The following is a 115,343-nucleotide window of genomic DNA, read 5'->3' on the forward strand; positions in this document are numbered from 1 at the left end:
GACTGACGTCCGTTTTATAAATCCCGGCTGCTTGTTGGCTGTAAAAAGCCCATGTCAACAAAATGACTAACGTCGTATTGACAATGGTACCCAAGAAAGCGGCGATCGCCATCGAGCCACGTTGACCCGCTTTAGTATTCTGTAAGTGTTGATACAATAATCCCGCCACTAACCCCACCATTAAACGCGGTAAAATAGCGATTACTGGGTTCTGGAAAATTAACAGGGTTAATGCATCGACAGGCGCTGTATAGGCATGAATCAAGGATAAAGTGCCCCAGATTGCGCCTAGCGTTGCCCCACCGCGAGTGCCTAAGATAATTGCCCCAATGATGACGGTTAAATGCATTGTTGTGACCCCTGGCAATCCAGGTAAAATATAAATATAACCAACCATTGGCACAAAACTCTGGATCATTAACAGTGCCGTTAGAATCGCTAAAATGCTAATCTTATACGCTGATGAATTACGTGTCATCTCTACTTACCTCTCCCATTAACTTATTGCCCATTATAGCGATTTACGAAATTGAATTCAATTCTCAAAGCTAATTTAGCCCACAAAAAAACGATACCGTTAACGGTATCGTTTAACTTGTTATCATATGCGGGTGAGAAGACTCGAACTTCCACCGGGAAAATTCCCGACAAGATCCTTAATCTTGCGCGTCTGCCATTCCGCCACACCCGCGATACTTGCTTTATGACTTTAAGCCACGTACATTAGTATAAGAGAAACCTGAATTGAAGTCAACAAAAAATCGCTCTGGAGGCCAAAAATGTTTATCGAAACCGCTAATTTAACCGATATTGGTGCTTTAACGACGCTTTATCAAGCTTTAACAACTGAAATGCACACCCTTCAACCGACTAATTACCAAGAAAAGAGTAGCCCTGATTTTTTCACCTGGAAAATGATGGTTGAAGACAACCGCCAAATCGTCTATATCACTCGCAATCAGGATCAGATAACGAGCTTTTGCCACGTTACCACGGCCCAAACCAGTCCTTCCAATCTCTTTATCAGTCATCAATTTGCCTACGTCACTGCATTATACGTCCATCCGGACTATCGTCGACAAGGACTTGCGACGGCATTATTAGCACAGGCCCGTACTTGGCAGAAAGAAAAACAACTCGCCTTTTTGGAGTTAACCGTCTTGGGCAATAACCAATCCGCCCTACAACTTTATCAAAAACTAGGCTTTGTGACGCAAAATCAAACACTCCGACAAGTTTAAAAAAACAGGCTCTGAGACAAAATACTTTTGTCCCAGGGCCTGTTTTAATCTCAGTACACTTATATTCTTATCGCACACTTTTTTTAATTTTCTTTTATTAATTTTAAATGGCCATGGCAGCGACGACACACGTAACGTGCCGTGTTAATATGCCGTTGTCGTTGATACAACTGACCACATTTGGTGCATTGATAAGCTAATCGTTTTGGTGCTGCTTTTTTAGTCGTGATTGATGGTGCAAAGCGCGCCCCACCAACCTGTTGTAAGAGCCGCTTAAAGTCTTGATCACGATGCCGATAGCCACGGTGCAATAAATGCAGGTGGTAATGACACAGCTCATGTTTAATGATGCCTTCTAAAACAACCGGCCCTTGGGCAACCATCAACGGGTTAATGTCGATGTGGTGGTCTTGCAGATGATACCGACCCCCTGTGGTTTTTAGGCGCCGATTAAAGTTTGCTTGGTGGCTAAACGGCCGATTAAACGTGGTTACTGAAATATTTTGGATGAGTTGCGTTAATTCTTGATCCGTCATCATTAATCAGTTGCTTTAGGCGCCTTCATCGTCAATTGAACCCGTTCACGTTCTTGATCGACGCTTAAAACCCAAACCTGAACGACGTCGCCAACTGCAACTTCATCAGACGGATGTTTAACAAAGTGATTGGCTAATTGCGAAATATGAACTAAGCCATCATGTTTAACGCCAATATCTACAAATGCCCCGAAATCAATGACATTCCGCACGGTGCCTTCTAGGGCCATATTCGGTTTCAAATCGGCAAGCGTTAGGACATCATGTCGTAGCAACGGCGCTGTCATTTGATCCCGCAAATCACGACCCGGTTTTTGTAAACCGCTTAAGATATCTTCAAGGGTTTCAGAGCCGACTGCTAATTCGGTCGCCAAATCAGTCACTGTTAATTGCTTAATTGCTGCTGACAATTCTGGTGTGCCTAGCGCCTTTAAGGTTAGACCTAATGATTTTAAAATCGCCTTGGCTACTGGATAACTTTCAGGATGAATATCAGTATTATCTAGCGGGTTATCGCCCCCAATGATCCGCAAGAATCCAACGGCTTGTTCAAATGCCTTCGGACCTAAGCGCGGCACTTTCTTCAATTCGCTCCGTTTTTGATATAAGCCGTTTTCGTTACGATATTGGACAATATTTTGAGCCGTCGTCGCTGATAACCCAGAAATATGTTGTAAGAGTTGTGGACTAGCAGTGTTCAAGTTAACACCCACGCTATTGACAACATCTTCAATGACTGTATCTAATTGCGTCGTCAATTCCTTTTGAGCAACATCGTGTTGGTATTGCCCGACACCGACTGCTTGCGGATCAATCTTAATCAATTCTGCTAGTGGATCTTGCAAGCGCCGTGCGATACTAATCGCACTTCGCTCTTCAACGTGTAGATCTGGAAATTCAGCTCGCGCTGTATCACTTGCTGAATAAACGGAAGCCCCTGCTTCGTTGACAATCACATAAAAGATTTCCCGGGAAATGGTTTTTAAAACTGACGCTACAAATTCTTCAGACTCCCGACTAGCAGTCCCGTTACCGATTGCAATCATTTCGACGTTATATTTTTCAAGGAATTGCTTGAATTCATCGGCAGCTGCTGCTCGTTTAGGCGCTGCGGCGGGTTTATGTGGGTAGATCACTAATTTATCTAGAAATTTTCCAGTCCCATCAACAACAGCTAATTTACAGCCTGTCCGGTACGCTGGATCAAAGCCTAAAACAACTTTCCCTTTTAAAGGCGGTTGTAATAAAAGATGCTTTAAATTATCACCAAAGACAGCAATCGCTTGTTGATCAGCCTTTTCTTTTAACTGTTTCCGTAATTCACGTTCAATGGCCGGACCAATGAACCGTTTATAGGCGTCTTCAATGGCCGTCTTAATAATTTGGGCGGCAGCTGAATCTTGACCATGAATGACAGCTTGGGCAATATGACCAACAATCATATTTTCGGCAACTTCTAACTTCACCTTCAAGATACCCTCGTGTTCACCACGATTAATGGCCAAATATTGATGTTCCGCAATCTTATTAATCGGTGCTGCAAAATCATAATAGATTTGATAAACTTGCTTATCATCGCTATCGGCGTCTTTCACCTGACTCACAATTTGCCCGTTTTGACGGGTATATTGCCGTGTCCAGTCCCGGAAAGTCGCTGTTTCACTAATGTTTTCAGCGATAATTTCGTGCACACCTGCTAAAACAGCATCTGTATCCGTAATCTTTTGGTCTGGATTAAGATAATCGGCCGCTTTTTCCAGGAGGACTTGTTCTGAAAAGTTCGGTAATTGCGCAAGCATGTTGGCAAACGGTTCTAATCCAGCTTCTTTGGCAATCGTCGCCTTTGTCCGGCGCTTTTGCTTATAAGGTAGGTATAGATCCTCAAGTACTTGTAGTTGGCTAGCGGCTTCGATTTGCTTTTGTAGCGCTGGCGTTAGCTTAGCTTGTTCGGCGATATTTTTGATAATATCGGTCTTGCGTTTTTCAAGCGTTGTTAGGTATTGGAAGGTGTGTTCGATTTCGCGAATTTGAACTTCGTCTAAACTACCCGTTCGTTCCTTACGATAGCGCGCCACAAACGGTACAGTGTTCCCTTCGTCTAATAAGGTTAACACGGCATTAATTTGTTGTGGGCGATATTGCGTTAGTTGTTTGGTGACAAGTTGTTGAATATCAGTCATGTGCGTCCCTACCTTTATCTTCAATAAAAAAACAGCACCCGTCTTGGGAACTGTCATGAGTTGATCTAAGCAATTTTTGAGATGTTTTGAATATACTTAGAAATCCGATCTGTTGCTTTATCTTGGTTCATTTCTGAAGCAGCAAAAGCTTGCATATCAACTGTTTGATCATCATGCATGCTTGTAATTAAATCTTCGCAACCTTGAACGAAATCAGCATAAGCACCGATTAAACGTTGGTTGTTCCCCATCAAACGAGCTGGGGCAACGGCCGTCTTAAATTGTGCTAAGAATTCGTGGTATTGATCCACACCGTCTCTGAAGATTTGGGCTGTCTTTTGGTAATCTTGTTCACTCATTTCAGCTAACTTACCATCAGCAACGGCCGCTTTTAAAGGGACGAAATATTTACTCATGCCTTCTTGCACTTTTTCAGTATTGTCGATTAAATCGTTAACAGCTTGGCCATATTTAGCCAACTTTTGTTGTGTTTTATTCATGTTAATCCTCCTAGTTTCCTATGCTTCAGTATACTAATTCTGGTATCGGCTTGCAAGAGTGCGTTTGAAACGCATTTGACTTCGAGCATTAGCATCGTGTTGCAAATAACCGCTGTAATCGGTTATTTGCAACATATCGCTAAGCACAGAAGGCAGTTTCAAAAAGCACGTTTCAATCGGGTAACAATTAAATAAGGCACCAAGGGCAAAAATAACTTTTGTCCTTGATGCCTTATTCATTCTATTTCTTTTTAAGCATCAACCTACTGCGGTCTTTTCTTAAATTATTTAGCAGCTCTTCTTTGGAAGAACTTCACGATTTCAACGATGACCACTAGCATGAATGAAGCTGCTAGTACAATCCCCCATTGATATAAATCAAGATGTGAGACGTGGAATAAGCCATTGAGGCCTGGAATCATAATCGTTGCGGCTAATAAGATAAATGAGGCTAAAACAGCCCAGTTGAAGGCTTTATTCTTAAAGAAGCCAACTGTAAAGATTGATTGATGGACTGATTTAACGTTGAAGGCGTGGAAGAGTTGAATCATCCCTAACGTTGCATACGCCATTGTTAAGGCATCCGCATGGGCTAAGCCACTTGCTTGATGCACTGGGAACGTAATCGCTAACGCATAAACGGCTAAGGTAATCCCACCTTCTAATAGGCCTTGATAGATAATCGCTTGGAACACGCCACCTGAGAAGAAGTTTGATTTACGGCCACGCGGTTTTTGATTCATAATCCCCGGTTCAGTTGGTTCAACGCCCAAGGCAATCGCGGGGAACGTATCCGTTACTAAATTAATCCACAAGATATGCACTGGTTGTAGAATTTGCCAACCTAAAACCGTCATCATGAATAAGGTTAACACTTCACCCAAGTTGGCTGATAAAAGATATTGGATTGATTTTTGAATATTAGCGAAGACTTTCCGGCCTTCTTTAACCGCAATCACGATTGTTGAGAAGTTATCATCGGCTAAGACCATATCACTGGCCCCTTTAGAAACTTCGGTCCCGGTGATCCCCATCCCAATACCGATATCGGCTGATTTGAGGGCTGGCGCATCATTGACACCATCACCAGTCATCGCCACGACCTTACCGTGTTTTTGCCAAGCTTTCACAATTCGCACCTTATGTTCAGGCGCAACCCGCGCATAAACGGCGTATTGAGTAACTTTTTTAGCGAATTCTTGATCGTCCATTTGGTCTAACTCAGCACCAGTAATAACGGCGGCATCCGCGTCTTCTTCTGGCGTAATAATGCCTAAACGAAGTGCGATTGCTTCGGCTGTATCGCGGTGATCCCCTGTAATCATCAGCGTTCGGATACCGGCTGAATGCGCATCTGTCACGGCTTGTTTTGCTTCTGGTCGTTCAGGATCAATCATTCCAACTAAGCCAGCAAAAATTAAATCCGTTTCAATGGTTGGATCAACCGTTGCTGGTACACTAGGTAAAACTTTATAAGCCAACGCTAAGACCCGCAAGGCTTGTTTTGCCAAACTATGATTCGTGTCTAACAATAATTGGCGCTCTGCATCGTCCATCGGTTGAACAACGCCTTGTGCGTCGATATAATGCGTAACACGTTTGAGCAATTCATCTGGTGCACCTTTTGTGGTCATTAAGAATTGCCCATCAGCTTGTTGATGAACCGTTGTCATCAACTTCCGCTCCGAATCAAAAGGCACTTCGGCGACCCGTGGTTCGGCTGCTAAAGCTGCCTTAATATCAAAGTCCTTATCACGACCATACGCGATTAGGGCTGTTTCGGTCGGATCACCAATCATTTCACCGTCAGCCTTAATTTTAGTATCATTGGCTAAATTCATGATTTTTAATGTTAAATTATCCGCTGATAATGTTGCGCCAGCATCTTGTAATTGATTATTAGTGAATATTTTTTCGACGGTCATTTGGTTCATCGTCAACGTCCCAGTTTTATCAGACGCAATAATATCCGTACTCCCTAGTGTTTCTACTGCAGGTAACTTACGAACAATAGCCTTTCTTTTAACCATCTTCTGCGTTCCTAAAGCAAGGATAATCGTCACAATTGCAGGTAGGCCTTCCGGAATCGCTGCGACCGCTAACGAAATAGCGGTTAATAACATGTTAATTGGCGATTGTGCGTGACGTAAGTATCCCACCACAAAAACAATTGCGGCAATAATTAAAATCATAATCGTCAAACTCTTACCTAATTGACTCAAGTTCATCTGTAATGGGGTCGTTGTTTCGTCGGCTTGGTTGAGCATCCCAGCAATTTTACCAACTTCGGTCTGCATCCCAGTCCCCGTCACAACCCCAACACCTCGACCATAAGTAACGTTACTATTCATAAACGCCATATTGGTCCGATCACCAATCCCACTTTCTGGATCAGTCAGGGTATCAACGGTCTTATCAACTGGGACGGATTCCCCAGTTAAAGCGGACTCTTCGATTTTCAAAGCAGCTGATTCAAGTAAGCGAAGATCTGCTGGCACAATATCGCCGGCTTCTAGCAACACGATATCGCCAACCACGAGTTCTTCACTCTTAATCGTCACGATTTCGCCATCTCGTCGAACGTGTGCATCAGGTGTCGCCATTTCTTTTAAGGCGTCAATTGCTTGTTCCGCCTTCGCTTCTTGGAAAACCCCAAAAATCGCATTTAGAATCACCACGGCTAAAATAATGAACGCATCTGGCCATTCGTGTGCTAAAAAGCCCGCGATCATCGCTGCGACTAATAACACAATAATCATAAAATCTTTAAACTGCTCTAAAAAACGAATCGCTAAACTTTTGCGTTTCTTTTCAGTTAATTGATTTCGACCATTTTCTGCCAAACGTTTTTCAACCTGTTCTTGGGTTAACCCTTGTGGCGTTGTGGCGAGCGCTTTAAGTGTTGCATCTGTTGATTGTGTAAAAAATGTGGTTTGTTTATCGACCATTACCTTGCCTCCTATAAATTTGATTTTGGGGGTAAAAAAAGAGACCTACAGGAATTCTAAAAATCCCTATAAGTCTCACTAATTAAGATAACACCAGAATATTGCCTTGTTGGTGGCGTTATCGCAGACAAGCTGCCAGTTACTCCCTTATCGTTAACCTCATTATAAGGTATAGACAATCTAAAAGGCAAGTAAATAGTTATTTTAATAACTAAGTCGTCTTACGAGCCTAGGCTCAAAAGCTAACCACTGACAACGCAGGCTAAACGTGTTCTGTAACCCATATCCTTCCGGTGAACCCAGAGGATATAACTAGGGTTACGGTACACTCTGTTTTTAAACGTGCTTTTGTCAGTAGCATTCTGTGCTTTGCTAAACTTATCAAACCGGTGATTTCATCACCAATTCGCTAAGTTCTGCAAATGCTCAAAAGCTAACCACTGACAACGCACTCTGTTTTATTGCCAGAATGTGTCGTAGATTGTTATTGGTAAATGACGCTTGTGGGCTGTTTTCTTGTACCAGTTTTCAATCTTCGTTGCGGCTTCTTCACTGACTTGACGACCTTCTAAATAGTCGTCGATTTGATCATATGTGACGCCCAATGCTAACTCATCTGGTAATGCCGGACGGTCTTCTTCAAGATCCGCCGTTGGTACTTTTTCATAAAGATGTTTAGGCGCACCGAGTTCAGCTAACATGGCCTTACCTTGACGCTTATTGAGTCTGAAGATTGGCACCAAATCAGCACCGCCATCACCAAACTTCGTATAAAAACCAGTAATTGATTCGGCGGAGTGATCCGTTCCCAAAACAGCGCCACTATTTTCACCAGCGATGCCATATTGCGCAATCATCCGCACGCGGGCTTTAATATTGCCCTTATTGAAGTCACTGACAGTTACCCCGGTTTCCGCAAGGGATTGGACCATCGCGTCCACTGAGCCCTTAATATTGACCCGTTTGACTTGATCAGCTGCCATAAATTCGATTGCGGCCATCGCATCCGATTCGTCGGCTTGTTCCCCATAAGGTAACCGCACTGCGATAAATTGGTAACTTTCATCGCCAGTTTCAGCCCGCATCTCTTGCATGGCTTTTTCAGCCAATGCGCCCACTAAAGTTGAATCTTGGCCGCCCGAAATACCTAAGACATAGGTTTTTAAGAATGTATTTTTCTTTAGATAAGCCTTCATAAAATCAACCGAGCGGCGGATTTCTTTAGCAGGATCAATCGTTGGTTGGGTTTTTAAGGCTGCAATAATTTCTGCTTGTAAAGCGTTCATTTGCCAGATACTCCTTTAAAAATAATCGATTCTAATGCATTAAATTAACGTCTTCTCTGACTTTGCGAATTGAATTCATCTTATTATCCCAAGTCCGTTGTGATAAATCGACTGGGTAATCTTGTGGATTCAAGTCCCGTTTGTATTCATCCCACAGTGAATCAAGATTTTCAGCACAGAACTTCTTAATCGCTGCTAGTTCGGGTAACGTATAGACCCGTTTACCATTTTCAAAAATGGTTCGTAAGATTGGCCGGGCATTGAAGTCAGTCACCGTCTTATTGATATACGTGTAATTAGGATGGAACATGTAAATCGTATCTTGTTCAAGTGGATCTTCATCCCATAATGTGATGTAGTCCCCTTCTGATTTACCGTCAACTTGTTTGGTAATTCGCCAAACTTGCTTACGGCCTGGTGTTGAAACTTTTTCGGCATTACTTGATAATTTAATCGTATCGACCATCTTACCATCTGAATTCTCAATTGAAACCAGCTTATAAACTGCGCCCAAAGCTGGTTGATCGTAAGCGGTAATTAACTTCGTCCCAACGCCCCAAACATCGATTTTAGCTTCTTGCATCTTCAAGTTTTGGATTGTCTTTTCATCTAAATCGTTAGAAGCGTAGATTTTAGCATCCGTGAAGCCCGCTTCATCCAATTGTTGGCGCACACGCTTAGATATATAGGCCATATCGCCACTATCAATCCGCACGCCTTGGAAATTAATCCGGCTACCGAATTCGCGCGCCACCCGAATCGCACTTGGCACACCACTTTTCAAAGTATCATAAGTATCCACAAGGAAGACACAGTCCCGATGTGTTTCAGCATAGGCCCGGAACGCTTCGTAATCGTTACGATAGGCTTGGACTAAAGAATGCGCATGCGTCCCACTTGCTGGAATTCCGAAAATTTTAGAAGCTCGCACATTACTGGTTGCATCAAAGCCACCGATATAAGCAGCGCGTGTGCCCCATAAAGCAGCGTCCATTTCTTGGGCCCGGCGTGTCCCGAATTCTAAGACAGGATCCTTGCCGACCACTGATTTGATCCGTGCTGCTTTAGTCGCAATCAATGTTTGATAATTGACAATATTTAATAGCGCTGTTTCAATCAATTGACATTGGGCGAGCGGCCCTTCCACTTGCATAATCGGTTCGTTGCCAAAGACCAATTCGCCTTCAACTGCTGAGCGAATCGTTAAATCAAAATCTAATTCTGCTAGATACGTCAAAAAATCTTCAGGATAACCGACTTCATCCCGTAAATAAGCTAAATCGCTCTCGGTAAAGCGGAGATTCTCAAGATAATTAACGATATGTTCTAAGCCAGCAAAAATAGCATACCCATTTTCAAAAGGTAATTTTCTGAAATAGCATTCGAAAACCGCTGTCCGATTATGGAGTCCCTTTTTAAAATAAGTTAACATCATATTGAGCTGATACAAGTCTGTATGTAACAACAAACTATCATCAGGATATAATTTTTGCATGTCGCACTCCTAATTAGAGATATATTTGGTATACTTAGTTGAAGCTATTATACAATAAAACAGCGAGTTCTGCATAATTTCGAGAAGGAGTTTTACAAATGCAATTTCCGACAGTCTCAGTTTTAAATATTCCTTTTATTAACACTACTAACCAAGCATTTATTGCGCAACTTTCAAAAGACTTAGCCGCTAACGAAAACCGATTTATCGTTACTGCTAATCCAGAGATTGCCCTCTATGCTACTAAACATACCGATTACTTCCAAACGATTAGCCAAGCCGATTACATTACACCAGACGGTATTGGTATTCTTAAAGGCGCCACAATGTTAGGTACACCACTTACCGAACGAATTACCGGTTTTGATACGATGACAGCCTTATTCGAAATTGCCAATCAAAATAGCTATAGCGTTTATTTACTTGGGGCTAAGGAAGAAGTTTTACAAGCCGCTTGCCAAAACGTTGCAAACCAATATCCTAACGTCACTATCGTCGGCCAACATAACGGTTATTTTGACGACCAAGAAGAACAAAAGATTGTTGCCGATATCGAACGAACACAACCTAATATCATCTTAGCAGCACTCGGCTTCCCCAAACAAGAAACCTTTATCGCAGCTAATCGTCACAAAGTTAACGCCATTTGGATGGGCGTTGGTGGTAGCTTCGATGTTTTATCGGGAACTGTGAGCCGGGCCCCAAAAATCTGGCAAAAAATGCACTTAGAATGGTTCTATCGCTTTGCATCACATCCAAGTCGCTTGAACCGCTTTCCAGCGCTTATTGAATACATGCGCTTGGTTAAAAAAGAAAAGAGAAACTAAAAAAGCATTGCAGACAAAATTAATTTTGTCTGCAATGCCTTTTTTATTTTGATAATCGTTTCAATGTGCGACTATACTGTATTTTTTCTAAATAGTACTGTCTCACATTGCCATCACTCAACAAGATACCCAGAAACTGGAGTCCCTTCCCAATTGATTTCGTCTTTTTAACAGTGCTCAATAAATTAATATTAGCGTTAAAACGGTCTTTTTGGTGTTGATCGTAAAATCCTTTTTCAGTTAGGTAAGCTTCCAGTTTCGCTTTGATGTCGTCATCGCTAGCTGTCAATCTAAACTCGGTAGTTTGACGTAAAAAGCCAGAAATTAGAAAGGTTTTTAACATGTCACTTTGCGTCATACTATTTTGTCTAATCCGATAACGCATCAACGGTTCATTAGTCACACCTATTTGCTGACCCGCTGCGGTCATTCGTAGCCATAAATCATAATCTTCACAGGCGATTAGTTGTTCCTGATAGCCACCAACTGTTTCAAAAGCTGCTTTTTTCCCCAGAACACTCGGATGAACAATGAAATTATCATATTGTAATAACTCATGAACGGCAACTGCTGATTCAACCATTTGTGGATGATGCCCAATCTCATCATTAGCTTCATCAATTAGAATCGATGATGATGCAATGACATCCAATTGTCGTTGTTGCAATAAATCAAATTCAGTCGTCAGTCGTTCCGGCACAGCAATATCATCAGCATCCATTCGTGCGATATAATCGCCTCGACTTGCTTTCAAGCCCCGATTTAAACTAGATGCTAGCCCTAAGTTATGTTCGTTGCTGATTAAAACAATCCGTGACTCTTCTTTGGCATATTCATTTAAAACAGCTGTCAATGCCTGATTATCAGGATTATCCAAAACGATGATAAACTCAAAATTTTGATAAGACTGCTTCAGAATTGATTCAATTGACTGGCGTAATTCCGTTTCTTTTTCATTATAAACGGCCATCACAATACTAATTAATGGTGTTTCCATAGTAATCTCCTTGTTGATGCCTACAATTGTGCATACAAATCATGCATCAAAATCGCTAACTGGCGTGTTGAAAATGATTCACTAACATGCTTATTAAACGCTAAGCCCATGCTAACTAACTGGTTATTTTGATAAGCAGCGTAAGCTTCATTTAACGCTTTAACATATCCTTGTAAGCCTAAGCTATCCACAACCCAACCATATTCAGGGCTATCCACAATTACCTTGCTATCGCCGACATCGGTCGTAATGGCAGGAACACCATAATTACCAGATTCTAACAAGACGGTTGGGAACCCTTCGTGAATTGACGATAAAACTGATAAATCAGCATGTCGATAAAAGTGGGCCACATCCGATTGAAAACCGTCAAAATGAACCTTATCAGTTATTTGATAATCTGTTGCTAGCTTTTTAAACTCGGTTTCTAGTTCGCCATCACCAATCAGGTGTAGTTGATATTCGAAATCAACATTTGCTAACGCTTCTAACAATAGCTGTTGGTGTTTTTGCGCTGTTAGTCTGGCGACACAAATCATTGTAAATTGCGGTTGCTTAACTGGCGTCGGTACTTCTGAACTAAATTCAATGGCATTAAAAATGGTTGTCATCTTATTCGTATCGATACCTTGTTGCACCAAGCTGTTTCTAAACCGTTCGGCGATTAGATAGATATGATCCGCTTTTTTAAGTACCCAGAGACTTAACGGCAATAAAATCTTGCCTTTAAACCCTTTATTCAGATAATCAATCTTAGGTAACGTGTGCAATGTCAACGTCCACTTCGCCGTAATTCGTTTCCGAATTAACGCCAAGAAGAGATTAGACCGTGGTCCATGCGTATGCACGACATCAATATTTTCAGAATTGATATGCGCTGCTAGTTGTTTCAAAAAATGCGGGGTTAACGTCTTTGGCTGTTCAAACACTTCAACCGGTAATTGATTAGCGCGCGCTAGTTCTGCAACCGGGCCATCTTCAAAAACTAATAAAGAAGGCTCGTCTTTACCAAGTGCGATCATTGCCTTCATTAAACCGATAATATGTGAGCGACCACCGCCCGTTTCATTCCCTGCGTTTACAAAAAGAACCTTCACGTAATCACCTTTTCATTCTAATTTAGTTTTCTAAATCTTGCTTAATTTGTGTCGTTGAAATACCTGTTGTCCGCGGAAGATAGATGACTTCACAATAATCCTTTAAGAAATCAAACTTCCCTTTCCAATCATCGCCCATTACAAAAATATCAATATCGTATTTTTGAACATCTTTAATTTTTTGTTCCCAATCTTTTTCAGGAATTACCTTATCAACATATCGAATGGCTTCGAGAATATATTTGCGATGTTCATATGAATGGTAAGCTTCTTTATGCTTTTCAGCATTAAATTCGTCCGTTGATAAGCCGACAATTAATTCATCGCCTAATTGGCTGGCACGTTCTAAGAGATGAACATGACCCCAGTGTAATAGATCAAAGGTACCGTAAGTTAAAACTTTTGTCATTTTAAATCATCCTTTCTTAAGGCGCATCAAATCTTGCCGGACACGTGTGTTTAATCCAATTAATAATATCATGAATAAAAGGCCAACGATAATCGTTTGAACGACGAGATCAAAGAATAAACTACCGAGGTTGATTGGAATATGCAAGCCAATTAATAACGTTAAGCCAAATATTAGCCAGTACTTCCAATGTTCATGCCACAGGAATTTAAAATCTAAGTGCCCTCGTACTAACCAAATCCGCATCCCACAAACCAATAATTCGGTCAGGACAATAATGGTTGTCCCACCATTAGCCCCAAAGCGACCGGCGAATACGAAATTCCCAATTAGGGAGAAGACCGCGCCAACTAAGTATGGAATCGCGACAATTCGGTACATTCCTTTTGATAGCGCAAATTGATTGGCATAAATACCACCATAAGGAATGATCACCACAAGTAAACTAACCCAAAAGAAATTATCCGTCATTGCTTGATAGCGACTACCGAAAAACCAAACGATAAATTTGTTAGCATTGACCATCAACGCACTCGTGAATAGCAAGCCGAGTATCAAAGTATAGTCCAACGAGACTTTCAATAAATTCTGAATTTGATTTTCATCTGCTTCTTCGCTGTCCATCTTAGCCATAATTGGCATTAAAACAATTGTCACTGATCCCAACAACTGTACAACTGCCCGCGCCATGGTTTGCGTCTGAGCATAATACGTTAATTGGACTGAACCCGCTAATAATCCAATAATGGTTTGGTCAAAGCTCGTATAAAATTGCGCAGCAACTGAAGGAATGGTGACGGTAATTGATTCTTTCAAATATTGCTTAGAAAAATGAATTCGTCCAAATTTAAATTGGGGAATTTCTGTTTTAATCCCTAACCAGAAGACAAAATTAGCTAAATAAGTAATACTATTGATTAATAAATAAATCCAAAGATCTTGTTCACTGTGTACAAAAATAAAAATCGTAGCCACTAATGTTAATTTGATAATTGTATTTCGCATGACCACTGTTTTAACTTGACCACGACCAATGTAAAACCAAGAAATATCCAAAACATAGCCGATTAAAAACGGAATTTCAATTAGAAAATAGAATTTATAACTCATGAATAAGCAGACAACCACAATATAACTAATAATCACGATTAAACCACTAAAAAGTTGCAGACCCCATAGTTTTTTGAAATTTTCTTCAAGATTTTCTTTTGTCGATTGGGCAATTACTCGGACACCCACCTGGTTCATTCCCATCAGAATGATAAAGCTCAAGAAAACTGGAATCGAGTTAACGTAGGAATTAATGCCTAACGCTTCTTTGCCTAATACCCGCGCCACGTATGGTGTTGTAACAAAAGGTAGTACAATGATCAGCAACTGATAAACAGCATTATAAATGATATTTGTTGAGGCTTTTTTCATACTAAACTTTCCAAACTTCCTGAATTATTTTTTGCGTCGCCGAACCATCGGTGTTCGCATTGTGTAACTGATTAAATGCTTTTGTCGTTTGTGTCGTTAACCCTTGACTAAGCAATGTATACAGGTCTTGATTATCTGTTACTAATGGCCCTGGGATAAAGGCTTGGTAGTCAAAATAAAAGCCCCGTAAAATAGCCTGATATTTATCCAAATCATACGCGTAAAAAACAATCGGTTTTTCCAATAACGCATAATCAAAGAAAACAGATGAATAATCAGTCATTAAAACATCGGCTGCTAGATACAACTCTTCGATACTTGCGTAGTGATTGACATTATGCACATGTGGATAAGCCGCAATGTCTGGCATTTGTTCCGCCACGTTTGGATGCAAGCGAATTAACAAGTCATATTGATTACCCAATTGTGCTTCAAATTGCTCTAAATCTAACGCTAATTTAAACGTAGGTTCATCATCTCGAAAAGTAGGTGCATATAAAATAGTTTTGCGTGTTGCATCTAATTGTAGTTTCGCTTTCAAACTAGCTACCAATTCATGATCATCTTTATGCTTCGCTAAATAATCATTCCGTGGTAACCCATAGCTCATAATCTTAGTTTGCTTTAAATTAAATGCTCGTTCATACAACCAATTATCTTCAGGTGCATTAGACACAAAGTAGTCCCAGTTAAGGGGTTCTCTTGCCGTCAAGCGTTTGAAGTCATTATCATCTGGTAAATCATTGCCAATGTGCTTAAGCGGCGTACCATGCCAAGTTTGCACAAAAACCCCATTTTTATGGGGTTTTAGACGGAATGGAAAGTTAATATCCATAATCCAATATTTAGCACGCGCAAGCGCCTTTAAATAGGCCTTCTCGTGTCTGGCAACAAATTGGATATTAATACCCGGATATTGGGCCTTAACTGCTTGTCGCGCTTGTTCGTCATTTAAAACAATAATATAGTTACCGTTAGGGAATTTCTCAATCAAACCTTCAAAGAGGGCTTTGGGATTACCTGAGAATGATTTTCCAAAAAAAGAATTGATAAAAAATGTGTCGTCTGACATTGGTGTGACTAATTTAATCAAACCAAACCAAATACGATGATATAAAACTGCTTTAACTGTTGCGATAGCCGTCATGCTTTTTAAGTCCTCTCGTTGTCACTAATGCGTATCCTAATGCAAAGGCTAGAATAATCGTATCCGCTAAGAAATCCATTACATTACCACTGAATGCGGATAGCACAATGATTAATCCTGAGCCAAATAATAAACTCACTTCAAAGAAAGTTGCCTTTTTACCTAGCACACGAATTACTTCGTATAAACAATATAGCAGTACAAAGACGTAAGGCATGATTAATAGTAAGACGCCGATGAAGCCCATTGAATACCATTGTGAGATAAAGTCTTGCTCTAAATTGGCAATGTGGTTCATCCGAGTATAAGAAATCCCGAACCAATTATTTAATGGATCGTTATTAACGGATTTAGCACGATTTAGCATTGCTTCTTCGACCTTGCGGTAATTTAAGCGATCACCAACTGGCCATTTCATTACTTGATACCAGAATTGTGGATCATCACGATATGAGTAGCCACCCATCACAAATCTCGCATTTAATGAATAATCACGATAATGATTTTTGATATATCTCATCAAAGGCGTTTCTTTACGATGGTCAATTTGATTGCCAGATTGTTCTTGCTCTTTTTCTTTTTCAGCTTCTAATTCTTTTTTCTTTTCTTTTTGTTCTTTCTTAGTACCATCTTGTGTCTTTTGAACCGCTGTATCGGTCGTTGTCCGATTAAACATTGGTGACATCGGTAAAATAGCACCACCAACCAACGTTAGGGCTGCAAATGTTGCAAATAAACTAACCTTGAACTTAAATTCTTTAAATAGCAAGCTGTAAATCAAATATAAGATGATATAACCGGCTAATACAACGAAGAACCCTAATGATGCGGTCTTCGTCCCGAGCATTAACATTGCAAACATTTGAACTGTTGCTAGTGCGATACTCTTTAAATCTAGTTTTTCAACCAAATAATAAAGAACCATCGGTGTCAATAATACTTCGACTGCCGAAACTGCGTTAGCGTAATAGAAAAAGCCTTTTGACGCTAAGCCGTAATAAGACCATTGTTGGCCGCCACCAAACCATGAAAAAATATTTCCTTGAATCCAGCCACCACCATACGATGATAAGCTAATTTTGAATAAGTTCGTAATCACAATACTGCCAGAAATAATCCAGGCTAAGAACTTAATCACTTTATTAAACGTAGCTCTAGTTACCTGAACCTGTGTTGTCACAAATAAGACAACTAATGGGATTACCATTCTAATCCAGTAGAAGATTTCCCCCACCGTTGAGTAACCCAAGTCGATTGGGCTGGTTGATTTAAAATGTCGTGTAAATATCAAATGTAAGACTAAATAAACAACTAGAATAGCCGTATAAAGCCCCGCAAATCGATTCGCCTTATTATGACGGCTACTCCAAATATAAAGCCCCGTAATAATCGCTACGAGAAAAATTCTAATCAAGGTTGCTGGTGAAAATGGTACCCAATTTGTAACTGGTGGTACGTATAAAAAATAGATATCCAAAAATGGTTGCAGCAGCACTAATAAAATTAGTGATTTTTTTGTATATTCTTTAAAGTTCACGGACTTATTCCTCCAAGATTAATGATTCAATATATATTGATAGAACGTATCAGCTTTTTCTTGATTCTCTTTTGAAAACTTGTTCGTTAATTTATGCATGCTTGATAAGGTTACTATTTCTTGATAGCGTTGCTCATCAAACGGTTCGAATAACACCTTTCCCATAAGGTGCGGTTCAACGTTACTCAACCGTGGTAACTTTGCGTATTCCGCAGTTAAGTGATCACAAGCAATTGTTAAAAAGACATGAAACATAAAATAATTATCTAACGTATCATGTGTCTGCCAATAATTATATAATAAATCTCGCGTTAATACTAAGATAGGGTGGTTAGTGTCACTATGAATGAACCAACTCGAAGCAGCAATTGCCCGATTTTGTTGTTGTGTATTGCTGTAGAAAAAGAGTGGTGCATCAAAAACATAACCCGGGAAATTAGTCCCCGTAAAATAAACTGTACTATCAATCCAAGTGCCACCATGTTTCGTTAACAGCGCCACCCGTACTAGATCGGATAGGTGCGCATAAGGAATTAGCCCTGCATCAATTTTAGCCTGCAGGAATGTTGGAAAGGTAATAAAGTCGCTTAAATTTGCTAACGTTATGATTTGCACCCGTTGTTTTGGATATAGTCTTTTAATCGTTTCGATATTATGTCTAACCAATGGTGGTGCATCTTCAATGCCTTGGAACCAACAAATCCAAATGATGTTATTTTTTTCGCTGCTTGTCGGTTGTACTTGATATTGATCAAGAAATGCTCCGGCTTCTTTTTTTAACTTAACATACGTTAAGGCATCTGCAACCGGCGTTTGCTTATTCTTTAAGTAGAAGTTAATAAAGCTTGGAGAAAGTAGGGTCGTCACATAATTCAATCTCTTTTTTAAATTCATTTTATCCCGCCTATTTATTTTGACTATCAACTTTTAAAACTTGAGAAAACATTTCTGCGTTACTATTCGTATTCTTTTCAATTAAGCGCCACTTAGCATATGGGACTAACTTGCCCCCTACTGTTTGAATTTTATAATACCCGCGATAGCTATTATCAGTAGCTTGTGGATGAACCGCCCAGTAATATTGATTATACGGTACCTCTAGATATAAACGATAATCTTTAGGCGTGTTATGTTTTTCCTGATAGATCATAAAATCATTTTTGATACGACTTGCATGACCAATTCGTGTTGCTAAGCCCGCATAGAAAATAACAATCATTACCATCATGATTCTGATAATAGGTAAACTAAACTTAACAGCATTCAATTCGTTGCATAGGGTAACTACTAGCAAACACAAACAGAAATAACTTGCAAATGCCCCTCGAGGGCCAAACGGTGTAACTACAAAGAATGGCACAATTAAAACAATAGCAGCTGCAATTAATGCAATATATTCAATATGGTGGGTTTCAAGGGATAACTTGGCCATTTCAATTACAATGACGAATAAGAATAAGATTGATAATAGACATGATACCAAGTAGCGATGACTAAAATTCTTAAAAAAAGTATTAAACAAAATATAATGATATTCTGTAAAAGCAATCAAGACACTCAACTCTAGATAAGAAACTACCGCCCCCCACTTATTACCCGAACGCTTTTGGAGATTTTTAATAATTAAGTAACCCAGAATGACAGTCAGTAACACTGTAATAATTGGATTATCAATCAAGAGATAAAAATCCATTTGTTGTGCAATAATATGATAAACCTTAGTCAATGAAAAACTTGTTTCCCGGTAACTGTCATGATGTAATAATATATTTAAATAAGCTTTATTGGAAAACATTAAAATGCCACCAATATAGGTGCCAATGAAATTAGCAATCACTAGGTAGTTTTTCCGTTTTTGAAATAACATGTATCCCATCAAGATGGTACTAATCGCTAAATTCAATAATGTGACGTGTTCGACAAAGAAACAACTAATGATTGAAAGAATCACTATCAAAATACTGTAACGTAAATATTTTGCTGCTTGCCAATCAGCATAGTGATACTTCACTAAATTAACGATGATTAACGGATAAATCAGTGAAGCCATGTAGTTAAAGAAACCAGCATTCCATCCTAAAATCTGCGCAAATAACTCTGTACTCATTGTCAACATTAAAATAAGAATTAATAACGTGTTTCTTTCTAATTGCCTGACGTTACTGATTAAACGTGCACCCAAATAGACAACCAGCGTTGTAATACCCGCATAACTTAAAACTTTAAAAATCGCACTGTGGCTAGCCATAATAATTAAACTATTGCCCGCATAGCGCCCATCGTAATTTAAGAATCGACCTGATCCAAAATAGTCTCTTAGGGTCGTTACACCCCAGTTTAAGTCATCTCCCGTTAATGGGAAATTAATGGATAGGTAACCAAAAAAAATAAAAACTAGTATAAAAAAACCGTATTTTTTTATCATTCTATTTTTTTGAACTGTCATTTTAAAGCATCCTTCCAAGTAATAAAACCGGTAGTACAATTGCATCTAACCTCTATTTTATTACTATATCCTCTTTTAGAGTCATTTTATAACGTTTTTTGCTTTAAACTAGACTTCTCATAGACTGTTGTCCAACCAACGGCAGCCAACATAATAAACGCTGGTATAATGAAAAATCGATATCTAGACTGAATCTCTATTAATAAATGAACCATAAAATAACCAATAATCATCAACTTTAATAAATAGCCATCCGTCCATGTTTCACGCCATTTAAATAGTCCTAATAAAGCACTTGCTACAATAAAAATATAGAACAAAAACTGAACCGTATTCAACCAATTTTTAATCTTTAAGGATAACTTAACATTGTCTGCCATCCCCCACATCAAGGCATCATCTCGAGCAGTCCACATTTTCTTACTTTTATTAAACATCAGATTAACTAACTTAGGTTTATCCTGAATTCTTTCTTTAATAATCTCCTTACCCATTTTATCTCGTTTTGCACCAAGTGGATAACGATTCATTAAAGTCAAATCCGTCGCAGAATAACTCCCAACAGTTTCTTCATTTAAGCCTAATACAAATTTCCAAGTTGGATTTCTATTTTCCAATGGGTATTCGGATAAGTGCGTTACTTGTAAAGCGCTATTTACTAAAAACAACATCAAAAAATAAGCTAAAATGCTAGTGGTAACTCTTCCGAGTGATTTTAAAATATTTTTCCGATCCGGTGCCAACAACCATTTTGTAATTTCAAAACAGACAAGTGCAATAATCAGTAATATCCCTAACGGTCGCATAGTATTCCCAAGTGCTAATAAAACACCCGCAATTACTTTAATCCATAATTGATCATGTTTTAAGTAAAGATAGATTGCTAAATAAATCAAAAAAGTCGCTAGAAATTGATTCGTTAAAACACCTGTCATATAAATATACGCTGGATAAAATAGCAATAACGTATACACAATACGACCCGTTATTTCTTTAAAGTGTAGGTTAATAATCTTATACCCAACAAATGCAATTCCGTAATTTAGAAGGATGTTAATTATCTGTAGAATAAGCACATTCTGACCAAATATTTTGATGATCAATGCTTGAAAATAAACAAAGCCTAACTGATACGGCCAACTTTGGAAGTAACTTTCTTTTAGAAATGAAAGATCCCCCTGTGTCGCCAATATCGCGGCATTGTGCATCATTTGAAAGTCCGAGCTTGGTGCAGTCGGGACCTTAATCAACCAACCGATTCTGACTAGTATCGCCATTCCCGTTACAACTATAAAGAATATTTTTTTACTGGTTATCTTAGTCAATCCAATTAGTGCCAAAATGATTAATATGTAAAAAACAATCGCAACAATCATTAATTTAGAATTAGATAGGTAATTACCAGTAACTAAATTACTGATTGAGTAGTACGTAATAAAAGCAAAGATGCTTACCAAAAACACTGTATAAACACCTTTTACAAAGCCGTTCATAAATTTCTGCACTAAAGATACCTCCTAAACATAATATTTTTAATTTTATCACATATTTATCCAATAATATTAAATATCCTGTTATTCTTAGTATTCGCTTAGAGTAACTTTTAAAGAACCACCTTCAATATCAATAACAAAAAAACTTTCAAAAAACATAATCACAAACGTGAATTATATCTCCTGAAAGTTCTAGTTAAAATTATTGCACACCATATTTAACGTCATGTGCGAATTGTGCACGGCTAATGCCCATTTGGGCTAAGTAGCCGTAAGGATCCACATGATCAACTTCACGATAAGCATATGAAATCCATTCATGTGTCTTAACACCATTACCACTTGCATCCAATTGCTTAGGAATACCCGCTTCATCAGCCAATAGTCTTAACAACCAGATATAAGCTTTGTAATCTTTTTGGAATTTAGCTTTATTATTAGTTCTTGCTAATTCAACTTGTGCAAAGGCCTTGCTGTTCCCTGTAGGGCCGCAACCCCAGCTCATTTCACCAACAGGTGCTGTTTGAACGATCCGGCCACCATCACCGACCCAATGTGTCACATAAGCACTTGTCCAGTTATTTTGCATATAAGTAATTGCATGTTCTAAAGCATCTGGATCTGTTTCTGAACCAACACTCCCAGATTCATGCGCTACGATAAATTGTCCTGAGGTTTCATTATGTGGCAAACCAGCGATGTATCGTTGTTCAACATGAAAAGCGCGTTGTGCTGTATCGCTAGCCTTAACAAATTCATTACCACCAACCGCATACCAAACGGTACCCGTTTTATCAGTCATCTTTTGTGAAACGTGCCATTCACTGTTAACAGCCAATTTCTTAACTTTTTGACCTCTTGAGTTAATTGTTTCCGCACCTGATTTATTGATAATGACAACAGCATCGTTCATTGGTTCAGTCTTACTAAAGATATTTTCGCCTTCGATTAAGACGTCAGCAGCTGCGATATATTGTTTATCAGCTACTTGATACCAATAATCACCAAAGATATCTTGCGCTTTCTTACTGATACTCCATCTTGTTAAGTTGGCTAAATTCCGAGAACTCTTACCATTAACGTCGATTAAGTCTGTTCCTTTAGTATTAATAACTGTCCCGATTGCTCTATAGTCAACACTTGAAACAATTAACGGATCACCAACACTGTAAACATCTCTTTTAGCAATATATTGCTTGTCTGCTACTTGATACCAGATAGCACCACTACTGTCTTTAGCGGTTTGATGTGTCCGCCAGCCTGATTTAAAGCCTAATGTCCGACCAAACGTGCCATCAGTATTCATGATACGTGCACCATTGTGATTTTTAACCTGGATTACCTGGTTACTAATTGTTTTGGTGTCTGTTAGAACGTCAGCCTTTTTAAACTTAACGTCACTTGCCTTAAGGTAGTTTTCGTTCCCGACTTTATACCATTGGTCTCCAAAGATATCAACCGCAACAGCTGATACTTTCCAAGCTGAACCGTTATTTAATTTTCTTAAAGCGGCTTTGTGGGAATTAATTAGCTCACTGCCACCTACTTTATTAACCGTTGCAACCCCTCTTAGCGGTTGTTCACTCGTAAAGTAGGCTGCGCCTTCAACATAGACATCTTTTGATGAAATAAATTGACCGCCAGCAACTTGGTACCAAGCAACACCACTAGCATCATAGACAACGTAGCTGGTCCGCCAAGCTGATTGATAAGGTAACACGCGACCTTTCTTACCATCACTATCAGTGATGGTGCTGCCTTTAGTGTTCTTGATATAAATGATTGTTTTAGGAATTATTTTGCCACCTGTAAAAACATTTTGAGCCATTGTAACGTCTTCTGCTTTTACATAACCGTCAGTTGAAACTCTGTACCAAACATCCCCAAACACATCAATCATTTTATAGGAAATATGCCATGCGGTTTGATACTTAAGCGTTTGTGCAGTTTGATTGAGGCTGTTAGTGACAACTGTTCCCTTAGTATTCTTAACAGTTGCAACACCGTCATAAGCACTACCACTGACAAAGAACGCAGCACCAGAAAGGTAACTATCCGTCCCCTTTACGTACTGATTATTGGCAACCTGATACCACGTTGTCCCTGTGCTATCAACGGCTTTTTTAGAAACGCGCCAAGCAGTTTTGAAAGCTAATGTCCGGGTATATTGGCCAGTTGCATTATCTAAAATTTTAGTGCCTTGGCGATTCTTAATGGTAATCACACCACGAAAATCCGTCGCATTCGTTAATTTCAAACTAGCTGCTGTGGCTTTTTCAGCACTTACTGGCGCAGCTGATTCAACTTTACTGCTACTTTGACTATTAATTGTTTGTGGTTGTTTACTAGCAGAGGCTTGCGGTGCTTTACTTTCTTGAACACTGGCTACACTGCTGCTTTGACTACTCATTTGGCTACTACTTGCAACATTAGGCGTAGCAACACTTGTATTTTGTGTTGTACTTTTAGTTGTGTTAGCAGTTTCAGCAAAAGCAGGTGTATTAATCAATATTTGTGACAATACCACCGAAGAGATTGTTAAATTTTTAAGTAATCGACTCTTTTTCAAAATTATTCCCCCAATTTCCAATCAATCATCCCATCATTATAATGTGATCTATCTTTAAATTTTAAAGTTACCGTTTGATCGTTAGAACTCTTCTTAGAAACATGAATCGTTTGTTTAACCTTCACCCAATCAGGCCCCTCTGAAACAATACTGTAAGTCCCTTTGTTTGTCATACCACTTGCTGATGAAACCTGTTTTAAGGTGCCATCAGGACGATATGTCATTTTAGTATCTTCACTTGCCCAAGTTCCTACTAAAGAGTACTTAAACTTCTGATCAGATTCCTTGACACTGGTCTGCTTTTTGCTACTTGTACTAGACTTTGCCTTTTTAACAACACTTGTCTTAGTCTTATCCGATGTATCACTCGTCTTATCGTGGCCGTTATTACATCCCGCTAAGACTAGTAAACAAACACTACTTGTCATTGCATACACTATTTTTTTCACAGTATCCCCCCAAAAAAATAATTATCCTTTACGATTTTAACACAAATAATTTGACAATTATATAAACCACCTTTACTTTTTCTTAAATAAATAATACGTAAAAGCGTGCTCATCAAACTGACTATGTTGTGCTATTTTTCGATAATGTGATAGTACATTATCAGCAACACCCTGCCGATAATCTTGATTAGTTGGTAAGCGTAACACGACAAAATTAACTTTCTTTTGTGCAATTAGCCTATTCTGAGTATCCAATATTTCAGGCAACTGATTGTGCGGAATATTATTAGTCATAAAGTACTTAGTCGTCGGTAAGACACCACTTGCTCGGTAGAAGCCCATATCTAAATTTCGGTAATTCAATAACGTCTGATCATGACTCTTATTGATAATTTCAGCAAAATTTTGTTGTGCTGTTTGATAAACATTAGTTTTTTCACCATTTTTATCAATATGAACGGTTTGATTATTAGGGAATATCCTTGATTCATTAATATTTGTGTTGCTACCGATAACCATCATTAAGCCTAAACAGCCCAGAAATATACAAATAGGTAAAGATAATTCTTCAATTTTATGACTTGCTACCTTAATAAGATAGATTAGTGGCAATACCATAAAAGCCATTAGCGGCAACATCACATAGCCCAACCTTAACCCCAGTAAAACAGTCACAACCATTGAAATATAAACTGTACAGTAGATAAATTTAATATATATATCTTCAAAAAGACCATTACCAACTAAGATAACAACCAAACCAATAATGAGCATACCGTATAACAACCAAGACTTATTGACTGTTTGCATGTAATAAACGACGCTGGCAATCATTTTATGAAAGATATCAACATGTTTCCCATCATATAAATTCGTATTGGCATAGAAATAATTAAAATATAAATCATATAGTGCATTCTGCGATTTAAAGTAGAGTAAGACGATTGCTGAAACTCCGACACTCCCCAATAAAATCATTGACCAACTCTGCCACAATGCTCGCCATTTCCGTAGCATTATCAAACTAATTGATAATGCTAAGAAAAATCCCAGATAACCACCAATTAACGTGTACTTAGCCCATAAAACGCACCCAAATAACACCCCACTCATTAAATAATCTAATTTACTTAATCCAAAATTTTGATGTGCCAATTTAACCAATAAATAAAAAAGATAGATGGTCGTAGGCATCATTAACTCTTCAACACTCCCCCCCTTACTGAAGGTTGGCGACATAAATAAAAGACTTGGTACAATAATCACACTCAGTAAGGCATGTGTCTTTTTCAAATAATACCGTGCAATCTTATAAATCAGCAATAATGAACAACAGAACAATACTGATTCAATCAAATAAACACCAAAGTAAGATTTGGCAGTAATCAAATCTGCTAATAGATAGATTAAATATAAAACCGGCCCTTTTTGCTCAAAGAGATCTTTATACGGTATTAGTCCATGATGCCAGCCTTTACCGACCGTCAAAAAACAGTTTAAATCCACCCAATCATTTTGATAATATAGCGGTGATGATTTTGTTACAAACAGCATGACCAATAATGAATAGGCCAATATAAAAATAATCGGCCAGTTCTTCTTTACATAATGGCGCATTGTTTTCCCCCACTCCCATAAAATAAAGACCCTAGAATTTTTAACATCTACGGCCTTTATTGATTTTCGAAAAACTAATCACTTACTTTTTCGTGTAATCGATAATATTCAACTTTTTTCAGATTATCATAAGTCTTCTTGTCTTTACCAGTTAAAGATTTAACATATTTATTGCCCACTTTATACTTATTTTCACCGATAACACTAATTTTGTTCTCGGTATTTTGTAAGTATTGCATGTATGAATCGCCCTTAAGGCCGGCTTGCTTAAAGAATTCTGGTAATAGGTACATCGGTGAGAAGTCCTTACCTTGCCCTACAAAATCATTCTTTAAAACTTTTTTAGCGCCCTTATTGGCCCACATCACATATGGCGTTTGATAATAATTCTGATAACCTTGAGCAGTCCCCAAGTTTAAATCGATATTTAACATCTTATAAACACTATTTTGTTCCCCCAACCAAGGATTATGATCTCCGTAGAACATAATAACAGTTGGTTTATCATTCTTAAATGAGTTCGTTAATTCTTCAATTGCTTCACTCGTCTTCTTAATGCCTGCCAAATAATTGTTAATAATCGCATAGTCGGCTTGATTATACCCATCTTGCCATTTTAATAGTGGTGTTCCAGTATATTTATTTGCATATGGCCCATGGTTTTGATAGGTCACTGACAAGTTAAAGTAAGGTTTTTTACTCTTTTCTGAGAAGCTATGAATTGATTTGAAGAAGGTCTTGTCCGGTACAATAAATTGATTGTACTTATTATAGTAATTTTCCATATATTTAAAATCAGAAATCCCTAAGACCGGATCAACATTTCTTCGATTATAAAACCAACCATACATTGGATGTAGGGCTTGGGTTTGATAGCCTTGGTTCTTGAAATACCAAGCAAAAGAGTCTGTATTATGGTTAAAGTTTTGTAATTTACTATACCCCGTAACCGTCTTTCTTTCGGTATCAATTGTCCCACCCGCAAAGATATTCGTTACTAAATGTCCAGAGATCGATTCTTTTTCGACATTCTTCAAACCTGCATAAACTGATGGATCAATTTCTAATTGTGGATACTTAGAAAAATCGTTATAGGCCTCCATCATTATCATAATAACATTAACTTTCTTTTTATCAGGAATGTTCTGTGATTTATATTGATCTAACAATGCCTTTGCTTCTGCTTTATTATAGCCTTCTGGTTTAGATACACCGGTGCTTTCAATACTATGCGCAAAAGCGTACGGGAAACCACGTGTCATATACTGACTAGTAGCTTTCCAAATATTACCATACTTAACATACGCTGCCTTACCATACGTATCTGGGTTAAATAGCTCACTTTTCCCCCACGTAAAGGTTAATAGCAGCACCAGAACCAAACCAACTATTCTAAATTGGAATTTCATGACTGGTTTAAAGTAGTTCCGTAACATGATTAAGACCGTTATGAAGAGTAAAATTAGTACAACATGCTTCCAAGTTAATTGAATGGCGTATTTTTGTGACATTTTTGAAGCTTCAGAAACAAGTTGTAAATCTGCAAATTGAACAGCGTCATCTCTAAACATTAATTTATAATGATTAGCAATGCCTAAACCGACAAATATCAAAGCATTTAACCCTGTTCCTAACCAAATACGTCCTAATAGGAAATAGAGCGCTAATCCTACCAATACTGGCGCTAGACAATTTAACATCAATAGATGACCGTCCATCAAAACGTCTTTCACCATTGGGAAAGAATACTTGTAACCCCCAACGATAACTGATGCCATCCCGATAAAGATACTGATACCAACGACTAACATCATTTGGACGAACCAATACAGTAGCATATTCGTTATGGTTTTAAATGCAATACCGTTATTAAACACAACGTATTTATTTTTAAATTTACCGTTTTTGAAGATAAAAGATAGATCACCAAAATAAGTTTTTTCGGTTAAATCTTGCTTACTTGTTGCTGACGTTGGTGTCCAATTCCCTTCTTGATCAACTGCTAAACCGTCTATTTTTACACGACCAGAGTCGATAACTTCTCGGGGAATGAACAGACTCATCAAGAAATTAGGACTCTGCCCGACGATGGTCTTAGGCCTATTATCACTCAACAAAATAAGATTTTTTACCTTAAATCGATTTTTAAAACGATCTAACTCGTCCGGTGTTATATGTACTTTATCTAAAAAACGCCAATAATTCTGAAAATAACGTTCTTTTTTTTGAATTCTAAGTACTAACAATAAGCTTAAATAAAAATGGTAGAAACCCACATACCATAATTTTCTAATATGTCGTCGGACCATAAATTTAGTGAAAGCTTTATCCAATGCTTTACTTTGAAAAACATTTTCCCATTGATAAATATCCATTCAACTTCTCTCCTTTACATACTTATTAATATTACATCTACGATATCTGATATACAATATGCAAATAAAAAAGGAAGCCGACAGCAGCTTTATTATCTACTGTCGGCTTCCTTTTTACAGTTTATCTTTCCAAATAAAATTCAAATCGTTCGCCGACATATTGTGTGCGGACGTATTCAAATGGGGTGCCGTCGTTTAAGAAGGATACTTGGCGCAAGCGTAAGATTGAGCCGTTGCGCTTGATGTCCAAGTATTCGGCAATTCGTTCTGAGGCGAGTTGCGCCGAAACGGTTTGTTGCGCGCCGCCCATTTGGTAGCCGCCTTTTTCTTCCAGCGTCTTATAAAAAGAACTAGTGATTTCAGCTTTACTGAAATCAGCGACTAATGATTGTGGCACTGTGGCCACTTCAAAACAAATGGGGACATTATCCGCGTAACGAATCCGTTCCATCCGTAGCACTTGTTCACCGTCTTTTAGTTGGAGCTTTTCAGCCTCACTTAGAGATGGATTAGCAATGTGAAAAGAAATCGTCTTGCTAGATGGCGTTTTACCTTGGGCCGTCATTAAATCTGTAAAACTGGTTACCCCGGACATTTTTTCTTGGACTTTTCGGTTAGCGACGTAAGTCCCAGCACCAATTCGGCGTTCCAAAATGCCTTCATCAACCAACGTCTGGACGGCTTGTCTAAGCGTCATCCGCGAGACTTCAAAGTTTAATGCGAGTTCACGTTCTGAAGGGATCCGATCCCCAATCGACCACTTGCCGGCTTCAATATCTTTTTTAAGTTGATTATGAATTTGAATATAAACAGGTGATTCCATGGGTCACACTCCTATTGATTAATGTTGGTAACCTTGGCCGAAGCTGTAAGTTGCCACTAAGTTTTGTTGTTGGTCCAAGACGTTTAAATCAGCATCGCGGCCAACTTCTAATTTACCTTTTTGTGTTAGGCCGAATTCTTCAGCTTGGTTAACACTTGACATCATAACGGCTTCAAATTTATCACAGCCCGTGAAGGTTTGGATATTCTTGAAGGCATCGATGTAAGTCAAGACAGAACCAGCTAATGTGCCGTCTTCTAAACGTGCTTGTTTGTCTTTAACGATTACTTTTTGGCCGCCTAATTCACTTTCGCCTTCAGCAATCCCTTTGGCACGCATTGAGTCAGTTACTAAATCGATGCGTTCTGCGCCTTTTTGTTCATAAGCTAATTTAATCATATCTGGTACGATATGGAAACCGTCTGCGATTAATTCAGCGTACATATTGTCTTCTAACATCGCATGGCCTGTTACACCAGGTTCGCGGTGCTTAAATTCACGTTGCGCATTGTATAAATGCGTAACGTGCGTTGCTTTACTTTCAATCATTTGTTCCCGTGTGGCATTACTATGACCAACAGAAGGCACGATGTTGTGTGCTAAACAGTAGTCTTCGAAGGCTTTTGAACCAGGATCTTCTGGTGCGTAAGTAATTAAACGAACGCGATTGCCTGATAATTTGTTCCATTCGTCTAATAAGTCAACGTCTGGATCTTTGATAAATTGTTCAGGTTGGGCACCCTTAAAGATTGGGGCGATAAATGGCCCTTCTAGATGGACACCTTGGATTAATGGGTTCTTTTCAGCAGCGTCTTTAACCCCACGCATGGCATTGGCAATATTTTCATTTGATTGCGTCATTGTTGTTGCAAATAAAGTTGTGACACCTTCGTTTTGCATCATCTTCGTTGCCATTTCGTCGATTTGGTTAGCATCGCCATCCATTGCATCGAAACCGTAACCACCATGACAGTGAACGTCGATGAAGCCAGGAATGATAGTTTGACCTTTCATATCTTGGATTTCTTCGCCAGCTTGTGCTTTGTAGTCAAACATTGGGCCAACAGCTAAAATTTGTTTGTCAAAACGAATATAGCCGTCTTCAATAACGTCATCACCAGTATAGATTACTGCATGTTTTAAAACTTTGATTGTCATTATCCATCCACCTCTATTATTAAATTACTTCCAGTATAAATGGTATAGACCAAAAATGCAAGGCACTCAGCGTGATCTTTGAACCGTTTTCTTAAAAATTTGGTATACTATCCTTATCAACTACTGTGAGGAGTTTTAAGGATGTTAAAAATTGGGGTTATCGGTTTAGGCAACATCGCGCAAAAAGCATATTTACCAGTAATGGCACAATGGCAAGATCAAGTTAACTGGGTTTTATGTTCTCGTCAGCCTACTAAGCTCGCACAATTACAGGCCCAATATCACTTTAGCGATGGTTGCCTTTCTTTTGAAGCCCTCTTGGCAAAATCATTGGATGCCGTTTTTATCCATACACCTACTAATACCCATTATACACTTGTTAAGCAAGCACTCTCACATGGATTACACGTTTTTGTTGATAAACCGCTCAGCGAGAACCCACTGGAAGTCGCTGAACTCTATAAATTAGCCGCACAACAAGGGCTATTATTAACGGTCGGCTTTAACCGCCGCTTTGTGCCGCAATTAGAAAAATTAAAAAGCATCCCTAATAAGCAACTGATCAACGTTACGAAAACACGCGTTGATACACGGCAACCAGCCGCTTTTGCGATTTACGATTTAATGATTCATACTATTGATACAGCCCTTTATTTAGCCAATGACGTTGGTTTGAGCTATAACGTGCAAACGTATTGTAAACAGGATGCCAACCAACAATTACAAGTCGCCCAATTGACCGTTGAAACGGCCAGCCAACTCATCACTGCGACGTTAAATATGCAAGGTGGCACTAACCAAGAAATCGCTAGTCTTCAAAGTCCGCACGGCTTGTTCACCGTGGATAACCTGACACAATATACCGCCAAGACGGCAACCGATAACCGGCAACAACAACCCGCAGACTGGGAACCAACATTAGTTACTCGTGGCTTTGACCCAATGATCAAGGCCTTTATTACAGCCTTACAAACAAATGGTGAAAACCCCGTCTCACCTGCCAGTAGCTTATTAACACATCAGTTATGTCATACGATGTGCAGACAAGCACAACGTCGTTAAAAATAGGCCAGCTCATGGCATAAAAAAAGAGGTCAAACAAAAATCACTTTTGTTTGACCTCTTTTTTAGGCTTAAACGTGCTTTTCAAAACTGCCTTTTCCGGTTAACTACAAAATGAGCAGTATGGCTAAAACCTGCCATACTGCTCATTTTTAGGTTAATCCTCAAAGTCAAATCGTTCGAGTCCGCACGCTATTTTTGGCTTTCCAAGTCTTTTTCAATTGTTGCGTCAATGCCTTTGACGACTGCTGACATTAGACCTGCTTCTTCCATTGCCAATAAGCCAGCAACAGTTGTGCCACCTGGTGATGATACTTTGTCGATCAAGTCCCATGGTGAATCGTCACTCATCAGAACGTTTTGAGCGCTCCCTAAAACAGCTTGGGCTGCGATTTCAGTGGCCGCTTTCTTGGTTAAACCGTGTTTAACACCAGCCCGTGCCATTGAATCGATGAATAAGTAAACAAAAGCTGGTGAACTACCAGCAAGTGCGCTGAAAGTTGTGAAGTCTTTTTCACCAATTTCAACAACGCCACCTAATTGTGACAAGACATCCTTCACGCTGTTCAATTGATCAGCGCTCACTTGTTCATTACCGACAACGGCTGTGATACCAGCGCGGTTAGCAACGTTGACGTTGGGCATAATCCGCAAAATAGGCAGGTTATCCGCGTCCACTTGTTGGCTTAATTTAGCCAATGAAAGACCGGCTGCCATTGAAACCATTAATGGTTGCTTTTCTTTAAAAGCAGCGCCTGTTTCTTCTAGAATAAGTGGCACAATATATGGTTTAACCGCCAAGAAGACAATATCAGCTTGTGCGACTACCGCGATGTTATCTGCCACTGGTGTAATGTGTTGTTCAGCCGCAAATGCTTCATAATTTGCCGGATGAGCCCCGTGGACCAAAATATCCGTTGTTGCGATCTGATCGGCTTTAACTAAGCCTTTAATCATTGCTTGTGCCATATTACCGACACCAATAAAACCAATTTTCATTCTGCCACCCCTTTTTTGTATTGAATCAAGGATACCGAAAGACAGTGTTAAAGTCAATTAACACCTTAGCTATCCAAAAAACAGCGATTAGCAAAACTAATTTTTGCTAGTCGCTGTTTTATTTAGAATGGTGTTAAAGTTTTAGCTGATGCCTTCGTTGTTTTAACCAATTCACCCACAACGACTGTTCGCTCATAAGTCTGACCGTTAACTATCTCGCCATCAGGATCACAGGTGTACAAAGTTACTAGCCGTTTTTGCCGGACATCATCCAAAATAGCTACTTGGTTGGCCTTAACTGTTTTGCGACGGATGACACGATAGGTATAAACCTGCTTCGTATCGGTCAAATAAATCGCGGCGCCCACTTTCGTTTGACTAAGTGGTGAAAACAAAACATTTTCCTGGGCAATATCGTGACTACTCAAAACATAGTTCCGCTTACCCATTGTCTGTCCCTGTTTATTGGTAACCGCCGCCTTTAGCATATTATCGTGCCCGTTGGTTTGACCAATGCCTTTGATAATCGGCAATTTAATGCCCACTGAAGGAATTGCCAACTTACCAACCGTAATCCCCCGCGTATCTTCATCCCAATAAGTTGGTTGCGGCGCGTTATCGTCTGCCACTTTTTTAGTCTGGACCGGTCGCACTTTGACGGTTCGTGCGTGGGCGATATTTTGCGTCAACTGATCATGCCGATACTTTTGGACGCCCATTAAGTCTAGAAAAAGACAAAGTGATACTATAAAAAGCCAACGAACCCATTTCGCTGCAGGGTGCTTTTGTTGTCCTTTCATCCCCTTATCTCCTCCTTATAAAATTTTGCTGAACCTAGAAGCGTTTCCCGAAAACAAATAAGCCAGAAAGACTCGCTACGATACCCGCAAAAATAGTCGCAATGGTCATTCCATGATTATCTTGACCCGTTTGAAGTAAGGTGGTTGGTTTGTTGCCTTTTTCAGCCGTTACAGGTTTGGTTTTATCAGCACTATTAGTCGTGGTCCCTTGATGATTAGTAACATTAACCGTGCCGTTAGCTGAATGACTTGTCGAACCGGCACCATTGGAAGTTGTGGCCCCCGGTGTCTTATGAGTTGATGTGCTTTGGTCTGAAGAACTCATGCTACTTGAACCAGTTGTGTGGCTTGTGATATCGCTGCTTGAGCCACTATTTGATGAACTATTTGAATTACTTGATTCTTGACTTGATGACTCACTGCTTGATTCGCTGTTTGATGAACTGTTTGAGTCACTTGATTCTTGACTTGATGACTCACTGCTTGATTCGCCGTTTGATGAACTGTTTGAGTCACTTGATTCTTGACTTGATGACTCACTACTTGATTCGCTGTTTGATGAACTGTTTGAATTACTTGATTCTTGATTTGATGATTCGCTGTTTGATGAACTATTTGAATTATTCGATTCGCTACCTGAGTTATTATTTGTTAGATGGTGTTTACCATTAACAAGGTAATCAATATGATTTAATGCATCATTAATAGTACCTGTGCTTTTACCATCAATTTCCGTTGTAATATTAATATAACCAAGAGGCTTTACGACTTCATTCCCTTGAGAATAATTCGTAACATACATTCCTTTATTGGTACCTAAAGTACTTGTCCCCATATACGCATTACCATTGGTCCAAACTGCTACCGTATGTGAACCATCAGATTCATATCTCTCTAAAGAAATCGCTTCACAAATTTGACCACCGTTTTCAGAATCTTCCATAAAGAAACTAATATTAACTTTAAATTTACCATCATCGGTCACAAATTTCTCTTCATGTTCTCCGGGCCATCCAGCTCCAATTTCAGCACCATTAAGATTAGCACTTTTTACATTAAGCACGTAATCACCTAGGTATTTATCATAAACACTATTTTCTACATTTCCGCTGACATTTATCGGCGTTTGTGTTGCAACCGCATCTACATGTTGTGCCGTCGTTGCCATCATCGCCGTTGTTGTACTCCCAAAGAGTGCAACTGCCGCCATTGATGTGAATAGTGTCCGTTTCCCCATTGTTTGGAACCCTTGTGTTTTCTTAAACTTCATCTTTAAATCTCCCCTTAATTTTTAGATGTTAAATACCTCACTACCTAATCAACAAACTAGATACGTCATTACCTTGAATCTTTATTTTTCACAATACTCCCCCAGTCCTGTATTCTTTAAACAAACACATTATACCATTATAGTTTTACTAAAACTAGAACTATATGTTGTTATGCAATTCAAAGATTTCCTTTATTGTCATTATTAGACAACTGTTGGAGGTCCTTAATTAAATGGATAAAAAATACAATATTGGTACTCATATTCGAGATAGACGTAAATTTTTAGGAATGTCTCAAGAAAAATTGGCCGAGCTCAGTAAACTATCGGTCAACTATATCTCGCGCCTTGAATTAGCTAAGGACACGAACCTAAGCATCAATGCATTAATTGCGATTTCAACAGCACTAGACGTCAATGTTTCAGAGCTGTTACTAACTGACGCCCAAAAATCGACTGAGTTGCCCTATTATCTAAAAAAACTTATCGACGAATTACTAACATTTGATGCTGATGAGGCAAACGAAATCAGTGAATTACTATTATCACTTGTTAGACGAATGAAATAAATAACAAAAAAGCTGGTGAAAATTAATTCATCGGCCTTTTTTGTTACCTATTATCTTCTCTCAAAACCATTCTTTAAATTAATACTCTCCCTTGGCTATACATGGGCCCATGAAGTTTATAAGGCACACGACGGACTATTAGTCGGATTTCCTTTAACCTCTTCAGATTCGAGTTCTGGGGCTTACCTGAAGCGCGATTAAATCATCTTTTTTACCTTAAAACTCAGAACTGCTATCAATAATCCGCGCACGCTTATTCTATAAATGAATAAAGCGTGTTTTTTTACTCACAAAAAAAGCGGACCGACAATTGTCGGTCCGCTTACCTGATAAATTATTGGGCTAGCTGGATTCGAACCAGCGCATGACAGGATCAAAACCTGTTGCCTTACCGCTTGGCCATAGCCCAATCAAGTGGAGGAGAGTGGATTCGAACCACCGAACCCGAAGGAGCGGATTTACAGTCCGCCGCGTTTAGCCACTTCGCTACTCCTCCATATGTCTGTCTCATCTCATCGATTCAACTATATTAGTTTACAAAATTTCCAGACAAAAATCAACCCTAAAATGCAAAAAAAACCTCGATTATTGTATAAATAACCAAGATTTCTTTTAATTGATTTAGTCAACGCCTTCCATTAACTTGTGAATTGGTTTCACGAAGAAAATTAAGACGATCCCGAAGATCGCACTAACGATCCCGATGCCTAAGAAATATTTAATTTCAGTTTGTGGTGAGTATAAACGAACTAACTGTGCGTTGACCGCTTGGCCAGCAGCATCAGCTAAGAACCACATACTCATCATTTGTGATCTGAACGCTTTTGGTGCTAATTTGGTTGTAATCGAAAGGCCGATTGGTGAGATTAACATTTCAGCAATTTCAACAATTAACCATGAACCGATTAACCAGAAAGGACTAACACGCCCTGTCGTACCGTGTAATAATCCAGGAAGGGCCATAAACATGTATGATAATCCAGCGAAGATTAAACCAACCGCGAACTTACCGGGTGCTGAAGGTTGTTTCTTCCATGTACTCCATAACCAAACGAATAATGGTGTTAAAAGCATGATGAACAATGGATTTAATGATTGGAAGTTAGAAGCAGCTAAGTGCCAACCCCCAATATGCAAGATTGTTCGATCTTCAGCAAATAATGCTAAGACCACTGAACCTGATTCTTCAATACCCCAGAAAACAGCAGCAGCGATGAAGAGCGGAATATAAGCTAAAACGCGTGAACGTTCTTTTTTAGTAATTTTTTTGCTTGAAAGCATGTTGTAGAAGTAAATAATTGGAAGTGCAATTGCCACAATTGAGATAATTAAAACAATATTATCAATATTTAAGTTATTTGTTAGTTGTAAAGCAGTAATCCCAAGTGCAATAACGACTAAGCCGATAATCACTTTAATGATAATCCCTCTTAATTCGTCCGCTGCAATTGGATCGTTTGGTTTGGCATTTTCTTTGCTAAATTGTGAACGTCCTCGGTAATATTGAATAAGACCAAAGAACATCCCGATTGCTGCTAATGAGAACCCTAAATGGAAATTAACTTGTTGGCCGATTGTACCAACAATCCATGGTGCTACGAATGACCCCAAGTTAATCCCGAAAACAAACATACTGAAACCAGCATCACGTCGACGGTCATTCTCACTGTACAAGCCACCAACCATTTCGGAAACATTGGGTTTCAATAGCCCCGTTCCGACAACAATCAAACCAATTGAAATAAATAAAGCCGTTGCGCCCATCGGTACCGCTAGTACGATATGGCCCAACATGATGAAGAACCCACCGATGAAGACGGTCTTAAAGCTACCCCAGATTCGATCACTCAACCAACCGCCAACAACACTGGCTAGGTAAACCATCGAACCATAGATCGCCATCACTGACATTGCGGTTGCCTTGTCAAAGCCAAGACCACCTTTATCTAAAGCAAAATACATATAGAATAGTAAAATTGCACGCATCCCGTAATAACTAAATCGTTCCCACATTTCTGTGAAGAATAACGTCGATAGGCCGTGCGGTTGACCAAAGAATGTCTTTTCATGTTTTTCTTCCATTGTAATACCCCACTTTAAAACTTTATTATTTTTGAAACTAGGAATTGACAGCTATTAAGATAGGGATTTCAATAGTTGAAATCGGCACTATACAAGAACTCTCTTATCATTCGCTTAGAATCTATAAATGCCATTATAATCTTATTTTAATGTTAAAGCAATTCTTTTTTTTAATTTTTATGCACTTTACGATCAATTTTCAAATCATTTTTCACTTATGTCTTCTAGAAATTTAATGATTAATATTAGCCACTTTCAGCTATTTTCAGACACTATTTTCTCAGCAAATAAAGGCGCATTAATGTTAAATTATTGCATTCATTATTATTACGATGACTATAGTCTGATTTAAGTATCGTTTTAAATATCAAACATACCTCCAACCTTTGTAGTACAATGATTAGATAGAAAGTAGGTCGAACATTATGGCGCAACTCAAATTAGTGACACTTAAGAAATTATTAGCGGATCGGTGGCTGAATTATTATGAAGCAACTTATCAAAATTCCAAACAAGAAGAGATTAATTATCATTTTGTCAGTCGTGAAGCCAATCTAACAACTGACAACCTTAAGCATCCTGTGACGGCTTCTGCGGTCACCATGTTTTGCCTTAATCGTGATCATAGTCAAGTCTTATTACTACGTCAATTCAGGCTCCCTCTCAACGACTATGTCTATGGTAATTCAGCTGGTTTAATTGAACCTGGTGAAACAGTCGAACAAGCCATTGAACGTGAACTCGTCGAAGAAACAGGCTATCAAGGTGTTCATATTGATCAAATCTTTAATCCTAGCTATTCTACGCCGGGCATTACAGATGGCGCCATCACTTTAGCCATCTGTACAATTGATCAAATCCCTTCTCAAAATACGGCTTTAGAATCCGCTGAAGAATTGACTAGCATTTGGGTTGATAAAAAACAAGCTGCTGAAATATTAGCAAGCGGTAAGATATCAGGCCGAACACAACTGCTATTATGGCAATGGGTTAATAATCGCTTAAACTAAAATAAGACGTTGTTTCCATTTGGAAGCAACGTCTTATTTTTTATCCTATTAAGCGGTAATAAAAAAGCATTGTTAGTCTTAATGACTGACAATGCTTAACAAGAATCACATGCATAACACTTAGTGCCGGCTGCAGGAGTCGAACCTGTGACCCTCGGTTTACGATACCGATGCTCTACCAACTGAGCTAAGCCGGCATAAAAGATGACCCGTACGGGATTTGAACCCATGATACCGCCGTGAAAGGGCGGTGTCTTAACCACTTGACCAACGGGCCGAAAATAAAAAACGATTGAAGGGTCTCAACCGCTCATTTTATTACTCCGGTTGTCAGGCTCGAACTGACGACATCATGATTAACAGTCATGCGCTCTACCAACTGAGCTAAACCGGAATCAAGCGTGGCAACGTCCTATCCTCGCAGGTAGTTTCCCACCAACTACTATCGGCGCTAAGAAGCTTAACTACTGTGTTCGACATGGGAACAGGTGTATCCTTCTTGCTATCGCCACCACACTATTTTGTGCTTACGCACTGAGAAGAACTTCGTTCTCTCAAAACTGCATAATAAGTAATATTTCATTTCAAAAGCCAAACATTGCACCTTTGGTTAAGTCCTCGACCGATTAGTACTAGTCCGCTCCATACATCGCTGTACTTCCACTCCTAGCCTATCTACCTGATCATCTTTCAGGGGTCTTACTTCCATAAAGGAATGGGAAATCTCATCTCGAGGGGGGCTTCACACTTAGATGCTTTCAGCGTTTATCCCTGCCATACATAGCTACCCAGCGATGCGCCTGGCGGCACAACTGGTACACCAGAGGTATGTCCATCCCGGTCCTCTCGTACTAAGGACAGCTCCTCTCAAATTTCCTGCGCCCGCGACGGATAGGGACCGAACTGTCTCACGACGTTCTGAACCCAGCTCGCGTACCGCTTTAATGGGCGAACAGCCCAACCCTTGGGACCGACTACAGCCCCAGGATGCGATGAGCCGACATCGAGGTGCCAAACCTCCCCGTCGATGTGGACTCTTGGGGGAGATAAGCCTGTTATCCCCAGGGTAGCTTTTATCCGTTGAGCGATGGCCCTTCCATACGGAACCACCGGATCACTAAGTCCGACTTTCGTCCCTGCTCGATTTGTCAATCTCACAGTCAAGCTCTCTTATACCTTTACACTCTACGAATGATTTCCAACCATTCTGAGAGAACCTTTGAGCGCCTCCGTTACACTTTAGGAGGCGACCGCCCCAGTCAAACTGCCCACCTGACACTGTCTCCCGCCACGCTAAGTGGCGCGGGTTAGAGTGGTCATACAGTTAGGGTAGTATCCCACCAACGCCTCAATCGAAACTAGCGTTCCGATTTCTACGGCTCCTACCTATCCTGTACAAACTGTACAAACACTCAATATCAAGCTACAGTAAAGCTCCATGGGGTCTTTCCGTCCTGTCGCGGGTAACCCGCATCTTCACGGGTATTATAATTTCACCGAGTCTCTCGTTGAGACAGTGCCCAAATCATTACGCCTTTCGTGCGGGTCGGAACTTACCCGACAAGGAATTTCGCTACCTTAGGACCGTTATAGTTACGGCCGCCGTTTACTGGGGCTTCAATTCTGGGCTTCGCTTGCGCTAACTCATCCTCTTAACCTTCCAGCACCGGGCAGGCGTCAGCCCCTATACGTCATCTTACGATTTTGCAGAGACCTGTGTTTTTGATAAACAGTTGTTTGGGCCTATTCACTGCGGCTGACCTGACGGTCAGCACCCCTTCTCCCGAAGTTACGGGGTCATTTTGCCGAGTTCCTTAACGAGAGTTCACTCGCTCACCTTAGGATATTCTCCTCGACCACCTGTGTCGGTTTACGGTACGGGTAGTTTATTTCTCACTAGAAGCTTTTCTTGGCAGTGTAACATCAGGAACTTCGCTACTTAATTTCGCTCCCCATCACAACTTGTCCTTAAAGAATCAAGCATTTCACTCAACTCAAGACTTATTGCTTGGACACACATTTCCAGTCGTGTGCATTCCTTAGCTTCCTGCGTCCCTCCATCATTCAAACAAAATAAACTAGTACAGGAATATCAACCTGTTATCCATCGACTACGCCTCTCGGCCTCGCCTTAGGTCCCGACTAACCCTGGGAGGACGAGCCTTCCCCAGGAAACCTTAGTCATACGGTGGATCAGATTCTCACTGATCTTTCGCTACTCATGCCGGCATTCTCACTTCTAAGCGCTCCACTAGTCCTTACGATCTAGCTTCGTCGCCCTTAGAACGCTCTCCTACCGCGGACACTTACGTGTCCACCCACAGTTTCGGTATTATGTTTAGCCCCGGTACATTTTCGGCGCAGCGGCACTCGACTAGTGAGCTATTACGCACTCTTTAAATGGTGGCTGCTTCTGAGCCAACATCCTAGTTGTCTGTGCACCGCCACATCCTTTTCCACTTAACATAAATTTTGGGACCTTAACTGGTGATCTGGGCTGTTTCCCTTTCGACTACGGATCTTATCACTCGCAGTCTGACTCCCGGAACTAAATCAATGGTATTCGGAGTTTATCTGAATTCAGTAACCCATGACGGGCCCCTAGTCCAAACAGTGCTCTACCTCCATGATCCAATATTCCGAGGCTAGCCCTAAAGCTATTTCGGAGAGAACCAGCTATCTCCAAGTTCGATTGGAATTTCACCGCTACCCACACCTCATCCCCGCCATTTTCAACTGACGTGGGTTCGGTCCTCCAGTGTGTTTTACCACACCTTCAACCTGGACATGGGTAGGTCACTTGGTTTCGGGTCTACATCTATATACTCACTCGCCCATTTCAGACTCGCTTTCGCTACGGCTCCAGCTTTTCACTTTAACCTCGCATATAAACGTAACTCGCCGGTTCATTCTACAAAAGGCACGCCATCACTCATTAACGAGCTTTGACTAATTGTAGGCACATGGTTTCAGGATCTATTTCACTCCCCTTCCGGGGTGCTTTTCACCTTTCCCTCACGGTACTGGTTCACTATCGGTCACTAGGGAGTATTTAGCCTTGGGAGATGGTCCTCCCGGATTCCGACGGAATTTCACGTGTTCCGCCGTACTCAGGATCCAGAACGGAGGTTAAGTTGTTTAATCTACGTGGTTATCACACTCTTTGACTCAGCTTCCCAGCTGATTCGATTACAACTTAACTTGGTAACTCCAAAGTTCTGTCCTACAACCCCAAGAAGCAAGCTTCTTGGTTTGGGCTCTTCCCCGTTCGCTCGCCGCTACTTAGGGAATCGATTTTTCTTTCTCTTCCTGAAGGTACTTAGATGTTTCAGTTCCCCTCGTCTACCTTCATTAAGCTATGTATTCACTTAATGATAATACTCGATTAAAAGTATTGGGTTCCCCCATTCGGAAATCTCCGGATCAAAGCTTACTTACAGCTCCCCGAAGCATATCGGTGTTAGTACCGTCCTTCATCGGCTCCTAGTGCCAAGGCATCCACCATGCGCCCTTTATAACTTAACCTATCTTTACCTACGGTAAAGGGTTATTATTTGAGTTTAGCGATATGAACTAATTCATATTTCTATTATTAAAAAACTCTTTAAAACGCAATGTTTTCTCGGCTTTTAAAACTAATATATTACTTATTATCCAGTTTTCAAAGAACAAAGTTTGAGAGTAGACCTCTCAAAACTAAACAAAGTTTTGATTTCGCAAATGTACAAGGTTTTCCGTATTATTCCTTAGAAAGGAGGTGATCCAGCCGCAGGTTCTCCTACGGCTACCTTGTTACGACTTCACCCTAATCATCTGTCCCACCTTAGACGGCTGGCTCCCCGAAGGGTTACCTCACCGGCTTTGGGTGTTACAAACTCTCATGGTGTGACGGGCGGTGTGTACAAGGCCCGGGAACGTATTCACCGCGGCATGCTGATCCGCGATTACTAGCGATTCCGGCTTCATGTAGGCGAGTTGCAGCCTACAATCCGAACTGAGAATGGTTTTAAGAGATTAGCTAAACCTCGCGGTCTCGCAACTCGTTGTACCATCCATTGTAGCACGTGTGTAGCCCAGGTCATAAGGGGCATGATGATTTGACGTCGTCCCCACCTTCCTCCGGTTTGTCACCGGCAGTCTCACTAGAGTGCCCAACTTAATGCTGGCAACTAGTAATAAGGGTTGCGCTCGTTGCGGGACTTAACCCAACATCTCACGACACGAGCTGACGACAACCATGCACCACCTGTCACTTTGTCCCCGAAGGGAAAGCTCTATCTCTAGAGTGGTCAAAGGATGTCAAGACCTGGTAAGGTTCTTCGCGTTGCTTCGAATTAAACCACATGCTCCACCGCTTGTGCGGGCCCCCGTCAATTCCTTTGAGTTTCAACCTTGCGGTCGTACTCCCCAGGCGGAGTGCTTAATGCGTTAGCTGCGGCACTGAAGGGCGGAAACCCTCCAACACCTAGCACTCATCGTTTACGGCATGGACTACCAGGGTATCTAATCCTGTTTGCTACCCATGCTTTCGAGCCTCAGCGTCAGTTACAGACCAGACAGCCGCCTTCGCCACTGGTGTTCTTCCATATATCTACGCATTTCACCGCTACACATGGAGTTCCACTGTCCTCTTCTGCACTCAAGTTTCCCAGTTTCCGATGCACTTCTTCGGTTGAGCCGAAGGCTTTCACATCAGACTTAAGAAACCGCCTGCGCTCGCTTTACGCCCAATAAATCCGGACAACGCTTGCCACCTACGTATTACCGCGGCTGCTGGCACGTAGTTAGCCGTGGCTTTCTGGTTGGATACCGTCACTACCTGATCAGTTACTATCAGATACATTCTTCTCCAACAACAGAGTTTTACGATCCGAAAACCTTCTTCACTCACGCGGCGTTGCTCCATCAGACTTTCGTCCATTGTGGAAGATTCCCTACTGCTGCCTCCCGTAGGAGTCTGGGCCGTGTCTCAGTCCCAGTGTGGCCGATTACCCTCTCAGGTCGGCTATGCATCACGGTCTTGGTGAGCCTTTACCTCACCAACTAACTAATGCACCGCGGGTCCATCCTAAAGTGATAGCCGAAACCATCTTTCAACCCTGCACCATGCGGTGCTAGGTTTTATGCGGTATTAGCATCTGTTTCCAAATGTTATCCCCCACTTTAGGGCAGGTTACCCACGTGTTACTCACCCGTCCGCCACTCACTCAAATGTTTATCAATCAGGAGCAAGCTCCTTCAATCTAAACGAGAGTGCGTTCGACTTGCATGTATTAGGCACGCCGCCAGCGTTCGTCCTGAGCCAGGATCAAACTCTCGATTAAAAGTTTGTAGCTCTTGTTTTGTTACTTAATTTATTTGCTAGCGAAATTGACTTCGCAAATATGTTGTGCCCTAAAAGGGCGACCCTACACATTTGGTTTATCAAAACTTTGTTCAGTTTTCAAAGATCTACTGTGTTGAAACAGCTTAATTAATATACCATTTATAACAACCGATTGTCAAGAACTTTATTAATATTTTTTGAATAAATATTCAAAAGCAATTTCTAATGTTGCTCGTAATCGTTGTGGCTTTTATCTCGCTGACAACATAGACTACTATATCAGCTATCTATTCATTCGTCAACTTTATTTATTCATCTTTATTTCAGAACTTTCAACGTCTAAATAATCCAATTTATCCGGTATTTTATACAGAACATGAACAATTATCCAAAACCAGTCACCATATGACAGTTATCCCGAAAATTGCACAAAAAAAACGCCTTTTCAGGCGTTTAATTTTTTTTAAATTTCTTCATTTTCTTGCTTGTCTGGACGCATTGTTGGGAATAAAAGGACATCGCGGATCGAAGCAGCGTCAGTTAATAGCATAACAAGCCGGTCAATCCCGATACCGAGTCCACCTGTAGGCGGCATCCCGTATTCTAATGCTTCAACATAATCTTCATCGATACCTTCAGCTTCATCATTACCGTTTTCACGTTCCTTAGCTTGTGCTTCAAAACGTTCACGTTGATCGATTGGATCATTCAATTCAGTAAAGGCATTTGCATATTCGTTACCATGCATGAAGAGTTCCCAACGATCTGTAAAACGATCGTCTTCGGCATTCTTCTTAGCCAATGGTGAAATTTCCACTGGATGGCCATAAATGAATGTTGGTTGTACTAATGTATCTTCAACGAATTCTTCAAAGAAGGCGTTAATGATATGACCCACTTGCCAGTATTCTTCATACTTAACGTGGTGTTGGTCTGCTAATTCACGAGCAGCTTCAACTGTCATTGGTTGCCAGAAATCGACACCTGTTTCAGCCTTAATAGCGTCGACCATGTGTACACGCGCAAAGTCACTATCTAAATCAATTGCTTGGCCTTGGTATGAAATTTGGCCAGTTCCTAAGACTTTGTGGGCTGCAAAACGGATAATGCCTTCGGTTTCATCCATAACATCTTTGTAATCAAAGTATGCAGCGTATGTTTCTAACATCGTGAATTCAGGGTTATGTTTGGTATCGATACCTTCATTCCGGAATACACGGCCAATTTCATAGACCCGTTCCATCCCACCAACGATTAGTCGCTTCAAGTGTAATTCAAGCGCAATTCGTAAATAGAGGTTAATGTCTAATGCATTGTGATGTGTAATAAATGGCCGTGCTGAAGCCCCACCAGCTTGGCCATGCAAGACAGGTGTTTCAACTTCAGTAAAGTCATGTGTATCTAAATATTCACGAACAGCAGAAATAATCTTGCTCCGCTTCGTGAAACGATCCATACTTTCAGGATTAGCAATCAAATCTAAATAACGTTGACGATAAATTTGTTCGACATTCGTTAAACCGTGATACTTATCAGGTAATGGGCGTAATGCCTTTGACAAGAATGTTAGATGAGTTGCCTTAACCGTTAACTCACCCATATCAGTTTTCATGATTTGACCGGTAATGCCTAAGTGATCCCCTAAATCGGCTTTCTTGAAAATTTTGTAGTTATCTTCACCGACTTCGTCTTTACGAACATAAATTTGAATTTTACCAGAACGATCGCGGATATCGGCAAAACCAACTTTACCTTTACCCCGTTTAGACATCATTCGTCCTGCAATTGTGACTTCTTGGTTTTTAACATCCAAGTCGTCTTTTTCAATTGCTTCAAATTCTTCGTGTAGCGCTGCTGCTAAATGCGTCCGTTCAAAACGGCTCCCAAAAGGATCAATGCCTTCATCCTTTAAAAATTGCATTTTTTCGCGACGGACCTTAAGTTGGTCATTCATTTCTTTTTGATTATCTTTTTGTGCCAACTGCCAATTCCTCCATTACTTTCAATTATCTACTCTTGTTGATTTTAACATGAAACTAGGCAATTAAGTATCCCCTTATGCCATTCTTGCTTCAGTTTCTTCAACAAAACGGTCTAAAATATCGCCAACCGCTTGTTCTGTTTCAACTTCATTAACTGCCGCTTTTGTCTTAGCAGCGCGTGGAATCCCCTTGAGGTAGTAAGCAGCTTGTTGTCTAAATTCACGACAAGCAACATTTTCGCCTTTTAATTCGACTAACCGATGTAACTGGAGCTTAGCTGTGGCGATTTTTTCTCTTGGTGTTGGTTCTGCAATCAATTCACCGCTGCGCAAATAGGTTTCAACTTGACGTAAAATCCAAGGGTTCCCTAAAGCAGCGCGGCCAATCATGACAGCGTCGGCACCGACTTCATCCAACATGCGCTTAGCATCTTGTGGTGTGCGGACATCCCCGTTACCCATAAATGGAATCTTCAATTCAGCTTTGACTTGCTTCAAAATGTCCCAGTCTGCTTGACCGGTATACATTTGTTTACGAGTCCGACCGTGCATAGCAAGTGCTGACGCACCAGCGCGTTCGGCAGCAAGGGCGTTTTGAACAGCAAAGATGTGATCTTCGTCCCAACCAGTCCGCATTTTGACTGTCACTGGCTTTTTAACAGCGTCGGTCACATATGAAACCATTTCGTAAACCTTGTTTGGATCTAATAACCAACGCGCACCAGCGTCTGTTTTCACGACTTTGTTCACGGGACAGCCCATGTTAATGTCGATGATGTCAGCTTGTGTGTGTTGGTCTACAAATTTAGCAGCCTCTACTAATGTGTCTTTTGAGCCACCAAAAATCTGGATGCTCACTGGATGTTCGTTTGGATCGACGAACATCATGCCCATTGTTTTTTTGTTATTGTGCATAATCCCGCGGTCACTAATCATTTCACAGACGACTAATCCTGCGCCAAATTCCTTTGCAGTCACGCGAAATGCCGCGTTTGTAATACCAGCCATTGGTGCGACGACTACTTGATTTGGAATCGTCACGTCTCCTATTTGCCATGTCATAATGCCAACCCATTCCCTTCGTGTCTTTCGACAATATCCAAGCTATCATAGCAAAAAATTATCTTTCAGGCAAAAATTCCGTCCTATTGTTCTGCTAAGATAGCTTTCAAATCTGCTTCACTAAATTGATATTGTTTGCCACAAAACCGACATGTTGCTTCGGCACCGTGATCTTCTTCAATTAATTGTTTTAAATCTTGGGGCGCAATTGAACTGAGTGCTTTAGCAAATCGTTCCTTAGAACAATCACATTCGTATTTAACCGGTAATTCTTCCAATGTCTTCATTGGTAATTCGCCAACAATTTCGGTGATGATTTCTTCAGGGGTCATCCCTTGTTGCAATAATTCTGAAACAAGTGGCATTTCTTGTAGTCGTGCTTCTAATACGTCAATCAAGCGATCATCTGCGCCTGGTAAGATTTGAATCATAAAACCACCGGCAACGCCGATTGTGCTATCTTCATTGACAAAGACTGAAACGCCAACTGCTGATGGTGTTTGTTCTGATTTTGCTAAGTAGTAAGTAAAATCTTCACCTAATTCACCGGAAACTAATGGCACTTGCCCCGTGAAGGGTTCTTTAAGGCCGAGATCTTTAGTGACGCTTAACGTCCCCGTTGTCCCGACGCCGGCTTTAACATCAATCTTATTTTTCTCATTTGAAGGTAAGTTAACGTGGGGGTTCGTAACATAACCCTTAACCGTCCCTTGCGCGTTACCGTCAACTACGATTTTTCCGACAGGGCCATCGCCATCAACCTTAACCGTCATCTTAGTGTCGCCTTTTAAACCCGCAGCACTTAATAGTAATGTCCCAACAATCGTCCGACCAAAAGCGGCTGATGATGTAGGCCATGTATCATGTTTTTCTTGTGCTTCTGTGACAACTTGTGTGGCATTTACAGCATAAGCCCGTAATTGGCCATCTTCTGATACTTGTTTGACTAAATAATCCTTCATTATGCTACCTCTTTATTTATTTGATACAAAAAGGTCGACCACTAATCGTGTCGACCTTTTCATTATAACCGATTATGCATTATCGTTTGAGTCATCATTAGTTGGTTTTGAATCAGCAGTATCGTCCGCAACTTCTGTTGTTTCTGAATCAGCTTGTTCAGCCTCTAATTCTGAGTCAGTTTTTTCTGCTTCTTTTGCTTCAAGTGCTTTTTTAGCTTCTTCAAAAGTAGCTGCTTTTTCACTTGGGAATTCTTCAGCATTCTTTTCAGGCATCTTACCATCATTGAATAAGCTTAAGATTTCTTTTTCGTTTAATGTTTCATACTTCAATAACATTTCAGCAATCAACTTGTGTTGTTCACGGTGTGCTTGAATAATTTCAGTTGCTTGTTGATGTGCTTCGTCGATTAAACGACGAACTTCGCTATCAATTGCAGCGGCCGTTGCTTCAGAAAAGGCTGGGCCTTGACCGTAAGCAGCCCCGACGAATGGTTGGCCTTCTTTTTCAAGGGCCACCGTTCCTAATTTTTCAGTCATCCCGTAATGGGTAACCATGCCACGTGCAATCTCGGTTGCTTGTTCGAAATCGTTTGAAGCACCGGTTGATTGAGAGTTGAAGATAATTTCTTCAGCTGTCCGACCACCCATTAAACCAGTCATTTGTTCCGTCAATTCTTTCTTACTCATCAAGAATTGATCGGTCTTAGGTAACATGATGGCATATCCGCCAGCACGCCCACGTGGTACAATCGTGACCTTCCGAACGACACGTGAATCACTTAATACTAAACCGATAATTGCATGACCAGCTTCGTGATAAGCCACTGTTTCACGTTCTTTAGGATTGATAACACGATCGCGCTTAGCAGGACCGGCAATTACCCGATCTTCGGCTTCATCAACATCAGAAGCATCGATATCTTTCTTACTACGACGCGCTGCCACAAGGGCTGCTTCGTTTAATAAGTTTTCAAGGTCAGCACCCACAAAACCTGGTGTTTGTTGGGCAATTTCTTTTAAATCAACGTCGTCTGCTAATGGTTTGTTCTTGGCATGAACTTTCAAGATAGCTTCACGGCCCTTAACGTCTGGACGACCGACAAGGATCTTCCGGTCAAAACGACCTGGACGTAAGAGGGCTGGATCTAAGACATCTGAACGGTTAGTAGCAGCGATGACAATCACGCCTTCGTTCCCTGAGAAACCATCCATTTCAACTAACATTTGGTTTAATGTTTGTTCACGTTCATCGTGGCCGCCACCCATCCCGGCACCACGTTGACGCCCAACAGCATCAATTTCATCAATAAAGATGATTGATGGTGCTGATTTCTTAGCTTGTTCGAATAAATCACGAACACGGCTAGCACCAACACCGACAAACATTTCAACGAAATCAGAACCAGAGATTGAGAAGAACGGTACACCCGCTTCACCAGCAACGGCTTTCGCTAATAATGTTTTACCAGTACCTGGAGGTCCTTCGAGTAATACCCCGGCTGGAATCCGTGCGCCTAATGCCGCAAACTTACGAGGGTCTTTCAAGAATTCGACAACTTCGACCAATTCTTGTTTTTCCTCTTCAGCGCCAGCAACATCAGAGAAGCGGACTTTATTCGCACCCTTATCCGCTTTTTGCGCTTTGGATTTACCAAAGTTCATCATCCGGCCGCCTTGGCCACCGCCTTGACCTGCTTGACCCATCATCATGTAGAATAAACCGAACATAATAATTAGTGGCAAGATTAGGCTTAAGATGCTAACCCACCAACCAGATTGTGGTTCTTGCATTGTTTCAATCTTTGTTTTGTTTTGGTTAGCTAAATTCGTAATGGCACTAACTTGTGAATCACTTTGTAATAAAGTGGTTGTAAAGTGTGTCACTTTCTTATTTTTTGATTGTGAACCAAAAAATGTTGATTTAGGCTGTTCGTCCTTTTGTGCTTTACGATATTCCCCTGAAATTTTATAAATACCATTTGTTGGTTGAATTGAGAACGATTTAACCTTATCTGTTTTCAACTCACTTAAAAAAGTACTTGATTGAACTTCCTTAGACTCTGATCCGCCATTGCCATTCATGAAGAATGAAAATACACCGACTAAAGCCACTAGGATAATAATGTAAAACAGACTATTACTGAACAGTCTATTCTTCTTGTTGTTCATACGTGACCTCCTGAAGCTTCTCATCATTTGTGACACTGTGTCCTTTTGACACTGTTAAACTATAACATATCTGACTTTCATTGACCATTTATTTACCCGAATAAATTTCCGGTTTCAAAACGCCAATTGTGCCCATATTACGGTAACGTTCGGCATAATCTAAACCGTATCCAACAACGAATTCATTTGGCACTTCCATCCCAACATAATCCGAATGAACTGGCACAACTCTACGACTTGGTTTGTCCATTAAAGTGCAAACTTTAATCGAATTAGCTTGGCGCGTCTTCAAGATCGCCATCAAATAATTCAACGTCCGCCCCGTGTCGACAATATCTTCAACAATAATAATGTCACGTCCTTGAACGCTCGTATCGAGATCCTTGATAATCTTTACTTCGCCAGATGAAATCGTGCCATCACCGTAACTTGAAACATCCATAAAATCAATTTCAACGTGTAAATCAATTTCCCGAATTAGATCGGTCATAAAGACAATGGCGCCTTTTAAAATCCCAATCATTAATGGGTTTTTACCTTGGTAATCTGCCGTAATTTGCTTGCCCAATTTTTCATTGACCCGTTGGATGTCTTCTCTGGTGTATAAAATACGTTCGATATCTTGTTCTAACATTGAGCTAGCCTCCATTTTTTTAGTAAAGCCTGAATATTCTTTATTCATTTGCATAACATAGTACGTACCGTATTTTACCAGTTTGTTCGTGATTAAACAATGCTGAAACTCTAAATTCAGGATGACCAATCAGCGTTTCTTGCGACCACACGCCCCAACTATTCAGGCGCTTTTCCTGGGGGACCTTCAAGTCAATAAAAAGGCGCTTAAGGGTTTTATGGTGGGTTTTATCAATCATAATTGCATCGGTTAACTGACATGGTTTGGCAACGATTGGCCATTGCTCAGCTGCTAGCCAGATCAATTGTTGACCCGATAGTTTACGGGGCAAATGGTTAATTTCGAAAATCCCAATTTGTTCGTTATTTGGAAGTACGCACCAGTGATTCAGCGTTAGTGTTCGACTTTTTTCAGCTTTCACCATGACGTCATCGTTGGTTAATTGCCCAATTCGGAAACGCTCATAGGTTTTAGTCAACACCACACCCTGACCAAGCGCTAACTGACCTTGTGGTTTAGTCGTTGATTGCACTAATTGGTGGAGCTGTTGTAACTGCGTTTCTTTGAGCGGACTGATAGGCGCGAAATATTGTTTAATAATAAGTTGCCAGATGGCTGTCTGTTGTGCTGTCGGCAATGTTTTAATCGCCTTGAGCTGACCACTAACAACTTTGTCGGTGATCTTCAAATCTAGCAATGGTAATAACGCCGTCGTCAACTGTGCTTGTTGTGCCAATAAAGCCGTTAATTGCCGGCTGAAGCGATTAGCATTTTGTAATACGTGCTTATTTTCTTGTTTTAAAAAAGGCACCAACGTATGGCGAACCCGATTCCGCAAGACAGTCGTCTCATAGTTTGTCTGATCTTCAAAAGACGTGATGTTATTGGCTAAGGCATAGTCACGCAAATCCTGCTTAGCAAACGGTAATAAGGGTCTAATCAACATTCCTTGGGCAAACGGCCGCTGAATTTGAATGCCCCGCATTTCGTGTAGTTCACCACTACGAATAAATTTCATCATCAGGGTTTCTAATTGGTCATCGCCGTGATGCGCCGTGACGAGATAATCTGCCTTTTCAGTGGTCATTAGCTGTTCAAAAAATTGATATCTAAATGCCCGGGCGGCCGCTTCGATTCCCGTTTGTGGGTGTTGTTTAAGCGGCCAATGCGCCACTTGCAGTGGTAGTTCATTTTCCAGACAGAATTGCCGTAAATAAGCTTCTTCTGTCACACTTTCTGCGCGTAACTCATGATTGACGTGGGCAACAACCAACCGGGGCTTAAGTGCTACAGGTAAGCGTTGCAAAAGGGTCAGCAAAACCATCGAGTCAACACCAGTTGACGTCGCCACGATGACTTTGGCGCCGGCTGGCCAAAAATGGTAGCGGTGCATCTCGTTTTGAAAAGCTTGTTCTAGCATCTTAATTCTCCTTCAAATGAATAGAGGTTGGGTCAAAAGTTTAATCACTAAACTTAAAACCCAACCTCTATCATGATTTTTGATTAACTACGACGACCGCCACGGCCCCCACGTTTACCTTCTGTATTGCGTTTAATAGTAGACAAACGATCTTCACTATCTTTTAAGAAGCCTGATAGTAAATCGTCAAAGCCTTCTTTCTTAGGCGCGCTTGTATGTTCAGGTTTACGATACCCACCGCGATTGTTATTTGGACGACTAGATTGTGGCCGAGTATGCTCTTGCACCTTAGGTTGATCAACCGCTTTTCGAATGGATAATCCGATTTTTCCGTTTTGATCTGACATCACCTTCACAGTCACTTCGTCCCCAACTGTTAAGACATCGTGAATATCCTTGATATAACTATCAGAAACTTCACTGATGTGGACTAATCCGGTCTTGCCTTCTCCTAAATCAACGAAAGCGCCAAAATTCGTAATACCTGTTACCTTACCAGGAACTTTTGAACCAACTTCAACTGCCATATAAAACTACGTCCTCCTAAATGGTCGTTTGAACTCGTCAAACTTTTAATCACAAACTTGTGATATTTAATAAAATAAGTATAGCACGCTTTACCCTTGAAACAAGGCTGTAAAGCGAAATTATTTTTGTTGTTCGTTTAAATTTGGTGCCTTATCTTGGGGCAAACTATAGATTGTTTCACCCTTCTTTGAATAATAGTATTTATAGCGAATGTACTTCGCTAAATAGTCATCATTATGTAACTGAGAAACTTGTACCTTTAAATCCGCTTCTTTGGCCTTGGCCTTTTTTAAGGATTGTTTTTTAGCAACTGTTTGTTTCTCAATTAATGCCAGAGAATGGTGGGTTTGCAGGATTTGAATGCCGCAAACACTAAAAAGAATTAACGCAATCATCCCGAGCGCTAATAATCGACGTTTATGAACCGTCCGTGTTCGTTTTGATTTTTGTTCAACCTTCTGTTTAGCTGCCTGTTGTTTCGTATAGGCATTTTCAATCTTCGTTATCTTACGACTCACGCTAGCCCCTCCAATCACTGGTTGTAATCCCTTTATTATAGCAAGTTATCAAAAACAACGTCAACCAATATCATTAAAATAGGCGATATTAGTGATTATCCTTAACAAACTGGACTAAACCACTAATATCGCCTATTAAAAGACCTTATTCAAAATTTTCTGCAACCTTAGTTTCAAGGATTTCGTACATTTCTGCTGCATCGCTCTTCTTGGTTGTTTCGATAATTTGTGTAATCTTGACAATCATCGTTTTATTACCAAAACCAATTTCCAATTTATCGCCGACAACCACGTTACTTGAAGACTTTGCTTGCCGATCATTAATTAAAATCCGGCCTTTATCTGCAATTTCCTTTGCAACTGAACGTCGTTTAATAATCCGTGATACTTTTAAAAACTTATCTAATCTCATTAGTGTCGCCTACCTTTTTAATTTTTGTGCTAGTTTCAGCAATTGTTTACCACCGGGTATCGTTAACCATTCCCGAATCGAGAATAATTGCCATGCTAAAGCAAGGCCGATAAAGATGGGCACCCCGACTGCAATCCCAATACCAGCGCCTAAAACAGCTTGGCCCCTTGAGACCAGACTAGGTTGAATAACAGTTACCACAAAGCGAACCGCTACCGCCATGATGCCACAGATCAAAACCAATTTACCTGTAAAATGTTGGCCATCTAGGGCCTCTCGTACCAATTCCGGAGATTGCCGCAAGATTAAGGCTAACACAACCCCTAAGCTAATAACAGTCCCCACGCTCGCACCCACAATTTGGTAGTGTTGTACCAACCATTGATTAATGACCACTTTGACGAAAAGGCCGATTAATAGCGCAATTGTCGTCTTATGGAACTGATCCAAACTCTGCAAAACACTATTGCAGGCATTGATCAGCGCAATAATTACGATACTTAGCATGTACCACACTAAGGCTTTGTTCCCATCTGCATCCCCAAACAACAAGTAGTTCACTTGTGGCATGAGAATCATCAAACCAGTCGTTGCCGCCGCCGAGAGGCCTAAACTGATATGAATCAATGATTCAGCGACTTGTTGGAACTGATGATCTTGTTGTTGTTGTCGTGCCCGCGAGAGACTTGGAATCAAAGTCGATGAAAAAGCCATTGAGATGACTAAGCCTAACTGTACGAGCGGCTGGCCCCGATCAAATATCCCTTTAAGGTTTTTAGCAAGATCCTCAGTTAAGCCACTGGCCACTAAGCCTTTTTTAACCGTAAATGAATCAACCAACTGTAGTAACACTATTAATGAAGCAAACAGACAAATCGAGCCACCTTCTATTAATAAGCGTTTAGCCAATGAACGGTACGCACCTAAGTTAATGCCCTTTGGTTTTGTCCCTCTGAGCACAAAAGCTTTTTCCGCCGGTTTCAATAAAGCGACGGTCGCTACCAGCCCCCCGAAAAAGGCGCCGGACATCGCCCAGGTGCCCATTTCATAAACAGACCAGTGTAGCTTCAATGATAACCACGCCGCCAGGATAATCACAACCACGCGAACGAGTTGTTCGGCCACTTGCGAGGTCGCCGTCGGAACCATGTTGAAGATCCCTTGGAAATACCCTCGTGTGACCGCTAAAAACGGCATCAGTAAAAACATATACGACACCATTCTAATGATTGGTGCCAATTCAGCATCCGCCATGGCCACTGCAATGGCTGGTGCTTGATATTGCAAATAGAAAAAGATCAGTGCCCCGAATAATCCTAATAGCGCAAATGACCGCCGTAAAATCTGGGTTTGCTCAGCCGGAGCCGTTTCTTCAGCCACAATTTTAGAAATATAAACTGGGAACCCACTTAACGCAAAGGTCATCCCAATCCCATAGATAGGGTAAACTTGCTGATAAACGTAAAACCCAGTATTGCCAACCATATTTTGAAATGGGATCCGATAGACCGCACTCAATATTTTGGCAACAAAGGAAGCAATTGATAAGACAACGGCCCCCTTCATTAAATGTTGCATCTGTTTATTTTGCATCGAATCCCTCCGATAATCGCTACCAATAACTAGCGGTTATTTTGCCAACTGCTGCTTTTCGATTTCAACGAGTGTTTCCACAAAAATCGCCAATTCACGTAACCAATCGCCAGTCTTCATCTTAGGTTGGATAATTAACGTCACACTTAATTTTTCTTGTTCGAACCCCACCGTGGCCTTCAAACGGGTTGCTGACAAGGCTTCAAAAATCTGCTCGCCAGAAACTAAGCGACTGCCTTTTGGTGATAAGACAACTTGAAGCTTGTCTTTGACTTGCTTAATCGTTTCGATTAGGGCATCATCGGCATTCATTTTTAATTGACCGATTGTTAAGAGATGGGCGACTTGAACCGGGTAATCCCCAAAGCGATCAATTAAATCGCTCTGGATTTCTGTAAAGGCCGCTTCTGTATCCATTTGGCGAATTCGTTTGTAAATTTCAATTTTTTGCCGTTGATCATTGATATAATCATCCGGCAAGTAAGCTTCGAGCTTCAAATCAATCTCGGCGTTAGTCTTAGCTGCCACTTTCTTACCTTGTTTCTTAGCGACCGCTTCACTGAGCATTTGTGAGTATAAATCAAACCCGACTGAATCGATAAAGCCGTGTTGTTGTTTACCTAATAAGTTACCGGCGCCTCGAATTGATAAATCACGCATCGCAATTTTGAAGCCAGAACCCAACTCGGTAAAGTCTTTAATAGCTTGCAGACGTTTCTCGCTGACTTCAGTCAATACCTTATCCGGTTTATACATAAAGTACCCATAAGCGACCCGACTACTCCGGCCAATCCGCCCCCGTAATTGATACAGTTGGGACAAGCCGTAATGATCAGCATCTTCGACAATCATCGTATTAACGTTGGGCATATCAACCCCGGTTTCAATAATCGTCGTTGTGACTAACACATCGTACTTCCCCTGAACAAAGTCGTAAATGACCCCTTCTAGTTGGGCCTCTGTCATTTGCCCATGCGCATAGCCGACAGTTGCTTCTGGCACAAGCGCTTGAATCTCATCGACGGTTTGTTCAATATCACTAACGCGATTATGCAGATAAAAGACTTGACCATTACGTTCCAGTTCCCGTTCAATCGCTTCTCGCATCGCACCGAAATTTTGTTCCATCACATAAGTTTGAATCGGATACCGGTTAGTCGGGGGCGTTTCAATAACCGAAAGATCCCGCACACCCAACATCGACATGTGTAACGTCCGCGGAATCGGGGTTGCCGTTAAGGTTAACACATCAACTTGTGCTTTTAATTGTTTAAGTCGTTCCTTATGTTTAACCCCAAACCGTTGTTCTTCATCGACGATTAATAGGCCCAGATCCTTGAAGACCACATCTTTTGATAATAACCGATGCGTTCCAATGACGATATCCACTTGCCCTTTTTCTAAACCTTTAAGCGTGGCCGTCACTTCTTTACGCGTCTTAAAGCGGGATAATAACCCAATTTCTACTGGAAAATCCGCAAACCGCGCTAACATATTCTCGTAATGTTGTTGCGCCAAAATCGTGGTCGGAACTAGGAAAGCAACCTGTTTACCAGCCGCAACTGCTTTAAACGCAGCGCGTAAGGCAACTTCGGTTTTCCCAAAGCCCACATCGCCGACTAGTAAACGGTCCATTGGCCGAACTTTTTCCATATCGTGCTTAATCTCAGCTGTACTGCGTAATTGATCATCCGTTTCTGGGTACGCAAATTGATTTTCAAAATCAGCTTGTAATTGATCATCTTTAGGAAAGGCATAACCCTTTTCGGCTTCCCGTTGCGCGTACAATTCGATTAAATCATCCGCTATATCTTCAATTTTAGCGGAAACCTTACTCTTCGTCTTTTGCCATTCCGCGCCACCTAATTTATTAATCTTAGGTGTTTTGGATTCGGCTGAGACGTATTTTTGCACCATGTCCAATTGCGTCACCGGGATGAATAACTTCCCATTATCTCGATACAAGATGGTAATGTAATCCTGATGGACACCGTCAACTTCTAAGGTCTCCATCCCAACGTATTCACCAATCCCGTGATTGACATGCACGACATAATCGCCCGGTTTTAATTCGCTATAACTCTTTAAGCGTTCCGCATTGGCTAACGTTTGCCGGCGCACCTTCTTTTTGGGGGCGGTATTAAATAATTCTTTTTCAGTCAGAACGACTAATTTTAAATCTGGTAACTCAAAACCATTTTGCAATGACCCTTGGACAATTTGAATCTGCCCCGCCACCAATTTGGTTTTGGTCGTGACCGTCGCTTCAATCTCAAAATCGTGGAAGGTTTGGTCAATCTTCTTCACCCGTTTGGCATCTGATACTAAAACAACGACAGTTTGCTGTTGCTTTTGCCAACGACTCATTTCCGTTTTTAATAAAGGCATTTGGCTAAAGAATTGCTGGACATTCCGCGTGGGCATATTGCCTAACGTATCCAATTTTAATTGTCCCATTCCCTTTTGGAATAAGGATAAATATAAATGGGCGTGTTGATCTTGCTTCATTAAACTGTGGACATCAACCAATAGTTTTTGCGCCGGTAATAACCGGCGACTGCCTAACATCTCAGTCTGCCAATTAGCGGCTTCTTCCGCTAAGACGCGTTGGGTTTCTTGAATGCGGGGGTAATCATCAAAAATCACTAACCCACTATTCTTAAAGTAATCAATTAAACTCGTATGATCGGGGTAAAGATAATCGACAAAAAGCGCCAAATTTTCAAAACGCTCGCCCGCCAACAACCGACTAATCGGGGTTTCAAAGTTCACGGCTAACGCCTTTTGATCATCTTTGACCGTTAGCTTAGCTGCTGCTTGCTGATAATCGACTTGCAGTGCTTCTCCGGCCATTTCAAGTTGTGCCGTATTCGCTAATAAATCGGTTGCTGGCATGAGGTCGACACTCTCGAGATTTTCAATGCTCCGTTGCGTATCAGCCTCAAATGAACGGATTGCATCAACCTCTGTATCAAAGAGTTCAATCCGAACCGGATTTTCCGTATCGAGGGGGAAGATATCAATAATATCTCCCCGCATTGCGAACTCGCCAGGTTTTCCCACTAATTTATCGCGGTGATAGCCCATTTCGGCCAATTGAGCGCCCAAGATTTTCGGATCAACTTCGCCACCCATTTTGATTTGGGTCTGACTATCGCGCCATTGTCGTACGGTTGGCAATAACCGTCGCATCCCTGCAACTGACGTCACAACAATCCCTTTTTTACCGGTTGCCAAAAAGCTCAACGTTCGGACACGTTCAGCTCTTGATTCTGGCGAACTAACCGCCATTTCAGCTGCCATCACTTCTTCAACCGGAAAGGTATAAATTTGGTCCCCATTTAACTGGTTAGCTAAATCCTCAGCCACCTGATTAGCTTGAAACATATTACTTTCAATGATCAATAATGGTTGGCGCTGTTGTTTATAAATCGTCGCCAAAAAAAGCGTCTTGGCTGAGCCTGAAAGCCCAGTCAGCAATTGTCTGACGCCTGGCTTTTGATTTTCTAATACGGATTGCACTTGCTGGGTATCACCCAGCATTGAAATTAAATCCATTCAAAAGGTCCCTTACTTTCTTGAAATTTGTGACTGCTAGAAATTAGCGATATCGCCTACTGGCGCACGCTAATTAAATTTATTCATCGTTTTCATGAAATCGTCGTTTTGACACCAATCATCGATTGCTTCGCAAGCTTGATCAATCGCTTGATTAATCACTGGTGCGCCATCTTTATCAAATGGTGTTAGGACCCAATTGACCACCGTACTTTTTTGCGGATGTTGAATCCCGATTTTAAGGCGCTTGAAGGTCTGGCTCTTCGTGTGCGCAATAATACTTTTAATGCCGTTATGACCACCTGCTGAGCCCTTTTGACGGAGGCGCAATTTGCCCATCGTTAAATCCATATCATCTTGGATGACTAATAATTCATCAATTCCAACTTGATAGTAGCTCATCAAAGGCCCAACTGAACGACCAGAGTCATTCATAAATGTTAGCGGTTTAACTAACAGGATGGTTTCACCTTCGTATTTGAAGCTACCATATTCGGCCTCAAAATCATGTTTATTGAGTGTTACGTTGTATTTTTCACATAATTGGTCGATTACCATAAAGCCAATATTATGTTTCGTTTTAGCATATTTACTGCCCGGATTCCCCAAACCAACGATCATCTTCATTTGTCTTACCTCTTCTTCAAAATCGCCGTTATAACGCAAAAATACTGAGAAGTTGCTCTCCCCAGTCGACGTTTGTTATTGCTGTTTATTATACCATACCCCATTTTCTTTCTATATTAGGAAATAAATAGTTTTCTGAAAATTTAAACAAAATTAGCGAACTTTCATGCAAATTATGCTATACTGGTTTTCGAAATGAAGAATTGTTTTACAGAAAGGACGTCATTATATTGGCAAACATTGAAAAAGATCACCAAAAAGTTATCCTCGTCGGCGACGGCGCTGTAGGTTCTAGCTACGCTTATGCTTTAACATTACAAGGTATTGCACAAGAAGTTGGTATCGTAGATATCTTTAAAGAAAAAACACAAGGTGATGCAATCGATTTATCTGATGCATTAGCTTTCACTTCTCCTAAGAAAATCTATGCTGCTGAATACTCAGATGCAAAAGATGCTGACGTGGTTGTTATCACTGCTGGTGCACCACAAAAACCAGGTGAAACACGTTTAGACTTAGTAAGCAAAAACCTTAAAATCTTGAAGACAATCGTTGATCCTATTGTTGAATCAGGCTTTAACGGTATCTTCTTAGTTGCTGCTAACCCAGTTGATATCTTAACTTATGCTACATGGAAATTATCAGGTTTCCCTAAGGAACGCGTTATCGGTTCAGGTACATCACTTGACTCAGCTCGTTTCCGTAAAGATATCGCTGAAATGGTTAACGTTGACGCACGTTCGGTCCATGCTTATATCATGGGTGAACATGGTGATACAGAATTCCCTGTATGGTCACATGCTAACATCGGTGGCATCAAGATTTCTGAATGGGTTAAAGCTCATCCAGAAGTTAAAGAAGAAGAACTTGTTAAGATCTTCGAAAGTGTTCGCGACGCTGCTTACACAATCATTAACTTAAAAGGTGCTACATTCTACGGTATCGGTACTGCCTTAGCTCGTATTACTAAGGCTATCTTAGACGACGAAAATGCTGTCTTACCATTATCAGTATACATGGATGGCCAATACGGCTTGAACGATATCTTTATCGGTTCACCTGCTGTTATCAACCGTTCAGGTATTACTAATATCCTTGAAATTCCATTGACAGACCACGAAATGGAAAGCATGCACAAATCTGCAAAACAATTAAAAGATATCGTTACAAAAGCTTTTGAAGAATTAGATATCGAAACTCGCCAATAATCTCAATTATGGCTAATTAAAAAGGTCCGGACAAAGTTAACTTTGTCCGGACCTTTTTTAGCTACATAAAATCTGCTCGCTTTTTAGTTCGCTTGTTCTAAGGTATGATTGACCATTGTCATCAAATTAATATCATGGTCTTTAAGTTGTGCATCCCAAGTGAGTAATTCCGACTTAATCGACTCATAGATTTTAACCCCTTCAGGTGTCGCATTGACCCGCATTAAGCGTTGGTCATCTTGTTCGCCGCGTACCTTGTAAATCAGCTGCTTAGACTGTAAGAGATTTAACTTTCTCGACACCGCTGGTAATGACGTTTTGAAGAAAATTGCCAATTCACTTGGTGATTTTCTTTCTTCTTCAATAATTTGTTCAATCACTAAGAATTGTTCAAAACTAACATCATACTTACGGCTAATTGTATTTAGTTTGGCTGCGATTTGCTGTAATTTTGAGTACCATTCCCCTAACAATTGCATTCTTGTGTCTGCTTTATCGACCATTATCTTACCTCCTATATAAATTAGTATTTTTTAATTTTTCGCTGTACATATACGGCATATACCATTTTGAATTCCATTATCTATTCAGCCCCGATAATTAGTTACCGAAATACCTATGTATAAAATATTAATTATGATTAAAATATTTAATATTTATTTTCACACTTCATTTATAGCTATTTCCCTTCTGAAAATCGCAGTGTCCAGATTTTTCAGAATCGCTAAACTGCTTATCTAGAGCCTTTTTAATATTGTTAACAACACTTATCATATCGCAATACTATATCGTTGACAATAGTTAATTGTTAAAATATTAACACAAAATATTAATAGCATTAATATGTTTATTTATTTTTTATTCTATCATTCGAAATTTCTTCACAAACATCATCTCTACTTATCAAGGTATTAGTTTCTACTGTGAAATCAGAGCGAGACCACTTTTATCCTAATAACCATTCATCCGATTTTAATAATTGCGCCTACCCCCATTAGATTGTTAAGCCCTTTAGCTGTTGTTCCTTAAAATTATCTAATAATCAAGCTTTCATATTTCTTTTTAAGCCGCTTTCTAGTATGCTTACTATTAGTTAACGTCCTTTGTAATTAAAAACTATTTAGGGTATGATTAATCTATCAGAAAGATTGGAGTTGATGTTGTGAAGGTTTCAAAGAAAACTTATACCGCTTTGGGCATCGCAGCCGTTATTTTAATCGGTGGTTATTCGGCCATGAGTTTCCACTACAACAAAGTATTTTTACCAAACACGGTAGTTGCTGGCACCAACATTAGCGGTAAGTCCCCTGCCGAAGCTAACGACGCATTACTCAAGCAAGTCAATCACCAAAAGTTTACATTAAAAGAAGATCAAGCCACGCGTTTATCTTTTACCGCCAAGGAAGCTGGCTTTAGTCATAACTTCCAACCCCTTTTGAAGAAGATTCAAGCTTCACAAAACGGTTGGACTTGGCTTGGTCATCAGTTAAGCAATCCAAAGAAATTGCAATCTGAAAATGCCCTTATTTTAAATCAACAAACTTTTAAGCAATTCACAGACCAAACAGTTGCCAAGCTAAATACTAATCGTACGGCTTCTAAGAATGCGACGATTAAGTTAGTTAATGAAAATTTTGAGATTATTAAAGAAGTCAATGGTAATCAAATTGATCAGGCGAAATTCGCCAAAACAATCAATACAGCCATTAACCAAGGGAAGACTACGATTAATTTAAAGCAGGACTATACTGTGCCAACTATTAAATCAACCGATTCAGCGCTTCAAAAAACAGCCCAGAAAATGGCGACGATTAGTAATGAAAAAATTCATTATTCAGTCAACGGTAACGAATTTACAGTTCCTAAGGCCACTATTCAAGGTTGGCTAGTCAATAATGATGGTGCGGTATCACTTAATAAAACCGCCGTTTCCAACTACGTTTACCAACTCAAGACAAAATATGATACCTACGATAAACCATTAACTTTTAAATCAACCAAACAAGGAACAGTGACTGTGCCTGCTGGCATTTACGGCTGGAGCATTTCTCCGGCTGATGAAATCACTGCCCTCATGAAAGAAGTCCCTGAAGGCAAAGACTTCTCGCGAACTGCCGTTATCCGCGGTTCCGGTATGGCCCAAAAAGATCGCAGTGTTGGTTCAACCTACATTGAAATCGATAAAAAAGCGCAACATATGTGGCTCTATCAAAACGGTAAAGTCACAATCCAAACCGATGTCGTGACAGCACGACCACCCCAAACAACGCCAAGTGGTGTTTGGAGTATTTGGAAGAAAGAACGAAATGCTACTTTAAAAGGAACCAACTTTGACGGTGTTAGTGAGTACGCTAGTCCTGTTAACTACTGGATGCCAATCGACGAAACCGGCGTTGGTATTCACGATTCGCCATGGCAACCTAAATATGGTGGTACTTGGTATCAAGAACATGGCTCACACGGCTGTATCAATACCCCACCAACCATTATGGCCCAACTTTACAATACCGTTAGTGAAGGTATTCCAGTGGTTGTCATCTAAAACAACTTAAAAAAGGTCCTAAAAAGCAATTCATGCGATTGTCTTTTTAGGGCCTTTTTGAATCTCATTAATATTTAATTGTTTTTTCGCCAAGTCGAAAAACTAGTTATTTTAATTAAGGCAATGGTATGCTATGATTACATCAGTATATGAGAGAATTTTAATCTAAGGAGAAATGCTTATGTTAATCAAATCCCTAGTGTTACCCAAAGAACGTCTAACCACAATTGAAGAATCCGTGACCCTCGAAGAGGCCTTAACCATTTTGGAAGATTCCGGTTACCGTTGTGTGCCGGTTTTAGATGCCAGTGGTAAGATCTTCCGTGGCAATATTTATAAAATGCACATCTACCGGCATAAATCTCAAGGAGGCGACATGCAATTGCCCGTTACCAGCCTCTTGAAGAATATGACAAAGTATATTCCGGTTGATGCGCCATTTTTCAAGGTCTTCTTCAACATCAAGGATTTACCTTACATCGCCGTCTTAGATGAAGACAGTAATTTCTTTGGTATTTTAACGCACAGTACCCTCCTTAACATGCTTTCAGAAGCTTGGAACTTAGAACTCAGTAGTTATGTACTCACGGTCCTTTCGGCCGGTGAACAAGGGGATTTGGTTGCCATGTCGAAAATTATCGCTAAGTACACCTCAATTGCTAGCTGCATGACCTTAGATGCTAAACAAGACGAATTCGTTCGGCGAACACTCTTCACACTGCCTAGCGGCTTAGATATCGAAATCCTTAAAAAAATTACCAATAAGCTTGAGAAAAAAGGGTTTAAAGTGCCCGAAATCGATGACTTACAATCAGGTAAAGTTCTTCGTAACGATTCTGACGAAATTGAAAACGTGATTTAAATTAAAAGAAGTACGTTTCAGGCAGTTATATTGTAGCGATTTAGCCTAATCCCGTGAATAAGTGATATGGTCGATTGTTTACGAGACGTAGCTAACTGCAACAATATGCCTGAAAAAGCACATTAAAGAGGAAGTGCGTTATCAGTGCTTAGCTTTTGAGCATTTGCAGAACTTAGCGAATTGGCGATGAAATCACCGGTTTGATAAGTTTAGCAAAGCGCCGAAAGCTACTGACAAAAGCACGTTTAAGAAAAGAAGTGCGTTTGAAACGGTTGGACTTTGAGCATTAGCACAGCTCGGTGAATAACTGCTGTAGGCAGTTGTTTGACGAGTGACGCTAAGCGCAGAAGTCAGTTTCAAAAAGCACGTTTAAAAAACAAAGTGCGTTGTCAGTGCTTAGCTTTTGAGCATTTGCAGAACTTGGCGAATTGGTGATGAAATCACCGGTTTGATAAGTTTAGCAAAGCACAGAAAGTTACTGACAAAAGCACGTTTAACCCATCAATGTTCGAATAGTAAAAACGGCGCTAAAGACAAAATCACTTTTGTCCTAGCGCCGTTTTTTTGCTATTATATTTGTCGTTCAAAATGTAAAACTTGGTCAATCGCATACATAATCGGTGCGGTAATTGTCATGATAACGGCTTCTGAAATCGCCAACGTAGCATAGGTTGGCCAGAATGGTACTTGTGTTTTAGCTGTTGAACCGGTTAAAACAATCATCCAAGCAATCATGAACATCGATACCGTGAATAAGATGATATTGACTAACATCTTTTGCCACGTTTTCTGCAGATGGGGCATTACCAGTGTTAGCACTAATAACGCCAACAAGGTTTGGCCGCCACCAAATAAGGTATCCAGAATTTTATTTTCAGAGCTAAAGAAGAAATTGAAGACGAGCACGCCGCCAAAGACACCCCATAAATATTTTTTATTGAAGACCACCAGATGGTTTAAGCCTTCTGACACCCGGAACTGAATGGGACTAGAAGCAAGGCCTAGCACCCCTGGAAATAGTGATAATACGACATATAACGCAGCCACTAATCCGTTTAAGATCACACTCCGCAAACGATTTTGATTGGTCATTTAATAATCCTCCTAGTTTTTTAGCGTGGGATGGTTACGAACCACGTTTTTTCAATGCGATTACTATCATAGCACATCTGAACGTTCGATACCAAAAAGAAAGAGCCTCAGGTACCTGCCCTGTGGCTCTTGCACTAACTTATGTATTAAGGATTCAAAACAGGTTGGAGCCCAACGCTAATCGTTAACGCGCGATCAACTTGGCGCATCTTCTCAGCAACCAAATGCGTCACTTTGTCCTTAAGACGTTGTTTATCAATCGTCCGGACTTGTTCCAACAAGATGACAGAATCCCGCTCGACCCCATTGGCCTTGGCTGTGATACCGACATGCGTTGGCAACTTTGGCTTTTGAATCTTCGCCGTAATAGCTGCCACGATTACTGTTGGACTGTGATGATTACCCACGTCATTTTGAATAATTAACACGGGGCGCATCCCACCCTGTTCTGATCCTACTACTGGTGATAAATCTGCATAATAAATATCACCGCGTTGTATCAATTCTCCCACTTCTATCCCTCCAATTAGGATAAATCAACTGTGCGAATGCGGGCGTATGCCTCACTTTCACATGCATTGAATTCAGCGGCGATTTGACTATTAAGATTGGCCATTTCGACATAGCCGTTAATGACGTTATCAACCTTGGTTTGCCGGGTTGCCATAAATTCATGAATGGCATCTTGAATCAAATCATTCTCATCAAGGCCGTAAACCTCGCAACAGGTTTTAATCTCTTGTACTAATTTAACGTCTAAGTTAACGGATAATTGTTCGTGGTTAGCTTCCATCTTCATCAGCCTCCGAAATCAACACTTTTTAACCTGTATTTATCCTAACACAGAAATGAAGATAAGCAAAATTGTTAAGCGCTAGTCTTCATTCAATCCGGTATAAACACGGGGAATCCGATCTGATAAATCACAAATAATTTCATAATGAATTGTATCGGCATACTCAGCCAGCTCTTGTAGCGTGATTTCATCGTCGCCACTCTTACCAACAAAGACTACTTTCGTACCGACTGGATAACGTTTTGGTAAACGAATCATCATTTGATCCATACAGATGCGGCCCACAATTTCACACCGTTGGCCATCCACCAAAACAGTTGACCCAGACATTCGTCTCAACCAGCCGTCAGCATACCCCATTGGAATTGTGCCAACCCATTCACCCTCAGACGCTTCATAAGTCGCACCGTAGCCAATTTTACTACCAGCTGCGACTTGTTTAACAAAGACTAGTTCCGATTCAATCCCAAGCGCCGGCTTCAGCGGATAGGGTAAATCCGGGATGGCCGCACCCGAAGGATTGAGGCCATATAGACTAATGCCCATCCGAATAACATTGCCATTACATGCCGCATGCCATAAACTAGTTGCTGAGTTAGAAACATGGACAAATCTAGGTTTTTTAGGCAAAACGGCCACTAATTGATTAAAACGGGCGCTCTGTTCCTTAAAATAAGTATCATCAGGATCGTCGGCTGTGGCAAAGTGCGTGAATACCCCTTCAAAATCGAAGTATTCAGGATGTGCTTTCATAAACGCATCAGCTGCTAGTAATTCAGCTTCGTCTCTAAAACCAATCCGTCCCATACCACTATCAATGCCTAAGTGGATGTGAAGCGGATGGAAATAAGGCACTCGCTGTGCAATTTCAGCCGCTTCTTGCAACCATTCAAGCGATCCAACGGTCAATGAGATTTGATTAGCAGCGGCTAATTCAATTTCGCTAGGTTGGGTGATTCCGAGAACCAAGATGGGTTCTGTAAAATTAGCCTGACGCAACGCCAATGCTTCATCTAATAACGCCACACAAAAGCCTGACGCACCTGCCGCTTGTGCGACCTCAGCCACAGGAATCAACCCGTGCCCATAAGCATTAGCCTTCAATACTGGAAAAATAACAGTATCTGTCCCTTCAAGATGTTTTAATTCGTTTTGAATATTTTCATAAATTGCATTTTGATCAACTAAAATGCGCGTTGGTCGTAAGTAGCCGACTGTCATGTCTTAACCTCTTTCCAAAATAACTTCTGCAATCACGAGGGTTGCTGTATGTGAAAGCGAAACGTGAACCGCCCCATCAAATAAATCCTGTTTGATGTAAGGTTTACCTTGCGGATCATTCAGCGTTTCCACCGCTTGGAGTTTCACCTGACCAATCCCCGTACCGTAGGCCTTACTAAAGGCTTCCTTAACGGCAAAGCGGCCAGCTAAAAACTCTAGTGCTCGCCGCCCCGTATAATGATTGAACAGTTCGAATTCGGTTGCCGTTAATACTTTTTCAGCAAAACGACTATTTTTTGCTTGTGCCTTTTCAAATCGATCGATTTCAGCTAAATCAATTCCTAATCCAACTATCACAATATTCGCCCCTAGTTGCCTATTTTCTATTAAGTTTACCACAAAGCAGATGCGGAAAAAACTTACAGCTCTGTCACATCATGATATGAAAATAGCGTCCCACCAAAATTGGTAGGACGCTATTAAACGTTAATTATTTATCGTTTGTCCGAATCGTGAAGTTCCGTTTTGAACGGCCATCAGTCTTCTTACGGCTGTCGCCGCGATTGTCGTTGCTACGACGTTTGCTGCTATCACCGTTACTGCTGCTACGACGGCCATCTTTGCTGCTGTCGTTACCACGACGTTTGCCATCGCCATTACTACGACGGTTACCACCACGATAACCACCGCCGTTACCGCCACGACGATTGCCGCTATTACCACCACGACTGCCGCCGCGGTTTCCGCCACGATTGCCACCCTTTTTACGTGAAGGTAATGGACGTTCTGGTGTGATCTTAACTGGAACGGCTTCTTTACTGATTGTCTTCAAAAGAACTGAAGCTAATTCAACGTCTGAGAATTGTTTTAATAATTCTTCAGCTTCTTCGTTGTATTTAGCTAATTGGCCTTTTTCAATCATTGAGTTGATATCAGCAACAGCAGCTGCTAATTGACCCTTGAAGGCTTCTTTTTCTGAAGGTGGTTGTAAAGGTAACATCCGTTTCTTCGTTAATTCTTCGATAATCCGTAAGTATTCCATTTCGTTTGGTGTCACGAAAGTTACTGAAACACCTGATTTACCGGCACGGCCAGTACGGCCAATACGATGAACATAACTGTCTGGATCTTGAGGAATATCGTAGTTATAAACATGCGTTACACCAGAGATATCAAGTCCACGAGCAGCAACGTCGGTTGCAACTAAGACATCCAAACGGCCAGCCTTAAATGATTTCAAGACGCTCATCCGTTTTTGTTGTGATAAATCACCGTGAATCCCTTCAGCATTGTAGCCACGAGCCTTCAGACCGCGTGTTAATTCATCAACACGACGTTTTGTCCGGCCGAAAATCAATGTTAATTCTGGTGATTGAACATCGAATAAACGGGTCATAATGTCGAATTTTTCAAAGTCTTTAGCACGAACATAATATTGATCGATTAAGTCAGCCGTTAATTCTTTTGACTTCACTTTGATCATTTCTGGATTTGTCATAAAGCTCTTACCGATCTTCATGATTGGCGCTGGTAATGTTGCTGAGAATAATAATGTTTGACGTTTTTCAGGTACTTGTTTGATGATACTTTCGATATCATCCACAAAACCCATGTCTAACATTTCATCAGCTTCATCTAAAACTAATGTTTTAACGTGATCTAATTTAACAGTCCGACGATTGATATGATCCAATAGACGACCTGGTGTCCCAACAAGAATTTGTGGGTGATCTTTTAATGAACGAATTTGACGGCGAATATCAGCACCACCATAAACAACTTGAACCTTAGCTTTACGGTCGCGACCTAAACGATAAAGTTCTTCTTGTGTTTGGATGGCCAATTCACGTGTTGGTGAAATGATTAATGCTTGGATATCCGGGTTATCTAAATCTAAGTTTTGTAAGATTGGTAAACCGAAAGCAGCTGTTTTACCAGTCCCTGTTTGAGCTTGGCCGATAACGTCCTTGCCAGCTAATGCCAAAGGAATTGTTTCCCCTTGGATTGGTGTTGCTTCTTCAAAGCCTGCGCGGCTAATTGCTTTCATGATTGGTTCTGATAGTCCTAATTCTGAGAATTTCAAATAGTGTTCCTCCTTGTTTTGTAAAAAACATGCCATTACAAAACAGGTCCACTTCATCAGTTACACCATTTTCAAAAATCTGTCTTGTAATATAATTGTTTTCAAGAGCCCTTTTCATTAAAAAAGCTCCTTAATAGCTTATCACGCTCACCATTAATTAGCAAACGGAATTAACCCGATTATGGGCCTTATTCATTATTTTATGGCTTTAATTAGTCGCACGAACCCGACTCTACCGCCGTAAATGTATCAGCTAAAATTCTTTTTAACTTGTTAATCGTTCTCAACCGTCAAAGCGGCCACCACTTTTTCTAAATGTAAACCATGACTGGCCTTTAAGACGACTAGGTCCGTGGGTTGGATGGTTGCTGCTAAAGCCGCAATTAATTCCGGCTGCTGTGTTTTTTCAAAGTAGTGTAGTTGGTCAGTGGGATAAACCGTTGCGAGTTTATCAAATAAAGGTTTGATTTCTGTCCCGAATAGATAAACTTCTTGAATTTCAGCAGGATTCAAGACCGTTGCCAAACTCTCATGGAGCTTCTTGCTAGCCGTTCCGAGTTCCAACATATCCCCTAAGACGGCGATTCGACGGCCATCAGTTTCAAAATGACTAAAGTTCCGCAACACTTCGATAGCCGCTGTTGGGTTTGAGTTATAAACATCGCTCAACATTCTTTGGCCCGCAGTACCGACCAACCATTCTGTTCGATTACGCGTCACTTCAAAATTAGCTAATGCCTTACTCATCACTTCGGGTTTAATGTGATAATGTTGCCCAATTAAAATAGCGGCTAAAGCGTTATTGACGTTGTACGCACCCATCATTGGAATTTCAAAAGCGACATCTGGCCAAGCGTTCAACTTAAATTGCGTCTTCGTTTCACCAGCACGAACTTGAATTGGATAGAGGGTATTAGTTGTCGCACTCCCAAAAGTTTCACATTCCAAATCACCAACACGCTCGTTTAAGAGTGGTTCATCACCATCATAAACTAGTAAGCCGTCTTCTTTTAAGAAGTCGGTGATTTCCATCTTGGCATCGGCAATCTTATCCCGTGTCTTGAAAAATTCAATATGGGCTTCGCCAATCATAGTAATGGCCGCCACATCTGGCATCGCAATTTCACTCAAAGCATGCAATTGGCCAGGGCGATCCATCCCCATTTCAATGACAAGAATTTCAGTATTGGCTTCCATTGATAAGATTGTCTGTGGGACACCAATCTCGTTATTAAAGTTCGCTTGTGTTTTATGGATATTATACTGACTACCCAATACAGCGGCCGTCATATCTTTAGTGGTCGTTTTCCCATTACTCCCAGTAATCGCCACCACCTTCGGATTAATCTTTAGTAAGTACCGTTTAGCCAATTGTTGATACGCTGCTAGCGGATCTTTCACAAGTAATACTGGAAAATCAGTTGGTTGATCATCACGTGCACTGGCCCATAATGTCGCTACCGCACCGTTTTCTCGTGCTTGATTGATAAAATCGTGACCGTCTCGGTTACCAGCTAGTGGGACAAATAACGCCCCTGGCCGTAATTCACGCGCATCAAAAGCAACACTCGTCACTTCCACTGTCGCCCATTGTTCAGTCTCATTTTTCGCACCAGTCATCCGTGCAATTTCGCTCAATTGCATTTTCATATCTTAAATAGCTCCTATTGGTTAACGATCAAAAGCTTACGCTTTCAATCTTATTTTTATGATTGTTATAAAAAGCCCACACGACTATTTGGCGTGGTTAACTACGCAACATTGTACCATAAAATCTAAAAAGACCAACAGCACATTCTGACAAGCCACTCGGTTAATAAGGTCGTGAATAGGCATCACTTTTTTCTGCTGATTGCCGGTATTGTCGTTTATTAGGACTTTGCCAGCCCGCAAAGGCGCTTTGGCGTAATTGGTGATCCAATTGCCGTGGTGGTCGACTATCCAGTTGGGCATGTTGTAAATTATTGCGGTTGGCATAGTTGAATGATTCACCATTTAACAACGCATTTTTTTCGGCAATATTTAATAAATACTGCGCTGGATCACTCTCAATTTGATGCGGCGTCCGGTAACGCAATACATCCCACTGCGTCACAAAATGACCGGTACGATCAAGAATGAACTCGCTATGAAAATCAGGCGTCAAGCGCTTACGATTTAAGTTAGCATCTGAGTTAAATTTAACCCCACGCATATATTTATTATGCAAACGGGCTGGTTCTTTTTTCAACCAGTACGCCCGCTGCTTCTTTTGCCGTTGCGCGACGAATTTTTGAAGTGCTATTTCGTCAGAATCACCGGCAGCCTTAAAATGGGTTCGAATATACTGAATATTTTGTCGGTCTAGATACATTCTAAATTGATGCATGCGCTGATCCGTTAAATCCTGGCCTCTAAAAGCAAGTTGAATACTCTGCGCAAAGGTCTTTAAAAATGGCGCATCCGGTGGCATCTCTGAATAAATTTCAAAATCTTCTGCCGCTAATTGTAAAAAGTGATGCGCATCTAATTGCGCCCCCAACTGCATCAAAACTAAATTAGCCCGCTGCCAATTAATCAAACGATTCGTTGTCCGACCACCATAGGCCTGGTATAACTGCTGATAAAGTGGTGAACCCACGCGATGCAACGCACGATTGGCAGCCGTCAGATTAAACAGCGGTTCTTGTTGTCTAATAATCGCAGCATAAGCCCGCAAGCTATTATCATCCCAATTTTCGGATTCTAGTTGGGCAAAATGAGCAACTAGTCCGCTTTTGGCAGGAAGATGGTATCGTAATTGCGTTGTCTCAAGCCAAAGCGCACTTAAGGCTGCACCATTACTAGGTTCAATCAAATTTTGCATTAACAATTGTGCCAATTTCGCTTGTGTTGCCCCTGGCAATTGCAATAAACGTTTTTCCTGCAACGCTAACAATAATTGTCCCCGTACTTGAGGCAACAATTGTTGCTGTACCATCTGCCGCATAACCGCCGTCGTTTGGCGATCTTGCAATTGGGTCACTAACACCGTTTGCAAATTCATTAATCGTCGTAATTTTTGATTAACCATCTTCTCCACCACCTTATCTTCATTATACCCGTTAATGAGTCAGACGCCGAAAGTTTCACACAAAAAAAGACTGATTAACAAATAATTGTCATCAGTCTTTTTTTGTGTTAGTTAATTATTTTACATATTTCGTAAACGTTCAACCCGTTGTTCGATTGGGGGGTGACTATCAAAGAGGTGCGCCCCAAAACTGCCGCGTCCTTTAAACGGATCTGAGATATACAATGCCGCGCTAGACGGATCAGCGGCTTGCATCGGTTCACTATTGGAAATCTTCAATAAGGCGTTGATTAGGCCTTCTGGATTCCGAGTTAATTCAACACCGGAAGCATCCGCCAAGTATTCACGATTTCGCGACAAGGCCATCTGTGCAATACTAGCGGCTAATGGCCCCAGAATCATTAAAAGAATTGAAAAGACTAAGGCAATCACATTGCCTGCACCACCTTCACGGTCATCATCGCGATCACGACCGCCGCCCCACCACATCATATTACTACCGATATTGACGAGCAACGAGATGACCGCAGCTAACGCCAAAGCAATCGTCGATAAGCGAATATCGTAGTTCTTGATGTGTGAAACCTCGTGGGCAATCACACCTTCTAATTCTTCACGATTTAGCCGAGCCATAATGCCGGACGTTACAGCCACCGCGGCATTTTTCGGATCATTGCCCGTCGCAAAAGCATTGGGACTATCATCGTCAACGATAAAAACCCGCGGCATTGGAATCTGACCGACCATCGCCATATCTTCAACGATATGCCATAAATCGGGATACTGACTGGCATCCTTGATTTCGTGTGCGTGATTCATCTGCATAACCACGTTGGTTGAATTACTAATCATCATCACCATATAAACGGCCGCTAAGACCGCTGCAATGATCACACCCGTCAAGGTATTTTGCATGAAGAGATAACCTAATGCCGCACCAATTGCGAGTACGAGCATCAAGAAACCAATCATCACGTAGACAGTCCGACGTTTATTCTGTGCAATTTGCTCATATAACATTTCAGATCACACTCTAATCGAAAGAAACTTTTGGCACTTCTCTTTCAACTTCTGGCGTTGCTAAGTAAGCCGTCTTTTGGAAGTTGTGTGCCCCAGCGATGATGTTGCCTGGGAAAGTTTCAATTTTATTGTTAAAACGAGTTGCGCTTGAGTTAAACAATTGACGTGCATAAGCAATCTTATTTTCAGTATTCGTTAATTCTTCCATCAACTTCATATATTCAGCATTTGCTTTTAAATCTGGGTAACTTTCCGTTAATGACAAGATACTCTTCAATGATTCTGATAATTGATTAGAAACAGCCATCGTTGCTTGACGATCATCACTTGGCATTTCTAACAATTGATTACGCATTTCTACAACCTTAGTAAATGTTTCTTGTTCATATTTAGCGTAACCTTTCACCGTTGATAATAAGTTAGGAATTAAATCATTCCGACGTTTAAGTTGCACATCAATTTGGCTCCATGATTCATCTGCCCAGTTACGGCTTTTGACCATACCATTATATGTGCTGATGTAAAACGCAACGGTCCCAACGATTAATACTAATATAATAATCACAACTAACCATAGCATAAACTAATCCTCTTTTCTTTTGATATTGTCTTCATAGTAGCAGACTCTTATTCACAAATAAAGCAGAATTATTATTCTTAACAAAATTCAAAAAATATCGCTAATTTAGTGGTAAACTAAAGAGATATCCCTATTAGCAAAGGAAGGTCACACATGTTTTCTGCTCACCCAACAATTGCGGATAGCGGGTTAACTGATCCGCGATTTATCAAACCTAACGCGGCTTTACCAGCCGATTATGTCGCATTGTGTCAAGAAACTAACGGTGGCTTTTTAAGCCGCTTTAGCCTCCCCACTAGCGAACCGACTAGTGATGGCTTAGATCATGTTGAGTGCCACTATCTCGCTGGTATCGCAACCGGCTCACAAGCAGTCATTGAAGTGGCGCAATGGCCTGCTTATTTGATACCATTTAGTCAACACGGTACGCAATATTTTGCATTCGATTATCAACAATCACCTGATAATCCCAGCATTCGCTACATTGATACTGAAGTTGACCAGTGGCTGACGGTGGCATCGTCTTTTTCTCAGTTTCTCGCACAATTAGGTACCAAACCGATTGTTGTCCCTGAAAACGATGATTTGACGCTGACCCCGCTGCAACGTAATCACTACCTATTAATTGCACCTGCTGAACAATTAATGGCGCTACTAGCGCTTTACGAGGCTGATAGCCCCAAAGACTGGTATTTAGACTGGCTGCTCTTTTTCGCCCAAACTGGTACCTTAGAACAGCAAAAATGCGCATTGGACGCTTACCATACACAGCGTTTATATTTTAAACGCCAATTGCCTCAAGCTAAGAGTCAACAGTTGGCGCAAATTTTTGCACAGCAACCTGCACTACTAGCGACTTACCACGCTTATCAAAAGCAATGGTCGCCGCTTTAACTCATTAGAATCGAGATGATTGTTTCATGTTGACTCATATCCGTCAACGTTTATTCAGACCCAGAGAACAATGGGAACAAAACCTTGTTGTTTTGTGGTTTGGGAATTTCATGGCCGGGGTTGCCTTTAGCCTTATCATGCCCTTTATGTCACTTTATATAGATACGTTAGGCGATTTTTCCGCCGCACAACTGAGTATGTGGAGTGGGTTAACCTACTCGATCACCTTCTTAGTAACGGCCATTATCTCGCCTTGGTGGGGCAAAATTGCCGATCGCCGCGGTCGTAAATTAATGTTACTCCGTGCTTCACTGGGGATGGCGATTGTCCTTGGGGCTATGGGCTTAGTCCAAAACGTCTACGAACTAATTGCACTCCGTTTGTTACAAGGCGTCTTTTCTGGTTATATCAGTAACTCAAACGCCCTCATCGCCACTTCCGCTCCTCAAGAAAAGAGTGGTCAAGCTTTAGGAACTCTGACCACCGGGACCGTTTCTGGGACTTTGTTAGGACCCCTACTTGGTGGCGTTGTTGCTGAAATGACTGGTTACCGAACGACCTTCTTCATTACCGGAACGATTTTATTCGTCGTCTTCTTACTCTGTTTAGCTTTCGTTCATGAAAACTTCACACCAATCGAAAAAGGCGATCAAGTTCCTGCTAAACAACTGCTTCAAAATCTTAAATATCCCCATTTAATTATCGGGATGTTCGTCACAACGATGATTATTCAAGCTTCCAACAACTCGATTAGTCCATTGTTAAGTTTGTACGTTCGCCAATTAATGGACCATGGTAAAAACGTCGCGTTAGTCAGTGGGATTGTCGCCGCGATTCCGGGGATTGCGACCCTGATTGCCGCCCCGCGCTTTGGCGCTCTCGGGGATCGCATCGGGTCCGATAAAATCTTGATTGGTGGTTTGATCTTCGCGGTCTTCGTCTACATTCCCCAAGCGTTCGTTCAAAACGTTTGGCAATTAGGCGCTTTGCGCTTACTGGTCGGGATTGCCGATGCGGCTTTATTACCACAAGTTCAAACCATCCTTGCGAAATATTCACCACATAATTCCGCCGGCCGTATTTTCAGTTATAACCAATCCTTCCAAGCAATGGGCAACGTCGCTGGACCGTTAATTGGTTCAAGTGTTTCTGGTATGTTCGGCTATGGTGGGGTCTTCATTTCCACCACCGTCCTAGTCGTGATTAACCTCTTTTGGGTCAATCAAAATACGCGAGTCCTTCGTAAAAATCGAGCGAACGCGGCTAAAAAAACATCTTAACCAAAAGAGTGTGCCATCAGTCGGGGCTATTCTGAGGATTAACAGAGAGTGGCGAATGATTGCTGACAGCAATCGTTTGACATTCGGCGTTAACCGCAAGAATATGACTGATAGAACACGTTTAGCCGCTAAAAATTTGACTAACAAAAAGGGCGCTAAGACAAAATTACTTTTGTCTTAGCGCCCTTTTTTAACTTTAAAACGCGTTTACTCAACCTGACTCCGGTGCCTTGCTACGTTGCACAAACAATCGACTAGGCAATTGCTCGGAGTCAAATCGGTTGATTAATCGCTCTATTTTTTGGTAAATGTTAATTTATTTAGCCATTCCCGATTATGTTTGATGCAGAAATAGCCGATAACTGCGATTAAAATTGAGCCGACCACATCCGCCAATAAATCGCCCATCGTATCAACTAAAGCTGCTTGCCCGCGCAATAAATGACCGTGTGCCATAAAGCGTTGCATATTCAACCCTAACAAACGATCCCCTGTGAATTCATAAAATTCCCAGAAAACCCCAATTGTACTCCCAAACGTTGCGGCAAATAAACTCATCAATAGTGGTGAAATGGTTTGGCGCAAATGGCCTGAAATCAACGCTGAAAAAATTGTATAACCAAGGCCAGCCAATAATCCGGCACTCAAAATATGCAGGAATTTATCCCAATAATAAATTTGACTGTAAAAATGTAGACCGGTCCCTAATAGAATTGAGCAGTAGATGAAAACTAAATAGACTGCATATAATATTTCAGGAAAGCGATATCGCATGAAGCGCTCTAAAATAATTGGCAAAGTGGCAATAACTAAGCCCCCAACAACTTGAACCATCGTAAAAGCCAATCCTGCATTTTGATCAGGATGATTCAACATTTCTTCTAAAGCAATCCCGATATATAATAGATGACTTGCAATCGTGAAGACGTAGACCCAATCGACCCAACGCCAATTTTGTGTTCGTTTTGCCATTCTTTAGCACTCCTTATTCAATTAAATGATGTTTTTCAATATTCCGACTTAAGCGTAAATACGCGATAAAGTGGAAGATGTTCCCCAAGAGGATTAATAATGCCCCGACAACGACATTAAACTGAATCCCCACCAATGCAATTACGTAAATCAGCACACTTCGTAATGGATCATTGCGGATGGCTCGGTAAAATTGTTCCTGTTGTTTCTGATGAATCATCAAATCTTGATGCACCGCCATGAAACGGTACAATACCCAAAATAGCCCCGAAATCACCAACGCCACCAGCGCATAACTTGTGAATGCAAAGCGAATATCCGCTAAATTTCGTTGCGCAACTGCTGCGGATAACAAACTCGTCGGGTAATTAATCAACGTAATGGCAAACAATAGGATTAAATTTAAGATATTGAGTTGCCAATTCGTCCGTTTGATTTTAGCAAAATAGTCATGATGAAATAACCATAACGTTCCTACATAAAAAAATGATAACATATATGCCGCTAAAATGGGCCATTGCGCGATTACGGCTTGCCCCAAATGACCGACCTGGTAGTTGGGTAACTTAAAATCTAACACTAACAGAGTCAGCAAAATCGCAAACACACCATCACTAAATGCTTGTAGCCGATCAATTTTCATTATTATTCTCCTCCATGATTAAACACAATTCTACTATGGTCAAATACATTTGGTTAGTGCATAATAGGGCATAAATAATTCCATTTTTAGGAGGACCTATGCCGTCATCAGCCACTAAAACCGTGCAATTTAAAATTATCTTTGTGCTATACAGCTTACTTTTAGGCTTATTGATTGGTGGTTTAGCCGCCGCCTTTTTAGCGCTTATCAACTTTAGTACACACCTCATTTGGCAAGTTGGTTATTCACATTTCAACCATCCTGTCTATCCCTTAGTCATTGGCCTATTCGGTGGTATCCTCGTTGGTTTAATGCAACGTTATTGGGGGCCTTATCCGAAAACAATGCACGAAACGCTTAGCGAATTCAAGCAAACCGGCACCGTTGCTTATCAGCATCAAGTCGGTAAAAATATCATTGCGGCCTTAGTCGTCTTAGCTTGCGGTGCCAGTTTAGGGCCCGAAGCAGCATTATCAGCTATCGTCGGCGGCTTAATCACTTGGTTGGGCGATCGCCTTAAATTAACAGCCCACCAACAAACACTCTTTTTAAATATGGGGATTGGCGCCATGCTGGCTACTATTTTCCACGCCCCATTCGCTGGTGTGGGTGAAGCTATTGAAAAAACACCGCTTCGTGAACACTTTAAATCCCATTTCAATCAAATGCTATTATATATTCTAACGACGGCCACAGGGTTGCTTGGTTTTACCCTAGTCAATCAATTATTCCCCAAAGAAAGCCCGTTTGCCTTACACACGCCAACCATTCATTGGACATTGGCGGTGTGGCCATTACTCATTTTAGCATTAATTGTCGGATTCGTTTTTGGCAATCTATTCTTAAAAATTGAACAATGGTGTCAGTGGCTTGCCAACACTATTGACCGACCAGTTTTACTCGCCGTTGTTGCCGGCATTTGCCTAGGCGCTTGCGGTCTACTGTCTCCCTACTTCCTTTTTTCCGGGGAACACTATTTGTTAACCTTTACCAAATCCGGCTTGGATCAATCGTTTGGCTATTTACTCTTAATCGGACTGGGCAAAACAGTTTTAACCAATCTCATCTTTGCTTTCGGCTGGCGCGGGGGTAAAATTTTTCCGGCCATCTTTGCCAGTGCAGCAATCGGTTTAAGTTTGGCGGTCCTCTTTCCCTACACCCCCGGAATGCTGGTTGCAACCGTAGTAGCCGTCAGCTGTACAATCATCGTGGCGCAACCATACGTCACGGCAACATTATTACTCTTCTTATTACCGCTTCAATTTTTCCCAATAATTTTAATGGCTTGTATCGGTACGCATAAAATTCAGCAATTATTCATTAAATAACCGTAAAAGGCTCGATTGAACGTCCAATCGAGCCTTTTTTGTGCAAAAAAAAACCAGGGAAATATTCCCCGGTTCCAAAATAATTATTTGGCAGCGTTCTTGTCTGCAAAACCATATTTTTTGTTGAAACGATCGACACGACCATCTGCTTGAGTAAATTTTTGTTTACCAGTGTAGAATGGGTGTGAATCTGATGAAATTTCAACACGAATTAATGGATATGTGTTACCGTCTTCCCATTCAACAGTTTCAGCTGAGTTAGCAGTTGAACCTGAGATGAACTTGAAGCCAGTTGATGAATCCATAAATACAACCTTGTGATAATCTGGATGAATACCTTGTTTCATGTCTTTTCCGCTCCTTTTTACTAAAGTTAGTGTGCCACCGAAATGGCACTCAACTTAAGTTTCGCCCTGAGATATTTACTATGTCAGAGATATTTGTTTACATAACCATTAAATATTAGCACGAATGCCAATAAAAAACAATAGACGTTCGCGGTTATTCTTCAACCATTTTCACGACAGCCCCGAGGCCCGTTAGTTTATCAATAACGCGATCATATCCTCTTAAAATGTTACTTGCATTCGTAATGGTTGTCACCCCGTTGGCCATTAAGCCCGCAATCATTAGACATGCGCCACCGCGAATTTCATCGGCTGACACTTCGGCGCCTTGTAATTTATCCGCATGATGTAATAAGATGACATCATTTTCGATCGAGATATCCGCACCCATCCGAATTAATTCTGGCACATGACGCGTTCGCTTAGGATAAAGTGTGTCAACCACAATCCCTTCTCCTTGTGCTTTCAATAAAAGCGGTGTTAACGGTTGTTGCAAGTCAGTCGCAAACCCAGGATATGGCATTGTCTTGACTTGTACCATCTTCAAATCAGGTGAAGGATAAACAAAAATGCTATCTTCCTTAACGTCCATCTTAACGCCCATTTCTTCTAACTTAGCAAGATAAGCATCCATGTGTTCGCTAATAATATTTTTAACATTCACCCCGTCACCGATGGCAGCTGCCATACTGAGGTAAGTCCCCGCTTCAATCCGATCAGGAATAATCGTGTGCGTATTGCGACCATATAAATGAGCCACGCCATCGATCCGAATAATATCCGTGCCAGCGCCCCGAATTTTGGCCCCCATATTATTTAAGAAAGTGGCAATATCGACAATTTCAGGTTCACGAGCAGCATTTTCAATCACTGTTTGACCTTCAGCACGGACAGCAGCTAATAATAGGTTAATCGTTGCGCCCACTGATGCCATATCTAAATAAATTTTAGCACCGTGTAATCCTTCTGGTGCGTTGATTTCAATTGCACCATGATTATTGGTAACCACCGCACCAAGGGCCTCGAAGCCCTTGATGTGTTGGTCGATAGGCCGTGGGCCGATATCATCGCCACCGGGTAACCCCACGATTGCTTTACCAAAACGGCCTAACAAAGCGCCCATGAAATAATATGAAGCCCGTAAACTTTGAATTTTACCACTTGGTAAAGGTGTTGATACAATATTTGTCGGGTCAATTTCAACCGTATCGCCCGTGAAGGTTGATGTCACCGACATATCTTCCAAAATTGATAGTAAACTGTTGACGTCCTTGATGTGCGGCACACTATCCAGAACAACTTTGGATTCTGCCAAAATCGCTGCTGGGATAATCGCTACCGTACTGTTTTTAGCGCCGCCAATTGTCACTTCCCCTGATAGAAGATTACCGCCTTGAATTAACATTTTTTTCATTTTTTAGATTTCTCCGTTCGATTCATAACAAAAGAACAAACTTTCGTTGACTAATTAACTAAGTTATTGCAACCTAAAGTACGCTTTTGGCTTTCCAAGTTTATTATTTAATTGATTATTGATTTGTTAACTAACCTAAAAACACGTAACACTGTTTCTAAATAAGTCATACACGTATAATAATAATTAATTAATTGCTAAATTACAAGCCATTATCACAATATCATTCGTTTTATAACAAATTATAGTTTATAGCAATAACTTTTTAATTAATTCGGGTAACAATCAGTTTGTGAATCAGTGTACAAAAAAACTCGACCCTTAAAAGAGTCGAGTTTTTGCGGCTTACATTGTGGCGCCAATGAATGCTTTGAATAAACCTTCTGGTTTGTTTGGACGTGATAAAAATTCTGGATGGTATTGCGCAGCCACGAAGAATTTATTTTCTGGAATTTCGATCACTTCAACTAACCGGTTATCAGGTGAAGTCCCAGCAAATACCAAACCTTTATCCGTTAATAAGTCACGGTATTCGTTATTGAATTCATAACGATGACGGTGACGTTGTTGAATAACACTTTGGTTATCATAAGCTTCAGCAGTCTTAGTCCCTGGTTTTAACTTACATGGGTACAAACCAAGACGTTGTGTCCCACCCATATTTTCAAGATCTTTTTGATCTGACATAATGTCGATTAATTTATGTTCAGCTTCTGGATGCACTTCACCAGTTGTCGCATCTGTGATGCCGGCAACGTTGCGGGCAAATTCAATACTTGCCATTTGCATTCCTAAACAAATACCAAGATATGGGACATCATTTTCACGCGCATATTGGATTGAAAGAATCATCCCTTCCAAACCACGATCCCCGAAACCACCAGGTACGATGATGCCATCAAAGCCAGCCAATGTTTCAGCGACATTTTCTTTGGTGATATCTTCTGATTGAATTGGTGTTACTTTAACATCAGTATTATAAGCATAACCTGCGTGACGTAATGCTTCATTCACTGAGATATAAGCATCTTGTAATTCGATATATTTACCAACCAAGGCAATCTTCTTTGTGCCTTCAAGATTCTTGATTGTGTGTAACATGTCGATCCATTCTGTCATGTCAGCTTCTGGCGCTGTCATCTTGAAGTGGTTCAAGACAAAATCATCTAAGCCTTGGTTCTTCAATAACAATGGAATATCGTAGATTGATTCTGCATCGCGTGATTCAACCACTGCTTCAGGTTCAACATCACAGAATTGCGCAATCTTATTCCGCATATCATCTGGAATTGCTTTTTCAGTCCGACAAACCAAGACGTTTGGTTGGATACCAATGCCACGTAATTCTTTAACACTGTGTTGGGTTGGTTTAGTCTTCATTTCACCAGCAGCCTTTAAGTAAGGGACCAATGTGGTGTGAATGTAGATACAGTTTTCAGCACCGACATCCGCCTTCATTTGACGAAGTGCTTCTAAGAATGGTAGTGATTCGATATCACCAACCGTCCCACCGATTTCAGTAATGACGATATCTGAATCAGTTGTTGTCGCAGCCCGCATGATTTTTTCTTTAATCATGTTTGTAATATGTGGAATGACTTGAACAGTTGCGCCAAGGTATTCACCTTTACGTTCTTTACGTAAAACTTCTGAATAAATTTTACCTGTCGTCACGTTAGAATATTTATTTAAATTGTTGTCGATAAAACGTTCGTAATGGCCAAGATCTAAATCAGTTTCAGTACCATCATCTGTTACGAAAACTTCACCATGTTGGTAAGGGCTCATTGTACCGGGATCCACGTTGATGTATGGATCAAATTTTTGAATCGTTACTTTTAAGCCACGATTCTTTAATAAACGACCGAGTGAAGCCGCAACGATTCCTTTACCTAATGAGGAAACAACGCCACCTGTTACAAAAACATATTTGGTCATATAAATATTCTCCTTTTCTTCTTAGCCAATGCTAATCCTTCAGTTCTCTGGGAAACAACAAAAAACAAAAACAAGCTCCCTATTCAAAATGAACAGGGAGCTTGTTAACCGATTCTGGCTTCACAAATAATTGTAAAGCGCCCATAGAATATAATACAAGAAATCTATTTTAGCGTCAAGCAAAAATCACCTAACTTATTAACTGCTTTTAGACGTATTTTTGTAGTACTATAAGGTGATTGTTAAAATCAAGGAGGTTTGCGACTATGGTTCAACCCACAGAAACAATCTTAGCATTAGATATCGGTGGTTCAGCCGTTAAATACGGCTTTTGGACGGCCCAAAAACTCGACTATCAAGACCAGTTTCCAACACCCCTCACCCGGAACAAGTTCTATCAAACAGTAGCTGACATTTGTGCCGCACACGAACCGATTGCTGGTATTGCGGTGAGCTGTCCTGGCGAACCGGACGAAGAAACCGGTATCGTTCACGGCATGAGTTACGTCCCGTTCCTTCATCTGGGTGAGTTTCAACATGATTTTGCAACCCAATTAAACCGCCCCGTCTCCTTACAAAATGATGCCGAAAGTGCCGCTTTAGCAGAAATGACCCGCGGGGTGGGCCAAAAGCACCAAAATGCCTTATTCACAATCATCGGTTCAGGTATTGGTTTGGCAATCGTCCAAGAGGGCGTTATCTTAAAAAATCTTGCCGATAAATTTGACAATCCCGAAAAACGGTTTGCCGATACAATTAAGACACTCAATAATTCAAAAGTCTCCCCCGTCCAAATCGGTAAGACCGTCTCACTAAAAAATTTTAAACTACCTAGTACTATCGACGGCAAGACCGCCTTTGAATTGGCAAAACAAGGCGATCCCATCGCTGCTCAGGAAGTTGACCAGATGTATGCGTCACTCGCTGAAATTCTCCTCTTTTTAAATGCCGCTTATCAACCAGAAATTATCGGAATTGGTGGCGGAATCAGTAATAACCCTGACTTATTGCCAGAACTCAAAGCCCATATTGCTACGTTACTTGCTTCTCCTGATAGTAAAATTAGTTTTTATAAACGCTTCTATCCCAATCCTGACCAAGCCTTTACTAAACCCAATTTACGAACCTGTTATTTTAAAAATGATGCCAATCTAATTGGCGCTGCTTTACATTACGAACACCGCTTTAAGCGCCCTTACTAATCTAAAAAAAGAGGTACTAAGACAAGTCATTTTGTCTTAATACCTCTTTTTTACGTTGACTATTAAGTAAATGACTAAAGTTCATCATCCTCATCGTCGTCTTCGTCTTCATCATCTTCGCTAAATTCTGATAATTGACCTTCGATACCATCTTCCAGTACATCATCTTCGTCATCATCATCATCGCCGATGCTTTGTAAGTCTGCTTTATATTCAGTTAGATCATCACTAGAATCATCATCGGTTACGACAAGTTCTGCGTCATCTTCAACGTCTAAATCTTCGTCTTCAGGATCATCATCACTATAGTCAATAACATCGTCGTCATCAGCCACATCGGCTAAGAAAGCATTAACCTTCTTACGACGTTTCTTCTTAGTTGGTTGGTCTTCTTCATCTTCTGGATGGTTAACTTCTTCATCGACAGATTCATATGGGTACCAAGAACGCAAGCCCCAAACGTTTTCGCCTAAAGAAATAAAGCTACCATCTTCGTTTAAATCTGTATAAAATTGTGATAAGCGTGCACGCACTTCTTCATCACTTTTGCCTAAATAATTTTGGACTTCATTCGTTAAGTCAGCAAATGCAATTGTGTCGCCCTTACCTTCTAAAATTGCGTGAGCGACTTCTATCATTGATAGTTCTTCTTTATTTTGGCCTTTAAAAACGTCTAATTTCAACCAGTACACGTCCTTTCAACAGTCTATCCTTAATCATACTAGTTTAAGCGTTAAAAATCAATCGTAATTTGTAATCACCAACAACCTGCTGACTGATTTCTAATTGATAATGGACAACAACTTCACCGCTAAGTGGTTCATCTGATAATGTCATCAATAAATGATTGGTTGTCGTCAAAACCGGTAAATTGCCGTATTGCGTTTGGTAAAGTGAGCCTTGCGCATCATGCATTTTAAAATAGAGGCGTAATTGTGTCGCATCTTTTTCAGTCCCGCGCGTTAATTGGACTTGCCCATCTTCTGCTAACTTGAAACGCACGGCTGTTTCTTGGCCTTGCGCGTGTTCTAAGTAGCGCAGGTAAGTCGTCGTACCCATTTGAATTAATTCGCCTTCTTCATCGAAAATATGGCTTTCGGTTTGACCATCTTGTGTAATTTCTGTTTCAAGATGGATTTTAATCGGCGTACTCTTTTTGCTAGCCATGATAAACTCCCTCTAAATTCTAAATTAGTTACATTATAAGCCAAACAAATTGGCCATGCCACCTTTGATTAAGCAATCCTACCTTAGTTACAGACAGCTATCTTAATTTAAGCTATAATTAATAGGTATATTAATGAATTGTGAGGTGTTATTTTGCAAGATTTAGCGACTCTTTATCCCCAACAAACATGGGCCATTGTTAACCAACATTTTACGGCCGACCAAGGTCAACTCGCTTTTGCCCATGCAAATACCCTGTTGGCCCTCACCAAAGAACGCCAACAACCAATTATCCATTTTTGGACACTCGAAAAAACCGTGATTTTAGGCATGATGGATACTAAATTGCCCGCTTTAACCGCCGCCACTGATCAATTGACCGCCGCAGGCTATCACTATTTCGTCCGAAATGCTGGCGGCCTCGGCATTGTTGCTGATCCCGGTATTCTCAATCTGGGTTTTTACCTGCCAGAAGTCGCCGATCAACTCTCCATTAATGCGGCTTATGAATTAATGAAGACTCTTTTCAGCGAGACCTTCAATACGGGCAACATCACTATCGAGCATTTTGAAGTTCAGCATTCTTACTGTCCGGGCGAATACGACCTCAGTATCAACGGACAAAAGTTCGCCGGCATTGCCCAACGACGTTCCAAAAATGGCATTGCGATTTTACTATACGCTAGCATTGAAGGCGATCAACACGCACGCGGGACTTTAATGCAGCATTTCTACCACGCTGGCAAAGCCTTGGAACAAACCCGCTGGACCTTTCCAGATGTGCATCCCGAAACAATGGCTAATCTCGCTGATTTACTGCATCAACCACTCACAGTGGCCAGTGTCAGCCAACAACTAATCGCTAGCTTACAAACAAACGCAGGATTAACCCTGCAATCAGATTTACAACCCCTGATGCAAGCATCTGACTATCAAACACAACTCACCAAGAACCGACAATTATTACGCCGGTATCAACCTGGATATCAGCCTTAGAAGGAGATTTTTTTGTGACCTATGCCCCGCAGAAACTAACCCGCGAAAAAGTATTTCGCGATCCTGTTCATAATTATATCCGTGTCGACTATCAAGTAATTCTCGATTTAATCGATACGCCAGAATTTCAACGACTCCGCCGAATTAAGCAGTTGGGCACGACCTCCTATGTCTTCCAAGGGGCAGAACATTCACGATTTACCCATTCTTTAGGCGTTTATGAGATCACGCGTCAAATCTGTGACCAATTCCAAATCAATTACCCCACCAAACAGCCAGGCGATGGTCTTTGGGATGACAGCCAACGACTTGTCGCACTCTGCGCGGCCTTGTTACACGATATCGGCCATGGTGCTTATTCACATACTTTTGAACATATTTTTAACACGGATCATGAATCGATTACGCGCCAAATTATTATGACGCCTGAAACCAAGGTCAATCAAATTCTCAGCCAAGTGGCACCTGATTTCCCGGCAAAAGTGGCGAGCGTCATTGACCACACTTATCCTAATCCTCAGGTGGTCCAGATGATTTCAAGTCAAATTGATGCCGATCGCATGGATTATCTATTGCGGGATGCCTATAATACCGGTACCAAATATGGTGAATTCGATTTAACCCGTGTTTTGCGAGTCATGCGCCCCTACGCTAATGGGATTGCCTTTTTAGCCAACGGCATGCATGCCGTTGAGGATTATATCGTTAGCCGCTTCCAGATGTATCAACAAGTTTATTTCCATCCCGTCTCACGCGGTATGGAAGTCGTCTTACAAAAATTGCTTCAACGCGCTAAATTTCTCTACGAACAACCGGATCATCATCAAAGCTTGGCCCCTCAATTATTGATTCCCTTTTTCGAACAGGATTTCACCTTGCGGGATTATCTTAAACTCGATGATGGCGTCTTAAATACCTATTTTATTTACTGGTTAGACTACCCCGATACCGTTTTGAAGGATTTAGCGGACCGTTTTCTTAGCCGTCGTCCTTTAAAATCGGTGAAATTTAATCCATCAACGGCAGATTGCTTACCAGAGATGCGGGCTCTCACCGAACAAGCCGGTTACAACGCGACTTACTACACCGCCGTTAACAATAGCTTTGACCTCCCCTATGATGCCTATGACCCGTCGGCTAAATCGCCTAAAACCCAGATTGAGATTATTCAATCTGATGGGCAACTGAATGAGCTTTCTTCAATCAGTAACTTGGTCGCAGCCATTTCAGGTAAGTTCTCGGGAGACGAACGGTTCTATTTCCCTAAAGAAATGCGCAATACCGCTAATCTCGAAGTTTTCGCACCAATTTATCAACAATTTAACAGCTACATTAATAATGGTGCGATTCAAGCGCACCCCCACAACCAATAAGGAGTGTTTCTCATTATGTCAATTAAACTCGTCGCAGTCGATATGGATGGTACTTTGTTAAACGAAAATAACGTCCTCAGCCCCAAAACCATTGAAGTGGTCAAAGCCGCTAAAGCCCAAGGCATCAAAGTGGTCCTTTGTACCGGTCGCCCACTCACTGGTGTCACACCTTTCTTACATGAATTAGGCCTCACAGATAGTTCTGATTATGTGATTACCTTTAATGGCGCCTTAGTTCAAAATACCGCTACTGGTGAAATCTTAGTGCGTCACACCCTGACACACGCACAATACTTAGAACTCGAAACACTTTCACGGACAATTGGCGTTCACCTTCACGCCGAAGATGATCAATTCATCTACACGGCTAACCGCGACATCAGTCCTTATACCATTGGCGAAAGTGCCTTGGTTAATATGCCAATTAAATTCCGCCACGTTGATGAAATTGCCCCTGACAAGGCCTTTTCAAAAGTGATGCTGATTGACGATCCTGAAGTTCTAGCTGAAGGTAAAGCCAAGATTCCAGCGGAGTTCTTCGATCGTTATCAATTTGTCCAAAGTGAACCTTATTTCCTAGAAGTCCTCAACACCAAAGCTGGTAAAGGCAATGGCTTACGTGACTTAGCCAATGCGCTGGACATCGACCAATCAGAAGTGATGGCGGTCGGTGATCAAGGCAATGACCTGTCAATGTTGGCTTACGCTGGTTTACCAGTTGCCATGGATAACGCCATTCCTGAACTTAAAAAAATTGCCAAAGTCATTACGAAGAGTAATCACCTCGGTCAAGACGGCGTTGCTTATGCCATCGAAAAATATGCACTCAATAAATAAAATCCTTTAGGAGTCACTTATGAACACCTTTATCGATTATTTTTACCTTTTGCCGCTGATTTTCTTAGCGTTGTTCGTTGTACTACAGTTGACTGAAAAGCGTCGTTTTATCAACGGGATTGTCTTTAATGGCTTTCTTGCCACGGCGGTTGGTGAATTAGCCATTCTCGTTTTTCAATCGGATAGTCGTAACGTTTATTACGTCGCCCTTGCGGCAGCCATTGTCGCCGTTTTAATTATCATGTTTTTCTACCTGTTTGGCTTCTTACTCTTTTTATGGAACGCCTATATTGTTTGGAAAAAGGAAAGCCACACACTTTCGAACATGCTGACCCTATTTATCGGGTTAGGATTAATTGCCCTTTTCTTCGTGCCTATGTTGGCCAACTTACTCCACGTCCCCGAGGATTTACGGGTTTTCATCGGAACAATTAGCACCGTTTTTCTACTTTATATCCCGTTATTTTTCTATTTCTACCTTTCTTCACTGATTATCTACCTATTCAATCGGCCGCGGTATAATCAAGACTACATCATTGTCTTAGGCAGTGGCTTGATTGACGGTCAGTACGTCCCACCACTGTTAGCCAGTCGGATTGAACGGGCAATGACCTTCTACCATCGCCAAGTTAAAAAAGGTCGGCCGGCACCTAAGCTCGTCTTCTCTGGGGGCCAAGGCGGCGATGAAAAATTACCTGAATCGGTCGCCATGCAACGCTACGCAATTGAGCATGGCATCCCTGTCGAACAGACGTTAACGGAAGAAAAATCCGTCAATACGCTTCAAAACATGCAGTTTTCAAAACAAATTATTGAAGCTGACACAGATAAAGATAACCCGCGGATTATCTTCTCAACGAATAACTACCACACTTTCCGTGCTGGACTATTCGCTAAGCAGGCTCACCTCAAAGCTGATGGCATTGGTGCTAAGACGTCGAAATATTTCTTACCGAACGCAACCATCCGGGAATTCATCGCGATTCTCTCGATGAAACGCCATCAGTTATTATTCGTCTCTATCAGCAGTTTACTGCTCGCAATTTTAACAGTTTTATTGAACCATCTCAATTAAAAAAGGACCGACAATTGTCGGTCCTTTTTTTATGCTGCTCGTTGTTTACGAATATAGTGAATTCCTAGTGTAATCAAGATGGTGCCAAAGACAATGCCCGCAAAGACGAGATTGGGAATTTCAATATCAATCGCTGGGATTGATAAGAATAACTTCACCGCGATGAAGAGAATCAAGATATACGCCATCGGATTTAATTCCGGAATCTTTTCCATCAGCCGCGCAATAATCTGGGCAATGCCCCGCATGCAGAGAATCCCAATCATTCCACCAATCAAAACAATCACCGGATTACTTGAAATCGCTAATGAGGCTAAAACTGAATCAATCGAGAAGACGATATCCATTAATTCAATTGAAATAACTGTGCGCCAGAAGCGATGTGGGCTACTAATTTTTGTCTCTGGTTTCTTAACTTGCTTAGGTTGTTTTTGTTTCCTGAAATAAGCATAGACTAAATAAACTAAATAGAGCGAACCTGCGACTTTGATCTCCCATAAATGGATTAAGAAAGTCCCAACCCCAATAATGATAAAGCGGAATAGATAGGCACCCCACAAACCATAAACCAGTGATTTTTCCTGTTCAATTTTCGTTGGTAAGCTTTGGGTTTGTGCAGCTAACACAACCGCATTATCAACTGATAACAAGCATTCCATAATCACCAATGTTAAAATCAACAACCAATCTTCAGAAGAACGTATCACTGTCTGCCAGTTATTTAATTCAAAAAAAGGTTGGTACAATTGTACAATCCAATTCATACGATAGGCCTCAATTACTTTAATTTTTAACTCGTTCTTATCTTAACGATTTTTCATGAAAATAACAAATATTATCTTACTTTATTATCATACTAGCCCCTAATTATTTCTTCCAGCTTAGAAATACGGTATAATTTTTAATGAAAATAATTAATAGTATGGAGGGATCGCTTTATGATTAAAGAATTTAAAGAGTTTATTATGCGCGGCAACGTGCTCGATATGGCAGTCGGTGTTATTTTAGGGGCTGCGTTGAAAAGTATTGTGGATTCATTAACGGTTAACTTAATCAATCCAATTATCGCCTTATTCATTGGGAAAGTTGATTTATCAGGCATTGCTTTAACCATTCCGGGAACAAAAGCCGTCTTTAAAATCGGGAACTTCCTCAACGACGTGATCAATTTCTTAATCATCGCCTTTATCGTCTTTATCATTGTCAAAGGATTCAATAAACTTCGTGACATGGGCAAGAAGACCGAAGCGGAAGCGGAAGAAGCAGCACCAACTCAAGAAGAATTATATTTAAAAGAAATCCGCGATCTATTAGCAGACAAGGATCATCAATAAGCTATTATTCAAGCCAGCAAAATTTGGCGATTAAAAAGAGTGGGCCCAAAATTACTTTTGGCCCACTCTTTTTAATTACTTTTTAAGTTTATGATGCATGATTGTTTCAACAGTTTGCTTCATCCGCCAATTATACTGGTCGTCTTCTAAAAGCAACATTGATAAAATATCGATGACATAGGTCAACGCAAACTGTGAATTCATAAACCGCGCACTAGCAAAGCGAATGCTATCTTCAACAAATAACGTTAATTCACTCGCGGCCGCCAAAGGGCTGTCTGTCCCACTGGTGATTGCAGCCGTTTTAGCTCCGTTTTCCCGCGCATTTTGAACTGCTTGATTCACTTCAGCTGTATTACCAGAATTCGAGAGTCCAATCACTAAATCAGTCTTATTAATAATTCGAGAAGTCATCAACATCATATGACTCTCGGTCACAACAGTTGCTTGAATCCCCATTCGGGTTAGTCGTTGCCCGAACTCCGCCGCCGTATATCCTGAACTACCCAACCCATAAATAAAAAGCTGCTGACTATTTTTAATCCAACTGACTAGCTGATCAAGATCCGTTTGTTTAATCCGTGCTTGTGTCTTGGTAATGACATCTTGATAAAACTGATAAATCTCAACGGATGTTTGTGACTCATGATTAACCTGCCCTTGAACCCCCATCATTGTTGGCTGATTTCCTTCGTTAAATTGTAATTTAAAGTCAACAAAGTTACGGCAGCCAATCTTACGCACAAACCGTGAAATAGTTGAATTACTAACTTTTAGTTCAGCGGCTAGTTCATCAATCCCCACTCGCTGAATTGTTGCGCCTTTTTGAATCACCGCTAAGGCAACTTTCTGTTCTTGTGGTGATAAAAAAGAATATTGCTGTTTAATATGCTCGATAATTGCCATTATAGCTCCTTTAAAGAACCGAGATCTGTCTTTCTCTTTATTATAGAAGACCTCACGAATTTTAGAAAGACCGGCGCTTATTTAACTTGAATCGCATCGACATAATGCTTAGCAATCAACTGCGGACGTGTGATACTTGAACCCACGACAACGCTATGACAACCGAGTTTAAGAACCGCGGCTGCCTTTTCAGGAGTATCGATTTTACCTTCTGCAATCACTGGTGCTTGAGATAGCGCCAAGACCTTTTTCAAGTAGTCGAAATCGTTATCGGCAATATTACAACCTTCCGTTGCTGGTGTATAGCCATACATCGTTGTGCCGATAATGTCAAAGCCCAATCGGTTAGCTTCTTTCACATCATCAAGACTGGCTGTATCAGCCATTAATAGTGTCCCAGGATATTCCGTCCGCATGGTTTCGACAATCGTTGCTAATTGTTCCCCGTGCGGCCGTGGGCGCCCAGTGACATCGCAAGCCACAACCGCTGCACCAGTCGCTGCGATTCCCCGCATTTCCTTCAGCGTTGGTGTGATATAGATTGGCGCATCCGGGTAATCGACCTTATCTAAACCAATTATGGGCAGTGGTACGGTATCCATAATCGCTTGCACATCCACAACAGAATTCGACCGGATAGCACTGGCACCCGCTTCATAAGCCGCCTTTGCCATCCGTGCCATGATAAATGAACTATGGAGTGGTTCATCTGCTAATGCCTGACACGAGATAATGAGTTGCCCTTTAGTCGTTTCCAAGAAATGATTTGCCATTCTAATTGCCCTCTTTTTATTAAGATTACGCTTACAAACAGCATACGACGCACTTTCATTTTCAGCAATCATCACTATTGGAAATCTTTTTCAATCGGCCGCAAAAAAAGAAGTCACCACATATAATGCGGCGACTCCCGATTAATTTCTGATTAACGTTTAAATCTGTTTTCGAACAATGGACTAACTGGTTTATTTTCATGGATCCGTTTGATCGCATCCCCGATTAGTGGGCCGACTGAAACTTGAACCATCTTATCAATTAGTTTTTCTTTTGGAAGGTCGATTGAATCTGTAACAATCATTTGCTTGATAACTGAATCTTCAATCCGTTGGATAGCAGGACCTGATAAAACAGGGTGTGTACAGCAAGCAAAGACTTCAGTAGCACCGGCGTCTTTTAAAGCTTGAGCTGCTAATGTGATTGTCCCAGCAGTATCAATCATATCATCGATGATGATAGCACGTTTACCATTAACGTTACCAATAATGTTCATGACTTCTGAAACATTAGGTCTTGGACGACGTTTATCGATAATTGCGATGGGGGTCTTCAAGAAGTCAGCTAATTTACGAGCACGTGTCACACCACCGTGATCAGGTGAAACAACAACGGCATTTTCAGCCAAATCATTGCTCAAGAAATAATCAGCCAATAAAGGAGCACCCATCAAGTGATCCACTGGAATATCGAAGAATCCTTGGATTTGTACGGCATGTAAGTCTAGTGCTAAAATCCGATTAGCCCCTGCCATCGTCAACATATTAGCCACTAATTTAGCAGTAATCGGTTCACGTGAGCGAGCCTTACGATCTTGACGTGCGTAACCGTAATAAGGTAACACAACGTTGATTGTTTTAGCAGATGCACGACGCAATGCATCAATCATAATCATGATTTCCATCAAGTTATCATTAACTGGTGCAGATGTTGATTGAATGATGAAAATTTCGTCGCCACGAATACTTTCTTCAATATTGATCTGAATTTCACCATCACTAAAACGTTTAACAGAAGATTTTCCTAAAGGAACCCCAACTTCAGCTGCGATTTTCTCAGCTAAGGGCTTATTAGAGTTCAAAGCAAAGATTTTCAACTTAGGGTCGAAATATTGTTCAGACATGTCAGCCTCCAAAAATTTAAGTAAGTACCTATTTAAATTCTAGGCATTTTCGCAATGAAAATCAAGATTAAAACCTAAAAAAGATTTTAATTTACGCTAAGTAAGCGCTGTTCATTAGAAATACAAGAGAGAATTAAATGTTAATAGCTATAACCATCGAACCTCCCGTTTAGTATACCGTTAAATTCCAAAAAATGCTTGGTTATTTTTACTCGTGAATTAATTTGTCATCCAACTTGTGATTCATTTTCAAACTGGTTATACTCATTTTACAAGGAGGACTTTCAATGAATCAATTTAAATACATGCTATTCAACAATTTACCGGTAGCAGTCATCGTCGCTGCGCTATTACTTGACCGCTTTTTTCACTTGCAATATTTTTCTTTTCTAATTGCCATTATCCTTGTCTGTTTGGTCACTATTTACCGTCAATACGTTTTTTACCCCAAGTACCCTCAATATAATCCAAAACAACATATAGTAACTAAGGCCGCTAATATTTGCACCTTAATTGCACTGGTGGTCTACCTTGGTTTCTTACTGTTAACACAACATTCCAGTATTTCATTCTGGCCAGTTATTCTATTATTTAGTCTTGTGCGTGACTATTTTTCGCCACTTAAAGCGGCTTAGTATCGTGGCTATCACACCATCAAAAAAGCTCATTAATCCTTCTTTAGGATTAATGAGCTTTTTTGGTTGATCAATTATACACGTTGCAGTGAACTTTGATTTAAAACGTGCTTTTTGTCGCAGTAAATTCCGCTTAATCACTAACCGCGACGGCTAGTACTCTATTGCCATTCTTCGTCATTTGCGACTGGTAGTTTGGCCCAGTAGTTTTCTTTGTTTGTTTGACGGGCACGAGCGATGGCCATTGCTTTTTCGGGCACATCATCCGTAATGGTTGAGCCAGCTGCGATAAATGTATGATCCGCAATTTCAACTGGGGCCACAATGTTTGAGTTGCTACCGATAAAGACGTGACTACCAACGTTGGCGTGATGTTTAGCCACACCGTCGTAGTTAACGAAGACAACGCCACAGCCAACATTAATGTCCGTGCCCAGTGTTGCATCGCCCACATAACTTAAGTGGCCAATCTTTGTCCGGTCGCCAATTTTAGCGTTTTTAACTTCACAGAAGTTCCCCACGTGTACATCCACGCCGATCTCAGCATTAGGACGCAAATGGCTGTTAGGCCCAATATTTGAACCAGTGTGCATGATTGCTGATTCAATAGTTGAACTTGTGATTTGAATATTATCTTCAATTGTTGAATCAATAATGGTTGAACCTGCACCAATGAAACAGTCTGAACCAATCGTCGTGTTACCTTTTAAGACAACATTGGGTTCAATGATTGTATCATTGCCGATTTCAACACCGACTTCGATATAAGTACTTTCTGGATCAATCAATGTAACACCGTTTCGCATATGTGCTGTGTTAATCCGTTGACGCATTACTTTTGTAGCTTGTGATAGGGCAACACGGTCATTAACCCCCATTGATTCTTCGAAGTTCGGCATCTTGTAAGCTGCGACAATTTCGCCTTTTTTCTTCAAGATTTCAACCACGTCTGTCAGGTAGTATTCACCTTGGGCATTTTCATTTGTGACTTCATGAAGTGCTTGGAAAAGTGTCTTGTTGTCAAAACAGTAAACACCTGTGTTAATTTCATTAACAGCAGCTTCTTTATCATTTGTATCTTTTTGTTCAACGATTTTTTCAACGATACCAATATCGTTACGAATAATCCGGCCATAGCCAGTTGGATCTGGTGCGGTTGCAGTTAAGATGGTTGCTTTAGCACCCTTATCATGATGGTAAGCAAATAGCTTTTCAAAAGTGCCAGCTGTTAATAACGGTGTATCCCCACTGACCACAATTGTAATGCCATCTTGGTCTTTCAATAAATCTTCAGCTTGTAAAACCGCGTGGCCTGTTCCTAGTTGTTCTGCTTGTAAGGCATATTGTGAACGATCACCTAAATAATCCTTCACCTTTTCTGCGCCATGTCCCACAATGGTAACAACTGTTGCAGGTGCTGTTTTTTCAACTTCGGTTAACACGTGGTCCACCATTGGTCGACCGCAAACTTCGTGCAATACCTTGTATAATTTTGACTTCATGCGAGTACCTTTACCCGCTGCTAAAATAATTGCATTTTTATTGACCATTTTAAGCTCCTAATATTCGTGATTACTGGTCTATTTTAGCTTAATCAAGCGATTACCGCAAGCTATCTCAGTTTGAAATCGTTCTATGATTCCCGTATAATGAGGTTAATTCGGACCGATTGGAGCCTTAAAATGAAAAAAATCCCTGCACGTCTTTTATTAACTCTCGGTGGTCTGTTAGTCTTGTTATTAGTAGTACTTGGTATTAATTGGTCTACCTCACATCACCAATCGGCTAAACCAACTGCGAGTAGTACTCACTCAAATATAACCAAAGTAAAGCAGTCAGCAAAAAAAGCCCCCTCTAAAAAGACAGTGGATTGGCACGCGCCTTCCGAAAAGAAACCCTACCCAAACGTTAAGCATTATCCGCATTTTTGGATTGATGTTTCAATCAAAAAACACCGTGTTTACTTAATGGACGACGAAAAACGCCTCTATACGATGCGTGCTTCGACCGGTACCAGTGATTCCCCCACGCCTAAAGGCACCTTCCACATTCAAGCAGAACATGGTGAAGCCTTTTTTAATGGCAATTCTGGTGAAGGGGCTAAATACTGGCGGTCGTTCTTAGATCATGGTGTCTATCTTTTTCACAGCGTACCAACCGACAAAGCAGGTAATTTTCTACCTGATGAAGCCCAAAAATTAGGCGAAACATCTAATTCTCACGGCTGTATTCGCCTTTCAGTTGCTGATGCAAAGTGGTTTTATCAAGCAGTTCCAGTCAATACCAAAGTCGTCATTCATTAGTGACCGGCTTTTTTTGTAGAGAGGAGCCCTTTTATGTCTGCCGTCATCCAAAAGGAAATTGCTACAGCATTTAAAACACTGATGGTTGATACGCCATTCAAACAAATTAGCGTGACACTCATTATGACCACCGCTGGCATTCGCCGCCAAACCTTTTATGATTATTTTCCGGATAAGTATGCGTTACTGACTTGGATTTACGATCAAGAAATCGGTGAATACATTGCCGATCATCTGACGTATCCCCATTGGACGATTCTCTTAGAACAATTACTCACCTATTTTGAACGTAATCGGGTGTTCTATCAAAATGCGATTACGATTAACGGGCAGAATTCATTTGAAACCCACTTTAATCAGCATTTACATCGGTTAGTGCAAATTATCATTGATGATTTGACCCAGTTACACCAACTGACGTTATCCCCAACTTATCAACAATTTCTATTAGATTACCTATCAGGTGCCATTATCGCTTATACTGCCAACTGGTTACGCACAGAGCAGCCACAATCCATCCAACAAGTCAGCACCGCTTTACAAACCACGTTAACCGATACGATTAATGGTCTGCTATTGCGCACTGGCCATTTAACTACCAAAAAAAGAGTATGAAGACGGCCATTAGCTGTTTCATACTCTTTTTAATTTAAGAAAGTTGTTCTGCGTTTTTCGTTAAATAATTACCAGCGCTAACGCTCAGTGCCTTGTTTTCAATATCGACTTTATCAACCTTCAAGATGGATGTGTAATCATCAACCATACGGTTCCCTTCGAAGACTGATTCGGCGAATACGGAAATACCAACCATTTCAGAATCGAATTCTTCAATTAAGCTCTTCATCCCGTTAACTGTGCCGCCGCCTTTCATGAAATCATCGACAATCAAGACTTTTGAGTTCTCTGGTAAACTCCGTTTTGAAAGTTCCATCTTCTCGATTCGTGCTGAGGAACCAGAAACATAGTTCACACTGACTGTTGAGCCTTCAGTGATCTTAGAATCCCGGCGCACAATGACAAATGGGACATTTAGGAACATCGCAACGCTCTGCGCAATTGGAATCCCTTTGGTGGCCACTGTCATGACCGCTGTTACTTCTTTGCCAACGTATTGGTTGGCAATTAATCGACCAACTTGACGAAGAACTTCTGGGCGGCCCAGTAAATCTGATAGATAAACGTAACCCCCAGGTAGTAGCCGGTCGTTTTCAGATAAACGTTCAGCCATTTCAGCAATAAATTCTTCCGCTTCATCTTGTTTAATCATCGGCATGTAACGCACACCACCAGCAGCGCCGGGAACCGTTTCTAAAATCCCCGTCCCGCGATTGAAAAAGGTCCGTTTGACGATTGATAAATCTTCACTAATAGACGATTTAGCTGATTCGTAACGATTTGAGAAAAACGTCAGTGGAATTAACGTATGTGGTCTTTCCAACAAGTACCGGGTCATATCAATTAAGCGATCACTTCTTCTAACTTTCATTATAATTACTCCCTTTAAAATAATAATTTCTTCCGATAAAACTATCCGCTTTCCAATTATATAGATTTTATTCGCTAAATCCTAGTCTTTTTTTAGAAAAGTTCTTTATTGTTCGTTTTTTTATCATTTGTCCTTTTAACCGCTTACTACCAATAGTATTAAAAAAAACGCCCACCACTAGCTATGGGGGGCGAATTACTTTTAATGATTTTTAGTTTTTAATGGTTGGACCAGGTAAACTTCACGACAAAATCCGGACATACTGTTATAAATGCGTTGCGCCCGTGAATACTGCCGACAAATGCCAAAAACGGTTGGACCACTACCGCTCATCTGCGCTTTTTCTGCGCCAAATGCAGTCAAGCGCTGCATTAAATAATCAATTTGTGGATAACGTTGGTTTGTGATTGGGGTTAAGACATTGGCCATTGCAGTGGTCATTTGCTGTGCGTCTTGTTGTTGAATGCCCGCTAAGAGTTGATTAGTTTGGGGCCGATCAGTAATCTGGTCACAATTTAAGGCGTGTAAGATCCGTGGTGTTGAGACACTTACTTCGGGTTTAACAACGACCATCCAAAAGTTGGGTAAATCCCCCAACGGTTGAATTTGATCACCCTTACCCGTTACTAGTGCCGTTTCACTGTAAACACAATATGGCACATCTGAATCAATTGATAAGCCGATATGTGCTAACTCGGCTTTAGTAAGACCTAGGTGCCATAATTGATTTAACCCCCGTAATACTGCAGCCGCATCTGAACTGCCACCACCTAGACCGGCAGCTACTGGAATGTGTTTATCGATTTCAATGATGGCCCCCGTTTGAATACCAAACCGCTGGCGCAATAATTGTGCCGCCTGATACGCTAAGTTCCGCTTGTCTTCTGGTAAATAACCTTTAGAGGTTCTAACTTCAATTTTTGGTGAGTCTTGTAACGTAATTTGGACATAATCCGCAAGGTCGATTGACGTCATTATCATCTGCCATTCGAATTCCCCATCAGTATGCTGATAAAGTGCATCTAAACTTAAATTAATCTTCGCAGGTGCCTTTTCAATCAATTGCATATCGTCTCACCATCCACCAACATTCAATTGTTTCATTATACTCATTTACGAACTAAAAACCAAGAGTGCTACACTAAGCGATTTACCCTCACATAAAAAAGGGGCAAGTTTCTCAACTTGACCCACTTTTTTAATTTTCTTCTGCCATCACTTTTTGTCTGAACTCATTCATTAAAAATAACATCTGTTTGGCATTTTCCTTACCAAAGGCCATCATCCATGAAGAAAAACGTTCTTGGACTTTCGGTAATAATTCGCTAACTGTTTGTTGACCACTCGGTGTCAGGTTTAAAATTAAACGTCTGCGATCACTTGGATCAGTTGATTGCGAAATATAGTCTAACTTCAATAGCACCCGGATTTGACGTGAAATTGCCCCCCGTGTTACCCCACGTTTCTTGGCAATATCAATTAAACTAACTGAACTATCTTCCGCAATCTCCTTCATAATCAGAAATTGTTCGAAAGATAGTTTGTAAGCCTTCGTTGGTTGCGACACGAGGTCTTCAACGTATTTGATAGCAGACATATAAATTTCAACATATTCATCCAATAATTGACTATCTTCCACAATCATTCCCACCCTTGTTCGCTTTATTTAACTGTAACATAAATCCGCATAATTGACTATTGACACTATTGACGATTGGCAATAAGCTGCATTCGTCATTTTAGTATATGCCATATACAATATCGTGTTACGCCCAAAATGTCAACAATAAAAAAGGCGCTCGGACAATTAATACTTGTCCCAGCCCCTGCTCGTATTCTTATTCTAAAAACTAAAGTACAATTGGTTCTTCATCAAATTCAATCGCAATCGATTTAGTTAATAAATCAGCATAGCTATATGAAACACGTTCGAACGCATTTTCATCTTGATCCAAATCAACTACAAAAACGGCAGGAAAGGTCTCTCTTAAGATTCCTTTTCGCTTTGTTACTTTTTTGCGCCCAGCTTGAGCGACAACCATTAACTTGTCTCCGATATGCCCATCGAGACCGTTCTTAATATTGGCAAGTGTGGTTGGCATATGCTTCACCTCTTCGAGCAATAGTATAGCACATAAACTGAAAAATTGCAATTATACCATTGTCATCTAGATTTGGCAATCGCTTATCCCCTTTTTTTAGCAAAAACTGGTTGTTCATTCAGGTAATCACTCAATTGTGCAAACTGTTGAATACTCAACTGTTCTGCACGGGTACTTGGGGCAATCCCCGCTTGATCTAAAGCAGCGACTAAACCTGCTTTAACTTCGTCTTGTTTCCCAAATTGGTTTTGTAAATTGTTCCAGAGTGTTTTACGTCGTTGTGCAAAAGCGCCACGAACTAGTTGATCAAATAATTGTTGATTTTGGACAGTGACCAATGGTTCTTGACGACCCACAAATTCAACAATCGCTGAATCAACATTCGGTTGTGGTACAAAGGCTGTCTTAGGGACGATAAAGGCCAACTTGACCTCAGAGTGCAATTGAACAGCAATACTCAATGAACCATAAGCTTTTGAACCAGGCGCAGCATCGATTCGTTCTGCGACTTCTTTTTGCATCATCAAAACCATGCGATCAATTGGTAAGCCGGCTTCCAATAAATGTAACATGATTGGTGTTGTGATGTAATAAGGTAGGTTAGCCACAATTTTAAGATTGTGTTGTCCGTCAAAATGTTCCGCAATCAAGGTTGGTAAGTCGGCTTCCAAGATATCTTGATTTAAAACTGTTACGTTATGATAATGATTTAATGTATCCTTCAAAACTGGAATTAAGCGATCATCAATTTCAAAACTCAAGACTCGATGCGCCTTTCTAGCGATTTGTTCCGTTAAAGAACCAATCCCGGGGCCAATTTCGATAACATCATCATCTTTGGTAATCTCACCAGCTTCGACGATTTGTTTTAAAATCGTGATGTTGGTTAAGAAGTTTTGCCCTAAACTCTTTTTAAATTTAAAACCGTACCGTTTAAGGATTTTTCTCGTACGCTCTGGGTTTGCAATGTCTTCCATGTTAGTCTCCTAATTCTTCGTTAATTTGTCTTAGTGCTGCGCCAAATTCGTCTTGGCTCACCTGGAACATTTTAAGGCGTTTATACAGTTGCTTACTATTCGTGTAACCAATATGCAAGACTTCCCCTAAACGCTCACGGCGGGCTTTAGCAGACGGACCAGCAATCAAGCCGGCCACCAATAGATCAGACTGACTAATTTGTTCGACTGCATCTTCATCTTGCGTCAATAAATTTTCTAATGCCTGTTTAATTGCCGCGGGTTTTGCGTGCTCAATCCCTAAGCTACCACCCATTTTTTCGGGCTTAGCTTCTGAACGGGGTAAAAAGGCGTGTTCAACACCCGGCACATTTTGTGAAATAATCTTACGAATTTTTTCGCCATGAAAATCGGGATCGGTGAAGACAATCACGCCACGTTTTTCTTGGGCTAATGCAATTTTTTCGACAATCTCATCGTTAATTGCTGATCCGCGGGTTTCAATCGTATCAACATCTGGAAATACTTCTCTTAATCGTTTGGTATCATCGCGCCCTTCAACAACGATGACTTCTTGAATCGTTTTTTTCATATTGCTCCTAACTTAAAAATACGGTGCGCATTTGCATACGTCGCTGCCGCAATTTCTTCTGGTGCGACCTCTCTTAACTTGGCAATTGCCTCAACCACATAGCGCGTATAGCCTGGTTGATTTTGCTTACCACGATAAGGCGTGGGTGTTAAGTAAGGGGCATCTGTTTCAACTAACATCACATCTAATGGGCATAGTTTGGCTGCTTCATGCACTTCACGCGCATTCTTGAAACTGACCACCCCACTAAATGAAATTTGCATCCCAAGATCCATAAACCGTTTCAACCATTCAGAATCACCGTTAAAACTATGGATAATCCCACCGCAATCACGGACATCTGTTTCCTTTAAAATCTGGTAGGTATCTTCCAAAGCATCCCGCGTATGCACTGAAATTGGCATATGGAGGGACTTGGCGATTTCAATTTGGCGTTCAAAAACAGTTCGTTGCACGTCTCTTGGTGACGTGTCCCAGTGATAGTCCAAGCCAATTTCACCTAGCGCAACTACTTCTGGTAACTGTAATTGTGCAATTAATTGTGCTTCTTGAACCTTTGTATAATCTTTTGCTGATTCTGGATGCCAACCAATAATAGCCGATAACGCTTTGTATTGTTGTGCTAAACGTAGCGCACCGTCATTTAAGACCGTATCAGAACCCACAATTGCCATCTCCGTAACCCCTAGGTCAGCGGCCTGTTGGATAAAGTCGGCTTCTTGACCGGCATATGGCGTATCGTTTAAATGCGTATGTGAATCAAATATCTGCATTTTAATCTCCTTTGAGCATCTTAATTTTCAAAAGCAAACCGTTTCAAACGCACTCTTGATTTAAACGTGCTTTCATTAACTGCTTTCTGCGTCTTGCCACATCAGTCAAATCACCGACTCTGTCGGTAATTCACCTGATTAAGCAAGTACTCAAAAGCAACCCGTTAATGACGCACTCTAAACGTGCTCTGTAACCCATATCATTCCGGTTAACCCTGAGCGCCAAACAATCGCTACGCGATTATTCGTCCCTCTGTGTTAATCCTCAGGATATAACCAGGATTACGACGCACTCTTATTTTAAACGTGCTTTTTGAAACTGACTTCTGTGCTTAGCGTCACTCATCAAACAACTGCTTACTGCAGTTATTCGCCGAGCTGTGCTAATGCTCAAAGTCAAACCGTCTCAAACGCACTCTTTTCCATAACAAAGGGCTAAAAGACCTACAGCGTGTAAATGTCTTTTAGCCCTTTTGACGTTTCTGCTATTTTAAATTAACCAATTTGTGAACCGTTCACTAAGTTACTAGGTACAACTACCAATTCAACATCTGAACCGTGTTCTGCTGAAAGCAACATACCTTGGCTCAATTCACCACGTAATTTACGTGGTTTCAAGTTAGTAACGGCTAAGACTTTCTTGCCGACTAGTTTTTCGAAATCTGGGTAGAATTCTGCAATGCCTGAAATGATTTGGCGATCACCTTGATCACCGGCATCTAACCGGAACTTCAAGAGTTTATCAGCGCCTTCTACCTTAGAAACAGCTTTGATTTCCGCAACCCGAATTTCTGATTGATCGAAATCTTCGAATTTAATTGCATCTTTTTCGCTGACTAATTCAGTGGCCTTAGGATCAAAATCAGCGACTTCTTCTGCAGCTGCTTGTTTAGCTTTCACTTTTTCGTTCACCAAACCAGCTTTTTGAGCAGCCATCATTTGTTCCTTGATGTAAGCCACTTCTTCATCTAAATCAAGACGTGGGAAGATTGGTGTCCCTTTAGCAATCACTTTAATATCACTTGGGAAGTGGCCGTAAACCATTTCGCGTTGTGCTTCTTGATCAAAATCAAGGCCTAATTGCGCAAACATTTCCCGTGGGGCATGTGTCATGACTGGTTGTAATAAGAGGGCCACAATCCGTAAACTTTCTGCTAAGTGTGCTAAGACACTATCGAGTTCAGCCTTGCGACTGTCATCTTTAGCTAAAACCCATGGTTCTGTTTCGTCGATATATTTATTAGCACGACTGATTAATTGCCAGATTGTATCAAGCGCATCTGAGAATTTCAATTGATCCATTAACGTTGAATATTGGGCAATTGTTTGCGTTGCAGTTGCTTGTAAGTCAGCATCAAAAGCGGTGACGTCAGCTTGGTAACTTGGCACGTGACCATCATCGTATTTGTTGATCATTGCGACTGTCCGGTTTAAGAGGTTCCCTAAATCGTTGGCTAGGTCATAATTGATCCGGCTGACAAAATCTTCTGGTGTGAAGACGCCGTCGTTACCAAATGGAATGGCACGCATTAAGTAATAACGAAGCGCATCTAAACCGTAACGTTCAACTAACATTTCAGGGTAAACAACGTTCCCCTTAGATTTAGACATCTTACCGTCTTTCATCAATAACCAACCGTGACCAAAGATTTGTTTTGGTAATGGCAAACCAAGGGCCATCAAGAAGATTGGCCAGTAAATCGCATGGAAACGCACAATTTCTTTACCCACCAAGTGAACATCAGCTGGCCAGTATTTGTTGAATAATTGATCGTCATCTGAACCATAACCAAGAGCTGTGATGTAGTTTGATAAAGCATCTAACCACACGTAAACAACGTGCTTAGGATTGCCTGTAACATGAATCCCCCAATCAAATGAAATCCGTGAAACGGATAAGTCTTCCAAACCAGGTTTGATGAAGTTGTTGATCATTTCGTTTTTACGTGATGCTGGTTCGATAAAATCAGCGTGTTCTTCATAGTATGCTAATAAACGATCGGCATACTTGCTCATCTTGAACTTGTAAGTTTCTTCGGCAACACGTTGAACTTCGTGACCTGAAGGGGCCTTACCACCGATGACCTTACCGTTTTCGTCTTTGTAGACTTCCGTTAATTGTGATTCCGTGAAGTATTCTTCATCCGAAACAGAATACCAACCTTCGTATTGGCCAAGATAGATATCACCTTGTTCCACTAACCGATCAAAAATCTTTTGAACAGCTTTCACGTGGTAATCGTCTGTTGTGCGGATAAATTTATCGTTTGAAATTTCAAGTGTCTTCCATAGTGCTTGAATTTCTTCAGCCATTCCATCCACGTAAGCTTGTGGGGCTAGATTTTTTTCAGCTGCTTTTTGTTCGAGTTTCAAACCATGTTCGTCAGTCCCGGTTAAGAAGAAGACATCAAAACCCATCAAGCGTTTGTAACGTGCAATGACGTCCGCTGCGATGGTCGTGTATGAGTTCCCGATGGTTAATTTACCAGAAGGATAATAGATGGGGGTTGTTACGTAAAAAGTTGGTTTCTTGTCTGCCATTTGATTCGCTCCTTAATTAAAAAAACGAGAATAAAAAGTTATTCTCGACCTTTTTTAATAATCCATATAAGTATTCAAAGTATAGCATAAAATCAAGCCCGCGACAAAAAGTGTTCTGCTTTTAAAGCACTAAAATAGCGACGTTTGTTCCGGGCCTTTGGGCGCTAAATTTTCGAACGTAATCCCTAATATTTGTTGTAAGGCTAAGGCGTTATCAGCGGCATCCCCACCGGAATTATTATTGAAGATAATCGCGACTTCTTTAGCCTGCTTGGTTAGCTGTTGAACCGTTGCGGCAAACCGTTGCAATTCATCCGCGTTATAACGATAAAGGGTCCGTTGTTTACGCCACATTGCGCCGGGATTCTGCCAACCGGCCATATTACGGCCATGCAACCGGAGCATTGCAAAGTCCGGATTCGTCACAACTGGTTCAAACGGGACACTATTGGTGGGCGTCTGCGCTTCGTCAGCAATCACGTGCGTCATTTTTAACTGCTTTAAAAAAGCAAACATGTTCTGCTTGTAAGCTTCCTCGTACCAAGTGCCATTACGAAACTCGACCGCAATCGGCACAGCGGGCAACCACGTGCGAATGCGTCTCAAGTACTGCACATTTTCCTGATTCAATTGAAAAAACGGCGGGAACTGAAACAAGACTGCCGTTAATTGTCCTGCATCTAAGAGCGGTTGAATCGATTGTTTGTAACGAACAAACAATTCCTTCTCCGTACTAGTGAAGTCCGCGTAATCTTCCTGTTTGGTCATTGCCTTATGGGCTTTGACGATAAACTGAAATTGGCGCGGTACTTGCTGCAGCCACTTAGCGCTGACGGTTGGTGCTTGTAGCGCATAATAAAAACTATCAACCTCGACAATTGGCAAGAATTGCGCGTAATCGTTCAACGTCAGCTGCTTTTTTTCCGGCATTAAGGACTGGTGCTCACTCCAAGTGGTTAAACCAATCGTGATCATTTGCCCACCACCTAATAACGTTTAAATTGTTGCACAAGTTGTTTTTCTTGTTCCGTCAGATCTTTTAAGGTATCGATTAACTGCTGACCGACCTGCTTATAGTTAGTTTGGATCCGCGTTAAACAAAATTCAATCACTAATAAAAGGACCATCAATTCAATCGCCCGGCCTTCTGTAAAGTTGACGCCTAATAAGTTCACTTGGCTGTCGGCCGTAAAGACTTTAATAATAATATAAAGTGAAAATAATTCTTCAATGACCCTGAAGATTCGCAGGCCTTGTAATTTACGTTTCAATACTTGGAGCACCATCAAAGTTTGTTCTTTCGTCATCATTTAATTCCCCTCCTCAATCGGGAATGCTTCATAGGCAATTAATTGTTCCCCGTGAAAATCGGTGTAGTAACGTTTAACATTTTTAGCGAGTACTTCTGGTAAAATCACCTTCAAATCAGCAACAATGCCACAGTTTTCTTCCGATAAAACCCACTGCTCGTCGAATAATTGTAAAACCCCTTCGCGCGTACCAACCGGATAAAGTGGTAGTTGTACCGTTTCCTTAATTTCCGCCAAAAAAACATCAATCCCGGCAATAAACTCGCCGTCAATATGCCAGTCCAACCAACCCGTATTATATAAGATATATTGATGCTGATTAAGACCCGTCTCTTCAAAAATCTCGCGCTGCATGCCCATTTCGGCGGTTTCGTCGCCCTCGTTCTTACCACCAATCCCATTCCAAAGACCCGCATAGGGCTTTTTGAGTCGGTTTAATAATAGTAAGGTACCGCGGTAACGAATCACGGCTAAATTATAGCGTCGTTTAGTCACTGGTTAACATCCTCGTCTTTTTATAATTACCTATATTTTAGCATACTTACCCATTAAAAAATGACGTCAGGTTCCCCTAAACGTCATTTTGGCATTAGGCTTCTGCTTGTTCTTTAAGAGCCTTCATTTTTTTAACTTGATACTGCTTAGCGATTAAAATCATCGTTTGGTATAAATCAACAATGTACGGTTCAAATTTCGAATCTTCCACCGCGGCCAATCGTTGATCCATTACCGCTTTTTCACGTTGAATATTGGTCAAACCGATTTGATGATCGAATTTGATTTGGGCGATTTCATCAACCACTGCCATCCGTTGTTCAAATAACGCGGCAAGTTGTTGATCAAGTTCATCAATTTTTTGATATTGTGCTTCTAACATCTTCATTCTCCTCAATTAACGTAGTGAGTAAGGCATTTCAATTTCATTTAAGAAATCACGCACTGATAAATCATATAAGCGTTGGAAATATTCGGGCGTCGCTTCTTTATCAGAAACGCTCAAGACAAACGCATTTTGTTGATCACTCTTGCCAATCCCCACATAAGCCATTTGTTGCGTTTTATTAGCTAATAAGTGATCTGAATGAAGGATATCATAAACTTGACGCACATCTAAGCGCAATTGACGTTCACTCAAAACTGGCGTTAACGTCAATAATTGTTGTAAATTAGTGGCTGCAAAACCAAGCGTTTCTAAGACGCGATCAAACGCAACCCACAAGTTAATCACAGCTCGCCGTAATGTAAACGGTGAATCGATTGTTTTCCGTTGTAAAACTTGGTATAAAATTTGCGCTTGTGGATAAGCCACTGGGTAATCCGTTGTCCACTGGTTAGCCAACTGTTGATTACCGCCATCGAAAAAGACGAGCGCATCTAACAACGTTAAGACCCGGTAAATCACCCATTGGTTTTCAGGATCTTCTTTTTCAGGTGTCATGTTATCGCGGAAACCTTCTAGATAGGCTTGCTTGGTTTCAGTATCGACAAAACCATGGGCGACTTGTTCTTGTTGAATAATAGTATGCACTGCCGCATTGTACAATGTCATCCCAGTGGCCATCAATTGTTCATCTAATTGGGCATTTTCAGTCGTCACATCTTCTAAGACCTGTGGAAAACCGGTCGATAACAATAGTAAATGGAGTAATTCATGTGATAGTGAATAATCCACAGCTGTTGCATCTGTTAATAAAATTGCCAAACTACCATCATCATTCATCACGCGTTGTGCTTGATCGTGTTTCAACATTCCGGAAGCTTCTTGTGCGACCCGGATTTTAATCGGTTGTGGATAATTAGCCTGCACTTGTGCCACTAAACTTTGAATCTCTGGTGAAAAGTCATTTTCTGTCATGATTACGCTCCCTTATCAACATCTATGCTTATCATGATAAGCTAAATCGCACTAAATTACCAACGGTTCAAACCAGATTAAAGCGCTTTAATTTGGTATACTGTAGGTAACCAAACTAAAAGGATGTGTTGACCATGACAGAACCAGAACACCGCAAAGTGATTTTATACCTCGCGCAAAGTTTAGACGGCTTTATTGCTGAAAAAGATGGCAGTACTGCTTGGCTATCCGCTCTTAATTCATCAGAGTCCGATGCCGCTATTCAAAGCTTTTACCAAGGTGTCGATACTATTATTATGGGCCGTAAAACTTACGAACAATGTATCAAACTGGCTGGGACCTATCCTTATCAGGAAAAACAAAGTTATGTTTTTTCTAAAACACTCCATGATACTGCAGACCGCACCAATGTGGTCACCGGCAACGTACCAGAATTCGTCCGCCAATTAAAAACACAAGCTGGTGGCAATATTTGGCTAGTTGGTGGCGCTGAAACTTTCACAATGCTCCTAAAAGCCCAATTAGTAGACGAACTAATCATCACCATCGCCCCCGTTCTACTAGGTGACGGCATTTCTCTCATCAGCACCCACTTAACGGACATGCCACTAGAACTAAGTAAAACCCGCCAACTAGGCCAATTCGTAGAACTAACCTATAAAATTAATTATTAAAACGAAGTGCGTTCAAATGTTCGCATACCAGCTTAACTTTCACACGTCCAAGACAATTTGTCTTGGGCGTTTTTTTATTTGGCCACGCCCCTCATATTAATCGGTGTCATTGACAACTACTTAACTGACAGAGCTTAATGTTTTCAATTCTATTACAGAACGTTTACTGAAAACGCACTGGAGCTTTACAAAGTTTCCCTATACTAAATTTGTACTTTAATACTGCAACGACATAAGGAGGCTTTTTCACATGACGGATATTCAATGCGTCATTTTTGATTGGGCAGGGACCACAATCGATTTTGGAAGTTTAGACCCAGTATTAGCTTTTCAAAGCGCGTTTAACGCCGCCGGTATTCAAATCGATACTGCCAGAATTAGACAAGATATGGGCATCGAAAAACATGAACACATTGCCAAACTCGCTAAAATGCCAGAGGTGCAACGCGCTTGGTTTGCAAAATATAAACGCGGGATTAACGATGCTGATCAATTGCAACTCTTTAACTATTTCGAACAATTCTTGCTCAATCGCTTGAGTACAGCAACGACACTCACCCCGGCCGTTCTTCAAGTCCAAACTTATTTAAAAGCACACCACATTCATATCGCAACAACCACCGGCTACACCAAATCAATGCTCGCAATTGCTGCGAAGCAAGCCGGGCTACTGGGGTACCGCCCCGAACTGATAGTTTCAAAGGAAGACGTCGCAGCTGGTCGACCAGCACCCGATATGATTAACCACATCATGACGGCGTTCAATATTACCGACCCAAAAACAGTCGTTAAAGTCGGTGACACCGTCATCGATATGCAAGAAGGTAAAAACGCTGGCGCCTTAACCGTTGGCATTATCGAAAGCAGTAGTTTACTTGGCCTAAGTCAAACGGAACTCATCGACCTGCCTCAAAAAACACGAATTGCTAAATTTGCAGAAATCACTAGAACCCTCAAGGAAGCTGGCGCTGACTACGTTATTCATAATCTCAGTGAACTACCGGTTATTCTTTCAAAATACGAAACCCTTCAAAAGGAGCACGCCTAATCATGAATCAACCGTATTTACTTTTAACCCCTGGGCCCCTCAGCACATCACCCGCTGTCAAAGCAGCCATGCAAGTCGACCTTAGCACTTGGGATCAAGACTACCTCGCCATCACTGAAGATATCCGCCAACAATTGGTTGCACTTGCCCAAGCCAAATTAGACAACTACACCGCCGTCTTATTACAAGGCAGTGGCAGCTACGGCGTCGAAGCGGTCCTCAACACTGTCCTTCCTAAAAAGGATCAACAAGCTTACGGCTGTTTAATGATTGCCATCAACGGCGCCTACGGCAAACGAATGGCCGAAATGGCTGATCGCCTTCAAATTCAACACGTTGACCTCGAAGTCTCCGAAACGGAACCAATCACCCTTGAATTGGTGCAAGCCTTCTTTAAAAAGCATCCCGAAATCACCCATTTCGCAATGATCCACTGCGAAACGACAACGGGGATTTTAAATCCCATCGATACCATTTTCCCATGGGTCAAAGCTCAAAACATCACCACAATTGTTGATGCCATGAGTAGCTTTGGCGGCATTCCCATTGATGTGCCAACCTTAGGCATTGATTTTCTAATCAGCAGTGCCAATAAATGCATTCAAGGCGTGCCCGGTTTTTCATTCGTGATTGCCAACTGCCAGCAATTAGAACATTGTCAAAATCGTTCCACTTCTGTGTCGCTTGATTTATACGCCCAATATATCAGTTTCAAAGAACACCCTGGTAAATGGCGCTTCACATCACCAACCCATACCGTATTGGCCTTCCAAGAAGCCCTTCACGAACTCGCCCTCGAAGGTGGGATTGAAGCCCGCCACTACCGTTATCACCAAAATCAAACTACTTTAGTCGCTGGCATGCAAGCACTAGGCTATGAAGCCTTATTACCAACTGCCGACCAATCCCCCATCATCACTACTTTCAAAATGCCTAGCGACTCGTTTGATTTCCAAACTTTCTACAACACATTAAAACGCCGCCACTTCGTTATTTACCCCGGTAAAACAACTAAAGTGCCCTCATTCCGAATTGGCACAATTGGCAATGTCGATGGCACCCAAATCACGACTTTATTAGAAACAATCAAAGCGGTTCAACAATACTTATAATTCATTGGAGGTTCTACCCTTGAAAAAAAAGTTATCTGCCCTATTGGCCTTATTATCAATTCTATTGCTTGCGGCATTGGCCGGTTGTTCTTCAAAAAAATCAGCCAGCAGTAATCAAACCTTAACCATGGTCTTTTATCCTAACGAATCTGCTAAAGACTTCAACGCTTCCCGAACTGCGATCAAACAACAGCTTGAAAAAGCCACTGGTAAAAAAATCAAGATTCAAACCACCACCGATTACAACATTGCGATTGAAGCCATCGCTTCTGGTAAAGCCCAATTAGCTTTCATGGGGCCGGAAGGTTACGCCCAATCACATCTTAAGAATAAAGCTGTTCAACCCTTATTTGCCCTTTCTGGCGCTTCTGGCACTTTAAAAGATGCTGCTTACCATTCTTATTTTATGGTCCCCAAAGGCAAAGAAACCCAATACCAAAAGAACGGTCAATACAACATCGATAACATTAAAGGCAAAAAAATCTCTTTTGTTTCCGTCAGCTCCACTTCAGGACACTTAATTCCAGTGGCCGCTATCCAAAGCAAGTTTAACTTAAAAAATAGTGACGAACTTTCTCAAAACGGTCACTTCTTCAAATCCGTCCTCTTCGGTAACTCGCACCAAGGTTCTGCCGTCAACCTCTTCAACGGCGACGCTGATGTCGCTGTCTTCGATGACATTGATACCAACGCTTATATCGATGTTGCCAAAGGATCATGGACCAAAGTGGGGTCAGAATTCCGCGTTAAGGATAATGCCACTGCCCCCTTCACCGGCGTTCGCGGTAAAGAAAGTGTGGCGATTGCCATCAGTCCCGTTCAAAATGGCCCCTTCGTCGCAAATACTGATAAATTAAGCCAAAAAGATCAAGCAAACATCACCAAAGCATTTACAAGCAAAGCCGTCACCGACAATCCTAAAATTCTCTCTCCTAAAGATGCCAAAGTGCCTGCTATCTGGAAGAAAGAATCAAGTAAATCACAACTTTTAAAAGTAACAGATGACTGGTATGCACCTACTAATAAACTCGTTGCTAAAAATTAATCCTACTAACTCTTGAAAGGCGGTTTTGACGCATGTTATCGGTCAACCACATCCATAAAACTTTTGCCACTGGACGCCAAGCCTTAACCGACGTTTCCTTCACAGCCAATAAAGGTGAATTCATCGCCATTATTGGGCCCTCCGGAGCTGGCAAATCAACCATTTTACGTAGTATCAACCGACTAATCAACACCAATAGTGGTGAAATTAGCCTCGACGGACAAGATATCCGCCATGCAAAGAAAAAAGAACTCCGGCTAATCCGCCGCCAAATTGGCATGATTTTCCAAAGCGCTAACTTAGTCCCTCATTTGACGGTTATCGAAAACGTCCTTCACGGTCGCCTAGGCTACCAGTCAACGCTGCGCGGGATTTTTGGCTGGTACTCCCAAACTGAAAAGGAAGAAGCCGTCGCATTATTAACCGCCGTTGGCTTGGCTGATTTCATGTATAACCGGTGCGATGAATTAAGTGGTGGCCAGATGCAACGGGTCGGAATCGCACGCGCTTTAATGCAACATCCCAACTTACTCCTTTGTGATGAGCCAATTGCCTCACTCGATCCACAATCTGCTAAAACTGTGATGGATTATCTTCACCGTTTGACTAAAAAAGCCAATATCACTTGCATCGTTAACTTACATCAAATCGATGCTGCGCGGGAATATGCGGACCGAATTCTAGGCATTAATCAAGGCCACCTCGTCTTTTCAGGCGTTCAAGACGAATTGACACCCGCGGTTCTTGAGCAACTCTACCAAGATAGTGAGGAGTAGCCGATGACTGTTCAAAAATTCTTCAGAAACCGAAACTTGGCGCTGATTGCAATCGCACTATTGCTCAGTGGCCTCTATTTTTCAACAGCTACATTGATCGACTACCATCTAGTCAGCTCGGTCAAGGCCATCCCAGCCGCTATCGTTTGGATGGTCACCAACTTCATGCCTACCAGCCGGGCTATTGCCGCACTCCCCGAGATTGTGACGAAGTTTACCCAAACCGTCACCCTTTCAATTGCCGCCACTTTAGCGGCCGCTTTCTTGGCCTTAATTGTCGCCCTGACCGGCTCAGAAACAACTGGTATCAATCGCTTTACCAAACTATTCGCGCGCGTATTCGCATCATTTTGTCGCAATATTCCGTTAATCGCTTGGGCGATGATTTTACTGCTCGCCTTCAAACAAAGTGATTTAACCGGTTTGTTAGCCCTTTTTCTAGGATCCTTTGGCTATTTAACTCGGGCTTTCATGGCTTTGATTGATACCAAAGCCACCAATATCTACGAGACCCTCAGTACGACCGGTGCCAACTACTTACAAATTGTCTGCCAAGGCATTTTACCTAGCATTTCCGCTTCATTATTGAGTTGGATTCTCTACATGATTGAAAACAACATTCGTGATGCGACCTTAGTGGGCATTTTGACTGGGACCGGGATTGGTTTTTCATTTGATCTTTACTACAAAAGTTTCCGTTTTGACCTCGCTGGGATGACGACGCTCGTCATCATTATCGGCGTTGTCTGTGTTGAACTATTATCTAATCAAGTCAGGAGATTAATGCGATGATTGAAACGCCCCCCAAACTGATAGCACAACCCGAAATCACGCCACCGATAGCTAAGCGTATTTTAGTCCATCCGTGGAATCGGCGCCGTAAAACCGTCGTCACGACCTTCTGCCTTTTGATTGCCATCAGCTTATACGAACTAATGACCCTTTCAATCGGTAACGTGCAATTACCAACCGCCTTCAAAACGCTGGGTCAAAATATGACTTTAATTTTCTTGCAACCGCGCTTAAATGGGACTGACACATTTCCCCAATTACTCCGCGCCTTACTCGATAGCGTCGCCCTCACGACATTGACGACCTTACTGGGTGCCATCGGTTCCTTCTTCGCCGGCCTATTAGCCGCCAACAACCTCGCCAACCCGAAAATTGGGACCGTCATTCGGACCCTAATGGCGATTATCCGCGCAATCCCGACCATTTTATGGGTGCTAATCTTCTCAATTGTGATTGGCCTTGGTGCTGATGCAGCTGTGATTGGCCTAAGTTTCCACAGTTTCGCCTATCTCACAAAAGCCTATTCAGAAAGTTTTGAAACATTGGACAAAGGGACCATTGAAAGTCTTAAAGCGATGGGCGCTAGTTGGTGGCAGATTGTTTTCCAAGCAGTCTTACCTAGCAGTTTTGCCGCTTTGCTTTCCTGGACGTTCATCCGCTTTGAAATCAACTTTACTAACGCGATCGCCGTGGGTGCGGCTGCTGGTGCCGGTGGTATCGGTTATCAACTCTTCACCGCCAGTGGCTTTTACTATGATTTCCATGAAGTCGGCGTGATTGTTTATCTCTGCTTAACGGTCACCGCTTGCTTAGAATTTATTTCCATCAAGCTTCAAAAACGCTACCTCTCAAATTAATCCCATTAAAAAAACGGGCTCGCGCTTCAACTGAAAAGCGAACCCGTTTTATTTTGTTCTGCTGATTGGGCTATAAAAAAGAACCCCACAAATGTGGAGTTCTCTTAGAAATAAAACGTGCTTTCATTAACTACTTTCTGCGCTTTGCTACATCAGTCAAATCATCGGCTACGCCGGTAATCCGCCTGATTAGGCAAATGCTCAAAAGCAACCCGTTAATGACACACTCTTAAATTATTTCAAGTTAACGACAGCGCCAACTTCTTCTAATTTAGCTTTCATTTCTTCTGCTTCGTCTTTAGCAACGTCTTCTTTAAGAGCTGAAGGAGCGTTATCAACTAAGCCCTTAGCATCTTTCAAGCCTAAGCCTGTGATTTCACGAACGGCTTTGATAACTTTAACCTTTTCTTGGCCGATTTCTGATAATTCAACAGTAAAGCTGTCTTTTTCAGCTGCTGCGTCTGCGCCAGCTGCACCTGCTGCTGCTACTGGAGCTGCTGCAGAAACACCGAATTCTTCTTCGATTGCTTTAACTAAGTCGTTTAATTCTAAGATTGATGATTCTTTTAATTGATCAACAATTGCATTTACGTCTAATGCCATTTTTGTTTCCTCCATTTTGTGGGTAATATTTTTTGATAACACTTTTAACTACACAATTTTAAATTATGCAGCTGGTTCGTCTTTGCTGTCGGCAACTGCTTTAACAGCATATGCGACGTTGCGGACTGGTGCTTGTAATACAGAAAGTAACATTGATAATAAACCGTCGCGACTTGGTAATGTAGCCAAGGCGTTGATTTCATCAAGTGTTGCCACTTTACCTTCGATCATACCACCTTTGATTTCAAGTGCATCAGCACTCTTAGCAAAGTTAGCGATGATCTTAGCTGGTGCAACAACATCTTCGTTAGAAAATGCAACTGCTGTAGGGCCTGTGAATGTATCATCCAAACCTTCGTAACCAGCTTTGTCTGCTGCACGACGCAAGTAAGTGTTTTTAACAACTTCCATTTGTACGCCAGCTTCACGTAATTGTTTACGTAATTCAGTAACTTGTTCTACTGTTAAGCCACGGTAATCCATAACTACGATAGAAACAGCGTTATTAAATTTTTCAACAACTGTGTCAACAATTTGTGCTTTTTTTGCAATGATTGTTTCGCTCAATTGATTCACCTCCATTAGATTTGTAAAACTTGTGGTCAAGAGTTTCTTATAAAATAAAAAACTCCATGTCCACCAAGACATAGAGAGGGATTTCAACGTATCTTCCTCGGCAGGATATTAAGC

General features: G+C 41.1%; 103 protein-coding genes, 6 tRNA genes, 3 rRNA genes and 1 riboswitch (1 of these 113 cut by a window edge). Of the genes, 27 read left to right on the top strand and 85 right to left on the bottom strand.

Going from position 1 to position 115,343, the window contains the following annotated elements; translation table 11 throughout:
• Both C0213_08605 and C0213_08610 read right to left on the bottom strand, forming a co-directional pair.
• Positions 1 to 478, bottom strand: partial view of an ECF transporter S component gene (locus C0213_08605; protein ID AUX12477.1) — the 5' portion only. 116 nt of this gene lie to the left of the window's left edge; 478 of the gene's 594 nt are visible here — the first part of the coding sequence; it begins with the start codon at positions 476 to 478; its stop codon lies beyond the left edge, outside the window.
• Between the two features lie 128 nt (positions 479 to 606).
• Positions 607 to 691 (bottom strand) — tRNA-Leu (locus tag C0213_08610).
• An 88-nt stretch (positions 692 to 779) separates the two neighbouring features.
• On the opposite strand from C0213_08610, the gene C0213_08615 reads away from it, so the two are divergent.
• On the top strand, positions 780 to 1,241 hold the full coding sequence (locus C0213_08615; GenBank protein ID AUX12478.1) for an N-acetyltransferase: 462 nt from the start codon (positions 780 to 782) through the stop codon (positions 1,239 to 1,241).
• 83 nt (positions 1,242 to 1,324) lie between these two features.
• Here C0213_08615 and C0213_08620 read toward each other — a convergent pair whose 3' ends face one another.
• The 6 genes from C0213_08620 to C0213_08645 all read right to left on the bottom strand — a co-directional run bounded on the left by C0213_08620 (position 1,325) and on the right by C0213_08645 (position 10,186).
• Entirely contained in the window at positions 1,325 to 1,780 is a 456-nt protein-coding gene (locus tag C0213_08620; protein ID AUX12479.1) for a SprT family protein, read from the bottom strand.
• The gene (locus C0213_08625) at positions 1,780 to 3,957 is read right to left on the bottom strand and encodes an RNA-binding transcriptional accessory protein (protein ID AUX12480.1); all 2,178 of its coding nucleotides are present in this window, start codon (positions 3,955 to 3,957) and stop codon (positions 1,780 to 1,782) included. The genes C0213_08620 and C0213_08625 overlap by 1 nt, the downstream gene beginning before the upstream one ends.
• Before the next feature lie 65 nt (positions 3,958 to 4,022).
• Positions 4,023 to 4,457: a hypothetical protein gene (locus C0213_08630; GenBank protein AUX12481.1), complete on the bottom strand. Its 435-nt coding sequence runs from the start codon at positions 4,455 to 4,457 to the stop codon at positions 4,023 to 4,025.
• A 284-nt stretch (positions 4,458 to 4,741) separates the two neighbouring features.
• A complete protein-coding gene (locus C0213_08635) occupies positions 4,742 to 7,405 on the bottom strand; it encodes an ATPase (GenBank protein AUX12482.1) in 2,664 nt (887 codons plus the stop codon).
• Between the two features lie 458 nt (positions 7,406 to 7,863).
• Positions 7,864 to 8,691, bottom strand: coding sequence for an NAD(+) synthase (locus C0213_08640; protein ID AUX12483.1), 828 nt, complete (start codon positions 8,689 to 8,691; stop codon positions 7,864 to 7,866).
• A gap of 31 nt (positions 8,692 to 8,722) precedes the next feature.
• Entirely contained in the window at positions 8,723 to 10,186 is a 1,464-nt protein-coding gene (locus C0213_08645) for a nicotinate phosphoribosyltransferase (GenBank protein AUX12484.1), read from the bottom strand.
• A 98-nt stretch (positions 10,187 to 10,284) separates the two neighbouring features.
• Between C0213_08645 and C0213_08650 the strand changes: the two genes are divergently transcribed.
• Positions 10,285 to 11,013: a glycosyltransferase gene (locus C0213_08650; protein AUX12485.1), complete on the top strand. Its 729-nt coding sequence runs from the start codon at positions 10,285 to 10,287 to the stop codon at positions 11,011 to 11,013.
• Positions 11,014 to 11,056: 43 nt separating this feature from the next.
• Here C0213_08650 and C0213_08655 read toward each other — a convergent pair whose 3' ends face one another.
• From C0213_08655 to nagA, 15 genes are all read right to left on the bottom strand, one after another.
• The gene (locus C0213_08655; GenBank protein ID AUX12486.1) at positions 11,057 to 12,010 is read right to left on the bottom strand and encodes a glycosyl transferase family 2; all 954 of its coding nucleotides are present in this window, start codon (positions 12,008 to 12,010) and stop codon (positions 11,057 to 11,059) included.
• Positions 12,011 to 12,030: 20 nt separating this feature from the next.
• Positions 12,031 to 13,107 carry a glycosyltransferase gene (locus C0213_08660; GenBank protein AUX12487.1) on the bottom strand — a complete coding sequence of 359 codons (1,077 nt, stop codon included), beginning with the start codon at positions 13,105 to 13,107 and terminating at the stop codon, positions 12,031 to 12,033.
• Positions 13,108 to 13,129: 22 nt separating this feature from the next.
• Entirely contained in the window at positions 13,130 to 13,516 is a 387-nt protein-coding gene (gene tagD, locus C0213_08665; protein AUX12488.1) for a glycerol-3-phosphate cytidylyltransferase, read from the bottom strand.
• A gap of 6 nt (positions 13,517 to 13,522) precedes the next feature.
• A complete protein-coding gene (locus C0213_08670; GenBank protein AUX12489.1) occupies positions 13,523 to 14,938 on the bottom strand; it encodes a teichoic acid transporter in 1,416 nt (471 codons plus the stop codon).
• Position 14,939: 1 nt separating this feature from the next.
• Entirely contained in the window at positions 14,940 to 16,085 is a 1,146-nt protein-coding gene (locus C0213_08675; GenBank protein ID AUX12490.1) for a CDP-glycerol--glycerophosphate glycerophosphotransferase, read from the bottom strand.
• On the bottom strand, positions 16,063 to 17,622 hold the full coding sequence (locus C0213_08680; GenBank protein ID AUX12491.1) for a hypothetical protein: 1,560 nt from the start codon (positions 17,620 to 17,622) through the stop codon (positions 16,063 to 16,065). The genes C0213_08675 and C0213_08680 overlap by 23 nt, the downstream gene beginning before the upstream one ends.
• Positions 17,623 to 17,640: 18 nt before the next feature.
• Entirely contained in the window at positions 17,641 to 18,516 is an 876-nt protein-coding gene (locus tag C0213_08685) for a hypothetical protein (protein AUX12492.1), read from the bottom strand.
• Between the two features lie 10 nt (positions 18,517 to 18,526).
• A complete protein-coding gene (locus C0213_08690; protein AUX12493.1) occupies positions 18,527 to 20,068 on the bottom strand; it encodes a hypothetical protein in 1,542 nt (513 codons plus the stop codon).
• An 86-nt stretch (positions 20,069 to 20,154) separates the two neighbouring features.
• Positions 20,155 to 21,573, bottom strand: coding sequence for a hypothetical protein (locus C0213_08695; protein ID AUX12494.1), 1,419 nt, complete (start codon positions 21,571 to 21,573; stop codon positions 20,155 to 20,157).
• Positions 21,574 to 21,763: 190 nt separating this feature from the next.
• On the bottom strand, positions 21,764 to 24,130 hold the full coding sequence (locus tag C0213_08700) for a hypothetical protein (GenBank protein ID AUX12495.1): 2,367 nt from the start codon (positions 24,128 to 24,130) through the stop codon (positions 21,764 to 21,766).
• Positions 24,131 to 24,132: 2 nt separating this feature from the next.
• The gene (locus C0213_08705) at positions 24,133 to 24,579 is read right to left on the bottom strand and encodes a hypothetical protein (GenBank protein AUX12496.1); all 447 of its coding nucleotides are present in this window, start codon (positions 24,577 to 24,579) and stop codon (positions 24,133 to 24,135) included.
• A gap of 72 nt (positions 24,580 to 24,651) precedes the next feature.
• Positions 24,652 to 26,196, bottom strand: coding sequence for a hypothetical protein (locus C0213_08710; GenBank protein ID AUX12497.1), 1,545 nt, complete (start codon positions 26,194 to 26,196; stop codon positions 24,652 to 24,654).
• A gap of 74 nt (positions 26,197 to 26,270) precedes the next feature.
• Entirely contained in the window at positions 26,271 to 28,571 is a 2,301-nt protein-coding gene (locus C0213_08715; GenBank protein ID AUX12498.1) for a hypothetical protein, read from the bottom strand.
• Between the two features lie 121 nt (positions 28,572 to 28,692).
• Positions 28,693 to 29,394 carry a GntR family transcriptional regulator gene (locus tag C0213_08720; GenBank protein AUX12499.1) on the bottom strand — a complete coding sequence of 234 codons (702 nt, stop codon included), beginning with the start codon at positions 29,392 to 29,394 and terminating at the stop codon, positions 28,693 to 28,695.
• An 18-nt stretch (positions 29,395 to 29,412) separates the two neighbouring features.
• Positions 29,413 to 30,552 carry an N-acetylglucosamine-6-phosphate deacetylase gene (nagA, locus tag C0213_08725; GenBank protein ID AUX12500.1) on the bottom strand — a complete coding sequence of 380 codons (1,140 nt, stop codon included), beginning with the start codon at positions 30,550 to 30,552 and terminating at the stop codon, positions 29,413 to 29,415.
• Positions 30,553 to 30,693: 141 nt separating this feature from the next.
• Here nagA and C0213_08730 point away from each other — a divergent pair, with 141 nt between their 5' ends.
• Positions 30,694 to 31,614, top strand: a complete 921-nt coding sequence (locus C0213_08730; GenBank protein AUX12501.1) for a gfo/Idh/MocA family oxidoreductase — start codon at positions 30,694 to 30,696, stop codon at positions 31,612 to 31,614.
• A gap of 192 nt (positions 31,615 to 31,806) precedes the next feature.
• Here the strand turns inward: C0213_08730 and proC are convergent, their stop codons facing one another.
• From proC to C0213_08745, 3 genes are all read right to left on the bottom strand, one after another.
• A complete protein-coding gene (gene proC, locus C0213_08735) occupies positions 31,807 to 32,613 on the bottom strand; it encodes a pyrroline-5-carboxylate reductase (GenBank protein AUX12502.1) in 807 nt (268 codons plus the stop codon).
• Positions 32,614 to 32,735: 122 nt separating this feature from the next.
• Positions 32,736 to 33,413 (bottom strand): hypothetical protein, encoded by a 678-nt coding sequence (locus tag C0213_08740; GenBank protein ID AUX12503.1) that lies wholly within the window; start codon positions 33,411 to 33,413, stop codon positions 32,736 to 32,738.
• A 34-nt stretch (positions 33,414 to 33,447) separates the two neighbouring features.
• Positions 33,448 to 34,683, bottom strand: a complete 1,236-nt coding sequence (locus C0213_08745; protein ID AUX12504.1) for a hypothetical protein — start codon at positions 34,681 to 34,683, stop codon at positions 33,448 to 33,450.
• Positions 34,684 to 34,916: 233 nt separating this feature from the next.
• Between C0213_08745 and C0213_08750 the strand changes: the two genes are divergently transcribed.
• A complete protein-coding gene (locus tag C0213_08750; protein ID AUX12505.1) occupies positions 34,917 to 35,252 on the top strand; it encodes an XRE family transcriptional regulator in 336 nt (111 codons plus the stop codon).
• A gap of 337 nt (positions 35,253 to 35,589) precedes the next feature.
• On the opposite strand, the gene C0213_08755 is transcribed toward C0213_08750, so the two are convergent.
• The 3 genes from C0213_08755 to C0213_08765 all read right to left on the bottom strand — a co-directional run bounded on the left by C0213_08755 (position 35,590) and on the right by C0213_08765 (position 37,334).
• A tRNA-Gln gene (locus C0213_08755) sits at positions 35,590 to 35,661 on the bottom strand.
• A 6-nt stretch (positions 35,662 to 35,667) separates the two neighbouring features.
• Positions 35,668 to 35,748, bottom strand: a tRNA-Tyr gene (locus C0213_08760).
• A gap of 125 nt (positions 35,749 to 35,873) precedes the next feature.
• The gene (locus tag C0213_08765; protein AUX12506.1) at positions 35,874 to 37,334 is read right to left on the bottom strand and encodes a peptide ABC transporter permease; all 1,461 of its coding nucleotides are present in this window, start codon (positions 37,332 to 37,334) and stop codon (positions 35,874 to 35,876) included.
• Positions 37,335 to 37,759: 425 nt separating this feature from the next.
• Between C0213_08765 and C0213_08770 the strand changes: the two genes are divergently transcribed.
• Entirely contained in the window at positions 37,760 to 38,344 is a 585-nt protein-coding gene (locus C0213_08770) for an NUDIX hydrolase (protein ID AUX12507.1), read from the top strand.
• A gap of 121 nt (positions 38,345 to 38,465) precedes the next feature.
• Here C0213_08770 and C0213_08775 read toward each other — a convergent pair.
• The 18 genes from C0213_08775 to C0213_08860 all read right to left on the bottom strand — a co-directional run bounded on the left by C0213_08775 (position 38,466) and on the right by C0213_08860 (position 59,134).
• Positions 38,466 to 38,541, bottom strand: a tRNA-Thr gene (locus tag C0213_08775).
• An 8-nt stretch (positions 38,542 to 38,549) separates the two neighbouring features.
• A tRNA-Glu gene (locus tag C0213_08780) sits at positions 38,550 to 38,621 on the bottom strand.
• Between the two features lie 44 nt (positions 38,622 to 38,665).
• Positions 38,666 to 38,738, bottom strand: a tRNA-Asn gene (locus C0213_08785).
• Positions 38,739 to 38,743: 5 nt separating this feature from the next.
• Positions 38,744 to 38,860, bottom strand: a 5S ribosomal RNA gene (rrf, locus tag C0213_08790).
• Between the two features lie 89 nt (positions 38,861 to 38,949).
• Positions 38,950 to 41,870: ribosomal RNA gene (locus tag C0213_08795) — 23S ribosomal RNA — on the bottom strand.
• Positions 41,871 to 42,086: 216 nt separating this feature from the next.
• A 16S ribosomal RNA gene (locus tag C0213_08800) occupies positions 42,087 to 43,664 on the bottom strand.
• The 16S, 23S and 5S rRNA genes sit together here with 3 tRNA genes alongside, the layout of an rRNA operon.
• Before the next feature lie 469 nt (positions 43,665 to 44,133).
• A complete protein-coding gene (gene lysS / locus C0213_08805) occupies positions 44,134 to 45,624 on the bottom strand; it encodes a lysine--tRNA ligase (GenBank protein AUX12836.1) in 1,491 nt (496 codons plus the stop codon).
• A 102-nt stretch (positions 45,625 to 45,726) separates the two neighbouring features.
• Positions 45,727 to 46,713 (bottom strand): tRNA dihydrouridine synthase DusB, encoded by a 987-nt coding sequence (locus C0213_08810; GenBank protein AUX12508.1) that lies wholly within the window; start codon positions 46,711 to 46,713, stop codon positions 45,727 to 45,729.
• Positions 46,714 to 46,796: 83 nt separating this feature from the next.
• Positions 46,797 to 47,675, bottom strand: a complete 879-nt coding sequence (locus C0213_08815) for an Hsp33 family molecular chaperone HslO (protein ID AUX12509.1) — start codon at positions 47,673 to 47,675, stop codon at positions 46,797 to 46,799.
• 72 nt (positions 47,676 to 47,747) lie between these two features.
• A complete protein-coding gene (locus tag C0213_08820; GenBank protein ID AUX12510.1) occupies positions 47,748 to 49,844 on the bottom strand; it encodes a cell division protein FtsH in 2,097 nt (698 codons plus the stop codon).
• Positions 49,845 to 49,932: 88 nt separating this feature from the next.
• Positions 49,933 to 50,478 carry a hypoxanthine phosphoribosyltransferase gene (hpt, locus tag C0213_08825; protein AUX12511.1) on the bottom strand — a complete coding sequence of 182 codons (546 nt, stop codon included), beginning with the start codon at positions 50,476 to 50,478 and terminating at the stop codon, positions 49,933 to 49,935.
• Positions 50,479 to 50,518: 40 nt separating this feature from the next.
• Positions 50,519 to 51,898, bottom strand: a complete 1,380-nt coding sequence (gene tilS, locus C0213_08830) for a tRNA lysidine(34) synthetase TilS (protein ID AUX12512.1) — start codon at positions 51,896 to 51,898, stop codon at positions 50,519 to 50,521.
• 83 nt (positions 51,899 to 51,981) lie between these two features.
• Positions 51,982 to 52,425 (bottom strand): RNA-binding protein S1, encoded by a 444-nt coding sequence (locus C0213_08835; protein AUX12513.1) that lies wholly within the window; start codon positions 52,423 to 52,425, stop codon positions 51,982 to 51,984.
• Positions 52,426 to 52,545: 120 nt separating this feature from the next.
• A complete protein-coding gene (locus C0213_08840; GenBank protein AUX12514.1) occupies positions 52,546 to 52,944 on the bottom strand; it encodes a septum formation initiator family protein in 399 nt (132 codons plus the stop codon).
• A gap of 145 nt (positions 52,945 to 53,089) precedes the next feature.
• Positions 53,090 to 53,356: an RNA-binding S4 domain-containing protein gene (locus C0213_08845; GenBank protein AUX12515.1), complete on the bottom strand. Its 267-nt coding sequence runs from the start codon at positions 53,354 to 53,356 to the stop codon at positions 53,090 to 53,092.
• 9 nt (positions 53,357 to 53,365) lie between these two features.
• Positions 53,366 to 54,949 (bottom strand): sugar transporter, encoded by a 1,584-nt coding sequence (locus C0213_08850; protein AUX12516.1) that lies wholly within the window; start codon positions 54,947 to 54,949, stop codon positions 53,366 to 53,368.
• Positions 54,950 to 54,985: 36 nt separating this feature from the next.
• On the bottom strand, positions 54,986 to 58,507 hold the full coding sequence (gene mfd / locus C0213_08855; protein AUX12517.1) for a transcription-repair coupling factor: 3,522 nt from the start codon (positions 58,505 to 58,507) through the stop codon (positions 54,986 to 54,988).
• A gap of 69 nt (positions 58,508 to 58,576) precedes the next feature.
• Positions 58,577 to 59,134 (bottom strand): aminoacyl-tRNA hydrolase, encoded by a 558-nt coding sequence (locus C0213_08860; GenBank protein AUX12518.1) that lies wholly within the window; start codon positions 59,132 to 59,134, stop codon positions 58,577 to 58,579.
• A gap of 230 nt (positions 59,135 to 59,364) precedes the next feature.
• Here C0213_08860 and C0213_08865 point away from each other — a divergent pair, with 230 nt between their 5' ends.
• Positions 59,365 to 60,342 carry an L-lactate dehydrogenase gene (locus tag C0213_08865; protein AUX12519.1) on the top strand — a complete coding sequence of 326 codons (978 nt, stop codon included), beginning with the start codon at positions 59,365 to 59,367 and terminating at the stop codon, positions 60,340 to 60,342.
• An 83-nt stretch (positions 60,343 to 60,425) separates the two neighbouring features.
• On the opposite strand, the gene C0213_08870 is transcribed toward C0213_08865, so the two are convergent.
• Positions 60,426 to 60,845, bottom strand: a complete 420-nt coding sequence (locus tag C0213_08870; GenBank protein AUX12520.1) for a MarR family transcriptional regulator — start codon at positions 60,843 to 60,845, stop codon at positions 60,426 to 60,428.
• A gap of 659 nt (positions 60,846 to 61,504) precedes the next feature.
• On the opposite strand from C0213_08870, the gene C0213_08875 reads away from it, so the two are divergent.
• Together C0213_08875 and C0213_08880 are read left to right on the top strand one after the other, a co-directional pair.
• On the top strand, positions 61,505 to 62,884 hold the full coding sequence (locus C0213_08875) for a hypothetical protein (GenBank protein AUX12521.1): 1,380 nt from the start codon (positions 61,505 to 61,507) through the stop codon (positions 62,882 to 62,884).
• Between the two features lie 181 nt (positions 62,885 to 63,065).
• A complete protein-coding gene (locus tag C0213_08880) occupies positions 63,066 to 63,746 on the top strand; it encodes a CBS domain-containing protein (GenBank protein AUX12522.1) in 681 nt (226 codons plus the stop codon).
• Positions 63,747 to 64,316: 570 nt separating this feature from the next.
• On the opposite strand, the gene C0213_08885 is transcribed toward C0213_08880, so the two are convergent.
• The 10 genes from C0213_08885 to C0213_08930 all read right to left on the bottom strand — a co-directional run bounded on the left by C0213_08885 (position 64,317) and on the right by C0213_08930 (position 73,590).
• Complete coding sequence (locus C0213_08885) at positions 64,317 to 64,838, bottom strand: hypothetical protein (GenBank protein ID AUX12523.1); 522 nt, start codon at positions 64,836 to 64,838, stop codon at positions 64,317 to 64,319.
• Positions 64,839 to 64,844: 6 nt separating this feature from the next.
• Positions 64,845 to 64,889, bottom strand: a riboswitch (PreQ1 riboswitch).
• A gap of 95 nt (positions 64,890 to 64,984) precedes the next feature.
• On the bottom strand, positions 64,985 to 65,350 hold the full coding sequence (locus C0213_08890; protein ID AUX12524.1) for a type II toxin-antitoxin system PemK/MazF family toxin: 366 nt from the start codon (positions 65,348 to 65,350) through the stop codon (positions 64,985 to 64,987).
• 14 nt (positions 65,351 to 65,364) lie between these two features.
• Positions 65,365 to 65,631 (bottom strand): hypothetical protein, encoded by a 267-nt coding sequence (locus C0213_08895; protein AUX12525.1) that lies wholly within the window; start codon positions 65,629 to 65,631, stop codon positions 65,365 to 65,367.
• Positions 65,632 to 65,712: 81 nt separating this feature from the next.
• On the bottom strand, positions 65,713 to 66,855 hold the full coding sequence (locus tag C0213_08900; GenBank protein AUX12526.1) for an alanine racemase: 1,143 nt from the start codon (positions 66,853 to 66,855) through the stop codon (positions 65,713 to 65,715).
• A 3-nt stretch (positions 66,856 to 66,858) separates the two neighbouring features.
• Positions 66,859 to 67,212, bottom strand: coding sequence for a holo-ACP synthase (locus C0213_08905; GenBank protein AUX12527.1), 354 nt, complete (start codon positions 67,210 to 67,212; stop codon positions 66,859 to 66,861).
• A gap of 133 nt (positions 67,213 to 67,345) precedes the next feature.
• Positions 67,346 to 68,938 carry an ATP-dependent RNA helicase gene (locus C0213_08910; protein ID AUX12528.1) on the bottom strand — a complete coding sequence of 531 codons (1,593 nt, stop codon included), beginning with the start codon at positions 68,936 to 68,938 and terminating at the stop codon, positions 67,346 to 67,348.
• Between the two features lie 273 nt (positions 68,939 to 69,211).
• Positions 69,212 to 70,588, bottom strand: coding sequence for a UDP-N-acetylmuramoyl-tripeptide--D-alanyl-D-alanine ligase (locus C0213_08915; GenBank protein ID AUX12529.1), 1,377 nt, complete (start codon positions 70,586 to 70,588; stop codon positions 69,212 to 69,214).
• A 163-nt stretch (positions 70,589 to 70,751) separates the two neighbouring features.
• The gene (locus C0213_08920; protein AUX12530.1) at positions 70,752 to 71,990 is read right to left on the bottom strand and encodes a hypothetical protein; all 1,239 of its coding nucleotides are present in this window, start codon (positions 71,988 to 71,990) and stop codon (positions 70,752 to 70,754) included.
• A gap of 120 nt (positions 71,991 to 72,110) precedes the next feature.
• Entirely contained in the window at positions 72,111 to 73,010 is a 900-nt protein-coding gene (locus C0213_08925) for a zinc metalloprotease HtpX (GenBank protein AUX12531.1), read from the bottom strand.
• 13 nt (positions 73,011 to 73,023) lie between these two features.
• Positions 73,024 to 73,590 carry a hypothetical protein gene (locus C0213_08930; protein ID AUX12532.1) on the bottom strand — a complete coding sequence of 189 codons (567 nt, stop codon included), beginning with the start codon at positions 73,588 to 73,590 and terminating at the stop codon, positions 73,024 to 73,026.
• A 153-nt stretch (positions 73,591 to 73,743) separates the two neighbouring features.
• Between C0213_08930 and C0213_08935 the strand changes: the two genes are divergently transcribed.
• Positions 73,744 to 74,484 (top strand): SMI1/KNR4 family protein, encoded by a 741-nt coding sequence (locus tag C0213_08935; GenBank protein ID AUX12533.1) that lies wholly within the window; start codon positions 73,744 to 73,746, stop codon positions 74,482 to 74,484.
• A 26-nt stretch (positions 74,485 to 74,510) separates the two neighbouring features.
• On the top strand, positions 74,511 to 75,764 hold the full coding sequence (locus C0213_08940; protein AUX12534.1) for a multidrug transporter subunit MdtG: 1,254 nt from the start codon (positions 74,511 to 74,513) through the stop codon (positions 75,762 to 75,764).
• A 294-nt stretch (positions 75,765 to 76,058) separates the two neighbouring features.
• On the opposite strand, the gene C0213_08945 is transcribed toward C0213_08940, so the two are convergent.
• Together C0213_08945 and C0213_08950 are read right to left on the bottom strand one after the other, a co-directional pair.
• Positions 76,059 to 76,736: a hypothetical protein gene (locus C0213_08945; GenBank protein ID AUX12535.1), complete on the bottom strand. Its 678-nt coding sequence runs from the start codon at positions 76,734 to 76,736 to the stop codon at positions 76,059 to 76,061.
• Positions 76,737 to 76,749: 13 nt separating this feature from the next.
• Positions 76,750 to 77,379 carry a DUF1211 domain-containing protein gene (locus C0213_08950; GenBank protein AUX12536.1) on the bottom strand — a complete coding sequence of 210 codons (630 nt, stop codon included), beginning with the start codon at positions 77,377 to 77,379 and terminating at the stop codon, positions 76,750 to 76,752.
• A 98-nt stretch (positions 77,380 to 77,477) separates the two neighbouring features.
• Here C0213_08950 and C0213_08955 point away from each other — a divergent pair, with 98 nt between their 5' ends.
• On the top strand, positions 77,478 to 78,707 hold the full coding sequence (locus C0213_08955; GenBank protein AUX12537.1) for a chloride channel protein: 1,230 nt from the start codon (positions 77,478 to 77,480) through the stop codon (positions 78,705 to 78,707).
• Between the two features lie 83 nt (positions 78,708 to 78,790).
• Here C0213_08955 and rpmE2 read toward each other — a convergent pair whose 3' ends face one another.
• The 3 genes from rpmE2 to C0213_08970 form a co-directional block, all read right to left on the bottom strand.
• Positions 78,791 to 79,054: a 50S ribosomal protein L31 type B gene (gene rpmE2 / locus C0213_08960; GenBank protein AUX12538.1), complete on the bottom strand. Its 264-nt coding sequence runs from the start codon at positions 79,052 to 79,054 to the stop codon at positions 78,791 to 78,793.
• A gap of 154 nt (positions 79,055 to 79,208) precedes the next feature.
• The gene (locus C0213_08965; GenBank protein ID AUX12539.1) at positions 79,209 to 80,468 is read right to left on the bottom strand and encodes a UDP-N-acetylglucosamine 1-carboxyvinyltransferase; all 1,260 of its coding nucleotides are present in this window, start codon (positions 80,466 to 80,468) and stop codon (positions 79,209 to 79,211) included.
• A gap of 345 nt (positions 80,469 to 80,813) precedes the next feature.
• On the bottom strand, positions 80,814 to 82,406 hold the full coding sequence (locus tag C0213_08970; protein AUX12540.1) for a CTP synthase: 1,593 nt from the start codon (positions 82,404 to 82,406) through the stop codon (positions 80,814 to 80,816).
• Between the two features lie 266 nt (positions 82,407 to 82,672).
• On the opposite strand from C0213_08970, the gene C0213_08975 reads away from it, so the two are divergent.
• A complete protein-coding gene (locus tag C0213_08975; protein ID AUX12541.1) occupies positions 82,673 to 83,608 on the top strand; it encodes an ROK family protein in 936 nt (311 codons plus the stop codon).
• 74 nt (positions 83,609 to 83,682) lie between these two features.
• Here C0213_08975 and C0213_08980 read toward each other — a convergent pair whose 3' ends face one another.
• Entirely contained in the window at positions 83,683 to 84,291 is a 609-nt protein-coding gene (locus tag C0213_08980) for a DNA-directed RNA polymerase subunit delta (GenBank protein ID AUX12542.1), read from the bottom strand.
• Positions 84,292 to 84,334: 43 nt separating this feature from the next.
• Entirely contained in the window at positions 84,335 to 84,775 is a 441-nt protein-coding gene (locus C0213_08985) for a DUF1934 domain-containing protein (protein AUX12543.1), read from the bottom strand.
• A 153-nt stretch (positions 84,776 to 84,928) separates the two neighbouring features.
• On the opposite strand from C0213_08985, the gene C0213_08990 reads away from it, so the two are divergent.
• The 4 genes from C0213_08990 to C0213_09005 all read left to right on the top strand — a co-directional run bounded on the left by C0213_08990 (position 84,929) and on the right by C0213_09005 (position 89,056).
• A complete protein-coding gene (locus C0213_08990; GenBank protein ID AUX12544.1) occupies positions 84,929 to 85,771 on the top strand; it encodes a lipoate--protein ligase in 843 nt (280 codons plus the stop codon).
• Between the two features lie 14 nt (positions 85,772 to 85,785).
• Positions 85,786 to 87,144 (top strand): hypothetical protein, encoded by a 1,359-nt coding sequence (locus tag C0213_08995; protein AUX12545.1) that lies wholly within the window; start codon positions 85,786 to 85,788, stop codon positions 87,142 to 87,144.
• Positions 87,145 to 87,159: 15 nt separating this feature from the next.
• Complete coding sequence (locus C0213_09000; GenBank protein AUX12546.1) at positions 87,160 to 87,981, top strand: sugar-phosphatase; 822 nt, start codon at positions 87,160 to 87,162, stop codon at positions 87,979 to 87,981.
• A 241-nt stretch (positions 87,982 to 88,222) separates the two neighbouring features.
• Positions 88,223 to 89,056 (top strand): YdcF family protein, encoded by an 834-nt coding sequence (locus C0213_09005; GenBank protein ID AUX12837.1) that lies wholly within the window; start codon positions 88,223 to 88,225, stop codon positions 89,054 to 89,056.
• 29 nt (positions 89,057 to 89,085) lie between these two features.
• Here the strand turns inward: C0213_09005 and C0213_09010 are convergent, their stop codons facing one another.
• Positions 89,086 to 89,820: a hypothetical protein gene (locus C0213_09010; protein AUX12547.1), complete on the bottom strand. Its 735-nt coding sequence runs from the start codon at positions 89,818 to 89,820 to the stop codon at positions 89,086 to 89,088.
• 174 nt (positions 89,821 to 89,994) lie between these two features.
• Here C0213_09010 and mscL point away from each other — a divergent pair, with 174 nt between their 5' ends.
• Complete coding sequence (gene mscL / locus C0213_09015; protein AUX12548.1) at positions 89,995 to 90,390, top strand: large conductance mechanosensitive channel protein MscL; 396 nt, start codon at positions 89,995 to 89,997, stop codon at positions 90,388 to 90,390.
• A gap of 75 nt (positions 90,391 to 90,465) precedes the next feature.
• Here the strand turns inward: mscL and C0213_09020 are convergent, their stop codons facing one another.
• From C0213_09020 to C0213_09030, 3 genes are all read right to left on the bottom strand, one after another.
• A complete protein-coding gene (locus C0213_09020; protein AUX12549.1) occupies positions 90,466 to 91,296 on the bottom strand; it encodes an RpiR family transcriptional regulator in 831 nt (276 codons plus the stop codon).
• Between the two features lie 77 nt (positions 91,297 to 91,373).
• Complete coding sequence (locus C0213_09025; GenBank protein ID AUX12550.1) at positions 91,374 to 92,069, bottom strand: N-acetylmannosamine-6-phosphate 2-epimerase; 696 nt, start codon at positions 92,067 to 92,069, stop codon at positions 91,374 to 91,376.
• Between the two features lie 152 nt (positions 92,070 to 92,221).
• A complete protein-coding gene (locus C0213_09030) occupies positions 92,222 to 93,193 on the bottom strand; it encodes a ribose-phosphate pyrophosphokinase (GenBank protein AUX12551.1) in 972 nt (323 codons plus the stop codon).
• Positions 93,194 to 93,480: 287 nt separating this feature from the next.
• On the opposite strand from C0213_09030, the gene C0213_09035 reads away from it, so the two are divergent.
• Entirely contained in the window at positions 93,481 to 93,828 is a 348-nt protein-coding gene (locus C0213_09035; protein AUX12552.1) for a hypothetical protein, read from the top strand.
• A gap of 161 nt (positions 93,829 to 93,989) precedes the next feature.
• Here C0213_09035 and C0213_09040 read toward each other — a convergent pair whose 3' ends face one another.
• Entirely contained in the window at positions 93,990 to 95,378 is a 1,389-nt protein-coding gene (locus C0213_09040) for a bifunctional UDP-N-acetylglucosamine diphosphorylase/glucosamine-1-phosphate N-acetyltransferase GlmU (protein AUX12553.1), read from the bottom strand.
• A gap of 132 nt (positions 95,379 to 95,510) precedes the next feature.
• Between C0213_09040 and C0213_09045 the strand changes: the two genes are divergently transcribed.
• Positions 95,511 to 96,131 (top strand): L,D-transpeptidase, encoded by a 621-nt coding sequence (locus C0213_09045; protein AUX12554.1) that lies wholly within the window; start codon positions 95,511 to 95,513, stop codon positions 96,129 to 96,131.
• A 33-nt stretch (positions 96,132 to 96,164) separates the two neighbouring features.
• Complete coding sequence (locus C0213_09050; GenBank protein ID AUX12555.1) at positions 96,165 to 96,746, top strand: dihydroxyacetone kinase transcriptional activator DhaS; 582 nt, start codon at positions 96,165 to 96,167, stop codon at positions 96,744 to 96,746.
• A gap of 34 nt (positions 96,747 to 96,780) precedes the next feature.
• On the opposite strand, the gene C0213_09055 is transcribed toward C0213_09050, so the two are convergent.
• From C0213_09055 to C0213_09115, 13 genes are all read right to left on the bottom strand, one after another.
• On the bottom strand, positions 96,781 to 97,617 hold the full coding sequence (locus C0213_09055) for a pur operon repressor (GenBank protein ID AUX12556.1): 837 nt from the start codon (positions 97,615 to 97,617) through the stop codon (positions 96,781 to 96,783).
• 201 nt (positions 97,618 to 97,818) lie between these two features.
• Positions 97,819 to 98,685 (bottom strand): 4-(cytidine 5'-diphospho)-2-C-methyl-D-erythritol kinase, encoded by an 867-nt coding sequence (locus tag C0213_09060; protein ID AUX12557.1) that lies wholly within the window; start codon positions 98,683 to 98,685, stop codon positions 97,819 to 97,821.
• A gap of 130 nt (positions 98,686 to 98,815) precedes the next feature.
• Complete coding sequence (locus tag C0213_09065) at positions 98,816 to 99,268, bottom strand: MarR family transcriptional regulator (GenBank protein ID AUX12558.1); 453 nt, start codon at positions 99,266 to 99,268, stop codon at positions 98,816 to 98,818.
• 199 nt (positions 99,269 to 99,467) lie between these two features.
• Positions 99,468 to 99,719, bottom strand: coding sequence for a hypothetical protein (locus C0213_09070; GenBank protein AUX12559.1), 252 nt, complete (start codon positions 99,717 to 99,719; stop codon positions 99,468 to 99,470).
• 83 nt (positions 99,720 to 99,802) lie between these two features.
• Positions 99,803 to 100,696, bottom strand: coding sequence for a 16S rRNA (adenine(1518)-N(6)/adenine(1519)-N(6))-dimethyltransferase (locus tag C0213_09075; protein ID AUX12560.1), 894 nt, complete (start codon positions 100,694 to 100,696; stop codon positions 99,803 to 99,805).
• 1 nt (position 100,697) lies between these two features.
• Positions 100,698 to 101,267, bottom strand: a complete 570-nt coding sequence (rnmV, locus tag C0213_09080; GenBank protein AUX12561.1) for a ribonuclease M5 — start codon at positions 101,265 to 101,267, stop codon at positions 100,698 to 100,700.
• On the bottom strand, positions 101,264 to 102,040 hold the full coding sequence (locus C0213_09085; protein AUX12562.1) for a hydrolase TatD: 777 nt from the start codon (positions 102,038 to 102,040) through the stop codon (positions 101,264 to 101,266). Before C0213_09085 ends, rnmV begins: the two co-directional genes overlap by 4 nt.
• Positions 102,041 to 102,535: 495 nt before the next feature.
• Positions 102,536 to 104,581 carry a methionine--tRNA ligase gene (locus C0213_09090; GenBank protein AUX12563.1) on the bottom strand — a complete coding sequence of 682 codons (2,046 nt, stop codon included), beginning with the start codon at positions 104,579 to 104,581 and terminating at the stop codon, positions 102,536 to 102,538.
• 129 nt (positions 104,582 to 104,710) lie between these two features.
• Positions 104,711 to 105,556 carry a DUF72 domain-containing protein gene (locus C0213_09095; GenBank protein ID AUX12564.1) on the bottom strand — a complete coding sequence of 282 codons (846 nt, stop codon included), beginning with the start codon at positions 105,554 to 105,556 and terminating at the stop codon, positions 104,711 to 104,713.
• Positions 105,557 to 105,567: 11 nt separating this feature from the next.
• Positions 105,568 to 105,888, bottom strand: a complete 321-nt coding sequence (locus C0213_09100) for a hypothetical protein (protein AUX12838.1) — start codon at positions 105,886 to 105,888, stop codon at positions 105,568 to 105,570.
• 3 nt (positions 105,889 to 105,891) lie between these two features.
• Positions 105,892 to 106,386, bottom strand: a complete 495-nt coding sequence (locus C0213_09105) for an NUDIX hydrolase (protein ID AUX12565.1) — start codon at positions 106,384 to 106,386, stop codon at positions 105,892 to 105,894.
• A 94-nt stretch (positions 106,387 to 106,480) separates the two neighbouring features.
• Positions 106,481 to 106,768, bottom strand: a complete 288-nt coding sequence (locus C0213_09110) for a chorismate mutase (protein AUX12566.1) — start codon at positions 106,766 to 106,768, stop codon at positions 106,481 to 106,483.
• Between the two features lie 15 nt (positions 106,769 to 106,783).
• Positions 106,784 to 107,746, bottom strand: a complete 963-nt coding sequence (locus C0213_09115; GenBank protein AUX12567.1) for a hypothetical protein — start codon at positions 107,744 to 107,746, stop codon at positions 106,784 to 106,786.
• Positions 107,747 to 107,880: 134 nt separating this feature from the next.
• Between C0213_09115 and C0213_09120 the strand changes: the two genes are divergently transcribed.
• From C0213_09120 to C0213_09150, 7 genes are all read left to right on the top strand, one after another.
• Positions 107,881 to 108,420 carry a dihydrofolate reductase gene (locus C0213_09120; GenBank protein AUX12568.1) on the top strand — a complete coding sequence of 180 codons (540 nt, stop codon included), beginning with the start codon at positions 107,881 to 107,883 and terminating at the stop codon, positions 108,418 to 108,420.
• Positions 108,421 to 108,670: 250 nt separating this feature from the next.
• Positions 108,671 to 109,468 (top strand): phosphonoacetaldehyde hydrolase, encoded by a 798-nt coding sequence (gene phnX / locus C0213_09125; protein ID AUX12569.1) that lies wholly within the window; start codon positions 108,671 to 108,673, stop codon positions 109,466 to 109,468.
• A 2-nt stretch (positions 109,469 to 109,470) separates the two neighbouring features.
• The gene (phnW, locus tag C0213_09130; protein AUX12570.1) at positions 109,471 to 110,580 is read left to right on the top strand and encodes a 2-aminoethylphosphonate--pyruvate transaminase; all 1,110 of its coding nucleotides are present in this window, start codon (positions 109,471 to 109,473) and stop codon (positions 110,578 to 110,580) included.
• A gap of 19 nt (positions 110,581 to 110,599) precedes the next feature.
• Complete coding sequence (locus tag C0213_09135) at positions 110,600 to 111,625, top strand: phosphonate ABC transporter substrate-binding protein (GenBank protein ID AUX12571.1); 1,026 nt, start codon at positions 110,600 to 110,602, stop codon at positions 111,623 to 111,625.
• 32 nt (positions 111,626 to 111,657) lie between these two features.
• Positions 111,658 to 112,401 carry a phosphonate ABC transporter ATP-binding protein gene (gene phnC / locus C0213_09140; GenBank protein AUX12572.1) on the top strand — a complete coding sequence of 248 codons (744 nt, stop codon included), beginning with the start codon at positions 111,658 to 111,660 and terminating at the stop codon, positions 112,399 to 112,401.
• A 3-nt stretch (positions 112,402 to 112,404) separates the two neighbouring features.
• Positions 112,405 to 113,193 (top strand): phosphonate ABC transporter permease, encoded by a 789-nt coding sequence (locus C0213_09145; protein ID AUX12573.1) that lies wholly within the window; start codon positions 112,405 to 112,407, stop codon positions 113,191 to 113,193.
• Positions 113,190 to 114,050: an ABC transporter permease gene (locus C0213_09150; GenBank protein ID AUX12574.1), complete on the top strand. Its 861-nt coding sequence runs from the start codon at positions 113,190 to 113,192 to the stop codon at positions 114,048 to 114,050. The genes C0213_09145 and C0213_09150 overlap by 4 nt, the downstream gene beginning before the upstream one ends.
• A 234-nt stretch (positions 114,051 to 114,284) precedes the next feature.
• Here C0213_09150 and C0213_09155 read toward each other — a convergent pair whose 3' ends face one another.
• A complete protein-coding gene (locus C0213_09155; GenBank protein AUX12575.1) occupies positions 114,285 to 114,653 on the bottom strand; it encodes a 50S ribosomal protein L7/L12 in 369 nt (122 codons plus the stop codon).
• Between the two features lie 63 nt (positions 114,654 to 114,716).
• Positions 114,717 to 115,220 carry a 50S ribosomal protein L10 gene (locus C0213_09160; GenBank protein ID AUX12576.1) on the bottom strand — a complete coding sequence of 168 codons (504 nt, stop codon included), beginning with the start codon at positions 115,218 to 115,220 and terminating at the stop codon, positions 114,717 to 114,719.
• Positions 115,221 to 115,343 lie beyond the last annotated feature (123 nt).

The organism is Latilactobacillus sakei, assembly GCA_002953655.1.
GTDB classification, from domain to species: domain Bacteria; phylum Bacillota; class Bacilli; order Lactobacillales; family Lactobacillaceae; genus Latilactobacillus; species Latilactobacillus sakei_A.

What these genes read in the sequence shown, in the direction of transcription:
- C0213_08615 (AUX12478.1), top strand. Translation starts at nt 780, where the DNA reads ATGTTTATCGAAACCGCTAATTTAACCGATATTGGTGCTTTAACGACG.
- C0213_08620 (AUX12479.1), bottom strand. Translation starts at nt 1,780, where the DNA reads ATGATGACGGATCAAGAATTAACGCAACTCATCCAAAATATTTCAGTA.
- C0213_08625 (AUX12480.1), bottom strand. Translation starts at nt 3,957, where the DNA reads ATGACTGATATTCAACAACTTGTCACCAAACAACTAACGCAATATCGC.
- C0213_08630 (AUX12481.1), bottom strand. Translation starts at nt 4,457, where the DNA reads ATGAATAAAACACAACAAAAGTTGGCTAAATATGGCCAAGCTGTTAAC.
- C0213_08635 (AUX12482.1), bottom strand. Translation starts at nt 7,405, where the DNA reads ATGGTCGATAAACAAACCACATTTTTTACACAATCAACAGATGCAACA.
- C0213_08640 (AUX12483.1), bottom strand. Translation starts at nt 8,691, where the DNA reads ATGAACGCTTTACAAGCAGAAATTATTGCAGCCTTAAAAACCCAACCA.
- C0213_08645 (AUX12484.1), bottom strand. Translation starts at nt 10,186, where the DNA reads ATGCAAAAATTATATCCTGATGATAGTTTGTTGTTACATACAGACTTG.
- C0213_08650 (AUX12485.1), top strand. Translation starts at nt 10,285, where the DNA reads ATGCAATTTCCGACAGTCTCAGTTTTAAATATTCCTTTTATTAACACT.
- C0213_08655 (AUX12486.1), bottom strand. Translation starts at nt 12,010, where the DNA reads ATGGAAACACCATTAATTAGTATTGTGATGGCCGTTTATAATGAAAAA.
- tagD (AUX12488.1), bottom strand. Translation starts at nt 13,516, where the DNA reads ATGACAAAAGTTTTAACTTACGGTACCTTTGATCTATTACACTGGGGT.
- C0213_08670 (AUX12489.1), bottom strand. Translation starts at nt 14,938, where the DNA reads ATGAAAAAAGCCTCAACAAATATCATTTATAATGCTGTTTATCAGTTG.
- C0213_08675 (AUX12490.1), bottom strand. Translation starts at nt 16,085, where the DNA reads ATGACGGCTATCGCAACAGTTAAAGCAGTTTTATATCATCGTATTTGG.
- C0213_08685 (AUX12492.1), bottom strand. Translation starts at nt 18,516, where the DNA reads ATGAATTTAAAAAAGAGATTGAATTATGTGACGACCCTACTTTCTCCA.
- C0213_08690 (AUX12493.1), bottom strand. Translation starts at nt 20,068, where the DNA reads ATGACAGTTCAAAAAAATAGAATGATAAAAAAATACGGTTTTTTTATA.
- C0213_08710 (AUX12497.1), bottom strand. Translation starts at nt 26,196, where the DNA reads ATGCGCCATTATGTAAAGAAGAACTGGCCGATTATTTTTATATTGGCC.
- C0213_08715 (AUX12498.1), bottom strand. Translation starts at nt 28,571, where the DNA reads ATGGATATTTATCAATGGGAAAATGTTTTTCAAAGTAAAGCATTGGAT.
- C0213_08720 (AUX12499.1), bottom strand. Translation starts at nt 29,394, where the DNA reads ATGGAATCACCTGTTTATATTCAAATTCATAATCAACTTAAAAAAGAT.
- nagA (AUX12500.1), bottom strand. Translation starts at nt 30,552, where the DNA reads ATGACAATCAAAGTTTTAAAACATGCAGTAATCTATACTGGTGATGAC.
- C0213_08730 (AUX12501.1), top strand. Translation starts at nt 30,694, where the DNA reads ATGTTAAAAATTGGGGTTATCGGTTTAGGCAACATCGCGCAAAAAGCA.
- proC (AUX12502.1), bottom strand. Translation starts at nt 32,613, where the DNA reads ATGAAAATTGGTTTTATTGGTGTCGGTAATATGGCACAAGCAATGATT.
- C0213_08740 (AUX12503.1), bottom strand. Translation starts at nt 33,413, where the DNA reads ATGAAAGGACAACAAAAGCACCCTGCAGCGAAATGGGTTCGTTGGCTT.
- C0213_08745 (AUX12504.1), bottom strand. Translation starts at nt 34,683, where the DNA reads ATGAAGTTTAAGAAAACACAAGGGTTCCAAACAATGGGGAAACGGACA.
- C0213_08750 (AUX12505.1), top strand. Translation starts at nt 34,917, where the DNA reads ATGGATAAAAAATACAATATTGGTACTCATATTCGAGATAGACGTAAA.
- C0213_08765 (AUX12506.1), bottom strand. Translation starts at nt 37,334, where the DNA reads ATGGAAGAAAAACATGAAAAGACATTCTTTGGTCAACCGCACGGCCTA.
- C0213_08770 (AUX12507.1), top strand. Translation starts at nt 37,760, where the DNA reads ATGGCGCAACTCAAATTAGTGACACTTAAGAAATTATTAGCGGATCGG.
- lysS (AUX12836.1), bottom strand. Translation starts at nt 45,624, where the DNA reads ATGAATGACCAACTTAAGGTCCGTCGCGAAAAAATGCAATTTTTAAAG.
- C0213_08810 (AUX12508.1), bottom strand. Translation starts at nt 46,713, where the DNA reads ATGACATGGCAAATAGGAGACGTGACGATTCCAAATCAAGTAGTCGTC.
- C0213_08815 (AUX12509.1), bottom strand. Translation starts at nt 47,675, where the DNA reads ATGAAGGATTATTTAGTCAAACAAGTATCAGAAGATGGCCAATTACGG.
- C0213_08820 (AUX12510.1), bottom strand. Translation starts at nt 49,844, where the DNA reads ATGAACAACAAGAAGAATAGACTGTTCAGTAATAGTCTGTTTTACATT.
- hpt (AUX12511.1), bottom strand. Translation starts at nt 50,478, where the DNA reads ATGTTAGAACAAGATATCGAACGTATTTTATACACCAGAGAAGACATC.
- tilS (AUX12512.1), bottom strand. Translation starts at nt 51,898, where the DNA reads ATGCTAGAACAAGCTTTTCAAAACGAGATGCACCGCTACCATTTTTGG.
- C0213_08835 (AUX12513.1), bottom strand. Translation starts at nt 52,425, where the DNA reads ATGGCAGTTGAAGTTGGTTCAAAAGTTCCTGGTAAGGTAACAGGTATT.
- C0213_08845 (AUX12515.1), bottom strand. Translation starts at nt 53,356, where the DNA reads ATGAGATTAGATAAGTTTTTAAAAGTATCACGGATTATTAAACGACGT.
- C0213_08850 (AUX12516.1), bottom strand. Translation starts at nt 54,949, where the DNA reads ATGCAAAATAAACAGATGCAACATTTAATGAAGGGGGCCGTTGTCTTA.
- mfd (AUX12517.1), bottom strand. Translation starts at nt 58,507, where the DNA reads ATGGATTTAATTTCAATGCTGGGTGATACCCAGCAAGTGCAATCCGTA.
- C0213_08860 (AUX12518.1), bottom strand. Translation starts at nt 59,134, where the DNA reads ATGAAGATGATCGTTGGTTTGGGGAATCCGGGCAGTAAATATGCTAAA.
- C0213_08870 (AUX12520.1), bottom strand. Translation starts at nt 60,845, where the DNA reads ATGGTCGATAAAGCAGACACAAGAATGCAATTGTTAGGGGAATGGTAC.
- C0213_08880 (AUX12522.1), top strand. Translation starts at nt 63,066, where the DNA reads ATGTTAATCAAATCCCTAGTGTTACCCAAAGAACGTCTAACCACAATT.
- C0213_08885 (AUX12523.1), bottom strand. Translation starts at nt 64,838, where the DNA reads ATGACCAATCAAAATCGTTTGCGGAGTGTGATCTTAAACGGATTAGTG.
- C0213_08895 (AUX12525.1), bottom strand. Translation starts at nt 65,631, where the DNA reads ATGGAAGCTAACCACGAACAATTATCCGTTAACTTAGACGTTAAATTA.
- C0213_08900 (AUX12526.1), bottom strand. Translation starts at nt 66,855, where the DNA reads ATGACAGTCGGCTACTTACGACCAACGCGCATTTTAGTTGATCAAAAT.
- C0213_08915 (AUX12529.1), bottom strand. Translation starts at nt 70,588, where the DNA reads ATGAAAATGCAATTGAGCGAAATTGCACGGATGACTGGTGCGAAAAAT.
- C0213_08920 (AUX12530.1), bottom strand. Translation starts at nt 71,990, where the DNA reads ATGGTTAATCAAAAATTACGACGATTAATGAATTTGCAAACGGTGTTA.
- C0213_08925 (AUX12531.1), bottom strand. Translation starts at nt 73,010, where the DNA reads ATGTTATATGAGCAAATTGCACAGAATAAACGTCGGACTGTCTACGTG.
- C0213_08930 (AUX12532.1), bottom strand. Translation starts at nt 73,590, where the DNA reads ATGCTATGGTTAGTTGTGATTATTATATTAGTATTAATCGTTGGGACC.
- C0213_08935 (AUX12533.1), top strand. Translation starts at nt 73,744, where the DNA reads ATGTTTTCTGCTCACCCAACAATTGCGGATAGCGGGTTAACTGATCCG.
- C0213_08940 (AUX12534.1), top strand. Translation starts at nt 74,511, where the DNA reads ATGTTGACTCATATCCGTCAACGTTTATTCAGACCCAGAGAACAATGG.
- C0213_08945 (AUX12535.1), bottom strand. Translation starts at nt 76,736, where the DNA reads ATGGCAAAACGAACACAAAATTGGCGTTGGGTCGATTGGGTCTACGTC.
- C0213_08950 (AUX12536.1), bottom strand. Translation starts at nt 77,379, where the DNA reads ATGAAAATTGATCGGCTACAAGCATTTAGTGATGGTGTGTTTGCGATT.
- C0213_08955 (AUX12537.1), top strand. Translation starts at nt 77,478, where the DNA reads ATGCCGTCATCAGCCACTAAAACCGTGCAATTTAAAATTATCTTTGTG.
- rpmE2 (AUX12538.1), bottom strand. Translation starts at nt 79,054, where the DNA reads ATGAAACAAGGTATTCATCCAGATTATCACAAGGTTGTATTTATGGAT.
- C0213_08965 (AUX12539.1), bottom strand. Translation starts at nt 80,468, where the DNA reads ATGAAAAAAATGTTAATTCAAGGCGGTAATCTTCTATCAGGGGAAGTG.
- C0213_08970 (AUX12540.1), bottom strand. Translation starts at nt 82,406, where the DNA reads ATGACCAAATATGTTTTTGTAACAGGTGGCGTTGTTTCCTCATTAGGT.
- C0213_08975 (AUX12541.1), top strand. Translation starts at nt 82,673, where the DNA reads ATGGTTCAACCCACAGAAACAATCTTAGCATTAGATATCGGTGGTTCA.
- C0213_08985 (AUX12543.1), bottom strand. Translation starts at nt 84,775, where the DNA reads ATGGCTAGCAAAAAGAGTACGCCGATTAAAATCCATCTTGAAACAGAA.
- C0213_09000 (AUX12546.1), top strand. Translation starts at nt 87,160, where the DNA reads ATGTCAATTAAACTCGTCGCAGTCGATATGGATGGTACTTTGTTAAAC.
- C0213_09005 (AUX12837.1), top strand. Translation starts at nt 88,223, where the DNA reads ATGTTTTTCTACCTGTTTGGCTTCTTACTCTTTTTATGGAACGCCTAT.
- C0213_09010 (AUX12547.1), bottom strand. Translation starts at nt 89,820, where the DNA reads ATGAATTGGATTGTACAATTGTACCAACCTTTTTTTGAATTAAATAAC.
- mscL (AUX12548.1), top strand. Translation starts at nt 89,995, where the DNA reads ATGATTAAAGAATTTAAAGAGTTTATTATGCGCGGCAACGTGCTCGAT.
- C0213_09020 (AUX12549.1), bottom strand. Translation starts at nt 91,296, where the DNA reads ATGGCAATTATCGAGCATATTAAACAGCAATATTCTTTTTTATCACCA.
- C0213_09025 (AUX12550.1), bottom strand. Translation starts at nt 92,069, where the DNA reads ATGGCAAATCATTTCTTGGAAACGACTAAAGGGCAACTCATTATCTCG.
- C0213_09030 (AUX12551.1), bottom strand. Translation starts at nt 93,193, where the DNA reads ATGTCTGAACAATATTTCGACCCTAAGTTGAAAATCTTTGCTTTGAAC.
- C0213_09035 (AUX12552.1), top strand. Translation starts at nt 93,481, where the DNA reads ATGAATCAATTTAAATACATGCTATTCAACAATTTACCGGTAGCAGTC.
- C0213_09040 (AUX12553.1), bottom strand. Translation starts at nt 95,378, where the DNA reads ATGGTCAATAAAAATGCAATTATTTTAGCAGCGGGTAAAGGTACTCGC.
- C0213_09045 (AUX12554.1), top strand. Translation starts at nt 95,511, where the DNA reads ATGAAAAAAATCCCTGCACGTCTTTTATTAACTCTCGGTGGTCTGTTA.
- C0213_09050 (AUX12555.1), top strand. Translation starts at nt 96,165, where the DNA reads ATGTCTGCCGTCATCCAAAAGGAAATTGCTACAGCATTTAAAACACTG.
- C0213_09055 (AUX12556.1), bottom strand. Translation starts at nt 97,617, where the DNA reads ATGAAAGTTAGAAGAAGTGATCGCTTAATTGATATGACCCGGTACTTG.
- C0213_09060 (AUX12557.1), bottom strand. Translation starts at nt 98,685, where the DNA reads ATGCAATTGATTGAAAAGGCACCTGCGAAGATTAATTTAAGTTTAGAT.
- C0213_09070 (AUX12559.1), bottom strand. Translation starts at nt 99,719, where the DNA reads ATGCCAACCACACTTGCCAATATTAAGAACGGTCTCGATGGGCATATC.
- C0213_09075 (AUX12560.1), bottom strand. Translation starts at nt 100,696, where the DNA reads ATGGAAGACATTGCAAACCCAGAGCGTACGAGAAAAATCCTTAAACGG.
- rnmV (AUX12561.1), bottom strand. Translation starts at nt 101,267, where the DNA reads ATGAAAAAAACGATTCAAGAAGTCATCGTTGTTGAAGGGCGCGATGAT.
- C0213_09085 (AUX12562.1), bottom strand. Translation starts at nt 102,040, where the DNA reads ATGCAGATATTTGATTCACATACGCATTTAAACGATACGCCATATGCC.
- C0213_09090 (AUX12563.1), bottom strand. Translation starts at nt 104,581, where the DNA reads ATGGCAGACAAGAAACCAACTTTTTACGTAACAACCCCCATCTATTAT.
- C0213_09095 (AUX12564.1), bottom strand. Translation starts at nt 105,556, where the DNA reads ATGATCACGATTGGTTTAACCACTTGGAGTGAGCACCAGTCCTTAATG.
- C0213_09100 (AUX12838.1), bottom strand. Translation starts at nt 105,888, where the DNA reads ATGACGAAAGAACAAACTTTGATGGTGCTCCAAGTATTGAAACGTAAA.
- C0213_09110 (AUX12566.1), bottom strand. Translation starts at nt 106,768, where the DNA reads ATGTTAGAAGCACAATATCAAAAAATTGATGAACTTGATCAACAACTT.
- C0213_09115 (AUX12567.1), bottom strand. Translation starts at nt 107,746, where the DNA reads ATGACAGAAAATGACTTTTCACCAGAGATTCAAAGTTTAGTGGCACAA.
- C0213_09120 (AUX12568.1), top strand. Translation starts at nt 107,881, where the DNA reads ATGACAGAACCAGAACACCGCAAAGTGATTTTATACCTCGCGCAAAGT.
- phnX (AUX12569.1), top strand. Translation starts at nt 108,671, where the DNA reads ATGACGGATATTCAATGCGTCATTTTTGATTGGGCAGGGACCACAATC.
- phnW (AUX12570.1), top strand. Translation starts at nt 109,471, where the DNA reads ATGAATCAACCGTATTTACTTTTAACCCCTGGGCCCCTCAGCACATCA.
- phnC (AUX12572.1), top strand. Translation starts at nt 111,658, where the DNA reads ATGTTATCGGTCAACCACATCCATAAAACTTTTGCCACTGGACGCCAA.
- C0213_09145 (AUX12573.1), top strand. Translation starts at nt 112,405, where the DNA reads ATGACTGTTCAAAAATTCTTCAGAAACCGAAACTTGGCGCTGATTGCA.
- C0213_09150 (AUX12574.1), top strand. Translation starts at nt 113,190, where the DNA reads ATGATTGAAACGCCCCCCAAACTGATAGCACAACCCGAAATCACGCCA.
- C0213_09155 (AUX12575.1), bottom strand. Translation starts at nt 114,653, where the DNA reads ATGGCATTAGACGTAAATGCAATTGTTGATCAATTAAAAGAATCATCA.